This window comes from Ruegeria sp. BG8 (assembly GCF_056538325.1).
On sequence record NZ_JBQFSZ010000003.1, the window covers coordinates 1 to 115,343 of the forward strand.

The 115,343-nt window shown below is 56.3% G+C and carries 106 protein-coding genes, 1 tRNA gene and 2 pseudogenes (1 of these 109 running past the window's edge); 41 read left to right on the forward strand and 68 right to left on the reverse strand.

The features are described from left to right. The 3 genes and pseudogenes from ACR0DG_RS07520 to ACR0DG_RS07530 form a co-directional block, all read right to left on the reverse strand. Window positions 1-4,687: beta strand repeat-containing protein (locus tag ACR0DG_RS07520; protein ID WP_480707121.1), on the reverse strand; the 4,687-nt coding region annotated here is incomplete at its 3' end. Between the two features lie 327 nt (window positions 4,688-5,014). Continuing rightward, window positions 5,015-5,749, reverse strand: coding sequence for a helix-turn-helix transcriptional regulator (locus ACR0DG_RS07525; protein WP_480695879.1), 735 nt, complete (start codon window positions 5,747-5,749; stop codon window positions 5,015-5,017). A gap of 293 nt (window positions 5,750-6,042) precedes the next feature. Beyond that, window positions 6,043-6,737 (reverse strand): annotated as a pseudogene (locus ACR0DG_RS07530) (IS6 family transposase). A 242-nt stretch (window positions 6,738-6,979) separates the two neighbouring features. Here ACR0DG_RS07530 and ACR0DG_RS07535 point away from each other — a divergent pair. Continuing rightward, the gene (locus ACR0DG_RS07535; RefSeq protein WP_480695881.1) at window positions 6,980-8,629 is read left to right on the forward strand and encodes a caspase family protein; all 1,650 of its coding nucleotides are present in this window, start codon (window positions 6,980-6,982) and stop codon (window positions 8,627-8,629) included. Window positions 8,630-8,631: 2 nt separating this feature from the next. Here the strand turns inward: ACR0DG_RS07535 and ACR0DG_RS07540 are convergent, their stop codons facing one another. After that, a complete protein-coding gene (locus tag ACR0DG_RS07540; RefSeq protein WP_480695883.1) occupies window positions 8,632-10,503 on the reverse strand; it encodes a CHASE2 domain-containing protein in 1,872 nt (623 codons plus the stop codon). Between the two features lie 32 nt (window positions 10,504-10,535). Continuing rightward, entirely contained in the window at window positions 10,536-11,138 is a 603-nt protein-coding gene (locus ACR0DG_RS07545; RefSeq protein WP_480707097.1) for a DUF928 domain-containing protein, read from the reverse strand. A gap of 283 nt (window positions 11,139-11,421) precedes the next feature. Between ACR0DG_RS07545 and ACR0DG_RS07550 the strand changes: the two genes are divergently transcribed. The 4 genes from ACR0DG_RS07550 to ACR0DG_RS07565 all read left to right on the forward strand — a co-directional run bounded on the left by ACR0DG_RS07550 (window position 11,422) and on the right by ACR0DG_RS07565 (window position 16,270). Further along, the gene (locus tag ACR0DG_RS07550; RefSeq protein WP_480695887.1) at window positions 11,422-13,185 is read left to right on the forward strand and encodes a caspase family protein; all 1,764 of its coding nucleotides are present in this window, start codon (window positions 11,422-11,424) and stop codon (window positions 13,183-13,185) included. Window positions 13,186-13,333: 148 nt separating this feature from the next. Beyond that, window positions 13,334-14,329 carry a caspase family protein gene (locus ACR0DG_RS07555; RefSeq protein WP_480707099.1) on the forward strand — a complete coding sequence of 332 codons (996 nt, stop codon included), beginning with the start codon at window positions 13,334-13,336 and terminating at the stop codon, window positions 14,327-14,329. Between the two features lie 200 nt (window positions 14,330-14,529). After that, entirely contained in the window at window positions 14,530-14,904 is a 375-nt protein-coding gene (locus tag ACR0DG_RS07560; protein WP_480695891.1) for a hypothetical protein, read from the forward strand. A 484-nt stretch (window positions 14,905-15,388) separates the two neighbouring features. Further along, on the forward strand, window positions 15,389-16,270 hold the full coding sequence (locus tag ACR0DG_RS07565) for a 5'-methylthioadenosine/S-adenosylhomocysteine nucleosidase (RefSeq protein WP_480695892.1): 882 nt from the start codon (window positions 15,389-15,391) through the stop codon (window positions 16,268-16,270). Window positions 16,271-16,582: 312 nt separating this feature from the next. On the opposite strand, the gene ACR0DG_RS07570 is transcribed toward ACR0DG_RS07565, so the two are convergent. Continuing rightward, complete coding sequence (locus ACR0DG_RS07570; protein WP_480695894.1) at window positions 16,583-17,722, reverse strand: patatin-like phospholipase family protein; 1,140 nt, start codon at window positions 17,720-17,722, stop codon at window positions 16,583-16,585. A gap of 230 nt (window positions 17,723-17,952) precedes the next feature. Here ACR0DG_RS07570 and ACR0DG_RS07575 point away from each other — a divergent pair, with 230 nt between their 5' ends. The 3 genes from ACR0DG_RS07575 to ACR0DG_RS07585 all read left to right on the forward strand — a co-directional run bounded on the left by ACR0DG_RS07575 (window position 17,953) and on the right by ACR0DG_RS07585 (window position 21,094). Beyond that, entirely contained in the window at window positions 17,953-18,540 is a 588-nt protein-coding gene (locus ACR0DG_RS07575) for a fatty acid desaturase CarF family protein (RefSeq protein ID WP_480695896.1), read from the forward strand. Window positions 18,541-19,070: 530 nt separating this feature from the next. Next, a complete protein-coding gene (locus tag ACR0DG_RS07580; RefSeq protein ID WP_480695898.1) occupies window positions 19,071-20,123 on the forward strand; it encodes a TRAP transporter substrate-binding protein in 1,053 nt (350 codons plus the stop codon). Window positions 20,124-20,353: 230 nt separating this feature from the next. Then, a complete protein-coding gene (locus ACR0DG_RS07585) occupies window positions 20,354-21,094 on the forward strand; it encodes a class I SAM-dependent methyltransferase (protein ID WP_480695900.1) in 741 nt (246 codons plus the stop codon). 407 nt (window positions 21,095-21,501) lie between these two features. On the opposite strand, the gene ACR0DG_RS07590 is transcribed toward ACR0DG_RS07585, so the two are convergent. Together ACR0DG_RS07590 and ACR0DG_RS07595 are read right to left on the reverse strand one after the other, a co-directional pair. Continuing rightward, window positions 21,502-24,636 (reverse strand): efflux RND transporter permease subunit, encoded by a 3,135-nt coding sequence (locus ACR0DG_RS07590; RefSeq protein ID WP_480707101.1) that lies wholly within the window; start codon window positions 24,634-24,636, stop codon window positions 21,502-21,504. Window positions 24,637-24,654: 18 nt separating this feature from the next. Further along, complete coding sequence (locus ACR0DG_RS07595; protein ID WP_480707103.1) at window positions 24,655-25,815, reverse strand: efflux RND transporter periplasmic adaptor subunit; 1,161 nt, start codon at window positions 25,813-25,815, stop codon at window positions 24,655-24,657. A gap of 145 nt (window positions 25,816-25,960) precedes the next feature. Between ACR0DG_RS07595 and ACR0DG_RS07600 the strand changes: the two genes are divergently transcribed. From ACR0DG_RS07600 to ACR0DG_RS07610, 3 genes are all read left to right on the forward strand, one after another. Beyond that, window positions 25,961-27,094 carry a patatin-like phospholipase family protein gene (locus tag ACR0DG_RS07600; protein ID WP_480695906.1) on the forward strand — a complete coding sequence of 378 codons (1,134 nt, stop codon included), beginning with the start codon at window positions 25,961-25,963 and terminating at the stop codon, window positions 27,092-27,094. Window positions 27,095-27,479: 385 nt separating this feature from the next. Then, window positions 27,480-27,635, forward strand: coding sequence for a DUF5993 family protein (locus tag ACR0DG_RS07605; protein ID WP_480695908.1), 156 nt, complete (start codon window positions 27,480-27,482; stop codon window positions 27,633-27,635). Window positions 27,636-27,644: 9 nt separating this feature from the next. After that, on the forward strand, window positions 27,645-28,226 hold the full coding sequence (locus ACR0DG_RS07610; RefSeq protein WP_480695910.1) for a disulfide bond formation protein B: 582 nt from the start codon (window positions 27,645-27,647) through the stop codon (window positions 28,224-28,226). Between the two features lie 194 nt (window positions 28,227-28,420). On the opposite strand, the gene ACR0DG_RS07615 is transcribed toward ACR0DG_RS07610, so the two are convergent. Next, complete coding sequence (locus tag ACR0DG_RS07615) at window positions 28,421-29,056, reverse strand: YgjV family protein (protein WP_480695912.1); 636 nt, start codon at window positions 29,054-29,056, stop codon at window positions 28,421-28,423. Between the two features lie 377 nt (window positions 29,057-29,433). Between ACR0DG_RS07615 and budA the strand changes: the two genes are divergently transcribed. The 5 genes from budA to ACR0DG_RS07640 all read left to right on the forward strand — a co-directional run bounded on the left by budA (window position 29,434) and on the right by ACR0DG_RS07640 (window position 34,242). Then, entirely contained in the window at window positions 29,434-30,222 is a 789-nt protein-coding gene (gene budA, locus ACR0DG_RS07620; RefSeq protein ID WP_480695914.1) for an acetolactate decarboxylase, read from the forward strand. A 278-nt stretch (window positions 30,223-30,500) separates the two neighbouring features. Next, window positions 30,501-31,064 carry a DedA family protein gene (locus ACR0DG_RS07625; protein ID WP_480695916.1) on the forward strand — a complete coding sequence of 188 codons (564 nt, stop codon included), beginning with the start codon at window positions 30,501-30,503 and terminating at the stop codon, window positions 31,062-31,064. A gap of 75 nt (window positions 31,065-31,139) precedes the next feature. After that, on the forward strand, window positions 31,140-32,444 hold the full coding sequence (locus tag ACR0DG_RS07630; protein ID WP_480695918.1) for a CitMHS family transporter: 1,305 nt from the start codon (window positions 31,140-31,142) through the stop codon (window positions 32,442-32,444). Between the two features lie 598 nt (window positions 32,445-33,042). Beyond that, window positions 33,043-33,957 carry a substrate-binding domain-containing protein gene (locus ACR0DG_RS07635; protein ID WP_480695921.1) on the forward strand — a complete coding sequence of 305 codons (915 nt, stop codon included), beginning with the start codon at window positions 33,043-33,045 and terminating at the stop codon, window positions 33,955-33,957. Between the two features lie 87 nt (window positions 33,958-34,044). Next, window positions 34,045-34,242, forward strand: coding sequence for a hypothetical protein (locus tag ACR0DG_RS07640; RefSeq protein WP_480695922.1), 198 nt, complete (start codon window positions 34,045-34,047; stop codon window positions 34,240-34,242). Window positions 34,243-34,351: 109 nt separating this feature from the next. On the opposite strand, the gene ACR0DG_RS07645 is transcribed toward ACR0DG_RS07640, so the two are convergent. Further along, window positions 34,352-35,362 carry a carbohydrate kinase family protein gene (locus ACR0DG_RS07645; RefSeq protein ID WP_480695924.1) on the reverse strand — a complete coding sequence of 337 codons (1,011 nt, stop codon included), beginning with the start codon at window positions 35,360-35,362 and terminating at the stop codon, window positions 34,352-34,354. A 366-nt stretch (window positions 35,363-35,728) separates the two neighbouring features. Beyond that, window positions 35,729-36,372 (reverse strand): annotated as a pseudogene (locus ACR0DG_RS07650) (IS6 family transposase); the annotation flags it as partial. A gap of 119 nt (window positions 36,373-36,491) precedes the next feature. Here ACR0DG_RS07650 and ACR0DG_RS07655 point away from each other — a divergent pair. Further along, a complete protein-coding gene (locus ACR0DG_RS07655; protein WP_480695926.1) occupies window positions 36,492-37,220 on the forward strand; it encodes a hypothetical protein in 729 nt (242 codons plus the stop codon). 354 nt (window positions 37,221-37,574) lie between these two features. Here the strand turns inward: ACR0DG_RS07655 and ACR0DG_RS07660 are convergent. Beyond that, a tRNA-Ser gene (locus tag ACR0DG_RS07660) sits at window positions 37,575-37,664 on the reverse strand. Between the two features lie 84 nt (window positions 37,665-37,748). Between ACR0DG_RS07660 and ACR0DG_RS07665 the strand changes: the two genes are divergently transcribed. From ACR0DG_RS07665 to ACR0DG_RS07700, 8 genes are all read left to right on the forward strand, one after another. Next, window positions 37,749-39,029 (forward strand): SPOR domain-containing protein, encoded by a 1,281-nt coding sequence (locus ACR0DG_RS07665; protein ID WP_480707105.1) that lies wholly within the window; start codon window positions 37,749-37,751, stop codon window positions 39,027-39,029. 17 nt (window positions 39,030-39,046) lie between these two features. Further along, on the forward strand, window positions 39,047-40,213 hold the full coding sequence (locus ACR0DG_RS07670) for a D-alanyl-D-alanine carboxypeptidase family protein (RefSeq protein ID WP_480695929.1): 1,167 nt from the start codon (window positions 39,047-39,049) through the stop codon (window positions 40,211-40,213). Next, on the forward strand, window positions 40,210-40,833 hold the full coding sequence (tmk, locus tag ACR0DG_RS07675) for a dTMP kinase (protein WP_480695931.1): 624 nt from the start codon (window positions 40,210-40,212) through the stop codon (window positions 40,831-40,833). Before ACR0DG_RS07670 ends, tmk begins: the two co-directional genes overlap by 4 nt. Window positions 40,834-40,843: 10 nt before the next feature. Beyond that, window positions 40,844-41,965, forward strand: coding sequence for a DNA polymerase III subunit delta' (locus ACR0DG_RS07680; protein ID WP_480707107.1), 1,122 nt, complete (start codon window positions 40,844-40,846; stop codon window positions 41,963-41,965). Then, window positions 41,962-42,768: a TatD family hydrolase gene (locus ACR0DG_RS07685; RefSeq protein WP_480695935.1), complete on the forward strand. Its 807-nt coding sequence runs from the start codon at window positions 41,962-41,964 to the stop codon at window positions 42,766-42,768. Before ACR0DG_RS07680 ends, ACR0DG_RS07685 begins: the two co-directional genes overlap by 4 nt. After that, window positions 42,765-43,562, forward strand: coding sequence for an MBL fold metallo-hydrolase (locus ACR0DG_RS07690; protein WP_480695937.1), 798 nt, complete (start codon window positions 42,765-42,767; stop codon window positions 43,560-43,562). The genes ACR0DG_RS07685 and ACR0DG_RS07690 overlap by 4 nt, the downstream gene beginning before the upstream one ends. A gap of 62 nt (window positions 43,563-43,624) precedes the next feature. Beyond that, on the forward strand, window positions 43,625-44,557 hold the full coding sequence (locus ACR0DG_RS07695; RefSeq protein ID WP_480695939.1) for an AEC family transporter: 933 nt from the start codon (window positions 43,625-43,627) through the stop codon (window positions 44,555-44,557). A gap of 69 nt (window positions 44,558-44,626) precedes the next feature. After that, entirely contained in the window at window positions 44,627-45,328 is a 702-nt protein-coding gene (locus ACR0DG_RS07700; RefSeq protein WP_480695941.1) for a sirohydrochlorin chelatase, read from the forward strand. 25 nt (window positions 45,329-45,353) lie between these two features. On the opposite strand, the gene ACR0DG_RS07705 is transcribed toward ACR0DG_RS07700, so the two are convergent. The 5 genes from ACR0DG_RS07705 to ACR0DG_RS07725 all read right to left on the reverse strand — a co-directional run bounded on the left by ACR0DG_RS07705 (window position 45,354) and on the right by ACR0DG_RS07725 (window position 49,764). Further along, window positions 45,354-46,328, reverse strand: a complete 975-nt coding sequence (locus ACR0DG_RS07705; RefSeq protein WP_480707108.1) for a GGDEF domain-containing protein — start codon at window positions 46,326-46,328, stop codon at window positions 45,354-45,356. 44 nt (window positions 46,329-46,372) lie between these two features. Continuing rightward, window positions 46,373-46,960 carry a heme NO-binding domain-containing protein gene (locus tag ACR0DG_RS07710; RefSeq protein ID WP_480695946.1) on the reverse strand — a complete coding sequence of 196 codons (588 nt, stop codon included), beginning with the start codon at window positions 46,958-46,960 and terminating at the stop codon, window positions 46,373-46,375. 121 nt (window positions 46,961-47,081) lie between these two features. After that, window positions 47,082-48,641, reverse strand: a complete 1,560-nt coding sequence (locus ACR0DG_RS07715; RefSeq protein WP_480695948.1) for a trimethylamine methyltransferase family protein — start codon at window positions 48,639-48,641, stop codon at window positions 47,082-47,084. A 118-nt stretch (window positions 48,642-48,759) separates the two neighbouring features. Continuing rightward, entirely contained in the window at window positions 48,760-49,455 is a 696-nt protein-coding gene (locus ACR0DG_RS07720; protein ID WP_480695950.1) for an HAD family hydrolase, read from the reverse strand. 24 nt (window positions 49,456-49,479) lie between these two features. Next, the gene (locus ACR0DG_RS07725; protein WP_480695951.1) at window positions 49,480-49,764 is read right to left on the reverse strand and encodes a DUF3572 domain-containing protein; all 285 of its coding nucleotides are present in this window, start codon (window positions 49,762-49,764) and stop codon (window positions 49,480-49,482) included. A gap of 87 nt (window positions 49,765-49,851) precedes the next feature. Here ACR0DG_RS07725 and ACR0DG_RS07730 point away from each other — a divergent pair, with 87 nt between their 5' ends. Then, window positions 49,852-51,240 carry a diguanylate cyclase gene (locus ACR0DG_RS07730; RefSeq protein WP_480695953.1) on the forward strand — a complete coding sequence of 463 codons (1,389 nt, stop codon included), beginning with the start codon at window positions 49,852-49,854 and terminating at the stop codon, window positions 51,238-51,240. Window positions 51,241-51,245: 5 nt separating this feature from the next. Here ACR0DG_RS07730 and ACR0DG_RS07735 read toward each other — a convergent pair whose 3' ends face one another. Genes ACR0DG_RS07735 through ACR0DG_RS07750 form a run of 4 tightly spaced genes read right to left on the reverse strand, consistent with a single transcriptional unit; the run spans window position 51,246 to window position 53,171 of the window. Continuing rightward, a complete protein-coding gene (locus ACR0DG_RS07735; protein ID WP_480695954.1) occupies window positions 51,246-51,719 on the reverse strand; it encodes a periplasmic heavy metal sensor in 474 nt (157 codons plus the stop codon). After that, window positions 51,716-52,063, reverse strand: a complete 348-nt coding sequence (locus ACR0DG_RS07740; protein WP_480695956.1) for a hypothetical protein — start codon at window positions 52,061-52,063, stop codon at window positions 51,716-51,718. The genes ACR0DG_RS07735 and ACR0DG_RS07740 overlap by 4 nt, the downstream gene beginning before the upstream one ends. Beyond that, window positions 52,050-52,670 carry an RNA polymerase sigma factor gene (locus tag ACR0DG_RS07745; RefSeq protein ID WP_480695958.1) on the reverse strand — a complete coding sequence of 207 codons (621 nt, stop codon included), beginning with the start codon at window positions 52,668-52,670 and terminating at the stop codon, window positions 52,050-52,052. Before ACR0DG_RS07745 ends, ACR0DG_RS07740 begins: the two co-directional genes overlap by 14 nt. A gap of 6 nt (window positions 52,671-52,676) precedes the next feature. Continuing rightward, window positions 52,677-53,171, reverse strand: a complete 495-nt coding sequence (locus ACR0DG_RS07750) for an EF-hand domain-containing protein (RefSeq protein WP_480695960.1) — start codon at window positions 53,169-53,171, stop codon at window positions 52,677-52,679. Between the two features lie 162 nt (window positions 53,172-53,333). Here ACR0DG_RS07750 and ACR0DG_RS07755 point away from each other — a divergent pair, with 162 nt between their 5' ends. Both ACR0DG_RS07755 and ACR0DG_RS07760 read left to right on the forward strand, forming a co-directional pair. Beyond that, the gene (locus ACR0DG_RS07755; protein WP_480695961.1) at window positions 53,334-53,732 is read left to right on the forward strand and encodes a DUF983 domain-containing protein; all 399 of its coding nucleotides are present in this window, start codon (window positions 53,334-53,336) and stop codon (window positions 53,730-53,732) included. Between the two features lie 25 nt (window positions 53,733-53,757). Further along, window positions 53,758-54,459, forward strand: a complete 702-nt coding sequence (locus ACR0DG_RS07760) for an NUDIX hydrolase (RefSeq protein WP_480695963.1) — start codon at window positions 53,758-53,760, stop codon at window positions 54,457-54,459. 9 nt (window positions 54,460-54,468) lie between these two features. Here the strand turns inward: ACR0DG_RS07760 and ACR0DG_RS07765 are convergent, their stop codons facing one another. From ACR0DG_RS07765 to ACR0DG_RS07920, 32 genes are all read right to left on the reverse strand, one after another. Continuing rightward, complete coding sequence (locus ACR0DG_RS07765; RefSeq protein ID WP_480695965.1) at window positions 54,469-56,136, reverse strand: ribonuclease J; 1,668 nt, start codon at window positions 56,134-56,136, stop codon at window positions 54,469-54,471. Then, window positions 56,133-56,912 carry a type III pantothenate kinase gene (locus ACR0DG_RS07770; RefSeq protein WP_480695967.1) on the reverse strand — a complete coding sequence of 260 codons (780 nt, stop codon included), beginning with the start codon at window positions 56,910-56,912 and terminating at the stop codon, window positions 56,133-56,135. The genes ACR0DG_RS07765 and ACR0DG_RS07770 overlap by 4 nt, the downstream gene beginning before the upstream one ends. Window positions 56,913-56,923: 11 nt before the next feature. Then, window positions 56,924-57,673, reverse strand: a complete 750-nt coding sequence (locus ACR0DG_RS07775) for a biotin--[acetyl-CoA-carboxylase] ligase (protein WP_480695969.1) — start codon at window positions 57,671-57,673, stop codon at window positions 56,924-56,926. Between the two features lie 53 nt (window positions 57,674-57,726). Then, window positions 57,727-59,169: an NADH-quinone oxidoreductase subunit NuoN gene (gene nuoN / locus ACR0DG_RS07780; protein WP_480695971.1), complete on the reverse strand. Its 1,443-nt coding sequence runs from the start codon at window positions 59,167-59,169 to the stop codon at window positions 57,727-57,729. Window positions 59,170-59,184: 15 nt separating this feature from the next. Beyond that, the gene (locus ACR0DG_RS07785; RefSeq protein ID WP_480695972.1) at window positions 59,185-60,729 is read right to left on the reverse strand and encodes an NADH-quinone oxidoreductase subunit M; all 1,545 of its coding nucleotides are present in this window, start codon (window positions 60,727-60,729) and stop codon (window positions 59,185-59,187) included. After that, window positions 60,729-62,903 carry an NADH-quinone oxidoreductase subunit L gene (gene nuoL / locus ACR0DG_RS07790; protein ID WP_480695974.1) on the reverse strand — a complete coding sequence of 725 codons (2,175 nt, stop codon included), beginning with the start codon at window positions 62,901-62,903 and terminating at the stop codon, window positions 60,729-60,731. Before nuoL ends, ACR0DG_RS07785 begins: the two co-directional genes overlap by 1 nt. A 7-nt stretch (window positions 62,904-62,910) precedes the next feature. Beyond that, window positions 62,911-63,216 carry an NADH-quinone oxidoreductase subunit NuoK gene (nuoK, locus tag ACR0DG_RS07795; RefSeq protein ID WP_005984024.1) on the reverse strand — a complete coding sequence of 102 codons (306 nt, stop codon included), beginning with the start codon at window positions 63,214-63,216 and terminating at the stop codon, window positions 62,911-62,913. 489 nt (window positions 63,217-63,705) lie between these two features. Further along, window positions 63,706-64,308 (reverse strand): NADH-quinone oxidoreductase subunit J, encoded by a 603-nt coding sequence (locus ACR0DG_RS07800; RefSeq protein WP_170558473.1) that lies wholly within the window; start codon window positions 64,306-64,308, stop codon window positions 63,706-63,708. Continuing rightward, window positions 64,305-64,715, reverse strand: coding sequence for a carboxymuconolactone decarboxylase family protein (locus tag ACR0DG_RS07805; RefSeq protein ID WP_480695977.1), 411 nt, complete (start codon window positions 64,713-64,715; stop codon window positions 64,305-64,307). Before ACR0DG_RS07805 ends, ACR0DG_RS07800 begins: the two co-directional genes overlap by 4 nt. Beyond that, window positions 64,712-65,206, reverse strand: a complete 495-nt coding sequence (gene nuoI, locus ACR0DG_RS07810) for an NADH-quinone oxidoreductase subunit NuoI (RefSeq protein ID WP_039524264.1) — start codon at window positions 65,204-65,206, stop codon at window positions 64,712-64,714. Before nuoI ends, ACR0DG_RS07805 begins: the two co-directional genes overlap by 4 nt. Window position 65,207: 1 nt before the next feature. Further along, entirely contained in the window at window positions 65,208-66,245 is a 1,038-nt protein-coding gene (nuoH, locus tag ACR0DG_RS07815; RefSeq protein ID WP_480695978.1) for an NADH-quinone oxidoreductase subunit NuoH, read from the reverse strand. Further along, a complete protein-coding gene (locus ACR0DG_RS07820; RefSeq protein WP_480695980.1) occupies window positions 66,238-66,453 on the reverse strand; it encodes a hypothetical protein in 216 nt (71 codons plus the stop codon). The genes nuoH and ACR0DG_RS07820 overlap by 8 nt, the downstream gene beginning before the upstream one ends. Next, window positions 66,450-68,471, reverse strand: a complete 2,022-nt coding sequence (gene nuoG, locus ACR0DG_RS07825) for an NADH-quinone oxidoreductase subunit NuoG (protein WP_480695982.1) — start codon at window positions 68,469-68,471, stop codon at window positions 66,450-66,452. Before nuoG ends, ACR0DG_RS07820 begins: the two co-directional genes overlap by 4 nt. 3 nt (window positions 68,472-68,474) lie before the next feature. Further along, window positions 68,475-68,879: a DUF5333 domain-containing protein gene (locus tag ACR0DG_RS07830; RefSeq protein ID WP_480695984.1), complete on the reverse strand. Its 405-nt coding sequence runs from the start codon at window positions 68,877-68,879 to the stop codon at window positions 68,475-68,477. 98 nt (window positions 68,880-68,977) lie between these two features. Further along, on the reverse strand, window positions 68,978-69,313 hold the full coding sequence (locus ACR0DG_RS07835) for a hypothetical protein (RefSeq protein ID WP_480695986.1): 336 nt from the start codon (window positions 69,311-69,313) through the stop codon (window positions 68,978-68,980). Window positions 69,314-69,590: 277 nt separating this feature from the next. Beyond that, window positions 69,591-70,889, reverse strand: a complete 1,299-nt coding sequence (gene nuoF, locus ACR0DG_RS07840; RefSeq protein ID WP_170352617.1) for an NADH-quinone oxidoreductase subunit NuoF — start codon at window positions 70,887-70,889, stop codon at window positions 69,591-69,593. 12 nt (window positions 70,890-70,901) lie between these two features. Then, window positions 70,902-71,120: a DUF5337 domain-containing protein gene (locus ACR0DG_RS07845; RefSeq protein ID WP_170784212.1), complete on the reverse strand. Its 219-nt coding sequence runs from the start codon at window positions 71,118-71,120 to the stop codon at window positions 70,902-70,904. Between the two features lie 31 nt (window positions 71,121-71,151). Continuing rightward, a complete protein-coding gene (gene nuoE, locus ACR0DG_RS07850; RefSeq protein ID WP_480695988.1) occupies window positions 71,152-72,264 on the reverse strand; it encodes an NADH-quinone oxidoreductase subunit NuoE in 1,113 nt (370 codons plus the stop codon). Beyond that, the gene (locus ACR0DG_RS07855) at window positions 72,264-73,487 is read right to left on the reverse strand and encodes an NADH-quinone oxidoreductase subunit D (RefSeq protein ID WP_480695990.1); all 1,224 of its coding nucleotides are present in this window, start codon (window positions 73,485-73,487) and stop codon (window positions 72,264-72,266) included. The genes nuoE and ACR0DG_RS07855 overlap by 1 nt, the downstream gene beginning before the upstream one ends. After that, window positions 73,487-73,618 (reverse strand): hypothetical protein, encoded by a 132-nt coding sequence (locus tag ACR0DG_RS07860; RefSeq protein ID WP_475222835.1) that lies wholly within the window; start codon window positions 73,616-73,618, stop codon window positions 73,487-73,489. The genes ACR0DG_RS07855 and ACR0DG_RS07860 overlap by 1 nt, the downstream gene beginning before the upstream one ends. A gap of 1 nt (window position 73,619) precedes the next feature. Beyond that, window positions 73,620-73,793, reverse strand: coding sequence for a hypothetical protein (locus ACR0DG_RS07865; protein WP_010442775.1), 174 nt, complete (start codon window positions 73,791-73,793; stop codon window positions 73,620-73,622). A gap of 2 nt (window positions 73,794-73,795) precedes the next feature. Next, window positions 73,796-74,398, reverse strand: a complete 603-nt coding sequence (locus ACR0DG_RS07870) for an NADH-quinone oxidoreductase subunit C (protein ID WP_480695992.1) — start codon at window positions 74,396-74,398, stop codon at window positions 73,796-73,798. Window positions 74,399-74,410: 12 nt separating this feature from the next. Next, window positions 74,411-74,944: a NuoB/complex I 20 kDa subunit family protein gene (locus tag ACR0DG_RS07875; RefSeq protein ID WP_170768083.1), complete on the reverse strand. Its 534-nt coding sequence runs from the start codon at window positions 74,942-74,944 to the stop codon at window positions 74,411-74,413. Beyond that, window positions 74,935-75,300: an NADH-quinone oxidoreductase subunit A gene (locus ACR0DG_RS07880; protein WP_050602775.1), complete on the reverse strand. Its 366-nt coding sequence runs from the start codon at window positions 75,298-75,300 to the stop codon at window positions 74,935-74,937. Before ACR0DG_RS07880 ends, ACR0DG_RS07875 begins: the two co-directional genes overlap by 10 nt. 176 nt (window positions 75,301-75,476) lie before the next feature. After that, window positions 75,477-76,265: a crotonase/enoyl-CoA hydratase family protein gene (locus ACR0DG_RS07885; protein WP_480695994.1), complete on the reverse strand. Its 789-nt coding sequence runs from the start codon at window positions 76,263-76,265 to the stop codon at window positions 75,477-75,479. 8 nt (window positions 76,266-76,273) lie between these two features. Continuing rightward, window positions 76,274-77,128 (reverse strand): hydroxymethylglutaryl-CoA lyase, encoded by an 855-nt coding sequence (locus ACR0DG_RS07890; protein WP_480695996.1) that lies wholly within the window; start codon window positions 77,126-77,128, stop codon window positions 76,274-76,276. Window positions 77,129-77,207: 79 nt separating this feature from the next. Further along, window positions 77,208-79,139, reverse strand: a complete 1,932-nt coding sequence (locus tag ACR0DG_RS07895) for an ATP-binding protein (RefSeq protein ID WP_480695998.1) — start codon at window positions 79,137-79,139, stop codon at window positions 77,208-77,210. Between the two features lie 3 nt (window positions 79,140-79,142). Then, complete coding sequence (locus tag ACR0DG_RS07900) at window positions 79,143-79,568, reverse strand: ASCH domain-containing protein (protein ID WP_480696000.1); 426 nt, start codon at window positions 79,566-79,568, stop codon at window positions 79,143-79,145. Further along, entirely contained in the window at window positions 79,565-79,846 is a 282-nt protein-coding gene (locus ACR0DG_RS07905; RefSeq protein WP_480696002.1) for a hypothetical protein, read from the reverse strand. Before ACR0DG_RS07905 ends, ACR0DG_RS07900 begins: the two co-directional genes overlap by 4 nt. A 2-nt stretch (window positions 79,847-79,848) precedes the next feature. Next, a complete protein-coding gene (locus tag ACR0DG_RS07910; RefSeq protein WP_480696003.1) occupies window positions 79,849-81,453 on the reverse strand; it encodes a carboxyl transferase domain-containing protein in 1,605 nt (534 codons plus the stop codon). After that, window positions 81,450-81,926 carry a hypothetical protein gene (locus ACR0DG_RS07915; RefSeq protein WP_480696005.1) on the reverse strand — a complete coding sequence of 159 codons (477 nt, stop codon included), beginning with the start codon at window positions 81,924-81,926 and terminating at the stop codon, window positions 81,450-81,452. Before ACR0DG_RS07915 ends, ACR0DG_RS07910 begins: the two co-directional genes overlap by 4 nt. Beyond that, a complete protein-coding gene (locus tag ACR0DG_RS07920; protein WP_480696007.1) occupies window positions 81,923-83,449 on the reverse strand; it encodes an AMP-binding protein in 1,527 nt (508 codons plus the stop codon). The genes ACR0DG_RS07915 and ACR0DG_RS07920 overlap by 4 nt, the downstream gene beginning before the upstream one ends. A gap of 136 nt (window positions 83,450-83,585) precedes the next feature. Here ACR0DG_RS07920 and ACR0DG_RS07925 point away from each other — a divergent pair, with 136 nt between their 5' ends. Then, entirely contained in the window at window positions 83,586-84,191 is a 606-nt protein-coding gene (locus ACR0DG_RS07925; RefSeq protein ID WP_480696009.1) for an OmpW/AlkL family protein, read from the forward strand. Window positions 84,192-84,240: 49 nt separating this feature from the next. Here the strand turns inward: ACR0DG_RS07925 and ACR0DG_RS07930 are convergent, their stop codons facing one another. The 3 genes from ACR0DG_RS07930 to ACR0DG_RS07940 all read right to left on the reverse strand — a co-directional run bounded on the left by ACR0DG_RS07930 (window position 84,241) and on the right by ACR0DG_RS07940 (window position 87,460). After that, complete coding sequence (locus tag ACR0DG_RS07930; protein ID WP_480696011.1) at window positions 84,241-85,404, reverse strand: isovaleryl-CoA dehydrogenase; 1,164 nt, start codon at window positions 85,402-85,404, stop codon at window positions 84,241-84,243. A 154-nt stretch (window positions 85,405-85,558) separates the two neighbouring features. Then, complete coding sequence (locus ACR0DG_RS07935) at window positions 85,559-86,749, reverse strand: DegT/DnrJ/EryC1/StrS family aminotransferase (RefSeq protein ID WP_480696012.1); 1,191 nt, start codon at window positions 86,747-86,749, stop codon at window positions 85,559-85,561. 39 nt (window positions 86,750-86,788) lie between these two features. Further along, window positions 86,789-87,460 carry an HAD-IA family hydrolase gene (locus ACR0DG_RS07940; RefSeq protein WP_480696014.1) on the reverse strand — a complete coding sequence of 224 codons (672 nt, stop codon included), beginning with the start codon at window positions 87,458-87,460 and terminating at the stop codon, window positions 86,789-86,791. A gap of 134 nt (window positions 87,461-87,594) precedes the next feature. On the opposite strand from ACR0DG_RS07940, the gene glmU reads away from it, so the two are divergent. The 4 genes from glmU to ACR0DG_RS07960 are packed head-to-tail and all read left to right on the forward strand — an operon-like array spanning window position 87,595 to window position 92,009. Further along, window positions 87,595-88,950 (forward strand): bifunctional UDP-N-acetylglucosamine diphosphorylase/glucosamine-1-phosphate N-acetyltransferase GlmU, encoded by a 1,356-nt coding sequence (gene glmU, locus ACR0DG_RS07945; RefSeq protein ID WP_480696016.1) that lies wholly within the window; start codon window positions 87,595-87,597, stop codon window positions 88,948-88,950. A 3-nt stretch (window positions 88,951-88,953) separates the two neighbouring features. Then, the gene (gene glmS / locus ACR0DG_RS07950; RefSeq protein ID WP_480696017.1) at window positions 88,954-90,774 is read left to right on the forward strand and encodes a glutamine--fructose-6-phosphate transaminase (isomerizing); all 1,821 of its coding nucleotides are present in this window, start codon (window positions 88,954-88,956) and stop codon (window positions 90,772-90,774) included. A gap of 3 nt (window positions 90,775-90,777) precedes the next feature. Continuing rightward, complete coding sequence (locus tag ACR0DG_RS07955; RefSeq protein ID WP_480696018.1) at window positions 90,778-91,320, forward strand: pyridoxamine 5'-phosphate oxidase family protein; 543 nt, start codon at window positions 90,778-90,780, stop codon at window positions 91,318-91,320. After that, the gene (locus ACR0DG_RS07960) at window positions 91,320-92,009 is read left to right on the forward strand and encodes a DNA alkylation repair protein (protein ID WP_480696019.1); all 690 of its coding nucleotides are present in this window, start codon (window positions 91,320-91,322) and stop codon (window positions 92,007-92,009) included. The genes ACR0DG_RS07955 and ACR0DG_RS07960 overlap by 1 nt, the downstream gene beginning before the upstream one ends. On the opposite strand, the gene ACR0DG_RS07965 is transcribed toward ACR0DG_RS07960, so the two are convergent. Continuing rightward, the gene (locus ACR0DG_RS07965) at window positions 91,997-92,413 is read right to left on the reverse strand and encodes a hypothetical protein (RefSeq protein WP_480696020.1); all 417 of its coding nucleotides are present in this window, start codon (window positions 92,411-92,413) and stop codon (window positions 91,997-91,999) included. The genes ACR0DG_RS07960 and ACR0DG_RS07965 overlap by 13 nt on opposite strands. Before the next feature lie 89 nt (window positions 92,414-92,502). Here ACR0DG_RS07965 and moaA point away from each other — a divergent pair, with 89 nt between their 5' ends. Beyond that, a complete protein-coding gene (gene moaA, locus ACR0DG_RS07970; RefSeq protein ID WP_480696021.1) occupies window positions 92,503-93,510 on the forward strand; it encodes a GTP 3',8-cyclase MoaA in 1,008 nt (335 codons plus the stop codon). A gap of 1 nt (window position 93,511) precedes the next feature. Then, complete coding sequence (locus tag ACR0DG_RS07975) at window positions 93,512-94,834, forward strand: 3-deoxy-D-manno-octulosonic acid transferase (protein WP_480696022.1); 1,323 nt, start codon at window positions 93,512-93,514, stop codon at window positions 94,832-94,834. Between the two features lie 47 nt (window positions 94,835-94,881). Here ACR0DG_RS07975 and ACR0DG_RS07980 read toward each other — a convergent pair whose 3' ends face one another. From ACR0DG_RS07980 to ACR0DG_RS08010, 7 genes are all read right to left on the reverse strand, one after another. Next, window positions 94,882-96,045, reverse strand: coding sequence for a M20 aminoacylase family protein (locus tag ACR0DG_RS07980; RefSeq protein ID WP_480696023.1), 1,164 nt, complete (start codon window positions 96,043-96,045; stop codon window positions 94,882-94,884). An 18-nt stretch (window positions 96,046-96,063) separates the two neighbouring features. Continuing rightward, complete coding sequence (locus ACR0DG_RS07985) at window positions 96,064-97,206, reverse strand: MFS transporter (RefSeq protein ID WP_480696025.1); 1,143 nt, start codon at window positions 97,204-97,206, stop codon at window positions 96,064-96,066. 68 nt (window positions 97,207-97,274) lie between these two features. Beyond that, on the reverse strand, window positions 97,275-98,552 hold the full coding sequence (locus ACR0DG_RS07990; RefSeq protein WP_480696027.1) for a DUF3422 family protein: 1,278 nt from the start codon (window positions 98,550-98,552) through the stop codon (window positions 97,275-97,277). 106 nt (window positions 98,553-98,658) lie between these two features. Continuing rightward, a complete protein-coding gene (locus ACR0DG_RS07995) occupies window positions 98,659-99,015 on the reverse strand; it encodes a VOC family protein (RefSeq protein ID WP_480696029.1) in 357 nt (118 codons plus the stop codon). A 151-nt stretch (window positions 99,016-99,166) separates the two neighbouring features. Further along, window positions 99,167-100,618: an NAD(P)(+) transhydrogenase (Re/Si-specific) subunit beta gene (locus ACR0DG_RS08000; RefSeq protein WP_480696031.1), complete on the reverse strand. Its 1,452-nt coding sequence runs from the start codon at window positions 100,616-100,618 to the stop codon at window positions 99,167-99,169. 13 nt (window positions 100,619-100,631) lie between these two features. Then, window positions 100,632-102,203, reverse strand: coding sequence for a Re/Si-specific NAD(P)(+) transhydrogenase subunit alpha (locus ACR0DG_RS08005; RefSeq protein ID WP_480696033.1), 1,572 nt, complete (start codon window positions 102,201-102,203; stop codon window positions 100,632-100,634). Between the two features lie 130 nt (window positions 102,204-102,333). Then, the gene (locus ACR0DG_RS08010) at window positions 102,334-102,783 is read right to left on the reverse strand and encodes a methyltransferase family protein (protein WP_480696035.1); all 450 of its coding nucleotides are present in this window, start codon (window positions 102,781-102,783) and stop codon (window positions 102,334-102,336) included. A gap of 204 nt (window positions 102,784-102,987) precedes the next feature. Here ACR0DG_RS08010 and kynU point away from each other — a divergent pair, with 204 nt between their 5' ends. Then, a complete protein-coding gene (gene kynU / locus ACR0DG_RS08015) occupies window positions 102,988-104,181 on the forward strand; it encodes a kynureninase (protein WP_480696037.1) in 1,194 nt (397 codons plus the stop codon). Here kynU and ACR0DG_RS08020 read toward each other — a convergent pair. Further along, complete coding sequence (locus tag ACR0DG_RS08020; RefSeq protein ID WP_480696039.1) at window positions 104,174-104,752, reverse strand: TetR/AcrR family transcriptional regulator; 579 nt, start codon at window positions 104,750-104,752, stop codon at window positions 104,174-104,176. The genes kynU and ACR0DG_RS08020 overlap by 8 nt on opposite strands. Window positions 104,753-104,850: 98 nt before the next feature. Between ACR0DG_RS08020 and ACR0DG_RS08025 the strand changes: the two genes are divergently transcribed. Together ACR0DG_RS08025 and ACR0DG_RS08030 are read left to right on the forward strand one after the other, a co-directional pair. After that, window positions 104,851-105,315 (forward strand): (2Fe-2S)-binding protein, encoded by a 465-nt coding sequence (locus ACR0DG_RS08025; RefSeq protein ID WP_480696041.1) that lies wholly within the window; start codon window positions 104,851-104,853, stop codon window positions 105,313-105,315. A gap of 3 nt (window positions 105,316-105,318) precedes the next feature. Beyond that, window positions 105,319-107,559 carry a xanthine dehydrogenase family protein molybdopterin-binding subunit gene (locus ACR0DG_RS08030; protein WP_480696043.1) on the forward strand — a complete coding sequence of 747 codons (2,241 nt, stop codon included), beginning with the start codon at window positions 105,319-105,321 and terminating at the stop codon, window positions 107,557-107,559. Window positions 107,560-107,605: 46 nt separating this feature from the next. On the opposite strand, the gene ACR0DG_RS08035 is transcribed toward ACR0DG_RS08030, so the two are convergent. The 3 genes from ACR0DG_RS08035 to ACR0DG_RS08045 all read right to left on the reverse strand — a co-directional run bounded on the left by ACR0DG_RS08035 (window position 107,606) and on the right by ACR0DG_RS08045 (window position 111,163). Next, a complete protein-coding gene (locus tag ACR0DG_RS08035) occupies window positions 107,606-108,385 on the reverse strand; it encodes a gamma-glutamyl-gamma-aminobutyrate hydrolase family protein (RefSeq protein WP_480696045.1) in 780 nt (259 codons plus the stop codon). A gap of 194 nt (window positions 108,386-108,579) precedes the next feature. Continuing rightward, a complete protein-coding gene (locus ACR0DG_RS08040; RefSeq protein WP_480696047.1) occupies window positions 108,580-109,005 on the reverse strand; it encodes a GlcG/HbpS family heme-binding protein in 426 nt (141 codons plus the stop codon). A gap of 25 nt (window positions 109,006-109,030) precedes the next feature. Beyond that, entirely contained in the window at window positions 109,031-111,163 is a 2,133-nt protein-coding gene (locus ACR0DG_RS08045; protein WP_480696049.1) for a malate synthase G, read from the reverse strand. Window positions 111,164-111,372: 209 nt separating this feature from the next. Between ACR0DG_RS08045 and pepN the strand changes: the two genes are divergently transcribed. The 3 genes from pepN to ACR0DG_RS08060 form a co-directional block, all read left to right on the forward strand. Further along, window positions 111,373-113,925, forward strand: a complete 2,553-nt coding sequence (gene pepN / locus ACR0DG_RS08050; RefSeq protein WP_480696051.1) for an aminopeptidase N — start codon at window positions 111,373-111,375, stop codon at window positions 113,923-113,925. Further along, entirely contained in the window at window positions 113,922-114,350 is a 429-nt protein-coding gene (locus ACR0DG_RS08055) for a hypothetical protein (protein WP_480696053.1), read from the forward strand. Before pepN ends, ACR0DG_RS08055 begins: the two co-directional genes overlap by 4 nt. Window positions 114,351-114,484: 134 nt before the next feature. Continuing rightward, window positions 114,485-115,343 carry the 5' portion of a hypothetical protein gene (locus tag ACR0DG_RS08060; protein WP_480696055.1) on the forward strand. 398 nt of this gene lie beyond the right edge of the window, so 859 of the gene's 1,257 nt are visible here — the first part of the coding sequence; its start codon is at window positions 114,485-114,487; the stop codon falls past the right edge of the window.

Consider the following 115,343-nt stretch of genomic DNA (forward strand, 5'->3'; position numbering starts at 1 on the left):
CCGAGCCAGTGATGGTGTCATCACCATTTCCGGTCCGCAATGAGATATATGCGCCCTCGCCCATCACGTTCAGGGTAATAGAACCCGTGGAGTTGGTGATGATCCCAGTCGTAAGATCCGCCGTCACATCCGTGCCCGCGCCAATCCGAACGGTCCCGGTGTTCGCGTCAACGTTGATCATGTCGTCGCCACCCGCGTAAAAGATGCCAGCCCAGCTGAACTCGGCACCCTGCACGATGTTGAACGTATCGTCCCCAGCCGTGCCCACAAGACCAATGCCAAACGCGCCCGTCGTCGTCGGGTCCGTGAACGTATCCGTCCCGTCAACACCACCTGCACCTTTCACAACCGTGCCCGTGTTGTCGGCATAGTTCAGCGTCGCGTTGATCGGATCCAAAAGACCGGAATAGTCGACCTCGACAAAGCTCTCGCCACCCGAATTGGTAAAGACGATTTCATCATTACCCAGCGACCCGTTGACAAGATCAAACCCGTCCGCATTGCCCGCAGGGTCAATCACATCGTCCCCATCCGTCCCGTCAAGAACATCATCCCCAAACGTTCCAACTATGGTCTGTCCCGCAGGTTGGACGGTGATCTGACGCACAGCAGACGCACTTTGGTTGCCAACGCCATCTTCGGCTGTGGCGGAAATCGAAAAATCGCTGGTCGGTAGAACGTCGGATGCAAATGTTACGGAATACGATCCGTCGTCACCGGCAATTGCCTGTTGAAAGACACCGTTGATCTCGACAACCACCGTTGCCCCGATTTCAGCGGAACCCGTTACGGTCAGATCACTGGACTGTTCCTCGGTGGACAGGAAATCGTCGCCGGTGATTGCATCAATCGTGGGGGCGTTGGGGACATCCAGATCGAATTCGATGTTGCCACCGGAAACAGAGGAACTGGTAAAACTTGTGCCTTCCAGGGTGGCAACGGCAGACACAGAGAACGTACCGCTGCTGGCGGGCAAATCCGCCTCGGCAAATGTTGCGAGCCATAGACCGTTTGCCGCAACAACTGCGGTCTGGGACGTGCTGCCGATGGTCACAGTCACCGTGCTGCCCGGTCGACCGCTACCGGTGATGTCCAACCCATCGGCCCGATCCGATATACCCAAACTCGCGGATGCATCGTCAACAGTGGGCGTCAACGCAGAAACCGGCTCTACAGTCACATCCCGGGCCGCCGTGACACCCTGATTGTCCACCCCGTCCGTCGCCGAAGCACTGACCGAAAAATCGGAGTTCGGCACGTCTGCGGAAGCAAATGTAACACTAAAGTTTCCGTCTCCGTCGGCAATCGTGCTTTCTGTGGTACCTCCGATCGTGACCTCGACCGTCGCACCAGTTTCGGCGGTGCCGGTGATCGTCAGATCGGCTTCCTGCTCCTCCAATTCCAGTACATCATTTCCGGTAACTGCATTAAGAACAGGTGCGTCAGGCGGGGTGAGGTCGACCGAAAACCCTCCACCAGATACCTGATCACTGGTAAAGGACGTACCTTGCAGGCTTGCAATGGCTGTGACCGCGTAATTTCCGCTGGTGTTGGGCAGATCGCTTTCCAGGAAAGAGACGTTCCATGACTCGTCCGGTTGGACAGTCGCGCTCAACACCGCGCCGTCGATTGCGACATCCACCGTGCTGCCCGGGCGCCCAGTTCCAGTAACGGTCAGCCCAGCGGCCAGCTCGGATGCGCCGAATGTGCCGGTCACGGTCGAAACGACAGGCGTCAGCGCCGAAGCGGGCTCAACCGCGATTTCCAGCGTTGCAGTCGCACTGGTGTTACCCAACGTATCCGTGGCGGTCGCGCTGATCGTGAAATCAGCCTCTGGCACATCTGCTGCCGAGAACGTGACATTGAAATTGCCGTCTCCATCGGCAGTCGCGGTTTCGGTCACGCCGTCTATGGTGACCGCAACGGTTGCGCCGACTTCAACCGCGCCAGAGACGATCAAGTCCCCTTCCCGTTCCTCCAATTCTAGTACATCATTGCCGGCGACAGTGTTGATGACAGGCGCAGGAGCAGCATCGAGATCAACAGTAAACCCGCCACCGTCAACCGCTCCGCTTTCAAAGGATGTTCCATCCAGTGTTGCAACGGCCGATACATCAAAATCACCGCTGGTGTTCGGCAGATCACCTTCCGAGAAAAAGACGCTCCAAGTTCCGTCGGGCTGAACCTCCGCTGAAAGCGTCGTGTCACTGATCGTGGTATTGACAGTACTGCCAATCCGCCCGGTGCCGGACACGGTCAGTCCCGAAGCAAGCTGCGTCGGGCCGAATACCCCGGACACAGTGGACACAACAGGTGTCAAGGCAGACACAGGTTCTACGGATACGTTCTGAACCGTTGCAGATCCTTCGTTACCCAATGGGTCCGTTGCGGTGGTGCTAACCGCGAAATCTGTCGCCGGTACGTCCAGCGCTGAAAACGTAACCGCGAAGGTTCCGTCATCGGCTGCAACCGTCGATTCAGTGGTGCCGCCGATTGTGACTGCAACCGTTGCGCCTGCCTCGGCTGTGCCGCCGATGGACAGATCGGAACCCTGTTCTTCCAACTCCAGCACGTCATTGCCAGCAACAGGTGAAACCGCTGGCGCTGCTGGCGCGGTCAGATCGACCGAGAATCCGCCGCCGTCGACCACTCCGCTGGAAAACGACGTGCCCTGAAGCGTGGCTTGGGCCGTCACATCAAAGTCACCGGTCGCGTCGGGCAAGTCGGCTTGATCAAAGATAACGCTCCAGTCTCCGTTGCCATCGACAGTGGTATCCAGCGCGACGCCATCAATTGTGACCGTGACGGTGCTGTCAGGGCGACCGGTACCCGAAACTGTAAGGCCGTCCGCAAGCTCGGCAGAGCCAAGAATGCCCGAAACCGGCGCTATGGTGAGTGTAAGCGCCGATACGGGCTCAACAGTGATCGGCTGGACAGCGGCGGTCCCAATATTGCCAAGCGTGTCCGTCGCCGTAGCTGATATGTCAAAATCTGAACCTGGCAGGTCGGCTGCATCAAAGGTCACACTGAACGCACCACTGCCGTCTGCGGTTGTGGTCAAGGTAACGCCGCCAATTGCAACTTCGACTTCGGCTCCGGCCTCTGTTGTGCCAGAGACGGTCAGGTCAGCTTCTTGCTCATCCAGTTCCAGAATACCGTTTCCAGCAACTGCATCAAAACTCGGCGCGTCTGGTCCCGCGAAATCCAAAGTCAGAGTTCCGCCAGAGGCTGGCGTGGTGAAGATCGAGCTTCCGGACGTTGCACCGGCCGCGTCTACTTGGAACACTCCGGTCTCAGACGGCAATTCATTTGCGGCAAACGTGATCAGCCAATCGCCGCTCCCATCTACCGTCGTGGTTTTGGCAACACCGTCGATCGTGACCCGAACCAGTGCATCAGGGCGGCCAGTACCTTGAACTGTGACATCAGTAAGCGGGTTATTTGGCCCGAAAACCGTATCAGGTGCCTCGGTTGTCACGTCTGGACGCAAAGGAACGATGCTATCGATTTCTTCTGTGACGTTGATTGAACCAACATCGCCGTCAGGATCCTGAATCTCGCCGACGATTACATCCTGTACAACTTCCTGTGCTGCTTCAATCTGCCCTTGAACATCGCTTGGGTCACCGCCACCGTCAACGGTAGCATCAATGTCGGCATTGACCTCACCGACTTTACCGGCAATCACTTCAGCGTCTGCTGTATCTACACCCGCGCCTTCCAACGCTTGCTGAATGGTTGCTTCATCTTGCAACAAGTCTTGTGAATCCGCGCCTGCTTCCAGTAGACTTTCCGCAAGCTGCGCCGCTACTGCCTGAGAAGCGGCGGTGCTTTCCTCGGTGCTATCACCTGCGGCCGCCGCCGCTGCCGAGATAACAGCCGCAACCTGAGCCGCAGCAGCAAAGGCTTCGGGGTCTCCCCCCTCTTCGATTTCCGCCACAGGATCAAGCGCAAGCAGGTCCTGACCGCCCAACCCGAGGGCCGCGGCCAACTGCTGATTTGCATCCTCAACGCTGATCGGATTTCCTTCCGCGGCGCTTGCTTCAACAACGCTTTGGACCAAAGTGGTCAATGGCGTTATCACCTCGGATCCGGCGGGGGCGGTAAGCGTTCCGGTAAACGCCTGGCCGGTAGACGTATCGGTACCGCCAAAAGAAATCAGGCTGGCCGTCGGGTTAGACGGGTCCAGAGTGATGTTAAAGCCACCTTGTGCATCGGTGATTGTGTTAGGCTCACCCGCATCAAAAATCGAGTTACCATTCACATCCTGGAAAACCGTCGCGTTGACGATATAGCCATCAATAACCGACCCGCTGGCCGTCGGAGCATCCGGCGTCGGCGCTTCAGGCCCTGGCGCAACTGGGCTGTCGCTATCGCTGCTGCCGCCGCCTCCACCTGCCGCCGCAGCCACAAGTCCGACACCACCGAGAACGCCAGCAATCAATCCAGCCGACACACCGCCTGCCGCAGCGCCCGCATCTGCAATTTGGGCAGCGACAGCCTGCGACACGAGAACTTCCCCATCAACAGTGGCAAAGCTACCGGCCGGCAGTTGCATGACGGTGCCGTTCTCTAATGTAACTGTTGCAGATCCATCCGCCTCAATTTCCACAGACTTAACACCGTCTAGCGCCTTTACCGCCACGTCAGTGCTTTGAGCATGACCACTCTGCGCACTCAGGAGCACCAATACCAATGCTGTGCCACCTGCAGCGAGCTGCGAGGCAGACCTAAGCGCAAGTTGCTTTAAATACTTTAAACGGTCGTTTTTATTCGCCGGGACGCAAACGGGTTGCGCCAAAGAAGTCGGCAAAGACTTGATGGTGTCATCGAATTTCGTAGTTAGACTGGTTATCTCAAAGGTTGTAGTGGCAACGCTCGACGGGTTGGTTGAGCGAGCTTTCGAAGACTTCTTAGCGAACATGATTTACTGCGGCCCTATCACAAGGTTTTGATTTTTGGGCACACGTTAGAAAAAGGGCGGCGTTCTCCCAAGGTAGAGATATTTATACCTTCACAGATCAATAAGCCTTTGTTTCAAAGCGATAGCTAATGCCTGTTCCCGGGTCGCTGCCCCTAACGACTTCCGGGCTTGGAAGAAGTGTTTATTGACAGCTGCCTCACTGATTTTTAAGCGCTCTGCGATGCGGGCGGTTTGGAATCCAGAACCCAACAATTCCAATACTTCCTGTTGCCGCTGCGACAGTGGTTGAGCTATCGCTTGCAACTTTACGTTGGCTTTCGATTGAATTGGATCCGTGATTGTCGTCGCGAGTAGCGCAGACAACATCGTAAGTTCGACTTCACTGTTTTGCGTCATTGCTCGCATTGTGTCACTGGAGCAAAGAGTAACGAAAGTTGCACGCTTACCTTCTGCACCGAAACGGGATCCCAAAAGCGCAGACAGACCATACGATTTCATTGAATGGTCCATCACATAGTTTTTTTCGGTCGGTGCATCGTCTCGTTTCAGAAGGCCTGTGTTTATTTCCACAGACTTTTTTCGCCAAGCCAACTCATCCATCATTGGATCTACCGCCAGATAATTTTCTTCCAGATATTCCGCTATCCAGTCGTCTGGCATGGTGGTGTTCATCCAGAATATCTGTTTTTCGATCCCATTGGCTTCGCCAACCAAAATCGCATCTATGCCCATCTTTTTGGTTTGTTCCACGGCAACGCGCCAACGATCTTCAGCATTCGTGAGTCCCGCCAAAGCATCTACGAAATCAATAATCGCGTTTTTCATGGCTTAACCGTGCACCCCCGAACCGATTCAAATCGAATATCTGAAAACAAGTATATTAAGTTTATGTTAGTCAACGATTTAGAATTCTGGGTTACGCAGAATTTCTCTTCTGCTAGCGGACGAAACAGTCATACAAATAGCGATTTTCATACCTCCAAAGTGAGCATTGGTAACTTTTTCGTTACCAGTACTCACTTTGGAGTAATCATAACCCATAAGAGTGCTTTCAGACAGGTTAGAACCAGTCTCAGTATGCTGCGGAGACCGTGAACCTATCTGGAACAAAGTTGACGCTACTCAGCAAGAGCGGCGGTGCGTGTCAGCTTGAAAGTTTCTATGCTGGTCAGCGATCTTCCCTAGTTGAAGTGGTTGTATACCGAGGAATGGACGGAGGCGCATTTTTGCAAACTCGGCATGTACCTGGGACGCTGCATGGCGCGTTTTCGCCGTCGGAAAGGAAGGTGCGAATTCTCACCGCGGTTGTTGAGCCATCTGCCCGCCTTCTATTTTAGAGTGCACCTAAATCTCTAAGCGCAGCGTGGTAGGAGGCGAAGCGACCCTTAACGATCTCCTTAGAACAACCGTACCGCTTCTTCAATTTCCTGAGGAATTTCAGTGCTGCAGCCCTGTTTCGACGTTCGGTGACAACCGCCTGCAGCACCTCGCCTTCGTGATCAACGGCCCGCTAAAAAAATGCCGCTTGCGACTCACCTTCACGAAAACCTCGTCAACGTGCGATTTCCAAATGGAAAACGAGTGCAGCTGCTGCACACGTATACGTCTGATCTCAGCAGTAAGCATGAGCCAAACCTGTTCCGGCAATATCGGGCAGTTTCATGACTCAGTCGACGCCTCGCTCGTGCAGCTCTTCGACATTCCGAAGCGATAATTAGAAACGTATGTACAGCATCCCCGCAAGGCGGATGATCTCGAGACTGGCTTTAGAGTTTTGAAACAAGTCGGTCCGGTTACGGAAAAAACTACGCACCCGCCCTGCCCGGCTCAAGCAAAGTTCTTCTGACAAGACTCGTCCGACGCCTGATTCCTAACCTATAGCTGCCCGCCCTCGCAAAACGCCAAGGTCGCGCGACGAGGCAAGCTGTGCTAGTGATCGGACTTATGTTTTTGCGTATTGCTTTCTCTGGGTTTTCGCCGCTCGGTCTTTTGCTAGGCGTGTTTTTGCTCTGCGGACCGGTTGTTGCGCTAGCTGATATCTCTGGCACAAAACGCATGGCGCTTGTGATCGGAAACGCGCAATACGACTATGTTTCGAACCTTCCCAACACGTCCAATGACGCTCAGGACATCGCCGCAGCTCTGGGGCGTATCCACTTTGATGTGACCGAGCTCTACGATCTGGATTATCGCCAGATGCGGCTGGCCCTTCGGGATTTTTCCGACAAGGCGGCAGGGGCCGATGTGGTGCTGGTCTATTTCGCCGGCCACGGTATCGAGATCGACAATACCAACTACCTGATCCCCACCAATGCCGAGCTTAGGAATGACAGGGATGTGGAATACGAGGCGATCCGGCTGGATTCGGTCCTGAAGGCGGTTTCCTCGGCACCGGGTCTGAAACTGGTTCTGGTGGATGCGTGCCGGAACAACCCGTTTCTGTCGGATATGGAGCGTACAAATGCAACGCGCTCCATCGGTCAGGGTCTCGGCAGCATAGACCCCGGCGGTGTGCTGGTCGGCTATTCCGCGCGCGGTGGTACGCTGGCGTTGGATGGAGAGGGCCGCAACAGCCCCTATGCCGAAGCCCTGCTGGAACATATCGAGGTTCCGGGGTTGGAGCTTGGAAAAATGTTCCGAAAGGTGCGTGACACAGTGTTTGCGCTGACCGACGGGTATCAGGAGCCGTTTACCTATGGCTCATTACCGGGGCGGGACATTTTTCTTGTACCCGCAGCGGTCAGCGTACCCGAGGTCGCACCAACCCCACCCAAAGTCGCCGCGCCACCTGCGTTGGACCGACACGACGCCGCGCAGCGGATTTTACGCGAAGCCCTGAGTTTGGCAGATCAGAGCACGAAGCTGAACGCCTTGTCCCTGATTGCGCAGATTTATCCCGACACGCAAGCCGGAGAATACGCGCATGGCGTTGTAGCGGCAGCCAAAAGCACAAACCGACCCCCCGCCGCACTTGTCGGGCCAAGCACTACCAAAGCGACCCCGGAAGGGGCCACTCCTGAATCTAACCAGACGACACGGCAAGGCGCGACCCCGGCGACCGAGGCGGGATTGAACCTGGACCGCAATGATTTTCGCGCGGTGCAGCGCGGGTTGAACGCGCTTGGGTTCTCTGCCGGGCCTGCCGATGGCATTTTCGGCCCAAGATCACGCACCGCCCTGCGCAGTTTCCAACGTCAGGGCGGCGTGGCCACGACCGGTTATCTCAGCGCGGAAAGCTATGCCGTTCTCAGCAGAATAGCACCCGAACCGAGCAACAGGACAAGTCGTGGCCAGGCAGGGCCCAAACCAGAACCCAACGGCGTTACGACAAACGGGTTCAATGGTGAATACGTTATCAATATTCGCAGACGCCCCGACCCGCTGGGATCAGACGCCGGGTCCGGGATCGATACGGTGCTTTGGTTGAATTACATCAAGACTGAGGACGGCTTTACGCTTGTCGGTGCTGTCGACCGCTCGAAGGGAGGTGACAGCAGGCCCAAGCAGTATCACGCATCGCTGTCGGATAAAGGGCGCCTGAAAATCTCTGGGCGGACCAACTTTCTGTTTAACTCCGTCTATGAAGTGCCCTTTTCGATCACGTTAGACCTGCCGTCGACCCTGGCCCCGAACACGCCCATACGCAGTAATCAGGGACGATTTGACAAGAACTGGTATGTCGACGTCCTCTTGACCCGGCAATAGTCCTAGGCCACAGGCGCTTTCACCACCGGGATTTCCGTTTTGCCATCGTCGTGCAAGAGCCCTGGCAGGACCGGCCAGTCGTACTCTGGGTCGGTCAGCCGCGCAGTTTCCAGCGTCATGCATATGGGGCGGCACCCGTCCGGATCGGGCGGCAGCGTCTTGATCCAGCTTTCCAACCGTGCCGCGACGTTGATCGTGTCGCCGATGACGTTGTAGTGCATCGACCCGCTGACCCCCAGCGTGCCGCCGATGGCCCTCCCGCTATTCAGCGCGATGCGCAGCTTATAGGCCGGTTGATCCCCTTGCACGTCATTCAGGGTGACGGTGGCGCCGCGCATCGCGCGGGCACAGCGCAATGCGGCCTGTGCATCCAACTGCCGCTGCGCATCCGTTTCGCTTGGAATGGGCGCGCCGAACACCACAAGGATTCCGTCGCCGGTGTATTTCTCGACAAACCCGCCATGTGCGCGGGCGATCTCGCCCAGTCGGTCCAGAATACGGGCGATCCATGCCATGAAGGCATCGGCCTCCATCACTTTTCCGGCGCGGGTCGAGCCCTCGATATCCGCAAGCAGCGCCGTAACATAAAGTTGGCGCGAACCCGGCTTACCGCCCGACAAAAGGCTGCGGCGCTGCTTCCACAGCTCGACCGAAAGCTCTTCTGAAAGATGTGAGGAAAACACATGTGCAAGGGTACGCCGTTGCTTGCGTGACACCCCCGAAATGATGCCGAAGCCGAACAAAAACCCGCCAACCCAGCCGAGAGCCGAGGGCGCAACGGGCATCAGGATCGACGCCTTTTGAAAAAGCGACAAACCTGCAATCAGTGCAAGTCCCCCTACGATTGCCATCAGCACCGCGTTTCCGGTGGCGCGCACAAACACCGCAATTGTGGCTCCCAGAAAGACTGAGGCAAGGATCACCCCAATGGACACCCATCCGCTCACCGCCCGCAGCGGTACGCCCTGACGATCAGCATAGTTGATCAGCTGCTGGGTTATGGCAGCGTGGATTTCGGCTCCAAAGGTGAAATCGGCCCCGGTCGCACGGTTGAGCGGGGTCGAGAAATAGTCCTTTACCGAGTGGCTAGTGACGCCGATGATTGCCACCTTGCCGTCGAACCGTTCAAGGCCGGTTTGGGTCAGAACATCGGCGGCCGGAATGCTCTGCGCGATCGGAAGGGCGTTTTTGTAGTCTATGGTGAGCTGATACCCGGATGTATCAACTTTGCGGAACAGGTTCGCGCCCGGCGTCAGAGATTTAGCCGCCGTTTCGCCGAACATCAGAACGCGCGGGTCGTTAGGATCGCTTTTCAACGCGGGCTGTCCCGTATGCGCTGCGGCCAGTTGCATCGGCAGCGACAACGCCAGCCCGTCCAGCGTGTTGACCAGCAATAAGGCGCGGCGGGCGACCCCATCTGGATCAATCGGAATGTCGGCAAACCCCGTATGCGCACCTGGCGGCGCGGCAATGCCTGCGGACGCCCCGTCCTGCAGTTTCGAGATTGCAAAGACCCTGGGATCAGCCAGAACCGCAAGCAGCGCGTCCCGTCCCTGCCCTGCGGCAACGTCACGGTAAATATCCACGCCCACCGCAGTCGCTCCTGCGTCCAGCAGCGTTTCGACAATCTGCGTCAGTTGATGATCAGGCACTGGCCAGCCCCACTCGCCCAAATCCGTGTCAGTGATGGCGACAAGATAGACATCGTCCACCGGCTCTTCCTGAGCCAAGGCCGAGGTTGCCCAGTCGTATTGCAACAGTTCAAACCGTTCCAGTGCGCCCTTGTGACGAAGCGCAATCAGAGGCAGGCCGACGATCGCGGTGATGACGCAGACCAGAGCCCAGCGTTGCCAGACCGTCATCAGCGACGACATGCGTTGCCATGCGTGTCGTTGCGGCTTGGATATCACTGACCCACGCCAGCCGAGGTTAGCAATTGATCCAAAGCAGCCGAATTTTTGGCCTGTGCGCGACCGCTCAGCCCGATCTGCGCGACATCGGCAAGCGCGTCGAACCAAAGCCCGGCGGTCGCTGCTGCTCCGGATTTCAGCGCTTCCGGCACACGCTCAATCAACCCTGATGACCGGGCGACCGCTTTGTCACTGTTTGGATCGATCAACGCGACCTGCCAGAGGTAAATCAGGTCGGTATCCAATGCCAAACCCGACCGGTCAAGGTCCAGTCCGTAATCGCCAGGCGGGAATGGCCCCTCGATCCGCAGCTCGGGCGCGGCTTGGCCAACGGGGGCGAGTTGGACGGTCGCATAGCCTCTGTGACCATGGGGCAACCGCCAGATCAGCGGCGGCGCAGCCAGGGTCGTCAACCCTCCGCCCTCGGGCACCAGCAACAGCAGCAGATCAGAGGCCGTGTTCAGCGAGACATCGCGGGTCCCTGCACCCATCCGATCGTTGGGCACGCCGATTTCCGGCGGGATGAATACGATCTCGGGCGGGGTGTCAGTGCCGTCCTCTTGACCCGCTGCCCAAGTCGTGCCGCCAGAAAGCGGCACTATGATCAACACGCATATGAAAACTGTTTTTGCCAACCAAGCCCACGACACAACACGCCCCGAGAAAACTATCACCAAGAAAACCGAATACGCCAAGCCTAGGCCTGAACAGGGGCCTGAGTCTAGTTTCCGTTCCATTTCACCTGTGTTGAACTTGCCCTCTGTCGCTGCGGGGTTTCGTGGTAGGGTATGACTCTGTCCAGCATTGGGGAGTTTCAGTTTCATGGGGTCGGCAAGCAAATGGAGCCGCTGCGTTCGGTTTTTTTTGATGATTTGTCTAGTGATGGTCGAGCCACTTGCTGCCGAAGCCAAAACCGAACGCGTAGCGCTTGTGATAGGAAATTCCGCCTATAAGCACGTCCCAAACCTGCGCAACCCGGCCAATGACGCGGCAGATATCTCGGAGGCTTTGCAGCGTATCGGGTTCAAGGTCACGCAACTGGAAAACCTGGACTATTCTGATATGCGCATCGCTGTGCGCGACTTTGCCGAAATCGCCGCCACTGCCGATGTGGCCATGGTGTATTTCGCAGGTCATGGCATTGAAATCGAGAACACAAACTATCTGATACCGGTAAATGCGGCGCTGCGCAGCGACCGGGATGTCGAATTCGAAGCCCTAAGGCTGGACGCTGTCGTGAATGCTCTTGCGGGGTCGAGCGCCCTGAATATCGTGATCGTGGACGCCTGCCGCAACAATCCGTTTCTGGCGCAGATGCAACAGGCCTCATCCACGCGTTCGATCGGTCAAGGTTTAGCGGCTGTGGAACCCGGCGGGGTCATCGTCGGGTATTCGGCGCGCGGTGGAACGTTGGCGCAGGATGGTGACAGCCGCAACAGCCCCTACGCACAAGCCTTTCTGGAACATATCGAACAACCGGGGCTAGAGCTTGGCAAACTGTTCCGCAAGGTGCGCGACCGCGTGTTTACGCTGACCGACGGATATCAGGAACCTTTCGTCTACGGCTCGTTACCGGGTGAGGATATTTTTCTGGTTCCTCAGCCGCAACAGGTGGCGCTGCCTTTGTCAGAACCGCAGCAAATCAACACCCCGGCGCCGCAACCTGTCATCACGGCTGAAACCGCGCTGGCGGCGGCGATGAAAGTGAACACGGTCAGAGGCTGGGATTTGCTGGCCCAATCCTATCCCAATACCCCCCTCACTCAGCCCGAAACGCTGCGCCGCATAGCTGAAATCACGCCTGATTGGACCAAGAACAACAGCACGATCTCGGGTGCGGTGGAATCCGCGCTTTTGCCGGGGCCCGCGCCGAAGAAGACCGTGCAGCAACGCCTGAATGAGCGTGGTTTTGACGTAGGAGTTACTGACGGTGCCTTCGGTCCACGAACCCGATCCGGTATCAAGGCTCTGCAATCCAGTTTTGGACTGGAACAAACAGGATATGTCGATCTTGCAGTCCTGTCCGCGCTCGGGATCAATCCGCCGATTGAGACAGAGCAGCGGTTTATCAGCAATCCCTTTGCAACACGGCAACCAGTGCCCGAACTTGAAACGCTGGGCGAAGACAGGGACATTGTGCAGACGCTTGAATGTTTGGGACTGCGGAAAAGCATCTACGGTACATTCAGAGACCGTCTGTATGTGGTGTTGGTTTACTCCGGTACAGCGCTGAACGCACGCCGGGATGCGCAGAAATGCGGCTTGGATCTTGCTGCGATCACCACCGCTGCTGAAAACGCGTTCATCGTTCAAATGATGGCAAACGACCCTGCTTTCTTTGAAATCGGATATGACGGTAAAACCAAGATCAGCTACAAGGCCGGTCCCTATTTCGGGTTCAAAAAGGATCCAAAAGATGACGATGCCGTCATCGGTTGGAGCTGGTTTAGCGGTGAGCCCGTCAGTTACACCAATTGGTTGCCCTCAAAACCAAATAGAAAACATGGTGTCGGCCGCAAGAACTATGCGCAATTCCAATACGAAGCGCGGGGACGCCGCGACATCAGTCATGTGGTCCCCACCAAGTGGTTCGACGGATCAGGCGCAAATGTACGCGCTGTTGTACTGGAAGGTGCCCTGAACTAGCCCTTATTGACGCGCAAACACCGAGCGTCAGGTCGCGTTTTCGTTTCGAAGCGTTTTTTGGTAGTGTTTTCGTACTACAACCCCTAGCTGTGAGAAGGCGCTTTGCTGACCAGCTCCATTCAGGTTGCTGCCGGCACTGTTGCGCCTGATGTGTTGGCTGGCGGTTGCGAATGGAAAACGGGTGGCCTTGCTAGTCGGGAATTCCGACTACCGGTATGTGGCCAACCTGCCCAAGGCGAGGAACGACGCCTCGGACCTGGCCGGAGCATTGGAACGTATCGGAAACACCGGTTGGTATTACCAAAATCGTGACTATCGTGGGCTGCGCCTTGCCCTACGCGATTTTGGCCGCACGGCGCAGGGTGCCGTTATGGCCTTTGTCTATTTTGCAGGTCGCGGTATCGAGGTCGACAACACAGACTACCTGATCCCTGTGAACCCGGAACTGCGCAGCGATCAGTATATAGAGTTCGAAGCGATCCGACTGGACACAGTCATAAGTTCCTTGTCCAGTGCCGACGGGTTGAAGGTTGTTCTGGTAGATGCCTGCCGGAACAATCCCTTCCTCAGTACGATGACACGTGAATGCGGCACACGCTCTATCGGGCGAGGTCTGGGCCCGATCGGTCATAGTGGCGTTCTGGTCAGCTACGCAGCCAAATGCGGAACGTTGGCCCTTGACGAGAGAGGACGCAATAACCCCTACGCAACCACCCTGCTGCAACATATCGAAGAACCCGTTCTTGAACTGAGCAAGACGTTCCGCAGAGTCCGCGATACGGTCTACAACCTTACCGACGGGTTTCAGGAGCCGTTAACCTATGGATCGCTGCCCAGCGAAGATATCTTTCCGGTCCCCACCACCACATCCCCGCCGCCCAAGACGCCGACCCCCGAGCCGGACAAATCACAGATCTACGCGGATTTCGAATTGGCCCGTTCGCTTGGGACACTGAACGCGATCGAGTCCTTTCTGAACCGCTATCAAGACCGGAGCCACTACTTTGCAGTGACGCTTGCGCTATCATTGCGGGATGATCTGCAACACGGCACGCCCGACAAGAAGCCCGACGCCACCCCAGCGCAGGGTGCTGCAGCCAGGCCCCCGACGAACCCGAGGCGGGCAGCCAGCAACGCCGGCTGATCCGGAACATCCAGACCGAACTGAACCGCGTCGGATGCAGCGCGGGCCCAGCCAACGGCGTTGCAGACCCCTGAACGCGCGCGACCTTTGCACGATATCGAAGCCCCCGCCAGAACCTCGGGCTGCCTCCAAACGGTCTGAATCAACAGCAAACTCTGGCAGCGCCCATTGCAGGGTTTGACGGCGACTAAGTCATTCTGGTGCGCCGCAGATCGGGCGATGATTACCGGCAAACCACGACACGCGGCGACGATGCTTATTTCCCAGGTAAGATCGAACCGCTCGCTGAATTGCGGATCTGCCGCAAGAACGGCAAAGTGACACTGACCTCGGCACAGGCATTAGCCGGCGGCGGTCCGTGGTTCAAGGACTTCACCGGATCGTCGCTGGATAGCGTTGAGTTGAAGCTGCGCTTCACGCTTAGCTCGCACTTTGGCCCTCCTTTGACGCGGTACAAAGTGCGTATTGATGTCAAGCTGCCCAAGGAACTGCAGCCCGGCAAGCGATTGGTCCACGAACCGCGCCGAATAGACTGCCAGTTTTTCCTGAACTTCATGGTCCGGCGCACCGACTAAAGTTGGCCCCTGCCGACACGTTTCTTCGGGCATTTGGCACGAGCCATAAGGCCAAGAAACTGTCACGCTTGGAGACATCCTAATTTGCCTCGATGGATAACATACCGTCAAACCTAACGATATCGCGCCGGCGTCTTCTCTAAGCTCTAAACCCATTGTATTTATAGGGCTTGTACTGTCCGCAGGGGCCCCAACCGCAAACGAGTGGCGAGAGACTTATTAGTCATTGATCACGCCCTGAAATGTCGCAACACAGCTTTCGCTAACCAGCCATTCGCCGCGCAAACGAGATATGGCGGCGGTTTGAAGTCTGTATGGCGGACAAAGCGAGCAATCGGTGCATTCGGGCCAGTGGCCGCTTGTTAATCGTATTAAGAAAAATAGGTTTTCTGGAAGATTGTACGCGGAATGCCTAAATACTTGGAGAAAAGTCGCAAGAAACCACCCGATGCGACACCAATCATTGATAAGGAAACTGCTAGCTTTGACTTCAGCCGTACTAGCGGGAAACTCTTCCGCAATTGCAACCGAAAACGACGTTTCGCGCATTGCGCTTATTTCCGCATTTGAGCCTGAAATTGAAGTATTGCGAAGCCGTTTGGAAAACCCGCAGAGTCACCAAATCATTGGACGCGAATTTGTGTCAGGCGAGCTTTCCGGCATTCCTGTCTTGGTTTTCTCTTCTGGGGTTTCAATGGTCAATGCTGCCATGACAACACAGTTGGCGCTTGACCACTTTGAAATCGGCGGGATCGTCGTTTCTGGTGTAGCAGGAGGCGCCGATCCCATGTTGTCAATTGGGGATATCGCCGTTCCGACCCAGTGGGGTCAATATATGGAAATGGCCTATGCCAGACAGACTGACAATGGATATGAACTTCCTCCTTTTCTATCATCCGATTTCCCGAACTTTGGAATGATGTACACGCTGAATATCGGCGTGTTTGAAGAGCTTGCCGGACATGGTGAGAGCCGCTTTTGGTTTCCCGCCGATAAAGACTTCTTGGAAGCAGCCGAAAGAGCGGCAGAGACGGTAAGTCTTACGAGTACAGATGCCGACGGACGAGAATTAAAACACAAGCCAATAGTTCATATCGGCGGAGGCGGCGTGACAGGAACAGCTTTCGTTGACAATGCAGACTTCCGTGAATGGGCTCATAACACATTTGATGCACGGGTCTTGGATATGGAGACAGGTGCAATTGCTCAGGTCGCCGATGCCAACGGTGTTCCTTTCCTTGCTTTCCGAGCCTTGTCTGATCTTGCAGGCGGTGAATCCGGCGATAATCAGTTCGACATCTTTATGAACTTGGCGGGAGGAAATCTTGCCAATTTAGTAGAAGCCTTCTTAGACGAACTCAAATAGAGATCATACTTAACGGGTGAAGGAACCCAAACCCAGCATCCTTTCTATATCGCTGGGATAATCGACCGACTTTCAGTTCTTGTCGTTTAGCGGCTTCTATTTTTACGCAAATGCAATATTGATAAACGTCAATCGACCATCGAAACAGCCATTCATAGAAATCGCATCATCATTCGCCTTTGGCTCGAAACGGGTCTCGGAAGCAATGCAGCATCTGTGGCCGATTTTGATGGATATGTAGGAGCTTGCGGCCCATTGGTGCCGTTCATTTGCGAGCGCGTCGCTGAGCAGTTGCCAATCATGGCCTCTGGATCAATCGACATCGATTGATAGTGCCCTGGCGACTTCACGAATTAAGTTATTATTTTCCTTAACGAAATCTTGGCTTGCTGTACGAATTGACGTGATCGCTGTTTTCGTATGCTCGAAACCGGAAACGCCCTCAACATCATCTGGTGCTAGGAAAAAGGATTGCGTGGTAACAGACGGGTCAATTTTCGACAGCTGTTCCAGTGTGTCCTGACTTATTGTGTCCTCGCCGCTAAATACAATTTCCAGGATTGGCGCTAACCAGTCAATCACTCCGCCTGCTTCAGCCGTTCTGGAAGACACGATTTGCTGCGGTTTCGTACCAATCGACACAACAACAAAGTTCTTGTGATCCGGTAGATTTGTTCGCGCTTGCAAGTAGGCAATCTCACCCGGCGAGTTTAGAACTAAACCGGCATCAAAGAACGCACCAGATGCATGCTCTCCGGTCAAGGTGATGGCAGGAAAGAACATCGGAGCGCTTGTCGCAGCACCGATCAAAGCATGCAGGTGGATGTTGCTATCAACTTTGTCCCAATTTCGAAACGATCGAATTCTGTTTTCCTCCTGAGAAAAGACAGGGAAAAGTGCGGGGCGCAGCAATTCATTGAATCGCGCTTCTCCAAACCCGTTTCGAAAGACCTTTAGACGACCATGATTTGGTATTACGGGTCCAAACAAGCCTCGACCTGTCAGTACGGTATGATAAGCGGGAACACCCAAAATATCTTTTGCATACTCGTCGTAGATGTCTATGGCTTCTGCGGCGGTAGGTGGCGGGCTGCCATCCAACCCGGGTTTGAACAAAAGAGCCCCGATAATTGCACCTGTCGACGCACCCGTTACAAAATCAAAAAGCTCATGAGTGCGTTTTCCCGTTTCTTCTTCTATGGCTTTCAATATCTCAAGCTGTGACAACCCGTACAAAGCGCCGCCATCCATTGCCAGAATGCGAACGACATTTGGACTATCCGTTTTCCAATCGACCGGGTCGGTGAAATCAGAAGTCTCTGGCCAGCCTGTCATCTGCACTCGGTTTGCGACCGAATAGTTGGAATAAGTTACGACGCCGACGGCGTATAGACCCAGAGCCAGAACGAGCCAAATGAAGACTTTTCCACAGGTTTCATATAGACGTTTCATTGTATCCTTACGGTTCCACTCTGCGGGTAAAGTCAGTCGAGTTTGTCATATTCAAACGTAACCCGACTTACGATGATGTTTGTTAAGAGGTTCTAGGATTCGCTAGGAGCATCTACATTCGCTCAATTTACAAGCATCAACGGCAAGCGACGTTCAACTAAGTTAATTTTGATTAAAAGTACTCAAGGCACACTTGCAAGAGCGGGTGGATCAGCTAGGACTGGTGTCCGATGTATGAAATCGTTTTTGTCGCGCTGCAGGTTGTTGGTTTGTTGTTGCTTGCGGATTTCGCCAGCGGAGTCTGGCATTGGGCGATGGATACGCTGGGCACTGTTGACGCTCCGATCTGGGGTCCGAATTTCGCTTTTCCGAATACGCGACACCATGTTGATCCGACAGACATTCTCAAAATCCACTGGCTACACGACAGTGCCCTGCTGTTCACGATCGCGGTCCTAATCGCTTCTATTTCTTGGTTCTTCGGTGTTCTTTCTTGGCAATTGGTCGTTTTTCTTTTGATAGGCAGTCTCTCAGAACAAATTCACCGTTTCGCACACGCACCGACTGTTCGACTGCCGGCGGTGGTTTCTTACCTTCAGCGCTTTGGTATCCTTCAAGATGGACGCCATCACTGGCGGCATCACACAGCTCCGAACACGACCCACTATTGCGTAATCACACCATGGGTGAACCCCGTGCTAGAGAGCATTGGATTTTGGCGCGCGCTTGAACGCGTCCTAGTGCCGGTTTTTGGCGCCCCCCGCAGACCGGATCTGCAAAACCGCCCTTGGTACCGCGATCGTGCCGCTTGGAATTGAGTTCTGAGCTTCTGTTATTTGGGGTCACACGCGAAACGGGTTTGTCACAATGAGTGACTTATGAATCGCAGTGTTAGAACACGCACGGGTCTGCGGTCTTGAAGTCAAAAAGACAACTTAGCTTTGTGCAGTGTTCGCTCGTTCAATCCAAGCGAGACATTACCTACTTGCAACTTAGCACTTTTGGCAAAATCACGGGAGAAGCATCGGCTCCATCATTCTGGTCTTTAGTGGAATAACCGTTTTGGTTCATGCCGGGAAATGCAGATGTAAATAGCTGGCCCAAAGCAGGCATCCATCTGTTTGTCTCGATGCTGCAGTCGCACCCGTATAGCTGCCGTTCCTCGAGCATGCGAAATTTTGTAGGACGTCAACAAAAGGTCTGCAAACTAAAGCTGCAGTTTGATCTTGCACGAATTCATTTAATTTCATGGATAATATAGGCAGCTTTGATCCACATTTCGAAAGCACGCAGCACTTCGACAATCGCGCACCCCAAAAAAACTGCCGCAACCGTCCCGGAGGACAACATGACAAAGATGACCAGACTGGCCCTAGCTGCCTTACCCTTTGTGGCCATAAGCGGGCCGAGCCTTGCGCAGGATGTCACAATCACCCTGCAATCAGCTTTTCCGACCAACCTACCTGTCATCGACACGATCCGGCAGTTCGAAGCAGAGGTCGAAACAGCCTCCGGCGGGACGATCCAGATCGAGTTGGCTGAACCTGGCGCCATTGTCCCACCGTTCGACATTCAACAGGCGGTTTCTGACGGCCAGATCGACGCCGGATATACTGCTGCTGCCTACCTTCATGGGTCCTTGCCCGTTGCATCGTTTTTCACTTCGATGCCCTTCGGGCCGCAGGCGCTTGATTATATGGCATGGTTCTACGAAGGCGGCGGTCTCGAGCTCAATCAGCGCATGTATGATGATGCAAGCTTTGACATAGTGACTATGCCACTAACCTTCACCGGCATGGAATCGGGCGGCTGGTTCAACTCACCCATCGAAGGGAGCAGCGATTTTGCCGGGCTCAAGCTGCGCTGGTCGGGGTTGGCCTCGGAAGTGCTGGCAAGCCTGGGCGCGGATACCGTTCTGATCGCGGGCGGAGAGATCTTTCCATCACTTGAAAGTGGCGCCATCGACGGAACCGAGTTCAGCTTTCCCCAGGTGGATCTTGAGCTGGGTTTTCCTGACGTGGCTTCTTTCTACTATTTCCCGGGCTGGCACCAACCCTCGACGATGGTTGAGTTAGTCATCAACCGCGACGTTTGGGACGGGCTGACAGACAGCCAGCGCACGATCATCGACATGGCGGCCAGAACCAACGCGATGCGTTCGGTCCTGCGGATGGAAAACTCACAAGCTGCCGCCGTCGCGCAAATGGTAGAACGGGGCGTGGAAGTCCGTCTTTACAGCCCCGAAACCCTGGACAGCCTCCGGGAAGCGTGGGACGCGCTTGTCTCCGAAATGGCTGCGGCTGACCCTTTTGTGGCCGAGGTCTGGGACAGTTTGCAGGCCGCACGAACGCAACAAGACGCCTGGGACACGTTAACCGAAACACCGATGCAGCGCCCATGATAGGCCGTCCCAGCGCGGTCCTTAGACCTCTGCGTCAGGGGGCTGAGATGAGCCGTGAGCCGGGCGACGAAGGGCTCTAAGCCGTTCTCTGCGGCTTGCATGATTGGCTGGTCGCAGACCAGAGGACGCGGAAAAAACGACAGTTTGCAGCAACCACGCCAGCGGCTGCTTTCAGTTTTTCTTGAGAACCCGTAAGTAGAAGCCCAGCATAACCCAGCTTTGATCGAGCAATGAGTGATCCCACAGAAGACATTTACGATCCCGCGTTTGTAGCCAGCCTCTTTGACCGTTGTTCATCCAGCTATCGAAGATGGAGTGCAATTAGTTCGTTTGGTTTTATTGCGATATGGCGACGTCAATGTGTCGCTCGTTTAGCTGCTCCTCAAAATTCCAACCCTATCGTTGTTGATTTGATGGCAGGAACAGGTGAATTCTGGCCCTATCTGCTGCGCCGTTTCCCCGGCTTAGACAAGATTACAGCTTTGGATATCTCCCACCGCATGCATCTTGAGGCAGTTGCTCGGCTACATGGTGCATACGCTGAAAAGATCACTCACATTGAGGCGGATGCTTTGAAAACAGACCTCAATGCCAATTGCGCTGATCTATTAGTATCTACATTTGGGCTAAAAACGTTCAACGCTGACCAACAGGCAATTCTCGCAAAGCAGATTTTTCGGGTATTGAAGCCCGGAGGCAGCTTTGCTTTGATAGAGGCGTCTGACCCGAAAGGCTGGGTACTCCGTCCAATTTACCGGGTCTACCTAGATAAAGTACTTCCGATGGTTGAGCGATATTTCGTGAGAGGTGCTAATGACTTCAGCATGATTGGAACTTACACGCGAAACTTCGGCGATAGCACCCAAATGGCAAACGCTTTGATGGAGGCTGGCCTGTCAGTTGAAATCAAGAAGCACTTTTTTGGTTGCGCAACCAGCGTTGCGGGCATGAAGCCAGTCGATAAGGATTAGAATTACAGACACTCGCGCCCAGCACAGCATCAAGCACTCTGAGCTCGCTCCTGCCATCAGAGGCGTTGCTGCATGATGTTATGAGTTGCGGATCGCAACGACGAGTACGGGGCGGCATGACCTGTCGTTAGGTCAATCGGTTCAAAGGTCTGGAACTACCCATTTGTGTTCATCAAAGAGGCACATTTACTGGGAAAATACGTAAAACAGCATTGGATCACTACCGTCGGAGCAGAGACGTAGCTAGTTGATTGGGAAAGTGGTTTACAGCATAGCACACTTTCTAGCCGGTTGACGTAAAGCAAGAGCCGATAGATCCGATGCCACCCGAAACCAAGTATTTGAGCCGCTTGTATGAACCCAGTGTTTCCAAGCCATGGTTCCTTACATTCCACCACTTCGGACTACTACGTCTTCGAATGTGCTGATCGCAGACTGCCTGACAAACGCTCTGACATACGCTGGAATACTGCATACAATACAGGGATCATCAGAAGGCCGAGGGTGCTATCGATGATCATGCCCGCAAAGACCGGATAGCCGATAGACACTCGGCCCGCCGCGCCCGCGCCGCTGGCCAGCATCAGCGGTAGAACGCCCATTATGAAGCACAGCCCCGTCATAGTAACAGGACGGAAACGCATATGGGCAGCCTTGATAGCGGCATCATCAATGGACATACCGTCGTAACGCCGCAAGTTATGCGCGAATTCAACGACCATGATGGCCTTTTTAGCCGCGAGGCCAATTAGAAGAACGATACCAATCTGTGCGTAAATATTGTTGTTTAGCAGGGGTATGAATTGCAGGGGAATGAGCGCGCCCAGAACCGCAAAGATGGTGGATGCCATGATGGCAAGCGGCAATATCCAGCTTTCATATTGGGCGACCATGAACAAATAGGCAAAGATCACGGCAAGCGCGAGAATGAAGAGGACAAGATCACCGGCTTCAACTTCTTGCAGGGTTACGTCGGTCCACTCAAGGATGTAGCCCTCTGGCAAAGTATCCGCGGCGACCTGTTCGACCATGGCAATGCCATCACCGGAGCTGACCCCTGTTTGTAGCTGGGCATTGATCGAAGCCGAGTTGAACAGGTTGTAGCGATACAGAATCTCGGCTCCAAGCTGCGGTTTGACCGTAACGAAGGTACGGAGGGGAAGCGCTTTACCCGACGCGTTCTTGACGTATACGCCGTCAATCTCATCAAGCGATTGCCTGTGTTGAGCATCAGCCGAAACAACCACCCAATAGACCCGGCCCTCGCGCACAAAATTATTCACGTACAACGACCCAAAGCTTGCCTGCAGGGCTGTGAAAATACTGCTGACATCCACTTGCAGCGCTTCGGCCCGATCTCGGTCAATATCCAGGAAATACTGAGGCGCGTTCGCCGACATGGAACTGTAGGCCTGTTGTACCTGCGGTTCTTTCATGAGGGCGGTAAGCAAGCCGTTCTTGACGGCATCAAATTCGTGAATGTCGCGGGATTGCAAGTCCAGTAATTGCGCCGACAGCCCACCTGCCTGCCCAACGCCGGCAATTGCAGGAAGCGGGAAAACAAACGAGGTCGCCTCTGGTCGTTTCGCGAGAATATCGTTCAGCGCGAACATGATGTTGTACCATTGGGTTTCTTTAGTCTTCCGCTCATCCCATGGATCAAGCAGCATCACCAACATGCCCACATTGGACTTGTCCCCGGCAATCAGACTGAAACCGGCAACTGACGTAACCGAAGATATTCCGGGGTGTTGTTTGACCTGTTCGCCAATGTCCAACAACACCTCTTCGGTGCGCTGCAGCGAAGCCCCGTCCGGAAGGGCGACACTGGCAAACAGAACGCCGTTGTCCTCTGGCGGGATAAACCCGGTAGGCGTGTTTAGGAAAAGATAAATGGTTCCGGCTACAACGCCAGCGTACAGGATCAGACACAAGGCCTTGAACCGTAGCATCAAACTGACCAGTGCCACATATCCATCCCTGCAGCGGTTGATCGCATCAGGAACAATGCGGGCAATCCCCTTGGGGTGACCGGTTTTGCGACTTAGAAACTGAGCGCAAAGCACCGGGCCCAGCGTTAAGGCGTTGATCGCCGACAGGGTAAAGGCAAAGGTGATTGTCAGCGCAAATTGCAGGTATATTCGGCCCGTAATCCCTGGAAAGAAACAGACCGGAATGAACACGGCAGCCAGGACAAAGGTCGTCGCAATTATGGGCCGGGTGACCTGAGACATGGCTTTGAGGGTTGCTTCGCGCGGCTCAAGGCCCTCTTCTTCCATGATCCGTTCTGTATTCTCGATGATGATAATCGCATCGTCGATCACCAGCGTGATTGCCAAAACGATGGCAAACAAAGTGATCATATTGGCGCTGAACCCAATCAAATAAATCAGCGCGATCGTTCCAAGCAGGGACACAGGTATGGCTACCGCAGGGATAATCGTGGCACGAATGCTCAGCAGGAACATGAAAGTCACGGCCACAACGATGGCGGCCGTTATGGCCAGCGTTGTAATAATCTCTTCAATCGACTGGCGCACCGCATCAGTGACGTCGTAGGCAAGAATGTATTCGACATCATCAGGGAATTGCTGAGAGAGTTTTTCGATTTCTGCCTGCACAGCAGTCGAGACATCAATTGCGTTGGCCCCGCTTTCCTGAAAAATCGCCAGTATCGCTGAAGGTTGACCGTTGTAATAGGCAATGGCTGAGTAGTTTTCAGCGCCCAATTCGATGCGCGCAATATCCTTGAGGCGTACGAATGAGCCATCACCCTGCGCTTTAACTATGATGTTTTCGAACTGTTTTGGATCGTCTAGCAAGCCTTGAGCGTCCAGGGTGAACTGAAACGCAGTCGCTTCATCGCCGAAAGGCGCCGCACCGATCTGCCCTGCAGCGGCTTCGATGTTCTGCGCTTGTATTGCGGATTCCACGTCAGAGGCATCGATATTGAGGGCCGCCATCTGATCCGTGTTCAGCCAAACCCGCATCGAATAGTTCAACTGGCCAAACTGCGTAGCTGCACCCACTCCGTCTATCCGGCTGAGAGGGTCTTGCAGGAAATCCGCCGAATAGTTGCTGAGAAACAGTTGGTCGTAGGTTTTGTTGGGCGAGACAAGGTTTATCACCTGCAGCATGTTGCTGTTCTGCTTCGAGGTGGAAATGCCTTGCTGCGTCACAGTCGCGGGCAAAAGCGGAGTAGCCAGTGCAACACGGTTTTGCACATTGACCGCTGCAATGTCTGGGTCTGTATTGATGTCGAAAGTGATAGTCAGGCTGTACGTACCCTCACTCGACGAAGAAGAAGACATGTAAATCATGCCTTCTACTCCGTTCACCTTTTCCTCGATCGGGGTCGCGACAGCGTCCCGGATGAGCGCGGCATTGGCGCCGGGGTAACTTGCCGTCACCTGTATTTGGGGCGGAGCGATTGACGGGAATTCGGCTATGGGAACCAACCGCGTTGCAATTGCTCCTAACAACATCATGATCACCGCCAGGACGATGGCAAAGTTCGGACGGTCAATGAAAAATTTGGACAACATATACGAGACTACGGTCTAGGATTGGTTTTCGGTCGGCGTGACTTTTTGATCCTCCCGGACTCTTTGCAGGCCCTGAACAATGATCAGATCCCCCGCCTTCAGGCCCGAAGATACAACCCAATCACGACCAGTTTGCGAACCCAAGGTAACATCCTGCCGTTTCGCGATATTTTCACTGTTCACAACAAACACGAAGTGACCCTTTTGGTCCAACTGGATGGCGGTCTGAGGAATCACAACCACGGCTTTCGCATTAGGGTCTTCGAAGGTGACCGTAACTACCTGTCCGGGGATCAGCAGGCCGTCAGAGTTTTCGAATGTGGCACGGATTTCAATCGTGTCGGTTGCTGCGTCGATTTCGTTGCTGATGTAGGTGATCTGGCCCGGCTGCCCATAGGTCGCGCCGCTTGTCAGTTCCAGCCGAACACCCAGCGACGATGTATTTTGCCCGATTAGTCCTTGCTGCCGCTTTTGGATCAGATCACGTTCGCTGGCATAGAGGCTGACATAGATCGGATCGACGCTGGTGATAGTCGCAAGCACACCGGAATTCGCGCTAATAAGGTTGCCAACATCGACGTTTGACTTCGATATGCGACCGTCGATTGGGCTGGTGATCGTTGTATAGCCCAGATTGATATTAGCCTGTTCCAGTTCCGCTTCGGCCTTGCTGACCGCAGCCTGATCCGCGCCCAGCGTTGCTTGGGCCGCGTCAACCGTGGATTGTGGAACATCGTCGCGTTGTAGCAGAGCCAGCTGACGCTCATAGTTCACCTCTGAACCTTTTGCCGTGGACTTTGCGCCGCTGACCGTCGCAGCGGACTGATCGACAAGCGCCTGATAGTAGTCGCGCTCAATCTCAAAGAGCACATCGCCTGCTTTGACCAGCCCGCCTTCGACAAATTTTCGCGCGTCCAAGGTGCCTTCGACACGCGCCGTGATGTCCACCGTACTAACCGCCTCGACACGGCCAACGTAGGAATCTGACAAGCCGGGTTTTTGCGTCTGCGCTTTCTGAACCAGAACGCTTGGTGGGGTTGTACCTGTCTGCGCATGAGCCGCCGCCGCCGAAACAGACAAAAGAGCGGTCGCCAGAACGAACCAAACACTTCGCATTAACCCAAATCCACCTTTGTCTGAAAACAACTGGTGCGAGCGTCGCATTGGTTTGCTCACCAGTCAATCGTTCAAGCCGCAAGGATGCCAATAGCGCTTTGTGAGGTTTACAAAGTAGGCGGCAATAAAGGTTCACCCATCGCGCTTGATGATCTTGCCGGGGCCGCTATGACTTACCCATCCCCAATCTGGAAATAGGGACCGCATGAAGCGCCTCATTCAAATAATCGGAACGGTTCTGGTCTGTCTGATCCCCATTGTGCTAATTTACGCTGCAAGTGTGTTCGCCTACGGCAGGTATTTTTACGAAAGCCAATCTGAACTACCGGGCTGGCCGGAGAAAGAAGACTTTGGCGATCCGCTGGAATGGAGCACCGAAGATCCCAAGCGGGTGCGCATACTGGCGATGAACGGTGGTGCCTTATATGGCCTGGCAGAGCTCGAAGTTCTGAAGGCGCTTGAGGAGAAATCGGGCAAGCCCATCCACGAACTTTTTGACTTTGTGGCCGGGTCGTCGACCGGCGCAATTATCGCCGCGTTGTTATTCAGCCCCACCGGGGAGAACGGACAACCGATCACGGCCGAACAAGCGCTGGAAGACTATGAGCAGTATGCAAGAGAAATTCTTGGTATCCCCGTTTATCATAAAATACTAACGGGCCATGGCCTGTTCGGACCAGCCATCCCAAATGAAGGCCGGCTTAAGGTGTATGAACAGGCGTTTGGTGACACCAGGTTCAATGACCTTCTTCGCCCGGCCATGTTCCCATCTTATTCGCAGAAAGAGAACGGGCTTAGGGTGTTCCGAAACTGGGATACTGTCGAGGGCAACATCTACCTGCGTTCACTTGTGACCGCTGTGACCAGTGCTCCGGTCTATTTTCCTGCCGTGACGTTCTCGGGCAAACACACATCCGGAGAATTCCTTGGGGATGCGGCCATGATTTTGAACGCCCCGGGTGATATCGCCTACCTGCACGCGCGCTCGCACCTGCCGGAACATCAGGAATTTGTAGTCGTCGCGCTTGGAAGCAAGCTGCGACAGCCGGTATCATCCGCAACCGCCGAAGGTGGCGGGCTGATTAAGTGGTTCTTTCCAATGGTGCACATGGTTTTCAACGGAGAGGCAACAGTCAGTTCGCACGCATTGCAAAGGCATGCGGATTTTGAGTCGTCCATTGATATCGACAGCTATTTCCTGTCACCAGACGCGGTCGCAGGCGTAAACGGGTTCAATCCTAAACAAGAAAACATCGACCTGATCCGCGCCTCTGGCCAGCGCTATGTAGACGAAAACTCTGGGTTGATTGATGAGGTTGTGAAGAAGCTCACCAACTAGATTCAGCAACAGTCGCCTCTGCACCGAAAACTTAAGGTGCCATAGAAGGAACTTTGATCCGCTGTTAGCTTCGGATGCGATTTGCCACTTCACTATTCGGTCTGACAAAACCCCTGCAAATATGAGCGAGCATTCCATTTTGTACATCGTGCATCGAATGTGGTCATTAGCGGGAGCTTGACCAACTAAAATGATTAATCTTCATGTTTTGTCTGACGTCAGTATTAACGAGACGCATTCATCGTGAGCAGTGTCCGCTGTCCCAACAGAAAAGGACGACAAAGGGCGCGTCTGATGGTCGCCAAAGACTTGATTAAATAGCCAGAAACGGCTCAGCTTACGCACATTGGTCACGATTGAATAATTGATCCGCAAGGAGCATCCTATGATCGCTTTACTTTTTGCACTTTTTGCAGGCGCGATGACGCTCGCATATTTCGAACTTGTCAGGTCTTCGTACGCTGTCTTCGTACTTGCTCTTGTGATGAGCACTTACTGGCTGAAGTTTCACGCGACGACTCCACTTTCTATTCAGTTGTGAGGCCTGCGCATGTCACCTGAATTCGCTCGAAATATGAATGCGCTTGGCACCATGGCGGTTTGCCTTGTGCTAATTCTTGCCTTTTATTTCCAGCTCGTTTTGTACGAGCTGCCCTGCCCGCTGTGCCTGCTGCAACGCGTTGGATTTGTAGCAGTTGGGTTTGGTCTGGGATTGAACCTTTTGTGGGGCACGCGCGCAAGGAACTATGGAATAGCACTTGTCGCGGCAATCTTCGGAATAAGCGTTTCAATCCGACAGATCCTTTTGCACATCGTACCGGGAACGGGACACTACGGCTCACCTGTACTCGGTTTGCATTTTTACACTTGGGCTGGAATAGCCTTTGGTTTGGTGATCCTTGGAACCGCGGTCATGCTCGTGTTTGAAAAGCAATATGACCTTGCCTCAGACGTTAGGGCAACTGAAAGGTTCGGCGGCAGCCAACTCGCCAAGGCAGCATTTTTCCTAATCTTGCTATTGGCGGCACTCAACGCCGGTTCTGCTCTGCTGGAATGTGGACCGGGTATTTGTGACGATCCGCCAACGGACTACAAGTTGTTGGATGAGCTTGGGGGTACGGCCGATTCATAAGCGCATGAATTAATCAATTCCCAACAGAGATCCGTTTGTAAAAGCTATGCGTGTCACCTAGCAGTCTAGTCACGCCTCAGTGCTCTCAACCTTTTGGTTTTTAATTATAGTGGGCGAACTGAACGCTCTTAGGGACACGTATCCCTTTTTCCTAACTTTTGATGTTACATCTATTATTCTAAAACTAAGGCACTCTAATTGTTTTCGTCTGGTGGTGGTTTAGCCCGCTGAGTGAACCGACCCAACGATGGAAGCTTCACGCCGAGATCGTATACGAGCAAGCCATAAAATGCGGTCGCGAGTGGAATGCCATTTGCTGCAATCTCAACGATAGAGCCGGTCACAAAACCATGCGCCATCCACATGGAAAAAGACGTCATCGCACCGATCCTAACAGCCATAGCAGAGTCACGACTTAAAAGTGTTAAGGAAAGCACCGACGTGCCAACCGCCGGAAGTATTTGCGTAAGGGATCGGCTCAGCAAAAACGAAATCGAAACAGCGGACGCCCCAACCGCAGGCAAAAGATGAAGGGGGTTTTCAAACGTGAAATATGCGGCGATCCAATAGAGGAGGATGAAAAAAACGATAATCGGGTTTCGGTACTTTTGACTCACGACGCTCGAAACAATCAGCTGTACGGCGATGAGCGCGGCGATAATCGCCGCAAGCGGTACGCCCAGTGCCACGTAGTGCGCTACCCAGAAGATGTTCGAAAACCCCAGAAACAGAGTTAACTTGTTGCGCTCTTTTGATCTGGCAGAGAAAACTTGAAAACCGAAAGCAATAGTTCCGAGGAGTTGCGCAAGGATGTATGAGATTGAAATCAAAAGATGCTCTCCTCTCTATCAATTTGCACTATCGGCCGGGTAGCCTCTCTTTTTTGCAATTTCAGGGGAGGACGATCCTGCTATACCCCTAGCCTCGCAGTCTAAAGAGAACCCATGCAGATCAAATCTGTTATGAAAGAGCCTCCCGATATACTCGCTGTACGGAAATACAGTTGCTCGAAAAATAGGCGAATACCTTCTCGCAGCTCACTCTGGCGCCCCAAACTGATAGTCACAAAAGGGAAATGCCAAAGCTTGGAACGTGTAGCAGAGCCTTAGTAGTTGCCCGATCGTATGAAGGAAGGGATACTGAGCAGGAACGCGACCCATTCAAACTCCGAAAATAGGTCCCTAAACCCGCAGTCGTGGATTTTCCTATGGACACAGAGCTCACCTTTGCAACAGCGACGGCCAGCCATAGCAACAAACAGCGGTTTCAATCCACCGAACACGCGCACGAGTACTATCAAGCTTCGCTGCTGAGCGCTGTGATGCAGGGCGTATACGACGGAACGGTTTCAATCGGTGAACTGCTTAAACACGGAGACTTTGGTCTCGGCACGTTCAATGCGCTTGATGGTGAGATGATTGTATTGGATGGCGTGGCGTACCGGCTTGATGGAGAAGGAAAGGCGACAGTTGCACCTGATACAGCCTTGACGCCTTATGCCGCTGTCATCAATTTCGAACCCACCTTGTTGCTTTCGGTGGATACGCCAACGGACAAACAATCCTTTGAAGTTCAGCTGGATAAGATGGCAGAAGCCAAGAACCTGTTTTATGCCGTTCGATTTGTTGGGCGCATCAAACACATCAAATACAGAAACGTTCTGCGTCAAAGCAAACCCTACAAACCTCTGCTGGAAGTTGTGAAAACTCAGGCAGAATTTGAGTTAAGTGATGTAGACGGTACAATTCTGGGTTTTCGATGCCCCGACTATGCTGTGGGTATTGGCGTGCCGGGTTACCACCTTCATTTTATTTCCAGAGACTTAAGCAAAGGTGGTCACGTGCTGGACTACACCCTTTGCGACGGTCAATTAGAGATAGACCATACGTCTACTTTGCACCTTGAACTCCCTGAAACCAGGTCGTTCTCAGACGCCAATCTGGCCGCAGGCACTTCGGCAGATGGAATCCTAAAGGCGGAAAGCAACGGGAGTTAGCCACCTTAGTCGCCCTCAGGCAACGAGCTATTCGAGGAGCGAAGAAAATCGCGAACGGATTTTCCGAATGAAGATAGCCGGATGGGTCAACTAACGGCCAAACGGGCGACCCCAGCTTTCTGAAGGTCAAACCCCTGCGTGGAATATGCCATGGCCCACGAGGTCAGTTTAACGCCATCGCTAGCGACGTTACAGATCCATCATGGCGCAGATGTTCGCATCCTTTTCAACACTTTCCGGAAACTTCACCTTGTTGGCGCTGTTTCTCGCTCTCTTTTTTGGAGACATTTGGTCTACCGCTTCCCGGTGAAACGATACTCATTACAACGTCTGCTATATCCAGCCAAGGCGATGTAAGCATTTACTTGGTTGTTATTGTGGCGATCCTCGCTTCAATCACCGGAGACAGTGTCGCCTTTATGATTGGCCGACGGTATGGGCGCATTGTTGTTTTAGCCTACGGGAACAGAATTGGCATAACTGAAGAAAAGTACCGGGCTGCGGAAAGATTCACCGAGTCTTATGGCGCACCAGTGGTCGTCTTTGCGCGTTTCTTCTTATTATTGCGCCAGCTGAACGGGTTGGTGGCCGGAACCGCAGGCGTGCAGTGGCACAAGTTCCTGGTCGCCAGCATTATTGGATCATCGCTGTGGGTCGGTTTCTGGACAACTACAACGTACAAGTTGGGAAAAACTGTCTCGCTTCTTCCTTGGATAACGCATCATGTGTCGCTGTTCGTCGCCGCAGTCGTAATCGCAGTATTTTCGCTGGGCACGGTGCTCTACCTGCTTACGAAACGGCTGTGTCCACAAAACAGGTGCGAGGCTTGGTGCCAAGCCTAAACCACGGGTCGACTTGACCCAACTCCCAACTCGGCATTGAGTATACCCAACTGAGATAGACTGGGCTCGATTCTTATGGCGTTAGTCGGATTGGCGACGGTACTTCTTGTCGTCCTATCGCTGCTGACAGGACGGGTTGCACCGGTGATTGCGCTGGTACTATTCCCTCTGGGCGGTGCGATCATAACCGGTTTCGGTCCCACAGAGCTGACAGAGTTCTTCAATTCTGGACTGGCTCGAGTTGCCTCCGTCGCTACGATGTTTGTGTTTGCCATTCTGTTTTTTGGGGTTTTGCAAGATACAGGAGTGTTCCGTCCGATTATCAACTGGATGATTGGGATCACAAAAGGCAACCCGGTCGCGATCACAGTAGCAACTGCAATGGTAGGTGCCTTGGCTCATCTCGATGGGGCCGGAGCAACAACATTTCTTCTTACCGTACCGGCGCTTCTACCCCTTTACCTCGGGGTCGGCATGAATCGCTATTTGATGTTACTGATGCTGTGCCTAGGTGCGGGTATCGCCAATATGTTGCCTTGGGCCGGGCCGTTGGGGCGCGCATCGGTCGTGTCAGGAATCCCTGTATCCGAGCTTTGGCAACCCCTGATCCCCATCCAGGTTATTGGGTTGGTTCTACTGGCTGGCTTGGCGGTGGCCATGGGGCTACGTCAAAAAAAACGACTGGAGGCCTCATCGGCAGAGGCCCAGCAGAGCGGCGATGTATCGGCCTACAAAATTCAGGCGACAGCCGAAGAGGCAACCCTTGAACGCCCCAATTTGATATATTTGAATGCAGGGCTTTTTGCAGCAACGGTTGTTGCTTTGGTTCTTGGCGTTTTACCGCCCGCGTTTCTTTTTATGATCGCCTTATCGGTGCTGTTGCTGATCAACTATCCCAGCATCGATAGCCAGATGGAACGGATGAAGGCACATGCGGCTTCGGCCCTCACGATGGCGGCCATCATCTTTGCAGCTGGCGCGTTCCTGGGCCTTATGGATGGGACCGGTATGCTCCGCGCGATGGCTGTGCAACTGGTCGCAGTGTTGCCAGATACAATGATACCACAACTGCATATTTTCGTGGGTCTTATCGGCGCACCGTTAGAACTGGTTCTTAGCACGGACGCATTTTATTTTGGCCTCATGCCAATCGTTCTCGAAGTTATGGGACCAACACAGGTACCGACCGAAAGCGTAGTTCACGCCATGCTCATCGGGAACATCATCGGTACATTTATAAGCCCATTTTCGCCAGCACTTTGGCTGGCGCTGGGACTGGCAGGCGCAAACATGGGGCGTCACATCCGATTTTCCCTGCTTCCGCTTTGGGCCTTCTCCATTGTGGTGTTCGGCGTCGGTTTTTTGCTAGGATTGTTTTAGTCACTGGCCGGAAGCTAAGTCTCTGAATTGGGTACTCCGTGGCTGATGGTCATCGTTTTTCATGGCGGCGTTTTGTTGGGGCTGTCGACCATACCGGATCAAGGGATCTGAAGTGAAAGATTGGCGTGCTCAACCTGCGGAAACAGCAACACCCACAATTCAACTGTGGCTTTGATTGTCCCGGCAACCATCAATTGTGCCGTAATACCATTATAAACACTCAATTAATTCCCTTTCATGTTTCTCTCCGATGATTGAATAAAATCCCCCTCTACCAATATCAAAACGAGGGTTAAGATAGGGAGATAGCTATGGCATGCTCAAATCGGACAGTTGTTGTGTCCTGTGCAGCCATTACCCTTCAAACTTTAGATTTTGTGATTGGGCCAGATGATTGGTGACTTGCAAAGCAGCTGTTCAGCATACGAGACTTCTCGATGTTTCGAGTGCAGGAACTCCGCAAGCGGGTACAGCCTCAATTGGCACATTAGGGTGATTGCTTAATGCTTATCTAATAACGATCAAAGATCCTAAGGCGCGCCTTTTTCTAACACATTCACTTGGACTTTCTTTCTGTTCCTTATTTGGGAGGTGGACTATGGTTTTTCGCAACAGCCTGATCTGTGCATCCGCGACGCTCTGCATCTTGGCTCCAGCTTATGCACAAGACGTAACTTTGATCACGCCTTACTTGGCCCAGCCTGGGACTCAGGCTTATGTGGAGAGTTTTTCCGAGCGCGCAGACGAATATGGTTGGACCGTAAACATCGTCCATACTGACGGCGATCTGGAAGCCGTTGTTGAAGAGATGGAAAACGCGGTTGAGCAGGGTATCGAAGCAATCGTTGTAAACGTCGATCCAACCCAGATTGAAAAAGGGTTACAGACAGCAGCTAACCAAAAAATCCCAGTTGTCGGTTTAGATGCAGGGAACCATCCTCTCTTGTCCGCTAACATCACATCCAATGGCTACGAAATGGGAGCGAGCACTGCTGGATACATCGCCAACAGAATTGGCGGTTCAGGCAACGTGGTCATGTTTACCTACGAGTCGTTTCCGCCCGTTCGGGTTCGCAGCCAAATCGCAGACACAGTCTTTGGGAATTACCCCGACATCTCCGTAGTCGAACGGATCACCCCGGAAATTAGTGACGGAGCCATTTCTGATAGCCGTACAAAAATGGATGAAATACTCACGACTTATCCCGAGCCAGGTAGCATTTCCGCCGTGTGGGCGGCGTGGGATCAGCCTGCCCTAGGGGCGCTGGAAGCGATTGAGGCGGCAGGTCGCAGCAATGAAGGCATTGTAATCACCGGTATAGATGCCAACCCCCAAGCAATCCAGGCGATCTCTGATGGAAGTAACCTTGAGGCGACAGTAGCCCAAGATTTTCATGCAATTGGCCAAAGAACGGCAGACACAGTCGCGAAACTATTGTCGGCTGAAGTTCTGGACCAACGTGTGATTTACGTTCCTTCCAAGCTCGTCACTGCTGAAGACCTTCAACACTGAACGCTGAACACCAGAAAATCGCTGCACAGGAAGCCATCATGGTGGTTATATGATGCTGCGATTGCGACCCGCATATGCATCATTGAAATGACGAACGAGGAAGAGCGTTCCTATCTTGTCGCTCTTGGTGACGTAAGCGCCGGCTTCGTCGGAATGGGGTTCGCCGCGGCTTTGGGCGCTGTGGCGCACTGGCACGACCCGGTGACACCAATATTCGCGCTTGCTTTGCTGAACCTGCTCGCAATGCTCTACACGTTCCGTCTGCAGCCGAGCACGCCCAAATAGGAATGTTTGAAATAGAAAGTTTGCGTATCTTAAGCATCTCCCAGACTTTTTGAATTACCGAGCTACCGATGCACTGTGACTGCGGCCAGTGGGGGTTTTCTTTGGGCGTTCAGAACGTCTGAAATCCGAAACCCGCTGCCATGCTCATGCATTCTTTCAAAGGGCGGACGCCAGCTGAGGCTGAAGGCGCTGTCAGGCAAGCCGCAGCGACGCTAACCCCGAATTTCAGACAATCTGAGGGATCATTTTCTTGATGAACTCCGTGCAGAAACCCCGCGGCAAAGGCGTCCCCCGCGCCGAGTTTCGAACGGATTGAACCTGCTGGTATGTGCAAAGCCGGTTGTATGATCTGCATTCCACTGCGGGCCACATAGACGACACCGTGTTCGCAATGCACCACAACGGCCTTTCGGATGCCGAGTTCCAGCACCTTCTGCGCAGCAAGAGAAAGGTTTTGCGCTGTCAGATCAGAACCTTGGAAACTGCTGCCGCACAGCCAGCCCGCCTCCAGCTCATTCAAAAGAAGGAAGTCCAGATAGGGCGCTGCGCTCGCCACGATATCTGCAAGATCCGGATGATCGCGACTGACAAGATCAGCGACCGTAAGCATTCCAGCATCGCTTGCGCGTTCCAAAACCCGGCTGGCTGCAGTACGACCTGTCGCGTCTTTGTGGTCTAGTGCGTCCAGCATGGTTAGGTAGCCAAGATAGAATATGTGGGTGCTGAAATCCCCGAACTGAAGCGTTTCCAGTGAAAGCTGTGCGTTGGCACCCGGATAGTGAAAAAACGTGCGCCGGCCTGTTGAAATGACCGACATTACGTCTGTCCACGATGTACCGGCCTTAGAAGTTGTGAATATATGCCCGGTTTCTATTCCCCGCTGTTTGCAGGTTTCTTTGATCCATTCCCCGTCGGGGTCGTCGCCTATCGAAGCCACGGCGTTCAGAGGGTATGGAACCTGCATGGCGGAGAGGTTGCTGAGCAGATTGAACGGCCCGCCGCCACTGTGGCGGCTATGGGATCGAACCACCGCAAGATGATCTTGCCGCGGATACTCCTCGACATGTTTGACATGGTCGACAATAAAGTTTCCCGCCGCCGTGATCCCTTGTCGTTTCATCAACCGCAACCCAACCCAAGATGTCTGATTATTGAATGATTACGCACCGACCCGATCAGATCAAGAAATCCCAAAGGGCTGATGCGATCCACTGCTGGGATCTGCGAAGCGGACCGGCAGACTGTGAACCTCTCTTTCGCCGCCAAAATCGTAAAAGAATCGACCCGTCACGACTACATCCAATTTGCTCGGGCTAGGGTGGTCGCCCGTGAAAGAACGCTCCACGATTTCAGGGACGCCACAGAATGGTGCTGTAAGTCGATTTCGAACCAGTCTCAGTTTTCTGTGGAAACCGTGACCCTATCCGGAACAAAGTTGACGCCACTCGGCAAAAGCGGCGGACCGCCTCAGCTTTAAAGCATGTCAGCTTGCGAGCGGTCTATCCCAATTGGAGTTATTATAGAGGGAAGAGTGGACGGGGCGAATTTGTGAAACTCCGGTTACGCCCGAAACGCTGCATCGCGCGTTTTCTTCGCCTGAACGGCAGGTGTGAATTCTCGACGCGTTTGTTCAACAACCTGCAAGGCTGTTGTTTTTCAAGTGCACCCAAGTTTCTGAGCGCCGCTTTGTAGGATGCAGAGTGTCGATGACAATTTCTGCAGAACAGCCATGCCGCTTCATCAATTTCTTAAGGAATTACAGTGCCGCAGCTTTGTTACGGCGTTTGGTGACAATGGCTTCCAACACCTCGCCCTCGTGATTCACTGCCTGCCAAAGATAAAGCCGCTCGCCATTCAGTTTCGCAAAGGCCGCGTCCACATGCCACTTCAATTTGGAAAACTCGCCCAGTTCTGAACACGCTTTCGTCTGATCTCAGCAGCGAACATCGGGCCAAACCTGTTCCACCAATATCGGACAGTTTCGTGGCTCACATCGATGCCTCGCTCGTGCAACAGATCTTCGACATTCCGGAGCGAGAGCGGGAAACGGATGTACAGCATCACGGCCAAACGGATAATCTCGGGGCTGGTTTTGAAGTACTTGAAGGAGGCAGGTTTAGTCGTAGGCAATAGCTACGCAACACCCCTGCCCGCCTCAACCCAAGTTCTTCTGACAAGACACGCGCCAACGTACCAACAACCCCGGCGCATGGCTCACCGGTCTGCTGCAGGACGAAACCGGGGATCGGTTGACGCCGACCCACACCACCCGCAAAGGCCGACGGTTGCGCTACTACATCTCCAATCGGCTGATCTCGGGTGGCACGGATATCTCCGGCTGGCGGTTGCCCGGCCCTGCGCTGGAAAACGCGGTCATTGATGTCATCGTCAGACATCTGCAAGACGCCGCCGCCGCGCATAAGGTACTGGCGCAGCCGGAGGCCGGGTCAGCCGAGGCAGTCCAGACCTCAATTGCCGATCTGGTGACCCGGCTCCGAGGTCAAGGCGGTCAAGTCGGAGCTGATATTCTAGCCAAAGGCAGAATTGCACGCGGACAGATCGACCTCGAATTGAACCTCAACTCTCTGGCAAGCGAACTTGGCACTGCCGCAGATCTTCTGCACCCGGATCTCACCCACATCACCGCATCCTTCGATCTACGCCGGCGCGGCGTCGAGGCCAAGGTCATCGCCGGAGACATGGCACCCCAACCCGATCCTCACCTCCGGTCCATGCTGTTCCGCGCCCATGGCTGGGCCCGTGATCTGAAAACCGGAGTTCAACTGATGGACATTGTGCGCCGCGAAAGCGTCCCCGGCGCCTTCATCCGTACCCGTGCTCAGCTCGCCTTTCTGTCACCAAAAATTCAGGCTGCGATTCTCGACGGCACGCAGCCGCCGGAACTCACGCTCAAGCGTCTGGTCAGCGCGACCCACCCACTTGATTGGTCCGAACAGGAACGCCTGTTCGGCTTTTAACACCGCGAATTCCGTACTCCCTGATACTGCATTCGCATTCCCTGAACCGTCAGGAAAATTCCCTGTTCCAACTTCTAGGGAAAACCCGGCAGAAACCATTGTAAAACAAACAGTTCCGACAGGATACATGACGGAACTCAGACCTATTTTGCAGAAATTCCCTGTTAATTGCCCTGTATCAGGGAAATCCAGCCCAAAGCGACCCCACCAAAATGCGACACTGAGACTTGCGCCTGAATTGTCCTCTGAATGTACGGTTTGCTTCGTCTCTGATTGAAAGCGCATGCGCCAACGCGCGGGAATTGCGGCAAAATTTCGGGTCAGAAAACACAACTGAAGTGAGACAGGTATGAGTGGCGGGGAGACAGGGATTCGAACCCTGGGGACGCTCTCACGCCCAACGGTTTTCAAGACCGCCGCATTCGACCACTCTGCCACCTCCCCGTTGATGCCGGGTCTAAGGCCAACCGAAACCGGTGGCAAGTGCAAATAGGGAAATCTTGCCGAACGCTGCGCTGTAGTCTTTCCATGACACATCGCTCAGGCTATGATTGCTGTGAAAACCGTATCAGGCTGGCAATTCAGAACCGGCAATTGGCGGTGGGGTTCGGAGAACGAAGCCCCTTACAGGCAAGGGATGAGAAAATGAAGCGAGCGACTGAGACAGGCGCAAAACCGCGAGCTTTGGTGGTTATGGCTGTGGTTTCGGCGGTATTGGTGAGCTGCGACGAAACGCTCTCGCCGGAAAATACTTCTGCAGAAGCTGCAACCGAAGGCACCGTGGACGACGGCAAAGTCGAAATCTTCCCCGAGGCAACCGGTAATCCACGCGACGACGTCGAGGCCCCTGAGGTTTTTGCACTGGACGAAGCCGGACTGTGGGATGGTCGCCCTTCTCTGGGCGGTATTTGGGTGGCACATCCTGATGTGACACAACCCGAACGCGTCCGCATCAAGAATGCGGCGAACAATAAAACGGTTACTGGGGCCCTGTTCCGGCGTGAGAGAAACTTGCCCGGACCCGCATTGCAGTTGTCATCCGAAGCAGCGGCGCGCCTGGGTATACTGGCCGGGTCCCCAACCAAGGTGGAAGTGGTCGCATTGCGCCGCAAACCGGTAGAGCCTGAACCGGAACCAGCCGCGCCCGCAGCAACACCAGATCCTGAACCCGAGCCGAACCAGACTGCCGAAGCCAGCGATCAGCCCGAAACAGAAGCGGCTGAAGCAGAGGCAGAGGAAACACCAAAACGCAAATGGTGGCAAAAGAAAGAACCTGCGGTAGCAGCGGCAGGCGCTGCTGCGGTTACTGCCGGTGCTGCAGCCGAAGCGACAACGGACGCCGCCGAGGAAGTGGTGGAAACCACCACCGAAGTTGCCGCTACGGCGGCTCTGACAGACCCAGAAGTGACCCCACCTGCCGAAAACACGTCAAAACGGAAGTGGTGGCAGAAAAAATCGAGCGATGAAATCACAGCCACACAGCTTGACCCAATTGCAGGTGCTGCAGCTGCGATAGACGCCGCTGAGCCTACTCCGGCCAGCACCCCGGCGTCGGCCGAACCTGCATCAGCATCGATTTCCAAGCCATTTGTTCAGATTGGAACATACAGCGTGGAAGCCAATGCAAATAGCGCCGCTGACAAAATCCGCCGAAATGGATTGCCGGCTGAAGTGCGTGAGTTGAAAACAGATGACAAGTCGGTCTGGAGGGTCCTTGTCGGCCCCGCCGACACCCGAGGTGAACGAAGCGCACTGCAACGTGATGTCAAAGACCTGGGCTTTTCTGACGCCTTTGTCGTAAAAAACTGATAAAACAGGAGGTCTAAGTGCTATCCACTTTGCGATCATCCGCTTTAACTCTGGCTTTTGCTCTGACGACTTTGCCAACTTATGCGTTCGATACGACAGCTCGTGCGGCATATGTAATGGACCAGACGACTGGAACGGTGTTGCTGTCAAAAGAAGCCGATCAACCCCTGCCCCCGGCCTCGATGTCCAAGCTCATGACGCTCTACGTTGCCTTCGAGGCGCTGCGCGATGGCCGTTTGACGCTGGATGAAACCCTTCCGGTGTCGGAACACGCCATGAGCTATGGTGGCTCGACGATGTTCCTGAATACGCAAGACCGCGTTCGGGTCGAAGATTTGTTGCGCGGAATTATCGTGCTGTCGGGCAATGATGCCTGTGTCGTGATCGCCGAGGCCCTCAGCCCGGACGGAACCGAGGCCGGCTTTGCACGGTTCATGACCCAGCGCGCAAAGCAGTTGGGTATGAACCAGTCCAACTTTGCAAACTCGAACGGCTGGCCAGCTGCCGGGCACATGATGTCCGTTCATGATCTGGCCGTTCTTGCGGACCGCCTGATTACGGATTTCCCCGAATATTACCCTCTGTTCGCAGAAGAGGAATTTGAATTCGACGGTCGCGCGCCGGCAAACAAACGCAACCGAAACCCGCTGCTAAGACTTGGGATTGGTGCAGACGGCCTGAAGACCGGCCATACCCAAGAGGCGGGCTATGGCCTTGTCGGCTCTGCAAAGCAGGGTGATCGGCGTGTGATCTTTGTACTCACAGGTCTGGACAGCACTGGCACCCGAGCAGAGGAGGCTGAGTCCGTCGTTAACTGGTCGTTTCGAAATTTTGTCGAGAGGACAATTGCCAACGCGGACGCGCCAATAGCCCAAGCCAAAGTCTGGATGGGTGCCCAGAAAACCGTCGGGCTGGTGCCCGAGGGTGACCTGAACATCCTGTTGCCTGTTCTGGGGGATCAAAATGTCGAGGCCGAAGTGGTCTATGACGGACCAGTCAACGCACCGATCGCCAAAGGTCAGCAACTGGCTGAACTGGTAATCAGGCCAGAAGGTTTGCCCGAAATTCGCCGCCCCTTGGTGGCCGCTGAGAGTGTTGAGACCGGTGGTTTTGTCGTACGGATGATGACCGTGGGCGGCATCGTTCTGACCGATGTGATCGGCAATCCTCTGGACGCATTGTGACGAGACCCGGAGTGTTTCTGACTTTTGAAGGCATTGACGGTTCAGGAAAATCCTCCCAAGCCCGTCTTCTTGCCGATCACCTGAAAAGCTCGGGGCGCGAGGTCGTCCTGACACGTGAACCGGGCGGGTCCCCCGGGGCCGAAGAAATACGTAGGCTGGTTTTGGAAGGCGACCCGGATCGTTGGTCAGCCGAGACCGAGATTTTGCTGTTCACTGCCGCCCGTCGCGATCATCTGGAACGCACCATTGAACCTGCGCTGAAAGCAGGGAAAGTCGTGATTTGCGATAGGTTCGCCGATAGCACCCGGATGTATCAGGGACTTTCGCGGGGTGACTTACGGGGGTTAGTCGACCAGTTGCAGTCTTTGATGATCGGTCGCGAACCGGATTTGACGATACTGATCGACATGGACCCTGAAATCGGTCTGTCCCGTGCCAAAGGGCGTCAGGGGACCGAAGAGCGGTTCGAGGATTTTGGCTTGGACCTGCAACAGAAAATGCGGGCCGGTTTTCTGGCTTTGGCAGATGAGTTTTCGGACAGGTTTCGGGTTATAGATGGCAACCGCGACATGGACAGCGTAGCCCGTGATGTGACAGATATCGTCGTGCAAGCCTTGTGATTGACGATTTATGAACGACGACACTCCAACCCCGGATCAGGCGCCAGGCGCCCCCCATCCGCGCGAAACGCGGCATCTGTATGGACAATCCGCTGCGGAATCTGCGTTTCTGGACGCGTATAACTCTGATCGGCTGCATCATGGTTGGTTGTTGAGCGGCCCGAAGGGTGTCGGCAAGGCGACACTGGCATGGCGTATTGCACGTTTTTTACTGGCGACGCCTCCTGCTGACGATGCCGGACTGTTTGGCGCACCTCCACCAATAGAAACACTCGAGATCGACCCCGCGCACCCGGTTTCGCACCGCATTCAGGCCGGAGCGGAACCCGGCTTGGCCGCGATAACACGCTCTTTGAATGATCAGGGTCGGTTGCGAAATGAAATCGTGGTGGATGACATTCGCAAACTCGGCAAATTCTTCGGATTATCTTCGGCCGACGGTGGTCGACGTGTCGTCATCGTAGACTCCGCAGATGAGATGAATGTCAGCGCGGCGAATGCTCTGCTGAAGATGTTAGAAGAACCCCCTGCCCGCACCACCCTGCTGTTGGTATCACACCAGCCTTCGCGCCTGTTGCCGACAATTCGATCGCGTTGCCGCACGTTGCGTTTGGCTCCTCTTGGCCCCGACGATATGCAAAAGGCCCTGTCACAGACGGGCGCGGAACTATCCGGAGTCTCAGACCATCTTGCAGCCCTTGCCGCCGGATCCGTCGGCGATGCGGTGCGCCTGATCAATTTGGGCGGGCTTGAGATTTATGCTGAGCTTATCGCCATCCTTGGCACGCTGCCGCGCATGGATCGGCAGCGTGCTTTGGCTCTTGCCGAAGCGGCAGCCCAGCGCGGTGCCGCGGACCGTTTCGAGCTTTTGCTGACATTGATTGACGTTGCCCTTTCACGCCTTGCTTTGACAGGTGCAACGGGTGCGCCTGTGCTGCCCGAGGCAGCGCCCAACGAAGCGGAAATCTTGTCGCGCCTGTCCCAATCGCCGCAACAAGCGCGAAAATGGGCCGAAGTCGCCAGCTTGATCACAGCACGCGCGCGACATGGTCAGGCAGTGAACCTTGACCCTGCCGCTCTGGTCCTAGATACGGTGTTCAAGATACAGGAAACCGCCGGTCAAACCAGATGAGCGATACGCCCCAGATTACCGATAGCCATTGCCATCTGGACTTTCCGGATTTCGAGGGCCAACTGGACCAGATCCTTGCTAACGCAGCCCAAGCTGGTGTGACCCGAATGGTCACAATATGCACGCGTTTGCGCAATGAACCCACGGTGCGCGCCATCGCCGAAGCCCACGCGCCTGTGTTTTACGCCGCAGGCACCCACCCCATGAGCGCCGCAGATGAACCCATGGCCACGGTCGACGATCTGGTGGCTTTGTCCCGCCACCCCAAGTTCGTTGGCATTGGCGAAACCGGGCTGGATTACCACTACACCGCGGACAGCGCCGAAGTTCAAAAGCAGTCCTTGCGCATCCATATCGAGGCCGCCCAGCGCACGGGCTTGCCCCTGATCATCCATGCCCGCGCGGCAGACGATGACATGGCACGCATACTGACCGCAGAGCACCGCAACGCGCCCTACTCCTGCGTGATGCATTGCTTTTCTTCTTCGGCAGAACTGGCCAAGGCTGCGCTGGATTTAGGTTTCTACTTGTCCATGTCGGGTATCGCGGCCTTCCCCAAAAGTCAGGAACTGCGCGATATATTTGCGGCTGCCCCGGTTGATCGTATTCTGGTGGAAACTGATGCGCCTTATCTGGCCCCTCCGCCCTACCGTGGAAAGCGCAACGAACCCGCGTATACGGCCCACACGGCACGCAAAGGTGCCGAGGTGTTCGGGATGGAATACGCCGATTTCGCTGCCCAAACTCAACTGAACTTTGACCAGTTGTTCACCAAAGTCGCTGCTCATAAGGCCGCTGCATGAACACGCTGCGCTGCACCATTTTGGGCTGCGGGTCTTCCGGCGGTGTTCCAAGGCTGGGCGGACACTGGGGAGAGTGCGATCCAACAAACCCAAAGAACGTTCGCAGGCGTTGTTCAATGCTGGTCGAACGGGATGGGCCAGAAGGCACAACTTCGGTCTTGATCGACACCACCCCGGATATGCGCAGCCAACTGTTGGATTCGGGCACCGGTCGACTGGATGGTGTGGTCTACACACATTCGCACGCAGACCATGTTCATGGCATCGACGACCTGCGCATGATCGTGTTCAACATGCGCGAACGGGTTCCTGTTTGGGCGGACGGCGATACGCAAAACGATCTTCTGGGTCGCTTTGGTTACGCGTTTATCCAACCGGAAACCTCGCCATACCCTCCGATCCTGGATCTCAAAAGCATCAGCGGCCCGTTCGAAGTCACCGGCCCGGGCGGACCAATTCCCTTTGAACCATTCAAGGTGAATCATGGCGCTATAGATGCCCTGGGGTTTCGCATGGGTGGCCTCGCCTACCTGCCAGATGTGGCAGAAATTTATGATGAGGCATGGGCTGCGCTAGAAGGACTGGATTGTCTTGTCATAGACGCCCTGCGCCGGACCCCACATCCAACCCACGCGCATCTTGAAAAGACCTTGGGATGGATCGAAAAGCTGCAACCCAAAAACGCTGTCCTGACGAATATGCATATCGACCTCGATTATGCGACGGTCGACAGCGAAACTGCAGATTACATCACCCCTGCCTATGACGGCATGGTGATTCATCAGGTTCTGTAAGGCCCTGCCTTCTTGCACCGGCATACCACGTTCCGCCAGGAACGAACCGGTGAGGCGCTGATATGCTGCAAAGTCTCATAGACGTCATTCTGCCCGTCTTCCTTGTGATCGGGGCCGGCTATGCCTCGACCCGGTTTGGGTATTTCAAGGAAATCCATATCGACGGCTTGATGAAATTCACGCAGGGCTTCGCCATTCCCTGTCTGCTATTTCTGGCGATCTCGAATCTGGACCTCAGCGCAAGCTTTGATCCTCGGCTTTTGGCCAGCTTTTACACCGCAGCCGGGCTTTGCTTTTGCGCGGGTTTGTTTGGCGCACGCCTGATCTTTCAACGCGAATGGGAAGATTGCGTTGCCATTGGCTTTTGCTGCCTGTTCTCAAATTCGGTGCTTCTCGGCCTACCGATCACCGAGCGTGCTTACGGCCCGGAAAGCCTGACGGGGAACTACGCGATCATCGCCTTCCACTCTCCGTTTTGTTACGGTATCGGCATCACCGTTATGGAAGTGATCCGCAACCGTGGCCATGGCGGCACACGCATGGTTCGGTCTGTTCTGTCCGCCATGTTCCGCAACGCCCTGATCCTTGGGATCGCGTTGGGCTTTTTGGTAAACCTGTCCGGCTTCGGATTACCCGAAGTCGTGGACGAAGCGCTGGGGCTTATTACACGCGCCGCGCTTCCCGGGGCGTTGTTTGCGCTGGGTGGTGTTTTGGTCAAATACAAACCCGAAGGTGATTTGCGCACGATTGCCTATGTGTGTGCCGTATCTCTGATGCTGCATCCCAGCTTGGTCTGGCTTTTCGGCTCAACAGTGGGACTGCCACAGGATCTATTCCGATCCGGAGTATTGAACGCCGCCATGGCACCGGGTTTCAATGCCTACATCTTTGCGAACATGTACGGGCGGGCCAAACGAGTTGCCGCGTCGTCGGTTCTGGTTGGCACCGCGACGTCGATCCTAACCGTCTGGCTGTGGTTGGCTCTTTTGGGTTGATCTTGCGACAACCGGATTGACTTCGCAGGTTCTAAACACACCTATCGGGAAACCATACAGGAACCACAGATGCCTAACGCTCTTATTGTTGCCCATGGTCAACCTTCTGACCCGGAACCTGCCGAGGCCGCGCTGGCAGGCTACGCGGCTGAGGTTAACGATCTTTGCGAAGGTGTTTCAGTCGGCTCCGCCACGCTGGCCGCGCCGGGCAGGCTTGAGGCCTGCTTGAAAGATATGCCTGACGGTTCCTTGATCTATCCTTTGTTTATGGCCAAGGGCTGGTTTGTTACCAGCGCCCTGCCCAAGCGTCTGGGAGGAGCGGCTTTGCGGATCCTCGACCCATTGGGCGTGGAAGAAAACCTGCCCACTTTGGTGAGTGGGGCACTAGAGGCAGAGCTGTCTGAAAGCAAATGGCGCCCTGATGAAACAACCCTTGTCCTAGCCGCGCATGGCTCGGGCCGTAGCCGCAATCCTTCGGCTGTAGCAACGGAATTTGCAGAAAACCTGCAGAAACAGATTGCGTTCAACTCAATTCGCGTGGGTTTTGTAGAGGAGCCTCCATCGATAGCCGAAGCTGCGACCGGCGTGGGTAAAAAAGCCCTCTGCCTTCCGTTCTTTGCCTGTACCGGTGGACATGTTTTGAATGACGTCCCCAGCGAGTTGGCAGAGGCCAATTTCGAAGGACGCGTTCTTCCAGTTGTTGGTGAGCTGCCCGGCATAAAGCGTTATATCGCAAATGTGCTTCAGCAAGCGTTTGACAAAGTTGGCTAAGGGGGTGCGCTCCATTTCAGATAGGTTACTGTGACGACAGTTGCCGCGGCGTTTGAAGCCCACCTTGCTTGATTAAACTTGAATACAGGCAGTGACGGGAACGGCCCTTCCTTTTCGCCTCGTACAAGGCCTGATCTGCGGCGCTCAAAAGTTCTGCGGCCTTGGGCGGTTTAAACTGCGTGGACAAGGCCGTCCCGACACTGGCAGATATCTGGCAAGATTTGTTTTCGAAGGCCATTGGTGTTTTCAACCTTTCAATCAGACGGGACGCGATGTTCGATAATATAGCTTCATCCACCAACCCCCTAAAAATAATGACGAATTCGTCTCCGCCTATGCGGGCAACAGTGTCATCGTTGCGAGTTTCTTCCACCATGATGCGGGCTGCTTGCTGCAAGACAAAGTCGCCCGCAGCGTGACCGTGTAGATCATTGACAGACTTGAAGAAATCCAAATCCAGGTGCATCAGGGCAAACGGGGTGCCTCCCGAAATCAGATGCCCAAGCAGCGCGTCCATAGCTCTCCTGTTCTTGAGCCCGGTCAACATGTCGGTGAGCGCTTGCTCTTCCGCCGCCAGCATTGCCCCTTGCAGACGCAAGTTCAGCGAGCGGGATGCTTCCATCGCCGCAGACTTGGCCTCAACCAAATACAGCAACTCGATCGCCAAATCAGTTCCGGAAAAATCGGCACTGGTCAGGGAATAGTCGCGAACAGCATCCAGGATCGAAATCCCAAAGGACAGATTTACCACCGCCCCTTGTCTCTCGGGTAAAGGGGCGACCAATCCTTTAAGCGCCGTCCTCGGCTCTCCCCTCAGTGCCAGATGCAGCTTTGCGCCCGTCACAGACATCAGCGCGGATACCGTCGTGACCTTGCGTGGGCGAAGCAGCTCGAACACGTCCAGAAAACTCTGCCCTTGCATCGGACTATCGGGGCGAAGCTTTTGCAGTGTCGGCCCAACTTCCGTGATCCGCCCGGTGTGATCCACCAGCACGAACATAGGGCAAAGCGTCTTTAGCAGACACGCTAACTCAACCGAATCCTTCATGGCTTTCGGACCCCCAGCTCGAAATGCCTGCCTTCGGCAAAGGCACTTTCGACCAACAAGATGGTAATCACCTCGACTGTGCCTTGCCGGCCTTCATGGGTCAGAATTGCCAAAGCGCCATAATCATCTGCCAACGCCCGCAATACGCCTACCATCACGCTCGCGTAGCCCGGCAAACCAGGGTAGCAATGCAGCTGGTATTCCGAAGCCGTCACTTCCCGAAGTTCCAGAACCGGCAGGCGCAGGTCAGAGACCGCCAACCTGACCCGATCCGACAAATCATCCAGAGAATGCAGAAACTCCACATAGCTTCCGCCTCCAAAGCGCAATAAGCGGCGCAGGTCCTCCATGTTAGGATGTGAAACCAGGTACGTTCCGAGATCCTCAAGAACCTCTGGCCGTGGTCGCTTCAACTCAGAACATAATCCGTCCAGAACGCGTGTTGTCACATCTTGGTCGTAAATCAGCATGGCTTCGAATTCGGTGAAACCAAGCCCCGCAATCTCTGTCACCCTAAGCCAGCACGATTGCCCGTAAGTCGCGCACACAAAAGACTGTACCGCTCGATTTATCAGACCATGCATGAGGAGCCTCGACTAGCGTTCCTGCGCAGTCTGACTCGAAAAACCTTAACAAATTACCAAAACGACCCGTCCAGCGCCTGGAAAAGCACCAAATACCCTATCGGAAGACTTTGAATTTAAGTCAGAAATCTGTCGGAGCCCCGCCTTCTGCCTTACGGCGCGCGACAAAGTCGGCCAATTCGTCGCGGATCCCGTCATCAATTGCCGGAGGCTCAAAACTGGTGATGATCTCCTTGAACATGTGATGCGCTCGTTCCGCCGTCCAAGTCCCACCTGCGACGTTCCACCCCTCGAAGTTTTTCCAATCGCTTAGAAAGGGTTGATAGAACGCCGTAGTGTACCGGTCTTGCGTGTGCTGAATACCAAAGAAGTGCCCGTCATTTCCAACAGCACGTATCGCATCCAGTGCAATTTCATCAGGGCCCGTGTTTGTGATTTCCGGCTGCATATACCGCTGGATTTGCTGTAGAACTTCGCAATCCATAATGAATTTCTCAGGGCTCGCGATAAGCCCCCCTTCCAGCCATCCGGCTGCGTGGTACACCATGTTCGTCCCCGATTGAACCGCCGCCCAAAGCGAGTTTGACGTTTCCCAAACAGACTGGCCGTCAGGCACATTGGCTGCGCACACTCCCGAGGATCGCATGGGCAACCCGTAATACCGCGCCATTTGGCCTGTCATCTGGGTCGAGCGCATATACTCTGGTGTCCCAAAAGCTGGCGCTCCGGATTTCATATCCACGTTCGACGTAAAGGTGCCGATGACGCAGGGAATGCCCGGTCGAACATATTGAAACAAGGCGATCGCGCATAATGCCTCGGCCAAAGACTGCGCCACTGCGCCCGCCATCGTCACGGGGGCCATCGCACCTGCCAAGGTAAAGGGTGTCACCACAATCGCCTGTCCGCGACGCGCCAGACGCAGACATCCGTCAATCATCGGGTGATCATGTTTCAGTGGCGATGTCGAGTTGATGTTGGTGTACATGCGTGGCGTGGACTCAAATTCCTCATGACTAAGCCCGCCTGCAATGCGCACCATCTCCATCACGTCTTCGACGCGTTCTTTCCCCAAAGAATAAGCGTGCATTGCCTTATCGGTGAGGGTCAGCTTGTCATACAGAACGTCCAGGTGTCGAACGCTGGCATGGATATCGACCGGCTCAACCGGGTATCCGCCAGCAAAGTGGATACAGTTGAAATATTGGGTCAACTTAAGCAGATTCCGGCACATTTCGCGGTTGCCCGGCACCTTGGTGCCGATTTCCATATCCCAGTAATTCGGCGGGGATGAGACATTCCCGAACAGCAGGTTTTTACCGCCAATCTCGATCTTCCGGTTCTCATTGCGCGGCGTGATCGTGAAACTGGACGGTGCCTTTGCAACCATCTCCATAACAAAATCGCGGCCCATCCGCACATTGTCGCCGTCAATCGTGCAACCCGCCTCTCGAAGAATACCGATAGCTTCTTCGTTGTAGAACTCGACCCCGATCTCTTCGAGGATACGCATCGCCCCCTCGTGAATTGCCTCAATCCCATCTGCACCCAGCGGCTCGGTGGGTTTGTCTATGTTGATTGGTGGGTTCCAGGGCATCTGATCAATGACGGCACTGCCCCGACGCTCGGCGGCACCGGCACGTCCTCCGCTACGACGTCTGCGCGATTTTGTATCTGCCATGGGACCCTCCTGGAGCTTGCTTAAACCTGAGCAAGCCCCGAACATGGGCAACTGGCCGCTCTATCTGCGACACATTATGTCGGTTTTTTATTCCGAACAGTCGAATCCTGGTCAGAGTCTACCGGTTTTCACGAAGCCAGTCGGGGATATGCCCTATGTTGGGCAAGACAACATCAGCCATTGGGGCCAAATCCTCGGCCTGCGCCAAGCCTGTCAGAACACCAACCGTTTTCATTCCGGCCGCGCGTCCGGCTTGCAGATCGTGGAGGCTGTCACCGACCATCGCGACCTGCTCGGGGGCTAACTCCACATGCGCAGCAAAAGCCAGCAACTGCCCCGGACCCGGTTTGAAGCCATGGCCACTGTCATACCCGGCAACAAAATCAAAATGGTCACGAATACCTGCGGATGCGAGATGCTCGAGCGCCGGTTTTTCACCGTCATTCGTAGCAACCCCCAGCTTAAGCCCGATTTGCCTTAATCCATTGAGTAATGGGGTCAAAGGCACAGCAGGTGCCTGCGGTGCAACAGCGGATTCTTCGTTCAGCAGGTCAATCAGATCACCAAGCTGAACGTCCGGCAAATGCGGAGCTAAGACTTCGGCCACCTCCTCAACAGTTCCAGCAATAACGATGCTATCGTCAGCATAGGTCAACTGCTCGAGGTCGAAGCCAATCTCGCGACCTAACTTTGCCGCCTTGTTCGCATCCCCATCCGTCAGTCGCAGCAGCGTGTTGCGCCCAAATGCGCCCCATGTGTCGGCAAAATCAAACAAGGTACCGTCCTTGTCGAAAAGGATCGCTTTGATGGGCATTGCAAGCTCCTGCTGGGTAAAAGTTCAGGTCCAGTGGACGTCTGCGCCACCCGTCAACATCGCTCGGGCCTGGTTGGGCATGTCATAAGGCACGGAATTGGCATCACAGAATTCGACAACCCAAGAATCGTCCATCAGCAGAAACTCAAGAACCGAAGTTAGAAATTCCGGCTCGGACGCTCTGTCCCTCAGGTCCTGAGCCGAAGCACCGGTAGACCCCAGGAAAACGGGTAAAAGTTCCTCGTTGCTGACCAGCCAACCCAAGACATTCAAAGCAAGCGTTTCGGCGGATTGGGCAGAGATCGGCATAAAGGGGTCTCGGATTCGATCTTGGAAAGGGTTTGTTAACCAGACTCATAAACACTTTAGCAACGCATGCAATCAACGGTGACAGATATGTCCGTGCAGGGAACCATCCTTGTCCTAGACGGGACCTCGACCAATCGCATCATGCTGAAGGTTCAACTGACCGCAGCGTGGTATCACGTCGTGCAAGGTGAAAAATTGCAAGGGCTTGCCGGATTGCTCAGGCGCACACGACCTGATCTGATCTTAACCGCTCAAAACCTGCCGGATGGAACCGCGTTAGACGTCAAACGGTTGGTTGCCGCTGATCCTGATATGGTGGATGTACCAGTGGTTGCCATCGCCGCTCAGAACGACAAAGGCGCGCGACTGAAAGCACTATCCGAAGGGTTGGATGACGTGCTTGTCCATCCGTTCAAAGATACGCTGCTATTGGCCCAGGTTCGAAGCTTGCTACGCGCGCGCGCCGAAGCACAGGACCTCAAACTGGATACAGCCTCTCAGCCTTTGGGTTTCGCGGAACCCGCATTGGGGCTGATAACACCGCCTAAAGCTGCGCGCGTTGCTCTGCTGACCCAATCGCCGCGTACAGGGTGCCTGTGGCAAAACGCACTGGAATCGAGAATACGGCACAAGATGGCAGTGCATAGCATGTCCAACCTGCATGGAGTGCTATCCGACCCTGCCCCAGATGCCATCGTGATTGAGGTAGGATCAAAACCTTCCAGTCTGAGCATACTCGCCGATCTGAAATCACGCGGTGCCACGCGCCGCACCGTGCTGCTGGCCGTGTTGAAAGATCACGACGCGAACCGCGCGTCAGAGGCATTGGACCGAGGAGCAGATGCCGTGTGCATGGGGGGGTTTTGTGCACAAGAGGTTGCTCTGCGCCTCAAATCCCAGATCGAACGAAAAACCCAGCTGGATCGGATGCGAGATTCGTTACAGCTCAGAATTACCGAGTCGTGGATTGATCCGCTGACCGGCCTGCACAACCGCCGTTACGCCATGCGCGCGATGGACCAGATAGCACGAAAATCATCGCGATGTGGGCAAGGCTTTGCTGTCATGCTGGCCGATCTGGACCACTTCAAATCCATCAATGACCGTTACGGACACGCGGGTGGTGACATCGTACTCACCGAAGCTGGCACCAGAATGGAACGCGCCATAGGTGAAGACGGATTCGTGGCCCGGATCGGAGGAGAGGAATTCATGATCGGCCTGCCCGAGACCACACAGGCCAAAGCGCTGACCGTTGCCCGGGCCCTTTGCAATTGCATCCGGCAAAAACCGTTTGCGCTGCCCAACAACGCAGGATTTGTTCCGGTTACAATCAGCGTTGGACTTATCGCGGCCGAGCCGTCGCAGTCTGGCCTCGCACCATTGGATCATCTTATCAAGTCAGCTGATACAGCACTGTACGCGGCAAAGAAGGCCGGGCGAAACCAAGTCAGATGCAGGCAGAACGCGGCCTGAGCACCTCAGTCCTTCTTATTGCGGCCATGCGGACCACGTCGCACCACTTCTTGCAAACGGTCCGCATAGGTTTGGCGTTCTGCGTCGCTCATGGCGATAACCCGGGCCAGCCATTTTTCTTGCAAATTCAACTGCAGATCCGCCAAGTGCTGAGCCTGCTGCGCCAGCAGCACTGCAACGTCTTCTGGGTCGAATGGAACTGCGCGCAAGGCTGCGTCAAGTTCGGCGAAATCCTCCGCCCGCTGCTTTGACCCGGAGCGATGCCGATCCGGCAGCTCTTTGCGGAAAGCTTTGCGATCCTCTTTTGGCAAGGCGCGGAACAGGGCCAGTCCAAATCCCGGGGGCGCTTTGGCATGATCGCCCCCCTTGACGCGAAGAACCGTTCCCACGGCGACCCCGACAATCAAAAGGTTCAAACCTAGCGAAATCGCCAGCAGGATCGGCAACCACCTACGTTTTGGTTTGGGGGCGTCGCTCATTCCGCGTCCTCCAGATAAGATGCATCAAGATCTGCCAGGGCAATGCTTGTGACGGGATCAAAAAAGTAGTTCGCCGGGTCCGGTAGAAAGCCCGGCGCAGCAAACCCAATCCAAACGCCAACAACGCTGGCAGTGACCAGACCGCCCAAACCCTGCCAGCCCCCTAAACCCCGCACCAAACGGGTCCAAACTGACGGGCTGGGCTGCGGTTTGTGCGCAAGGGTCGCCAGACGCACCGTTTCGGCATCCGTCTGAATACGCACGACCAGATCGTCCGACAGATCAGGGCGCTCTTGGCGCGCCGCCGCGAAAAGTTCATCCAGATGCTTTTCATCTTCCGTCATTTTCGTACCCCAGTTCTTCCCGACGTCCGGCCAGCAAGGCGGCCAGTGTCCTCTTCCCTCTTGCGGTCAAACTTTCAACCGCTTCTACGGAAACACCCATAACCCCGGCAATCTCGGGGTTGGGTAATTCTTCGATATGCCGCAAGATTACGGCTTGCCGCTGACGTTCAGGCAATTGGTCCAATGCCGACTGCAGCGCATCCCTACGGGCCTCATCCTGCATTTGCTCGGCTACGGTGCGTTTCCCGTCTTCAGGCTCTGGCACATCAGCCAACCGGTCCGGTTTTTGACGCCTCAGATGATCAACGCAAAGGTTCATCGTGACACGGTACAGCCACGTGGACACTTTCGCCTGCCCCGAGACCCAATCCGGTGCCGCTTTCCACAGGCGCATCATCGCATCCTGCGTGATATCCTCGGCCTCTGCCCGGTTGCCGAGCATTCGCATCGCAACCGAAAAAGCCCGCGGCCCCAGCCGATCCGTAAGCACACGGGCCGCCGTCGCATCCCCGCGCGCGAAAAGGCCCAGCAATGCATCATCGCTGGACGTGCTCGCGGCGCAGGAAACGCCGCGAACATCCTCAGTTGAGGAGGTCAGATCCTCCATCCTGCATCAGCTATCGTCAGAGTCCGTTCCCGGCCGTTTCTTGTGGTGGCGGTCTCTTTTCGCCTTGGCATCGGCAAACTCCTGTTCCGAAATCGACCCATCATTGTCGGCATCGATACGGTCAAACATCTTGTCAGCACGGCGCGGTTTGGGCAACTCATCCTGGCTTAGAAAGCCATCTGCGTTGGCATCGTGCTTTTCAAACATCTTGGCCACGCGGTCATTTACCTTTTTCTGGCCTGCCGCCTGCATTTCTTCGACGGTCAATTGCCCGTCTCCATCAGCATCAGCCTCGGTGAAGCGCTTGCTGCGATGGGCCTGCATTTCTTCTTTGGTCACCAGACCATCACTATTGGCGTCCAGTTCCTGGAAAGTCACAGGTTCGCGATCGCGCGGCCCTGCAGCCAATACAGAAGTTCCCGTAACGGCCACAGCCGCAATTACGATGGCCGGGATGAATTTGGCGCTTTTCATATCGTTTTCCTTTGTTTTGCGGCTCATTCGCCGCTGCTCACATAGGTTCAAACGGCGCTATTTCGGATTTCCGTCGCGAGAAATCAAAAAAGTTTTGCACGAACTTTGCCGGTGCAAAGCGACGCACCCCCCTTTAAAGTTACACGAAACATGCGCAATATCCGCCGACCAGAACCCATGAGTATCACAATGACAGATCAGACAATTGACACGCACGCGGACACCGAACGCCAGACCTGGCCCGCATTGGTGAAAGGATTTCGCTGCCGCTGTCCTAAGTGTGGTGAAGGGAAGCTGCTGCACAGCTACCTGAAGGTGAATGACGAGTGCTCGAATTGCGGTCAGGAGCTGTTTCATCACCGTGCAGATGACGGCCCGGCCTATCTGACGATCCTTCTGGTGGGTCACTTGCTCGCGCCTGCGCTGCATGTGTCCTATGTCCATTGGCGGCCAGAGCCCCTGACCATGTTCCTGATTTTCGCGATTGGCTGTACTGCGCTGTCGCTGTTTCTGCTGCCGCGCCTTAAGGGTGCTGTCGTTGCGTATCAGTGGGCGCGGCGTATGCACGGTTTCGAAAAATCCGAGTAACCCGGCAGATCACGCGGGGACGCTCATGACGGTAGATAAGTCTGCAATTCGAAACGCATCGACCGTTATCGTCCTGCGTGATCGTATGACATCACCTTCCATTCTGATGGGTCAACGGGGCGCCAAAGCAGCCTTTATGCCCAATAAGTTTGTTTTTCCCGGAGGCGCTGTCGATCCAGCGGACGCTCAGGTACCTTTGGCCAGCGGCCTGTCATCACTGTGCCATGACCGTCTGGCCGAGCGTTCCGATCCGGGTTTGCAACACGCGCTGGCCGCTGCCGCAATCCGAGAGTTGTGGGAAGAGACGGGGTTAATTCTGGGTCAGCCCGGCAAGTGGCCAACCCAAGCCCCAGAAGACTGGCAAGCCTTCGAACAATTGGGTTTTTGTCCCTCGGCCGAGGAATTGCAGTTCGTGTTTCGCGCCGTGACGCCTCCGGGCCGACCAAGGCGTTTCGATGCACGATTCTTTTTGGTGGACGCGTCGGCGATACAGATGGATCTGGACGATTTCTCGCGCGCCTCTGATGAGTTGTCGCATTTGCAATGGGTCCCGCTCGACCGCGCGCGCGAATTCGACCTGCCCTTTATCACCGAAGTCGTCTTGGCCGAGGTGGCCGCACGTGTCGACGACCCTGCCCCGCCCAAATCTGTCCCCTTCCTTTTGAACAAGGATGAGGAAAGCCTGTTTTTCAAACTAAAAGGCTACCAGATGCCGCTTACAGACTGATCGGTCTGGCTACTTCATCCGACTGATAACCGTCGTGACCTCAGGCTTTTTGCCGATCTCGGATTTTGCGGTCTGGCGCACGATACGGCGCAATGCTTCTTCCAACTTGTCGTCATCCCGAAGGGTTTTCGCGTCGGCCCGCATCAGAAACTGATTGAGGTCTTCTTCAAGAATCTCGACCAGCGCCGCCCGCGATGATCCAAGTTCAGGCAATCCCATCGTATCGCACCAGGGCTCCCCCAAAGGCTCATCTTCCTCGTCCAGAATGACGGTGACAGTAACATGGCCATTCAACGCCATCCTGATACGATCGCGCACCACACCATCAAGGGCACCGACTTTGACTGTGCCATCCAGATAAGTTCGCCCAGTCTCGACATAATCGACAACACTCGGTGCATTTCCGGTGAGATCGAGCATCGTGCCGTTCACGGCGAGTATACCCGTCCGCCCGCCAGCTTCGGCTAATTTGGCATGTTCGCGCAGGTGCCTGTGTTCCCCGTGCATCGGGATGACCATCTGCGGGTCAATCAGTGCATGCACTTTTTCAAGGTCAGGTCGGTTCGCGTGCCCCGATACATGGTAAAGGCCCGAGCTGTCATCCACGACGTCCACGCCCTTTTCACTCAGCTGGTTCATGATGAAGATCACGCCCCGTTCATTGCCCGGGATGGTCTTTGACGAGAACAGGAACAAGTCGCCCTCTTTCAATTCCAGACCGCGGTACTTGCCACGTGCAAGCTGCGCGCTGGCTGCACGACGCTCGCCCTGACTGCCGGTCACAATCAGCATCAGGTTTTGTCGCGGAACGTCCAATGCTTCTTCCGCGCTGATCACCTTGGGGAAATCCGACAGAATGCCGGTTTCAGTCGCCGCTTCGATCATTCGGCGCATGGCGCGCCCGAGCAACACAACGGATCGCCCTGCCCTTTGACCTGCCTCGGCCAATGTCTTTACTCGCGCAACGTTCGACGCAAAGGTCGTGGCAACAACCATGCCGCTAGCTTCGGCGACCAGCTTGGTGATCTCTGGCCCGACCTCGGATTCCGAACGCCCGGCATGTTGCGAGAACACGTTTGTGCTGTCGCACACAAGCGCCTTGACCCCCGGTTTCGCGACTTCCGACCACAAATCGGGGTCGAAAGGTTCACCCACAACGGGATCGGTATCCAACTTGAAATCACCGGAATGTACGATCCGCCCCTCGGGCGTATCGATCACCAAAGCAGCGCTTTCGGGAATCGAATGCGAAACTGGCAGGAAGCCCACCGTGAACGGCCCGGCCGACACTTGCTCGGGCCACGCCGATGCGGTGCGAACAGCATCTTCGGGATGGCCGTACTCTTCCATCTTGCGGCGCGCGATATTGGCAGTGAATGCGCGCGCGTAGACAGGGGCACCCAAGGCCTCATAACAATGGGCGACGGCGCCGACATGATCTTCATGCGCGTGGGTGATGAACACGGCCTCAAGCTGGTCGGCCCGTTCGCGCAACCATGAAATATCCGCGTGGATCAGATCGACACCCGGTGTCGTATCCATGTCAGGAAATGTCACGCCCAGATCGACCAGAATCAGCCGTTCCTTGCCCGGCGTTCCATAGCCGTAGACATAGGCATTCATTCCGATTTCGCCGGCTCCACCCAGCGGCATATAGATTAGTCGTTCATTGCTCATGCGGAGCCATTTTCCTTATTGTATTGATTTATCACGGTCAGACCGTGCATCGTCAGATCATCTTCGATCACGTCAAAACCTACGTCCGCCTGATCAAACAGCGGCGCCAGCCCACCGGTTCCAACGACTTTCATCGGCATTCCATATTCCGCCCTGATCCGAGCGATCAGCCCCTCGATCAGACCGGAATACCCCCAATACACGCCTGATTGAATGCAGCCAACCGTATTCGTGCCGATGACTTTATCCGGGCGCGTGATGTCGATATGCGGCAACGCGGCCGCGCCTTGGTGCAGGGCTTCAAGGCTCAGGTTGACGCCGGGAGCGATGATGCCACCGACATAGGCCCCATCCGATGCAACGACATCAAAATTGGTTGCCGTTCCGAAATCGACCACAACCACATCTCCGCCGTGCCGATCATATGCGCCAACTGCATTGGCAAGCCTGTCCGGCCCGGGCACGGTGCCCTGATCCACCCGAGGGGCGACAGGCAGCAGACATTCCGGTTTGCCAACCACAAGCGGGCGGCACCCAAAGAAACGGTCGGCGAAAATACGCAGGTTGAACACCACACGCGGCACGGTCGAGGCTATGATGACATCTGAAATATCAGCCTCGATCCCGTAATGCTTCACCAGCGTCGAGTACCAGGTAAAATAGGCATCAGCCGTCCGGGAATGGTGTGTCGACGTGCGCAACGTGCACAGAAAGTTCTCTCCATCCCAGATCGAGAAGACAGTGTTCGTATTACCGCAATCTATCGCCAGAAGCATCTGCGCCCCCTTTAGAAATACACTTCCGCCGCTGGTATGCTCACGCGACCTTTGGCGGTGTTTAAGACAAGGTTGCCAGATACGTCTACCGTTTCAAAGGTTCCGATAGTTTCAGAGGATGCCGTTCGGGCGGTTATAACCTCACCCAACCGAGCAGCGCGCGCCAGCCAGGCCGCGCGGATAGGCTCGAACCCATAGGTCGAGAACTGAGTTTCATACTTCGCGTAGGCTGCAGCCAGTTCAGTCAGAAAATCTTCGGGCGTTACATGAGCACCCGTCTCGGACAGCAGCGAGACCGGGCGAACCGCGCCCTTTTCGACGGCATGGGCGGGAGGCGCTTCGGATAGGTTCACCCCTATCCCGATCGCAAGATGGGTGACGTCCCGGCCCTGCCCGGTGCTTTCCAAGAGGATTCCGGCCAGTTTCCCCCCGTTCAGCAAAACGTCGTTAGGCCACTTAAGAGACAGACCAGTCGCACGACCTGTGACGGAGACACAGGCGTCAAACAAAGCCAAAGCCGCAACAAAGCTCCGCAGTGCGGCATCTTCGGGTGCTCCGTCTGGTCGCATCAGCAATGTAGCCGCCAGATTACCCTTTGGGTTGGCCCAGGCCCTGCCCCGACGCCCACGCGCGGCAGTTTGATGATGCGCCATGATCCAAGTCGGGCCCTGTGCTGCTGGGGCGATCCGCGCGGCCTCGTTCAGGGTGCTGTCGACTTGCTGCAAGATGTGCAGCCCATATCCGGCAGGCCACTCAGTCATGATAAAAAGGCCCGGTCGAATGACCGAGCCCCCATTCCTGGTTTCCATCAGTATCAGTTGACAAGCGTCGCCGCTGCTGCCGCTGCAGCACCTTCCACGCCAAACTGGTAGAACACGCCAATCAGCATCAAAGCCGCCGATCCCATCAACGCCACCCAGAGAACCGGAGTGGAACGTGTTTCGATCGGGTCTTCGTTCTCGGCTCCGAAATACATGTAGAACACGATCCGCAGGTAATAGAACGCACCGATGACGGACGCGATTGCCGAAACGATAACTAACCCGGTCAGACCCGCGCTGACACCAGCCTGCCAGACGCCGAACTTGGCGAAAAAGCCCAGCATCGGCGGCACGCCCGCAAGGCTGAACATCAGGATCAGCACAGCCAGCGCTTTGCCCGGATCACGTCGGGAGTACTGGCGCAACGCGTCGATATCGGTGATGGGTTTGCCATCGCGCTCCATCATCAGGATGAAGGCGAAAGTACCGATATTCATGGTCACATAGATCGCAAGATACATCAGCATCGCTTTGATGCCCATTTCCGTACCGGCTGCCAGACCAATCAACGCATAGCCCATATGGGCAATCGACGAAAACGCCATCAGTCGCTTGATATCGCGCTGGCCAATCGCGGCCACTGCACCCAACAGCATCGACAGAACCGAGAGCAGAACGATCACCTGCTGCCAGTCCTTCACGACACCCCCGAAGGCGTCATGCAACAGACGCGCGAACAGTGCCATCGCAGCGACCTTCGGCGCGGTGGCAAAGAACGCGGTGATCGGTGTAGGCGAACCCTCGTAAACGTCGGGCGTCCACATGTGGAATGGCACGGCGGAGACTTTGAACGCCAGACCAGAGATCAGGAAGACCAGGCCGAAAAGCAGACCAATCGAGACGTCTCCATGATGGACAGTCTGGATGATGCCCGAGAACAGCGTGGTGCCGGTAAAGCCGTAAACCAGCGAGGCACCATACAGCAGCAAGCCCGAGCTGAGAGCGCCCAGAACAAAGTATTTCAGACCGGCCTCAGTGGATTTCGCGCTGTCGCGGCGCAAGGCGGCCACGACATAGAGCGCCAGCGATTGCAGCTCCAGCCCCATATAAAGGGACATCAGATCGCCTGCGCTGACCATCATCATCATACCCACGGCGGCCAGAGCCACCAGCAGAGGGTATTCAAACCGCAACAGCCCACGACGCGCCATGTAATCCTGGCTCATCAACAAAACGGCCGCTGCGGATAGCAGAATTGCAACCTTGGCAAAGCGCGAAAATCCGTCATCCACGAACATACCGTAAAAGGCCACGTTAACACCGTCGCCATTGGTGGCAATCCAGATCGCCAGCAGCGCCATCAGACCCGAGGTCGCCCAAACCAGCGCGGGGGCCAACCCGTCTTTCGAGGTGTAGACAGCCCCGATCAGCGCCGCCATCGCATATACGGCCAGAACGATCTCTGGCAGGATGATTGTCAGATCAGCTTGGATCATGTCTCCAAAGCCCCCTTAATGCGAAGCGGCTGTCTGTGTCACGGCCTCGGCCGCGGCCAGAGCCGTGTCGTAGTTCGAAATCAATGCCGCGGTCGAGTCCCCGATGACGTCAGTCACCAGCGACGGGTAAACGCCTAACAGGATCGTCATGATGATCAACGGCGCGAACACCAGCCGCTCGCGCGAGCTCATGTCCGTCATCGCCTTTAGGCTTTCCTTGATCAGGTCGCCAAATACGACCCGGCGGTACAGCCATAGCGCGTAGCCTGCCGAGAAGATCACCCCAGTTGCTGCGACTGCGGTCACCCAGGTATTGACTTGGAAAGCGCCCATCAAAGTCAGGAATTCACCGATAAACCCGGATGTGCCCGGCAGGCCAACGTTCGCCATGGTGAACAGCATGAAGACCAGCGCATAGGCGGGCATCCGGATCACCAGACCGCCGTAAGCGTCGATATCACGCGTATGCATGCGGTCGTAGATCACACCGACACACAGGAACAGCGCAGCAGAGATAAAACCGTGGCTAATCATCTGGAAGATCGCGCCATCGATCCCTTGCTGGTTTGCCGCAAAAATGCCCATGGTCACAAAGCCCATATGCGCGACCGAGGAATAGGCGATCAGCTTTTTCATATCCTCCTGCACCAGCGCCACCAGCGAGGTGTAGACCACCGCGATGGCCGACATCCAGAGCACCAGGTCTGTCATCACCGCTGAACCCACAGGGAACATCGGCAGGCTGAACCGCAGGAAACCATAGCCGCCCATTTTCAGCAGGATCGCCGCCAGCACGACCGAGCCCGCCGTGGGGGCTTGAACGTGCGCATCCGGCAACCAGGTGTGAACCGGCCACATCGGCATCTTCACCGCAAACGAGGCAAAGAACGCAAGGAACATCAGCGTCTGCATCCCGCCTACAACGTACACGCCCAGCACGCTAAAGCTCTCAGACGAGAACTGATGGCTCATAAGCGCCTCAATGTCGGTAGTGCCCGCATCCGCGTACATGGCAACCATCGCAACTAGCATCAGCACCGAACCGAGGAAGGTATAGAGGAAGAACTTGAAGCTCGCGTAAATCCGGTTCGCGCCGCCCCAAATGCCGATGATCAGGAACATCGGGATCAGACCTGCCTCAAAGAACAGGTAGAACAGCACCAGATCCAGCGCCATGAACACGCCCAGCATCAGCGTTTCCAGCAACAGGAAGGCGATCATGTATTCCTTGACCCGGTCCGTCACGTTCCAGCTGGCAAGAATGGTCAGCGGCATGATGAAAGTGGTCAGCAGCACGAACAGAACGCTGATCCCATCCACGCCCATCTTGTATTTCAGGCCCAGCAGCCACTCACCCTCTTCCACCATCTGGAAGCCGGTGTTCGAGGGATCGAAGCCCGTGTAGATGCCAATCGAGACAAGGAACGTCACCGAGGTCGCAACAAGCGCGACCCATTTCGCGTTGCGCTGCGCTGCGTCGTCATCCCCATGCAGGAACAGGGCCAGAATGCCTGCCGCCACAGCGGGGATGAAGGTAACGATCGAGAGGATATTATCCATTAGTGCGTGCCTCCGCCGATCGACATCCAGGTGACAAGGGCTGCTATCCCCAAGACCATCCAGAAGGCATAAGTAAAGATATAGCCCGTCTGCGCCTTGCCTGCGAGGCGGGTGAAGAAGGGAACAACGCCCATAGCCACGCCATTCAGGAAGCCGTCGATGGTGTTTCCATCACCGCGCTTCCACAGGAACCGGCCAAGCGCGACTGTGGGCTTAACGAAGATCACGTTGTAGATCTCATCAAAGTACCACTTATTCTTGAGGAACAAGTACAGCGGGCGTTGGTTCTCGGCCAGACGCTCGGGAAGGTTTCCACGGTGAAGGCGAAATTCGAAACCTGCGACATATACCTTTCCATCGCTGACGTAGAAAAGCCAAGCCACGACAAAGCCCAGCAGCATCGCAACGGTCGGAGACCACTTCACCCATTTTGGAGCAGCATGCGCATCGTCCAGCACATGATTGTCTGGCGCGATATAAAGCGCGCCCTCGCCCGGCTCACCCGCGAAAACGTAATGATGATCGCCGTGGGCGTCTTTCTCACCATGACCGTCATCCGCGTGGTCGTCGCCATGGCCTTCATCTGCGTGGTTTTCATCGCCATGCGTGTCGGCTGCACCATGATCGGCATGTTCCGACGCCTCAGCCACCGGAATGCCGTAGAACTTACCGACCTTATCCGCGTGGCCGAAGAAATTGCCGTACCAGATCATACCCGCAAAGACCGCACCCAGCGACAGCACGCCAAGCGGCACCAGCATGACCATCGGGCTTTCATGCGCGTGGTCATGCGTATGCTTGTCCCCGCGCGGCTCACCATAGAAGGTCAGGAAAATCAGACGCCAGCTATAAAAGGACGTGAACGCAGCCGCCACGACCAGCAACCAGAAGCCATAGGACGACCCTCCGGCATAGGCGCTCTCGATGATGGCGTCTTTCGACAGGAAGCCCGCAAAACCAAAGTGAGTCAGCGGAATACCCACACCGGTGATCGCCAGTGTCCCGATCATCATCGCCCAGAACGTATAGGGGATCTTTTTGCGCAGGCCGCCATACTCAGTCATCTCTTGTTCATGATGCATGGCGTGGATCACCGAGCCTGCGCCAAGGAACAACAGCGCCTTGAAGAACGCGTGCGTGAACAGGTGGAACATCGCTGCCGAGTACATGCCGACACCTGCAGCGACAAACATGTAGCCCAGCTGAGAACAGGTCGAATAGGCGATGACCCGTTTGATATCGGTCTGCACCAGACCCACGGTTGCGGCAAAGAACGCGGTCGAGGCGCCCAGCACGGTGATGAACCCGGTCGCACCCGGTGCGAACTCCATCAGCGGTGACATGCGGCAAACAAGGAACACACCTGCAGTGACCATGGTCGCGGCGTGGATCAGCGCTGACACGGGCGTCGGGCCTTCCATCGCATCGGGCAACCATGTGTGCAGGATCAACTGAGCCGATTTCCCCATCGCACCGATGAAGAGCAGCACGCAGATCACTTCAATCGCGGTCCATTCACCCCAAAGGAAGTGTAGCTTTTCCTCGGCCAAAGCCGGGGCCGAGGCGAAGATGTCCGAGAAGTTGATACTGTCCGTCAGGAAGAACAGTGCGAAAATACCCAGCGCAAAGCCAAAGTCGCCCACGCGGTTCACGATGAACGCTTTCATCGCCGCCGCATTGGCACTCGGCTTGCGATAGTAGAACCCGATCAGCAGGTACGAGGCGACGCCCACGCCCTCCCAGCCAAAGAACATCTGCACCAGATTGTCCGCCGTCACCAGCATCAGCATGGCAAAGGTAAAGAAGGACAGATAGGCGAAGAAACGCGGCTTATAGCTCTCGCCCTCGCGCCATTGCGGGTCGTGATCCATGTAGCCGAAGGAATAGAGGTGCACCAGCGCCGAGACGGTTGTCACCACGATCAGCATGATCGCAGTCAGCCGGTCCAGACGAATGGCCCAGCTTGTCGACAGCGAGCCACTCTCGATCCAGCGCATGATCTCGATCTGTTGGGTCACACCGTCGAAGGTGAAGAACACGATCCACGACAGCAGACAGGCCAGAAACAAAAGGCCAGTTGCGGTCCACATGGCCGCTTTTTCACCAATGAACCGCCAGCCGAAACCGCAGATCAACGCGCCCACCAGCGGGGCAAAGAGGATGGTGGTTTCCATAGTTCTCTTAGCCCTTCATCATATTGACGTCTTCAACCGCGATGGTGCCACGGTTGCGGAAGAAGCAGACCAGAATGGCCAGACCAATCGCCGCCTCGGCCGCCGCCACGGTCAGTACGAACAGCGTAAACACCTGCCCGACCAGATCGCCCAGGAAGCTGGAGAACGCCACGAGGTTGATATTCACCGCCAACAGCATCAACTCGATGCTCATCAGCAGGATGATGACGTTCTTGCGGTTCAGAAAGAGACCGAAAATGCCGATGACGAACAGCGTCGCCGCCACCGTAAGATAGTGTTCAAGTCCGATCATCGTCTCATAGTCCCTCGAATTTGTCTTTCCCGTTGCGAAGTTCCGGGAATGCCGCAGCACAGGCGCAGTTTTCTGCAGTTTCAGTCGTCTCGTCGACTCTGAAGGCTTTGCTCACAAAGACTCTTTTCACGGAATCCCATGTCCGACTCGCAGTGTCATCGGTCATTTGACGCATGGTTCGCTCGGCCTCATCCCTTCGATCCAACAGAGTGTCGTCGAGCTCCCTATTGAGTTTCGTCACAATTTTTAGTGTCTGCCCCGTCTGACAGGCCGAGAAAATAAGGCTTTCAGATTCCGTACAGCCTGTCCCGTCCCAACAGAAAACTCCACCAAATTTATATGCAACTACCCCGTCTCCGACGATCTGATGGCCGGATTCAGAAAAATGGTAATCCGGCGACGCGAAACCGTCGCAATGCGACAAAGGAAACGCGCTTGCAACAACGGCCAGATTTACGAGTGCAAACCCAGATATCAAAGACCTTCTGATCACAACCCCTGCCCCGGTTTCACGTCCTTCAACTCCATCGCCTTGGCCGGGTCGCGCATCATCTGGCCGACGATGTCCTGACGCTTGATGTCCTGACGGTGGCGCAGGGTCAGCACGATAGCACCGATCATCGCTACCAGCAGGATCAGGCCCGCCAGTTGGAACAAAAGGAAGTATTGGTCGTAAAGGATGACGCCGAGTGCCTCGGTGTTGTGGCGGTCGGTCGGAACCGGTTGAGCAAGATTGGCCTCTACGCCTTGCGCGCTGTCCCATGCTCCGAATGCCATGACGAACTGCATCAGAATGACCAGACCGATCAGCAAGGCCAGCGGCATATAGCGGGCCATCTCGGCCTTAAGCTCGGCAAAGTCCACGTCCAGCATCATCACCACGAACAGGAACAGAACCGCGACCGCGCCCACGTAAACGATAATCAGCAGCATCGCCACGAACTCAGCCCCCAGCAGCACGAACAGCCCGGCCGAGGACAGGAAGGACAGGATCAGCCACAGCACCGAATGCACCGGCTGGCGGCTGATCACCGTGAACAGCCCGCCGGTGATGGCGCTGATGGCAAACAGGTAGAAGGCAAAAACGGTCATTGATCCTCATCCTCGTTATCGCCCAGAACCTCCTGCGCCAGATCCAGCGCGCGGGTCATGGCCGGGATGCCGGCAAAGACCGACATCTGACCGATCGTTTCCACGATCTCTTGTTTCTTTGCCCCTGCCTCAAGCGCGTGGCGGACGGTCTGGCGCACGGCGGTGTCGGCCTGTGCGCCCTGCATGGTCAGCCCGGCGAGGGTCAGCAGCAATCGGGTCTTGGCATCCAGCCCGTCGGTGTTGACGGTGTTGCCAAACATCATCTCCATGACCTCTTTCGGCATGGTTGGCCACAGCGCCTCGAACCCTTTGGGCGAGAAATTCTCCATCGCCGGGTTCATCGCTTTGGCCATGTCCTGGGCCTGCTTCATCATTAGCTCAAACGGATTTGTCGGCGTGTCACTCATCTGTACGGCGCGTCCATTTCCAGATTGCGGGCGATCTCGGCTTCCCAGCGTTCGCCGTTATCCAGCAGTTTTTCTTTGTCGTAGAAAAGCTCTTCGCGGGTCTCTGTGGCGAATTCAAAGTTCGGGCCTTCGACGATAGCATCGACTGGGCAGGCTTCTTGGCAGAAGCCACAGTATATGCACTTGGTCATGTCGATGTCGTACCGCGTGGTGCGACGGGAGCCGTCTTCGCGCGGTTCGGCGTCGATGGTAATGGCTTGCGCCGGGCAGATCGCTTCGCACAGTTTACAAGCGATGCAGCGTTCTTCGCCATTCGGGTACCGGCGCAGGGCATGTTCTCCGCGAAAGCGCGGCGACAGAGGGCCTTTTTCGTGCGGATAGTTCACGGTGGCTTTGGGGGCGAAGAAATACTTCAACCCCAGCTTCATGCCGACCCAGAAGTCCTGCAGCAGAAAATACTTGGCAGCGCGGGTATAGTCGATTTGTGTCATATCAGCCTCCTACACTCCAACGGGCGAACGCGCCCCAGAACCAGTCGAACTTCGCTGCGAAGGCCACGAAAACCACCCAAGCCAGCGAGAACGGCAGGAATACTTTCCAGCCCAACCGCATCAATTGGTCATAGCGGTAGCGGGGCGTGATGGCCTTGACCATCGCGAAGAGGAAGAAGAAGAACGCCATCTTGGCAACCATCCACAGCACGCCATCCGGCAGTCCCGGGATCGGGGACAGCCAGCCGCCGAAGAACAGCAGCGTGGTCAGCGCGCACATCAGGAAGATGGCGATGTATTCGCCTGCCATGAACAGCAGGAACGGCGTGGCCGAGTATTCGACCTGATACCCCGCGACCAGCTCTGATTCCGCCTCGGGCAGGTCAAAGGGTGGCCGGTTCGTTTCAGCCAGTGCCGAAATGAAGAACAGGAAGACCATCGGGAAATGCGGTAGCCAGTACCAGCTGAAGAAACCAAACCGTCCGTCCTGCGCCTCGACAATATTGCCGAAGTTCATCGAGCCGGTCGAGATAATGACGCCGATGATGATCAGGCCAATGGACACCTCATACGAGATCATCTGCGCGGCCGAGCGCAACGACCCAAGGAACGGATACTTTGAGTTCGACGCCCAACCACCCATAATCACGCCATAAACCTCAAGCGAGGATACAGCAAAAACATACAGGATCGCGACGTTGATATCTGACAGAACCCAGCCGTCATTGAACGGTATCACGGCCCAAGCGATCATCGCCAGAACGAATGAGGTCAGCGGCGCCAACATAAAGACCGTGCGGTCCGCACCTGCCGGGATCACCACCTCTTTGACCACATATTTCAACGCGTCGGCCACTGATTGCAGCAGGCCATAGACGCCCACCACGTTGGGGCCGCGGCGCATCTGAACGGCCGCCCAGATTTTGCGGTCGCCATACACGAGGAACAACAGCGAGATCATCACAAAGGCAACAACTGCAAGCACTTGTGCCAGAATGATGACGGCTATTCCGCCTGGGGTGTTAAAGAATTCAGCCATTGGTCCTCACACCGTGGGTATTCCGTTTTCCGCGTGCGATGCATAGGCCAGTTGCCTGCGCATGATGCGGCTGGGTCGGCGCGTTGGTGTAAACAGCATCTACCGCCATTGCGCCACCCTTATTATTGAATTTCACACGCAATTCAGGCGCGGCTATCTGCCACCCGGCCGCCGCGCGCGTCTTCGATATGAAATGCGTCAGTTTCATTCAGCCGCAATCTTTTCAGATTTACGAGCTTGTGCCTGAGCCGATAGCTCGGCCATCAGTTGCGAGGCGCGCGCAATCGGATTGGTCAAATAGAAATCTTTGATCGCATAACGGAAGCTGGCATCCCCCAGCTTTCCTGTATCCAACGCAACCACGTCGTTTTCAATCACTTGGTCGATCTGCGCCAGATGCGGCACGGCTTCTATCAAGGCAGTGCGCAGCTGCGCCAACGAGTCAAATGGCAAAGTAGCATCCAGCTCAGCCGACAACGCGCGAAGGATGGCCCAATTCTCCTTGGCTTCACCTGGTGCGAATCCGGCACGCATAGCCAGCTGTGGGCGACCCTCGGTATTCACGAACAGGCCGTTTTCTTCGGTATATGCAGCACCTGGCAGAATAACGTCTGCGCGGTGGGCGCCACGGTCACCATGGCTGCCCTGATAGATCACAAAGGCACCTTCGCCGATCTCGACCTCATCCGCACCGAGGTTATAGATCACGTCCGCTGCGCTGACCGCATCCATGCCGCTTTCGTTAGTGGCATCGACATCCATTGCACCGACGCGCGACGCAGCAGTATGCAAAACGATCAAACCGCTTTCTGTATTCGCGGCAATCGCCTGCGCAGCCGCCAGAACGGCAGCTCCATCAGCCTCTTGCAGCGCACCTTGACCAACAATGACCAGAGAGGGCTTGCCCTTGATCTCATCATCGCCGCCCATATCGACCGCCTGCTGCAAAGCCGCGCGGTCATCACCGATGTGATGGTATTCATAGGTCAGATCAACCGCAGGTCCGACGACAGCAACCTCGGCCCCATGAGCCCAGGCCTTACGAATCCGCGCATTCAGAACCGGAGCTTCATCGCGCGGGTTCGTACCAATCAGCAGAATGCGTTCGGCTGTGTCGATATCTTCGATTGCAGCGGTTCCAGCATAAGCACCGCGATTTCCAGAGGGCAGCTTAGCCCCATCGGTGCGGCATTCGACTACACCGCCCTGCCCTTCGACCATCTGCTTCAGCGCAAAAGCCGCCTCAACCGGGGCCAGATCGCCCACGATACCCGCCGGTTTCTCGGCCCCTTTCAACGCTTCAGCGGCCTTGGTCAGCGCCTCGGGCCACGAGGCCGGGCGCAGCTTGCCGTTTTCGCGCACGTAGGGTTTGTCCAGACGCTGACGGCGCAGACCATCCCATACGAAACGGGTCTTGTCGCTGATCCACTCTTCGTTCACGCCGTCATGGTTGCGCGGTAGGAAACGCATAACTTCACGCCCCTTGGTATCCACGCGGATGTTCGAGCCCAAAGCATCCATTACGTCGATGCTCTCGGTCTTGGTCAGTTCCCAAGGACGAGCCGTGAAGGCATAAGGTTTCGAGGTCAACGCCCCAACCGGACACAGGTCGATGATGTTACCCTGCAGGTTCGAATCCAGCGTTTGGTTCAAGTACGAGGTGATCTCGGCATCCTCGCCGCGCCCGGTCTGGCCCATTTGGGTGATCCCCGCGACCTCGGTCGTGAAACGCACACAACGGGTGCAGCTGATGCAGCGGGTCATCGCAGTCCCGACCAAAGGCCCAAGATCCAGATCATCAACCGCGCGCTTGGCTTCCTTGAAGCGCGTGCCCGACAACCCATAAGCCATCGCCTGATCCTGCAGATCGCACTCGCCGCCCTGATCGCAGATCGGGCAATCCAGCGGGTGGTTGATCAACAGGAACTCCATCACCCCTTCGCGGGCCTTCTTGACCATGGGCGAGTTCGTCTTGACCACCGGCGGTTCCCCCTCCGGTCCCGGGCGCAGGTCCCGCACCTGCATCGCGCAGGAAGCCGCAGGTTTTGGCGGTCCGCCGACAACCTCAACCAGACACATCCGGCAGTTCCCGGCAATCGACAGGCGTTCGTGATAGCAGAAACGCGGCACTTCGACCCCGGCCTCTTCACAGGCCTGGATCAGAGTCATCGCACCATCGACTTCGATTTCCTGTCCATCGATATTGATCTTGCGGAGGTCAGACATGGTCTAGTTCGCCCTCAAATACACGCCAATGGCGCTGTTTCTGTCGATTTCCTTCTGCCCCAAGGTGCAAAAAGAATTCGGATTGTCATAAGAAACGCCGTGTTGGGCCAGATACGCCTCGCCCTTGGCGCGCATCCGGTCTTTTTCGGCATCCGATTCCACATAGGCCCGGATCTCGGAATCCGAGTAGCCCAGTTTGTTCGCTTTGGAACGCAACCCCCACATCACGCCGATCGCTTTTACGCGGCGTCCGTTGATCGAAGGGCAGTATTCCGAAATCTCATTTGCGATCGCGATGTAGTAGAGCTCGTTGTCGATCTCTTTGACGTCGCGCAAAGGCGGTTTTTCCTCGGCCGCAACCGGCAAGGCCATAGCAGTGAGCGCGACAAGCACTTTGATACCAAACATGACACGTCCTTTCGTCTTGGAAAGTCCAAGACGACCGGAGCAGGCAGGGTTATGCGATAACACCGCCCCCGTGTCAGCGTGATATGCAGGCCGCAATGTCATGGTCGTCTGCAACGTCCAGCGAAGGTAAGTTTGTCGTCCGATATGCGTAAGTTCTGCGGTTCGGTATCCGGTCCGACGTTCCAGTCAATCCGAGATGACCCAAAGTTGGAGATACAAAACTTGATGCCTTCGTACCGCCCGGCCTCGCGTGCGCCGTCCAGTGAGGCGGAAACGCCATTGACGACAACCGTAAACTCGGTCGGAGATTTCTTCTTGTCTACTTGCTTTGCCTTGGCCCGGAAGAAATGACCGTCAAAATTGACCCGGTCGGATGACGAAACGATACCGCCACAGGCTGAGAGCAGCATCACGCCAGCCATCAAACCACACATCGACACTCGGGTCCTGACGCGACTTTGCGCAGTTGATTTATCCCCGGTACGCAGAACCATCAGAACGCAGCCACTTTCATCGAAATCGAGCCGATCATACGTTCATGGCTAGGACAAAGAGATTTACCTCTGCGACGGGGTTCGGGCGGTAGCTGGCACAATATCCGCATTCCGAATCCGGCGCACGTCGAGAGCGACGCCGTAAACCACGCAACAAGCGTAAATATGACGAACGCCGCAACCGAGTGGCCATATTCTGCGAGCAGATGCATCCGCGTTACTCCGCCGCCATCGCGCCGGTGCGGCCGGACTTCTGCGCCTTGATGCGGTCTTCGATCTCTTCGCGGAAGTTGCGGATCAAGCCCTGTATTGGCCAAGCTGCAGCATCACCCAAGGCGCAGATTGTGTGACCTTCGACCTGCTTGGTCACATCGAACAGCATGTCGATCTCTTCCAGTTCGGCCTCGCCACGAACCAAACGATCCATAACGCGCATCATCCAGCCGGTGCCTTCGCGGCACGGCGTGCACTGGCCGCAGCTTTCGTGTTTGTAGAACTTCGACAGCCGCCAGATCGCCTTGATGATATCGGTGGACTTGTCCATCACGATAACCGCCGCTGTACCAAGCCCCGAGCCCAGATCGTTGCGCAGGTAGTCAAAATCCATGATCGCGTCACGCATATTCTCGCCGCGCACGCAGGGAACAGACGAACCGCCGGGGATCACCGCCAACAGATTGTCCCAGCCGCCGCGAATACCGCCGCAATGGGTCTCGATCAGCTCTTCGAACGAGATCGACATCGCCTCTTCGACAACACAAGGGTTGTTAACATGGCCCGAGATCGCAAACAGCTTGGTGCCCGCGTTGTTCTGACGGCCAAAGCCTGCGAACCAATCCGCGCCTCGGCGCAGGATCGTCGGCACAACGGCGATGGATTCCACATTGTTCACCGTGGTCGGACAGCCATACAGCCCCGCCCCCGCCGGGAACGGAGGCTTCATGCGTGGCATACCCTTCTTGCCCTCAAGGCTTTCGATCAAGGCGGTTTCTTCACCGCAGATATAGGCCCCAGCCCCGTGATGCAGGAACAGGTCGAAATCCCAGCCCGAGCCAGCGGCGTTCTTGCCCAGCAGGCCTGCGTCATACGCTTCATCAATCGCGGCCTGCAGCGCCTCACGCTCGCGGATGTATTCGCCGCGCAGGTAGATGTAGCAGGTATGTGCATTCATCGCGAAAGATGCGATCAGGCAACCCTCGATCAGGGTATGCGGATCGTGGCGCATGATCTCGCGGTCTTTGCAGGTTCCGGGCTCGGATTCGTCCGCGTTCACCACCAGATAGGCCGGACGACCATCGCTTTCCTTGGGCATGAACGACCATTTCAGCCCGGTCGGGAAGCCCGCACCGCCTCGACCCCGCAGACCCGAATCTTTCATCGTCTGAATGATCCAGTCGCGGCCCTTTTCGATCAGGCCGGCAGTGCCGTCCCAATGCCCGCGCGCCTGCGCGCCACGCAATGTGCGCTCATGCATCCCGTAGATGTTGGTAAAGATCCGGTCCTGATCCTTCAGCATCGCGTGTTACCTTCAGCTGTCCTGACGCATGCGCCAGAGTTGAAAAATGTTGACGCCCGCATAGATGAACCCTGCCAATGCGGCAAAATCAAAAAGCAGCGCATAGCGGCCCGGCAGTCCCAACTGCGGACCGACAAAAGACATAACAAGCCAAAGCACCATCGTCGCGGCGATGACGATGCCTATGTGACGGCCCTTTCGGGCTATGGCCTGTTCCTTGTCCTTATCCATCTCATCCTGATGCCCTGTACGGGCACCTGTTTTAGTCTTCGTAAGTGCCGTCTTCCTTGGCACGTTTTGCGAAATCGGTCTCTTCCCCCGCAGCCAGGCTGGTCGCCTGTTCGATCCAATCGTCGCGCTCAATCCGTCCTTTGAACTTCAGCCGCGCATCCACCCAAGCGATATTCCCGGCAGTCCATTTCGCGATCTGGTCGTAGTGATAGATGCCCAGATCGTTCAGCTTTTCTTCCAGTTTTGGCCCAACACCCTTGAGCATCTTGAGGTCGTCGGCCTTGCCGCCTCTCGCCGCGGTAAGTGTCTCTGGCTGGTCCTCGTCTGCCGCTTCGGCCTTCACCTTTGCATCCTCGGCCTGCTTTACAGCGGGTTTCGGCGTTTCGGGTTCTTTCGGAGGTTTCGGAGCAGTCTTGGTCGCCTCTGCCTTACCGTCCTTACCCAGCCACGGGGTTAAGATCGGCACTTCGGTTCCGTCGATCCGCTTGACCGTGTCGCCCAGATCCGTCGCCAGCTCGACACTGGCATTGTACTGCGGTTTGCCCGCCTCATACTCGGTCAAGCTGCTTAGACCGCTTAGCGGTTCTGCCGCATAGCGTCCATTCTGTGGGCCCGGTGCAGGTACCTTGCCAGCGGCCAGATCGTCGATGATCTTGCCAAAACTTTCGGCGGTCAAATCCTCATAGTAATCCTTACCAATTTGCGCCATTGGCGCGTTGGTGCAGGAGCCCAGGCACTCCACCTCTTCCCAGCTCAGCTTGCCATCTGCCGACAATGCATGTGGCTTAGCGGCGATCTTGTCCTTACAGACGGCGATCAGATCTTCGGCCCCGCAGATCATGCAGGATGTCGTTCCGCAAACCTGAATATGCGCAACAGAGCCAACTGGTTGCAGCTGAAACATGAAGTAGAAAGACGCCACTTCAAGAACGCGAATATAGGCCATGCCCAGCATATCGGCGATAGATTCAATCGCCGGGCGGGTCAGCCAGCCCTCCTGCTCTTGCGCACGCCAAAGCAGCGGAATAACCGCGCTGGCCTGACGACCCTCAGGGTACTTGGTAATCTGTGCTTCGGCCCATTGCTGGTTGGCAGCAGTAAAGGCAAAGCTTTCGGGTTGTTCGGGGTGAAGACGGCGGAGCATTAGCGGTCAATCTCTCCAAATACGACGTCCATGGTGCCAATGATGGCGGCGACGTCGGCCAGTTGGTGCCCTCCGGCGACGTGATCCATGGCTTGCAGGTGCAGGAAGCCCGGCGCGCGCAGTTTGGCGCGGTAGGGCTTGTTGGTACCGTCGGCGACCAGATAAACGCCGAACTCGCCCTTTGGGGCCTCGACGGCGGCATAAACTTCGCCCGCGGGGACGTGGAAGCCTTCGGTATAGAGCTTGAAGTGATGGATCAGACTTTCCATCGACGTCTTCATGTCCGAGCGTTTCGGCGGGGTGATCTTGCCGCGGGCCAGAACGTCGCCGGGGCAGTCGCGGATTTTGGCAATGGCCTGACGGATGATGTGCAGCGACTGGCGCATTTCTTCCATGCGGACCAGATAGCGGTCGTAGCAGTCGCCGTTTTTGCCGACGGGAATTTGGAATTCGAACTCGTCATAGCATTCATAGGGCTGCGCGCGACGCAGGTCCCAAGCCAGACCCGATCCGCGCACCATCACGCCCGAGAAGCCGTATTTCTGGATGTCGTCTTCGGTCACGATGCCGATATCAGCATTACGCTGTTTGAAGATTCGGTTTTCGGTCAGCAGTCCGTCGATGTCGTCTAGAACAGCGGGGAATTCGTGGCTCCATGCCTCGATGTCATCCAGCAGTTCCGGCGGCAGGTCTTGGTGGACACCACCGGGGCGGAAATAAGCGGCGTGAAGGCGGGCACCGCAGGCACGCTCATAGAACACCATCAGCTTTTCACGCTCTTCGAACCCCCAGAGCGGCGGGGTCAGAGCGCCCACATCCATCGCCTGCGTGGTCACGTTCAGCAGGTGGTTCAGGATGCGCCCGATCTCGGAGTACAGAACGCGGATCAGCGAGCCACGACGTGGAACTTCGACGCCGGTCAGCTTTTCGATGGCCAGACACCAGGCGTGTTCCTGATTCATCGGCGCCACGTAGTCCAGACGGTCGAAGTAAGGCAGGTTCTGCAGATACGTCCGGCTTTCCATCAGCTTTTCGGTGCCACGGTGCAGCAAGCCGATATGCGGGTCGCAGCGCTCGACAATTTCACCGTCCAGCTCAAGCACCAGACGCAAAACTCCATGCGCCGCAGGGTGTTGCGGGCCGAAGTTGATGTTGAAGTTGCGGATCTTCTGTTCTCCGCTCAGCGCGTCCGTGCTGCCGTCATCATATCTTGAGCCGTCCATCAACGCCCTCGTTTCTTTTTCGCTTCGGCCCGAACCCGGACCTTTTCCGCCTCAAGCGCCTTGGCCGCAGCCCCGGCCAGCAGGACCCCAAGTGCACCCAATGCAATCAGTTCCCCCAGCAACATCAGCATCTCAGCGGCGCTCCAATTCTTGCAGTTTCAACCCGACCCACCACAACAAGGCGATCGTGCCGAATGGAACCAGACACAATAGGCACCAGTATTTGTTGATCCCGAAAAACGGCAGTATCTTTACCATCGGAATGATGGTCAGCGCAGAAAGGATCAACCACCAGATGCCACCCATTGTCAGGTCTCCTGCTTTTCATCCCCCGGCAGTATGTAATTCGCGCCCTCCCAAGGGGACATGAAGTCAAACTGACGGTATTCCTGAACCAAGCTGACCGGTTCATACACAACGCGCTTTTCGGCCTCGTCATAGCGAACTTCGGTATACCCGGTCGTTGGGAAATCTTTGCGCAGTGGATGCCCTCGAAAGCCATAATCAGTCAGGATACGGCGCAAGTCCGGATGCCCTGAAAACAGGATGCCGAACATGTCGAACACCTCGCGCTCGAACCAGTTGGCCGAGGGGTGAACATCCACGATCGAAGGCACCATATCCTCTTCGCGGATCGAAACCCGCAGACGAATACGCTGGTTTTGGTACATCGACAGGAAATGATAAACCACGTCGAACCGTTTTGCCCGCTCGGGGTAATCAACACCTGTGATATCCACCAGGGTCGAAAACCTGCAGTTCTGGTCCGACTTCAGGAACTCAACAAATTCCACCAGATGAGAAGGCGCAACATCCACATTCAATTCGTCATGGGTCACATCCCACGAAAGAACGCTGTCAGTCCGTTTGAGTTCCAGCTGCGCGCCGAGTTCTTTGAGTGCTTCATTCATTCGCCCTCTCCCTCAGCGCACGATGGTGCCGGTACGGCGGATTTTACGTTGAAGCTGCATGAGCCCGTACAGCAAAGCTTCGGCGGTCGGAGGGCAGCCAGGCACGTAAATGTCCACCGGCACAATCCGGTCACAACCACGAACGACCGAATAAGAATAGTGGTAGTACCCGCCCCCATTCGCGCAGGACCCCATCGAGATCACATAGCGCGGCTCGGGCATTTGGTCGTAGACCTTGCGCAGCGCCGGGGCCATCTTGTTGGTCAGAGTGCCTGCTACGATCATCACATCTGATTGGCGCGGGGACGCGCGCGGTGCGATTCCAAACCGTTCAGCGTCATAGCGTGGCATCGAGGTGTGCATCATCTCAACGGCGCAGCAGGCCAGACCAAAGGTCATCCAGTGCAGCGAACCGGTGCGGGCCCAGTTGATAATGTCCTCGGTCGAGGTCAGCAGGAAGCCTTTGTCCTGCAACTCGACGTTCAGGGCCTGGGTGGCGACCTCTTTGTCGACGCCGGCGGTGTTTGCACCCGTCATCACTCCCATTCCAAGGCCCCTTTCTTCCACTCATAGGCAAAGCCGATGGTCAGAACGCCCAGGAACACCATCATGGACCAGAAACCGACATCGCTAATGTCCTTAAAGCCAACGGCCCATGGGAACAGGAAAGCAATCTCAAGATCGAAGATGATGAAGAGAATCGACACCAGATAGAATCGGACGTCAAACTTCATCCGCGCATCATCAAAGGCATTGAAGCCACATTCATACGCGCTGACCTTTTCGGGGTCGGGATTGCGGACAGCCAGTACGACAGCGGCCAGAATCAGCACGATTCCAAGGCCCACAGCGACGGCCAGAAACACCAGGATCGGGAGGTACTCCCGCAGCAGGTCTTCCACGAATAGCTCCTTTCCTGCGCACGTATTTAATCCGCGCGCCGTCAATTGGCGTGTTGACTGGACATTCTCTATCCGCGCGGGGTCAGAGGGTCAACCGAACACAAACGCGCAGGAGCCTAATATTCCGTTTCCTTACACGCTTATTTGTGCCGCGGTTAATTCGCGATCTTTTGAAGCTAAACCTTACGATTCCATACAGGTTTTCGTTTTTCAAAGAAGGCACTGATTCCCTCTTGCGCCTCTGCCGTCTCCCAACGGGAGACAAGCGCCCGTATCGTCTGATCGATCACGGTATCGTCAATGACAGGACCCAATGCTTGCGCAAGTGCCTTGGCAGACGCGACGGCCCCCGGCGCACTGGACAAATAGGGTAAAACTTCGGCTTCTACTGCCCCGGCAAGGTCGTCCTGAGAAACCGTTTTGGCAAGCAGTCCCAGGTCCACCGCCTCGGCCGCGTTGAACAGCCGCGCGGACATGAAAACGCGCCGGGCGCGCGCCTCGCCCATCCGAGCGATCACATACGGACCGATCGTGGCCGGGATCAGGCCAAGTTTGGTTTCTGTTAACCCCATCTTCAGCGTGTCGACACCAATGGCCACGTCACATACCGCTGCCAGCCCTACACCGCCGCCGAAGGCATTGCCTTGCACCGCTCCGATCAGGGGTTTGGGCATCGTGTTCAGCGCCTGCAGCATTTCCGCAAGTTTCCGCGCTTCGACAAAGCGCGTTTCGGGATCTGCAGCCATCTGCTCCTGCATCCAACCAAGATCGCCACCTGCGCAAAAGCTTTTGCCTACCCCGGACAAGGTGACAACGCGCACCTCGGCGTCCTCCCCGAGTTGAGCGGCGGCTTGCGTCAGCTCGGCGATCATTTGCGCCGACATGGCGTTGTGCTTTTCGGGGCGGTTCAGCGTCAGGTTGGCAACGCCGCGCGTATCTGTGGCAATGGAAATCGTTTCAAACATGACGTCGCCTAACCCGCTCGCATGGCGCGCGCCATCTGCGCAGCTTCTTCTATCACCGATTGATCAATTCCGGTCTCGTAACCAAGCCGCTCAAGATGTGCGACCACCGCTTCGGTTGCGGCATTTCCTGCGCCACCGGGCGCGTAGGGGCATCCGCCCAACCCGCCCACCGCAGTGTCGAATGTGCGGACACCCAACGCCAAAGCAGCGTCAATGTTGTCGATCGCCCGTCCGTTGGTGTCGTGGAAATGTCCCGCCAACCGCGTGACCGGGACGCGATCACGCACAGCCAACAGCATGTGCGCAATTTTATCTGGCGTCCCCTGCCCGATCGTATCGCCCAGCGAGACTTCGTAGCATCCCAACGCGAAAAGCTTGTCTGCCACCTCGGCCACTTTTTCGGGTGGCGTCGGACCATCATAAGGGCAGTCCGTCACACAAGAGACATACCCACGGACCGGTAAATCAATGTGGCGCGCGGCCTCGAGGATAGGGGTAAAACGCTCGATGGATTCCGCAATCGTTGCGTTGATGTTTGCTTTGGAAAACCCTTCGGACGCCGAGGCAAATACCGCAATCTCGTCGGCCTTGGCCGACAGCGCATCCTCATATCCGCGCATGTTGGGCGTCAGTGCAGCATATCGAACCTGATCAGCCCGATTGATACCCGCCAACACTTCGGCACTGCCAGCCATTTGCGGCACCCATTTGGGTGAGACAAAGCTGGCAACCTCAATTCGGTTGAAGCCCGCTCGGCTGAGGCAATCGACCAAAGCCACCTTTTCTGCCACCGGGATTTCGCGCTGTTCGTTTTGCAAACCGTCCCGCGGCCCGACCTCAAATATCTCGACCCGTTCTTTCATCAGCGCATCCCTCCCCGATTTCTTCCCATTTCAAATGCAGACAGATTGACTGTGCCACGCAAAGCACCGCCGTTACAGGTTAATCCTCGGCCAGCCGAACCAACGCCGCGCCTGCTTCGACCTGAGCACCGGCTTCTGCCAAAACCTCGGCCACAACCCCATCCCGCGCAGCCAGCAGCGAATGCTCCATCTTCATGGCTTCGAGGATGGCGAGGCGATCCCCCTCTTTCACCGCCTGACCCGCCGATGCGAACACGGCCTTGACCAGCCCCGGCATGGGCGCTTCGATCACATTGGTGTCCCCCGCTGCGCTGGTGTCTCGGTCCAGAGGGTCAATAAACTCGAATTCCTGTCCATAGTCGTCGAAAACAGTAATTACAGCCCCCGAGATTGCGACCTTGGGCATGGGGCTACCGTCGATATCCCACTCCTGACCGCGCCGCCGTGCGATGATCTGCTGGCCACCGACCTCCCAAACTTGCCGATCCGGGCCTTGGACCTGCACGTCCAGTTGAAGCTCCTCTCCGTTCCGCGCCAGTTTCACCTCGCGATGCAATGCGCCCCACAAAGTGAACCCGGCCTCTGGAGCGGTCTCCACCAAGTCCAACGCGGTCATTGCTGCGGCCACAGCAAGAGCGTTGTTCGCGCGCGCCTCTGGCAACAAATCGGCCAGGTCGCGCCCTATCAGACCGGTATCAACGTCACCCGAAGCAAAGCCACTATGGCGGGTCAAGGCACCCAAAAACGCAAGGTTGGTGACAGTCCCTGCCACTTCGGTCCGACGCAAGGCGCGGTGCAGGCTTTCCAAGGCAACCGAACGCGTCGGGCCATGCACCACGACCTTGGCAATCATGGGGTCATACCAAGGGCTGATCGTATCACCAGCGCGCACACCGCTATCGGCCCGGCATTCATCAGGGAACCAAAGATGCGTCAGCGTTCCCGTAGCAGGCAAGAAGCCTTTGGGCACGTCTTCGGCATAAAGACGTGCTTCAAAGGCATGACCGTTGATCGAGAGTTCCTGTTGTTGCCGAGGCAGACTTTCGCCTGCCGCAACCCGCAATTGCCATTCGACCAAGTCCACGCCGGTGATTGCTTCGGTCACAGGATGTTCGACCTGCAATCGGGTATTCATCTCCATGAACCAGAACCGATCTGGGCGAAGCCCGTCCGATGCGTCAACGATAAACTCAACCGTCCCGGCACCTTTGTAACCAATCACCTCGGCGGCACGCACACCGGCCTGTCCCATCGCCTGACGCATTTCGGCTGTCATTCCAGGGGCCGGAGCTTCTTCGATCACCTTCTGATGTCGCCGCTGCAAAGAGCAGTCCCGCTCGAACAGATGCACCGCATGGGTGCCGTCGCCAAAAACCTGCACCTCGATATGGCGCGGCTTGGCAACAAATTTCTCGACCAGCACAGCATCGTTGCCAAAGGCTGTTTTCGCCTCACCACGGGCGCTGTCCAGCGCGGTCGCAAAGTCCTCGGACCTTTCGACCAGACGCATTCCTTTGCCACCACCACCTGCAACAGCCTTGATCAGGACCGGGTAACCTATCGCATCGGCAGCGCCGGACAGATGCTCGGGGTCCTGATTGTCGCCGTGATAACCGGGCACAACCGGAACACCCGCCTGCTCCATCAGTGCTTTGGCCGCGTCTTTAAGGCCCATCTTTCGGATGGCATCTGCAGAAGGTCCGATGAAAGTCAGACCTGCTGCTTCGACGGCATCAACAAATTCGGGGTTTTCCGACAAAAAGCCATAGCCTGGATGTATGGCTTGCGCGCCTTTGGTCAGCGCGGCCTGAATGATCACGTCGCCCCTAAGGTAACTCTCGGCCGGGGCAGCGCCGCCGATGTAAACAGCCTCATCCGCCATCTGCACATGTTTGGCTGACGCATCGGCATCAGAAAAAACGGCCACACAAGAAACGCCCATCTTCTGAGCGGTTTCCATAACCCGGCAGGCGATCTCACCCCGGTTGGCAATCAGGATTTTGTTGAACATGGATTACTCCTCGGCCGCCAAGTCTTCGACAAGACGGAACCTCTCGCAGAGCAACTCCATCTCCGGGTCGAATCCTCCGTTCCTCTCGAAATACCGACGATGATCTTCGCGCCATCCCTCAAGCGTCTCATTCTCACCCTCGGCCAACGCGAAATCCTCGGTTACATCGCAATACCGACAGGTCGAAACCTCAATCGTTTCGATCACCAGCGTCGGTCGATCCTCCCAATCCAAGGCGATATCCCGTCGTCCAACGACCGGCATGTCAGGACTGCCCTCAGGATAGTCACGCAACGCGCCGCAGGTTGCCGTCTTTTTACCCGCCCTCACGAGGGCAAGTAATTCAGCGCTTAATGAGGCATTGTCGCCAAACTTGAAGGTCTGTGCATCCGGGTAGCGAATGATCAATTGACTAAGCGCTTCGGTCATGACGAGCCCCTTAGGGTTTCAACTGTTGTTGCAACAAGAGTTTCCGCACTAGGCATCGGCAAGTCAGTTAAGATACCCCCGTACGGGGAGACCTTTTTTCCCGAGAGGCAAGAGCGGTCGCGAATACCCGGCGTACCCACAGCTAAAATCAAAGCTCCACCCAACGCTGTTTCGATCTGCTCACCCTCTATTGGCTCTCCGGCAATTTCATTGAGCCACAGCACAGTGCCTTTGCCGGGAATACCGAAGACATCCTGAACGATTCCGGAAAACGGCATGATCACATCCTGAACACGCCGAAACGTGTCTCCTCGATCGGGGCATTCAGCGCGGCGCTCAGCGACAATGCCAGCACATCTCGTGATTTGCGCGGGTCGATGATGCCGTCGTCCCACAAGCGGGCCGAGGCATAAAGCGGGTGCGATTGCTCTTCGAACATATCAAGCGTCGGGCGTTTAAAATCGGCCTCTTCTTCCGCCGACCATGTGCCGCCTTGCCGCTCGATTCCTTCGCGCTTGACAGTGGCCAGAACGCCCGCCGCCTGTTCCCCGCCCATCACGGAAATCCGTGAGCTCGGCCAGGTCCAAAGGAACCGCGGCTGATAGGCACGACCGGCCATGCCGTAATTCCCCGCACCAAACGAACCACCGACCAGCATCGTGACCTTGGGCACGCTCGTCGTCGCAACAGCCGTCACCATCTTGGCTCCGTGCCGCGCAATGCCGTCGTTTTCGTATTTGCGGCCCACCATGAAACCAGTGATGTTCTGCAGGAACACCAACGGGATACGACGTTGCGAACACAATTCCACGAAATGAGCGCCCTTTTGCGCGGCCTCGGAAAACAGCACGCCGTTGTTGGCGATGATCCCGACCGGGCAACCTTTGACATGGGCAAAGCCGGTCACCAGCGTTTCCCCAAAGCGCGGCTTGAATTCATCGAACCGAGAGCCATCGACCAGCCGCGCAATTACCTCGCGGATGTCGTAGGGCGTGCGCAGATCGGCAGGCACAACCCCGAGGATTTCTTCGGGGTCATACGCTGGGTCTTCGGGGCTGGCCCAATCCACCGTCTGCGGTTTGCGCAGGTTCAGCGACCCCACCGCCCGCCGCGCCAAAGCGAGCGCGTGGGCGTCATCTTCGGCCAGATAATCCGCCACGCCAGACAGACGCGTATGCACATCGCCACCGCCCAAATCCTCGGCGCTGACCACCTCGCCCGTCGCGGCCTTGACCAGAGGTGGCCCAGCCAGAAAGATCGTCCCCTGCTCTTTGACGATGATCGTCACGTCCGACATCGCGGGCACATAAGCCCCACCTGCCGTACAGGACCCCATCACCACGGCAATCTGGGGGATGCCCTTCGCGCTCATCCGCGCCTGATTATAGAAGATGCGGCCAAAGTGATCGCGGTCGGGGAACACTTCATCCTGATTGGGCAGATTCGCACCGCCGCTATCAACCAGATAGATGCAGGGCAGATGGTTTTCCTCGGCAATCTCCTGCGCGCGAAGGTGTTTCTTGACGGTCATCGGATAATACGTGCCGCCCTTCACGGTGGCGTCGTTGCACACCACCATGACCTCGCGCCCCTGCACCCGGCCAATCCCCGCGATCACCCCGGCACAAGGTGCGGCGTCGCCGTACATCCCATGCGCCGCAGTTGCGCCGATTTCCAGAAACGGAGACCCCGGGTCCAGCAGGTTCGCCACCCTACGACGGGGGAGCATCTTGCCTCGAGAGACGTGCCGCGCACGAGATTTCTCGCCCCCACCCAAGCGGGCGTCTTCGGCAGCGGCAGAGATTTGCGCCAGAGCGTCGAGATGGGCGGTTCGGTTTGCTTTGAAGCCCTCGGAGGTTGTTATTGCATTACTAGCGAGCTTCACTGGCTCTCCTCCTTCTTTTCAACCCAAGCGGCTAAAGACAATGCGCCAAGGTAACGCCCGAAGGACACCAATGCAGCGCATTCCGTATCAAGATCTGGTTTGCCACAACGACTGGCAACACTTGTTTCCTTCACAAGTTCCAATCGCTTTTCATAAAAATGTTCCTGAGGAGGCAAAGCATCTATGCTTTCCGGAAGCGCATCCATGATATCGCTGGACAGCTGAGCGAAACCTGTCGACAAGTTTTTGTAGCAAGAATGGACATCCGTGGAGAACCGGCAATAGGTGGTAATCACCGCTATGCACTCTTGCGTTTGCCCGGCCTCGTCCAGTTTACCTTCTGCGCTCACAAGGCATCGTTTGGTCCATGCATAGGGGCTACTTTCGTCGGCTAAGCTCGTGGCAGGCACTGCGGTGCAGGCAAAGGCAACCAAAGCCGCGAAATTTAGGTTCTTAATCATAGCCCGCATCATAGCCCGGCCTCTTGCGCCGCCAGCGCCTTCAACTCTTTCCGGATCACCTTCCCCGTCACCGTCATCGGCAGTTCTTCCAGAAACGCCACCTCGCGCGGGTAGGAATACTGCGCCAGACGGTCCTTGACCCACTCCTGCAACTCCGCGCCCGTCGCCTCGACCCCCGGTTTCAGCACCACATAGGCCTTCACGATCTCGGTGCGCAGTGGGTCGGGTTTTCCGACTACGCCCACGGTCGCCACCACCGGGTGGGTCAGCAGGCAGTCCTCGATCTCGGCGGGGCCGATGCGGTATCCGGCTGAGGTGATCACGTCGTCATCGCGACCGACAAAACGCAGATAGTCGCCCTCCCACACACCGCGATCTCCGGTGATCAGCCAGTCTCCTCGGAATTTCTCAGCCGTCGCCTCGGGGCGATTCCAATATTCCAGCAGCATCGAGGCGGAGCCGCGCCGGATGGCCACGTCGCCCTCTTCGCGCGTGGGCTTACCGTCTTCGTCAATCACCGCGACCTCATGGCCGGGAACAGGCTGGCCAATACAACCGGGCTGCACCGGAAAGTTTTCGGCACAGGAGGACACGACCATGTTGCACTCGGTCTGGCCGTAGAATTCGTTGATCGTGAGCCCAAACGCCTGTTGTCCCCATGCCAACATCTCGGCCCCAAGCGGCTCGCCGCCCGACGCGACCGACCGCAGGCCGGGGATGCTCTGATCCGCGGCCTTCAACATCCGAAGCGCGGTAGGCGGAAAGAATACGTTGCGCACCCCGCCCCGTGCGACCACATCGGCGCAGGCGCCTGGGGTGAATTTCTCAAGCCGTGCCGCGACCACGGGTATGCCCAGCGCCAAACCGGGCATCAGAACGTCGAACAAACCGCCGATCCAGGCCCAATCCGCTGGCGTCCACAAGCAGTCTCCGTCCTGCAAGTGGTTGTGGCTGATGGAAACACCCGGCAAGTGCCCGGTCAGTACCCTGTGCCCATGCAACGCACCCTTGGGCGTGCCTGTGGTGCCCGACGTATAGATCAACACAGCAGGGTCTTCAGGGCCAGTATCTGCGTAGGGAACCGTCTGGTCAGTAGGCGCAATGCTCTCAACCAGTGTCGCTTCGGCGAGGTCCCCTAATAACGTGGCGCCTTCGTGATCCGTCAGTACGAGTTTCGCACCAGCATCGCCGACCCGGGACGCCAGCGCATCCCGTTTGAACAGTTTGAACAACGGAACCGAGATCGCCCCAATCTTCCAAATCGCCAGATGAGCCGCCGCGCACCACGGCGATTGGCTAAGAAGAACGCCGACCCGATCCCCACGCTGCACTTTGGCCTGCAAGTAACGGGCAATCCCATCCGTCATACGCTCTAACTGCGCGATTGTGATGGTCTCAGGCTCCGGGCCTGTAAAGTCGATGACAGCTATCCGGTCACGCGGGCCAGACAGGCATTGCTGCGCCATATTCAGCCGTTCAGGGATGTCCCAGCATCCACTTTCAAGCAAACCAGGTATGCAATCAGCGGGACGCATTCGAAAAATCCTTGGATTCCCTGACACTTTGCCCGGAGGCAAGGTTTTGCCATGTCACAAAAACTTGATGCAGATCAGAGTTTTCCGCCCTGTCCTCGTGCAAAACGCCTTCATCAACATATTCAAAGGTTGCAAAATGACCAAAAAACTCGTCGCATTGACCCTTTCCACCGCGCTTATGGCGCTTGCCGCTCCTGCTTTCGCTCAGTCCCAAGGCGACTGGACCGTTGGTATCGGTGCCGGTTATCTGGACCCCAAATCTGACAATGGCACCCTGGCCGGGTTCGACGCCGAGGTCGATTCCGATGTCAGCGCGATCTTCACCGTCGAATACTTTGTTCGCGACAACCTGGGCATCGAATTGCTGGCCGCGACCCCGTTCAGCCATGAGGTTACTTTGGGCGGCAGCGTTGACGCAGGCAGCCTCAAGCACCTGCCTCCCACCCTGTCGCTGAACTACCACTTCGACACCGGCAGCGCGTGGACGCCGTATGTCGGCGCGGGCGTCAACTACACCATCTTCTTCGACGAAAACTCTCCGCTCGGCGACCTCGAGCTCGACAATTCGGTCGGCATCGCGCTGCAAGCTGGTCTTGACTATGCGATCACCGAGCAAGGCGCAGTTCGTCTGAACGTTCGCTGGTTCGACATCGACTCGGATGTTTCGCTTGACGGCGTAGATATCGGTGAGGCCGAGATTGATCCGTGGCTGATCGGCGTAACTTACGTCCATCGCTTCTGATCCTTTTCAGACAACGCCCCGCAGCTGACAAAGTTGCGGGGCTTTTTTGTCAGAGCATTTCGTTCATCAATTCGCGCCCGATCAACATCCGGCGGATTTCACTGGTGCCCGCGCCGATTTCCATCAGCTTGGCATCCCGGAAAATACGACTGACCGCCGAGTCGGACAGGAAACCTGCGCCACCCATCGCCTGCACAGCCTGATGCGCCTGCGTCATCGCAGCCTCGGATGCGTATAGGCAGCATGCCGCAGCGTCCTGGCGGGTGACGTCGCCCCGGTCGCAGGCCTTGGCAACTTCATACACATAGGCGCGTGCCGAATTCATCGCAGTATACATATCGGCTATCTTTCCCTGCATAAGTTGGAAGCTGCCAATAGGTTTCCCGAATTGCTTGCGTTCGGCCAGATAAGGCATGACCTCATCCAAACAGGCCGCCATGATGCCAGTCCCGATCCCGGCAAGCACGACGCGTTCGTAGTCCAGACCGGACATCAGAACGGCCACACCCTTGCCTTCTTCGCCTAGAACATTTTCAAACGGGACCTCAACATCCTCAAAGATCAGTTCCGCCGTGTTTGACCCGCGCATCCCCAGCTTGTCGAAATGGGGTGAGGTCGAGAATCCCGTCATCTCTTTTTCGATCAGAAACGCCGTAATACCCTTTGAACCGGCTTCCGGATCCGTCTTGGCATAAACCACCAGAGTATCCGCGTCCGGCCCGTTGGTGATCCAGTACTTGTTGCCGTTCAAACGGTAATGATCATTGCGCTTTTCCGCTCGTAACTTCATCGACACGACATCTGATCCAGCCGAGGCTTCGGACATCGCCAAAGCCCCAATATGCTCGCCCGATATCAACCGCGGCAGATATTTGGCTTTCTGCTCATCCGTCCCATTCAGCTTGATCTGGTTCACACAGAGATTCGAATGTGCCCCGTACGACAACGATACCGACGCAGACGCCCGCGCGATTTCCTCGATAGCGACCGTATGGGCCAGATAGGACATCCCCGCACCGCCATATTCTTCTGAAACGGTGATGCCCAGTAACCCCAGATCCCCCATCTCACGCCATAGTTCGTTCGGAAATGCGTTCGACGCGTCGACCTCTGCCGCTATTGGTTTGACCCGCTCCTGCGCCCAACGGTGCACCATTTCACGAAGGGCGTTCACATCTTCACCCAGATCAAATTGCATGGTCGCCGTGAACATTTGCGATCTCCTCTTTCGCTTTAATGAACGGTTGTTCAATAAATATCAGCGTTTCCAATCGCGGTCAACGACCGCCGCACAGAAACACACCGCTGTCCCGTCAGGGGCAGCGGCGCCAGCTATCGAGCGTGCGCGGAAAGCGCACTCCGCTTCGTTACGATTGAAAGACCGCCCCAACCTCGGCGCGAATGATCCGCGCAATCAGGCGGCAATCTTCAAGGGAAAAAGTCAGCGGCACGCGCATATCCATAACGCCTGCCAATATCCGGTCGCTTGCAGGTAAAGGATCGCTATCCGCGTAACGCCAACTGTCATAGCGCGACGTGAAACCTGTGGGTTCCGCCCCCCCGAACCACTTCAACTCCACTCCACGTCCAGCGCAACGTCGGATCACATCCGCAATCCGGTCGGAGGACCAATCCAACAACAAAAACTGGATGGAGGATCCAACAAACGTTTCCGCCTCTGGCCGCTCAACGATGGTTAAACCCGGCGTGCCGCGTAAGCCGGTTTCAAGTTCAGAATAACGCTCATTCCAGCGCCGCACCTGCCGGTCCAGATCGCGCAATTGAGGGCGCAGAATGGCAGCCCGCAGATTGTCCATACGGCCTGACACGTTGGGCGTGGTGTATTTGATCCGTTCAAATACCTCAGGTCCCGGCGCCGCAAGATGGCGCTCATACAGCATATAGGACCCCGATAGCATCGTGGCCTTTGCTGCCAGTTCCTCGTCATCGGTGATCAGCAAACCGCCTTCACCGGAATTGACGTGTTTATATGTCTGGCAGGAATAGCATCCAATTGCACCCTGCCGCCCTGACAGCTGCCCTCGCCAGGCAGCGCCCATGGTATGCGCGCAATCTTCAATGACCGTTACCCCGGCTGCGTCGCACATCTGCATCAGACGATCCATATCACAAAGATGGCCGCGCATATGGCTCAGCATCAAAACCCGCGCCTGATCCAGCTTGGCTTCGAGATCGTCCAGATCAATCGTCAAACTTTCGGTCACGCCCACGAAAACCGGCTTTGCACTGACCGAGGCGATAGATCCCGGGACTGGTGCCAGCGTAAAGGCGTTGGTTAAAACCGGATCGCCGGGCTGCACGCCAACGGCCCGCAAAGCCGTTGCCAGCGCGTATCCCCCGGAAGAAACCGCCAGACAGTATTTCGCCCCCATCTGGCCGGCGAATTCCTGTTCCAAAAGCGCGGTCTCGCCCAATTCACCCGGCACAACATTATAACGGTGCAATCGTCCGTGACGCAGAACGGCCATTGCCGCCTCGACCGCCTCTTCGGGGATGGGTTCCTGTTGGGTGAAACTGCCAGTAAAGCTTTCCGTCATATGCCTGTTCTGAGGCCGAGTGCAGTTCCGGTCAAGTGATTAAGCCGCCGCACCGATCAATGCTTCAACAACGTCGGGCAGATCATCAAAGCGATGCAGCAGAGCTTCGGGTTCCAATGCAGCCATATCATCCCCAGACGGACCGAAGGTTACCAGAACCGACGGCACTCCGGCGGCGCGAGCCGTGTTCCGGTCTGTATCCGAATCCCCGATTAGTACACACATATCCGGGTGACCCCCTGCCCTGCGTGCAGCTTCGCGCAAAGGTTCAGGGTCTGGCTTGCGGACCGCTAGTGTGTCTGCACCGATCAATGAGGCAAAATGATCCCGAACCCCCATCTGCGACAACAGTTGATGCGCCAAACCTTCGGGTTTGTTTGTGCATATCCCTACACCGTAACCCGCCTTCTTCAGCGCTTCGACCGCGTCCAAAGCGCCCGGATAAAACTTTGTATGAGTGTCGATGGCCCGCGCATAGGCGTCCAGCAGCATCGGATAGTAATCCAAAATTGTCTGCTCATGAAACGCATCGACCCGTTTCAGCCCATGGGTCAACATCATGCGCCCCCCACGTAACGCAACCGCCGCATCCTGCCCATGAACAAGGACATCTCCGTGACCCATGTGGCGGAAACAATGGTTTGCGGCCTCAAGCAGATCACCGGAGGTGTCGGCCAAAGTGCCATCCAGATCGAAAATAACTGTGCGCATTTTGCCTCCTGCCTCGGCGGGTTTTCGCCACGTCTTGTTGCAAACGGCAATCTTGTTTGATGGTTGAACCGCTTGCGCCTTTGCCCTCAGCGGATAAAACGGACGGCAACAAAACACAAAGAGAAAACGATTTCATGAGCACCGCCCTTGTCATCCTTGCCGCGGGAAAAGGCACCAGGATGAATTCGGACATCCCAAAAGTTCTGCATCCGATCGCACAGACACCGATGCTGATCCACGCTATGCGCGCAGCCGCACATCTCGAGCCCGAGCGCACAGTGATCGTTACGGGGCATGGCGCCGAAGCCGTCGAAAAGGCCGCCAAAACCGAAGATGAAACAGCCGTCGTCGTCCGGCAGGAAGAACAACTGGGCACGGCGCACGCGGTGGCACAGGCCCGTGATGCATTGGCCGGGTTCCAGGGAAATGTGATTGTCCTTTACGGCGACACGCCGTTTATCGAGCCAGACACTTTAAAGCGCATGATTGATGCCCGCGCCGCGCATGATCTTGTCATGCTCGGTTTTGACATCGCCGAAGTTCAACCCCGGTACGGTCGCCTGATCATGGAGGGCGACCGGCTGGTCGAAATCGTGGAATACAAGGACGCCACTGAAGAACAACGAGCGATCCGCTTCACCAACAGCGGCCTACTGGCCTGCGATGCGACCTTGCTGTTCGACCTGATAGATCAAGTCGGAAACGACAACGCATCTGGCGAGTACTACCTGACCGAACTTGCCGCTTTGACAAATGCGCGCGGGCTGAGCGCAACCGCCATCAAATGCGACGAGGCCGAAACGCTGGGCGTGGATTCCCGCGCCGACCTTGCTGCGGCAGATGCTGAATTCCAAATCCGCGCCCGCCGCGCACTGCTGGATTTGGGCGTCACCATGATGGCACCTGAAAGCGTTTATCTGTCTGCGGATACTGTCATTGGGCGGGACACGGTCATTGAACCGAATGTGGTCTTTGGGCCCGGCGTCACTGTTGAGAGCGGCGCGACGATCCGTGCGTTCTCGCACCTTGAGGGCTGTCATGTCAGCCGTGGCGCAGTCGTGGGACCATATGCGCGCCTACGCCCCGGCACAGAACTGGCCGAGGACACGCGCATAGGAAATTTCGTTGAAATTAAGAATGCCGAGATCGCCGAAGGTGCCAAGGTAAATCACCTCAGCTATATCGGGGATGCTGCAGTAGGTGCTGCAACGAATATCGGGGCCGGCACAATCACCTGCAACTATGATGGCGTGATGAAACACAAGACCACGATTGGTGAAAACGTGTTCATCGGATCCAACACGATGCTGGTCGCTCCGGTACAAGTGGGCGACGGGGCGATGACTGCAACCGGAACGGTCGTAACCCGCGATGTCGAACCCGACGCCTTGGCCGTAGCGCGCGCCAAACAAGAGAACAAATCCGGATATGCGCGCAAGTTGTTTGACATGTTGAAGGCGAAAAAGGCTCGCCGCGACAAAGGAGCTTGACCCATGTGCGGGATCGTAGGTGTTCTGGGCGAGCATGAAGTCGCCCCCATTCTGGTCGAAGCGCTGAAACGTCTTGAGTATCGCGGCTATGACAGCGCAGGGATCGCAACGGTCAACGGCGGTGCACTTGGTCGTCGTCGGGCCGTCGGAAAGCTTGTCAACCTGAGCGATCTGCTGGTGCATGACCCTCTGCCGGGCAAGTCAGGCATCGGTCATACGCGGTGGGCTACGCATGGGGCGCCGTCGGTCACAAACGCGCACCCCCACCAAGCTGGACCCGTCGCTGTGGTTCACAACGGCATCGTCGAAAACTATCGTGAGTTGCGGGCCGAGTTGGCTGAGCACGGTGTGAATTTCGTAACCGAAACCGACACTGAAACCGTTGCGCTTATGGCCGAGCATTTTCTGAAAACCGGCCTTTCACCTGTTGAGGCTGCAAACAGTACCATCGACCGGTTGGAGGGCGCATTTGCGTTGGCTTTTTTGTTCGACGGGCAGGATGACCTGATTGTCGCCGCACGCAAAGGCTCTCCGCTGGCGATCGGTCACGGTGACGGTGAAATGTTTGTCGGCTCGGACGCCATCGCGCTTGCGCCGCTGACGGATCGGATCACCTATCTTGAAGAAGGGGATCGCGCCGTTCTGACCCGCACCTCGCTTGAGATCCGCAGCGAGGCCGGCGAATTGGTCAATCGCGAGGTTCGGCAGATCAAACTGGACCAGTCGCGCGCGGACAAAGCCGGCCACAAGCATTTCATGGCAAAGGAGATCGCGGAACAGCCCGTGGTCGTAGCCGAAGCCATTCGATCATACTTGCGCACAGGTGGGGATCAGGTCGTTCTGCCCGGTGAACTTGATTTCACCAAACTGGACCGCTTGACCATGGTGGCCTGCGGTACTGCATTCTATGCCTGTCTGACTGCGAAGTACTGGTTCGAGCAACTTGCGAAGATGCCGGTTGAAGTCGACATTGCCAGCGAATTTCGCTACCGCGAACCCCCAATTGCAGAACGAACGGCCGCGTTGTTTGTCAGCCAATCCGGCGAGACTGCCGACACTCTGGCCGCGTTGCGGTATTGCGAGGGCAGAGCAGACAAAGTTGTCTCGGTGGTCAACGTGCCCGAAAGCTCGATCGCGCGTGAAAGCGATATTGCGCTGCCTATCCATGCAGGGGTCGAAATCGGTGTGGCCTCGACGAAGGCGTTTACCTGTCAGTTGAGTGTCCTGTTGATGCTGGCGCTCAAGGCCGCGACTGACCGCGGCACCTTGACGAACGAGGAGCTCGCCGATCACGCGGCGGCGTTGCGGGGATTGCCGTCAGTACTGAACACAGCTTTGGAACAGAACGCTGCCATCCGCAAATCGGCCCAGCGCCTATCAGAGGCGCGCGACGTACTGTTTTTGGGGCGTGGATTGATGTACCCCCTGGCAATGGAAGGTGCGCTAAAACTTAAAGAAATCAGCTACATACACGCCGAAGGTTATGCGTCAGGTGAGCTAAAGCACGGCCCCATCGCCTTGATCGACAAACATATGCCAGTGGTCGTGATGGCCCCGCGAGATGCGGTATTCGACAAGACCGTTTCCAATATGCAAGAGGTCATGGCGCGCAAAGGCAAGGTCATTCTGGTCTCGGACGACAATGGTATAGCCGAGGCGGAAGACGGGGTATGGAGCACCATCCGTATGCCACATGTTCATCCCAGCCTCGCGCCGATCCTGTACTCGGTTCCTGCGCAATTGCTGGCCTATCATACAGCGGTGGCCAAGGGCACGGATGTCGACCAGCCACGCAATCTCGCGAAATCAGTCACGGTGGAGTGATCCATGGCCAAGCAATTCCCCTCGCTCGATGAAGCTCAGCAGAAATTCATCAATGACCAGCACATGTTCTTTGTCGGCACCGCCGCAACAGAGGGGCGTGTCAACATCTCACCCAAGGGAATGGATTCTCTGCGCATCCTGGGCCCGAACCGGATCGTTTGGATGAATCTTACGGGCAGCGGTAATGAAGCAGCAGGACATCTGTTGGACATCAACAGAATGACGCTGATGTGGTGCTCTTTCACGACCCGCCCCCTGATCCTGCGTACATATGGCACGGCGCGCACCTTGCACGTGGGCGATGAAGGCTGGGACGATTTGGCCGCGTTGTTCCCCGAGCATCGCAGCGCCCGCCAGATCTATGTTCTGGACGTTGATCTTGTTCAGACCTCTTGCGGATATGCAGTTCCTTTCATGGACTACAATTCAGAGCGCGACACGATGCAGAAATGGGTAGACGGTAAGTCTGATGACGATATCCGCGCCTATTGGGTTGAGAAAAACCAGCAGACCATCGACGGTAAACCGACCCGAGTGCCAAGCTGATGTCGGCAGGCCCTTATCTGGACCAAATCAAAGCATATGCGGATCCCGAACGGGCAGAACAGATGGCCGCGTATCACAAGGTTGATCGTGATTATCTGGGTGTTGCCAATCCGGTCCTGAACGATCTGACCAAGGCATGGCGGCAAGAGTTGGACCTGGCCGCGCGCGTTGATCTGGCGGACGCGCTTTGGCAAATGGACATCCATGAAACCCGCCTTGCCGCTGCCAAGTTGCTGACGCAGGCCCGAATTCGACCAGACGACGCCGTTTGGGAACTGCTGCAAAGCTGGCTGCCGGACTTTGACGCATGGGCGGTTGCTGATCACGCTTGCATAGCGATGCAGAAACGCGTGTCTGCGGATCCCGCCCGGCTGGACCAGATCGAGGTTTGGACAGCCTCGGATCATATGTGGACCCGGCGCGCCGCGCTTGTCGCAACACTGCCATGGACGAAGCAGAACCACCCAAAACCTGCGGATTTAGAACGCCGGGATCGGATTTTGGACTGGGCGGCAAACTATGTATCAGACCGTGATTGGTTTATTCAAAAGGCCATCGCCTGGTGGTTGCGCGAATTGTCGAAACACGACCAAGACAGAGTCATAGACTTTCTAAAACTCCACGGTGACGCGATGAAACCCTTCGCGCGCCGCGAAGCCGGCAAATACCTCAAGGATCAATTGGCATAGACCTCCAGTTCAACCAATTCATCCAATGGTAGCAACAGCGCCCGCATCGCATCCAAAGAAAGTCTGCTGCCGCCGCTTTCGGGCCCCGGCGCGGGAACCAAAGTGATATAGGCCTGCGCGCCGGTCCTCGGGACAAGCACCCGGCCCGTGAATTCCGTATCGACCAGAGGCGTCTGAAGCCACCGACCCGGTGTCGTTGGGTCCCCAAGGCTGGCGACCGTCGTCTTGGCACCGATCCAGCCAGCAGCAGTCGCTGGCAGCGGTTCAGGCTCTGCAACTTCCTCTACGGCGGCAACCTCGGGTTCGCCTGCGGGTGCTTCGCGTTTGAATACGCGATCCGTTGTGGATCGAACAGCATCGCAACCCGCTATTAGAAAACACAAAGTGATCAGAACGTATCTCATATAGGAATCCTACCCTTCTGCGCGGACCTGTACCAGACCAAAGCACTATACCCCTTGTCGCAGGGCAGTCGCCGCTTTACCTATGTCGCATGACAGCTCCGCTTATCGACCCGTTCGCTCGTGCCATCACCTATCTCCGCGTCTCCGTCACGGACCGCTGCGATTTCCGTTGCGTCTATTGCATGTCCGAAGACATGAAGTTCCTACCCAAAAAGGACCTGCTGACGCTGGAAGAGCTGGACAGGATGTGCTCGGCCTTCGTGCGCATGGGTGTCGAGAAACTGCGCATCACGGGCGGTGAGCCCCTTGTGCGCCGAAATATCATGTCTTTTTTCAATGCGATGACCCGGCATTTGGACAGCGGCGCCCTAAAGGAACTGACGCTGACCACAAATGGATCGCAGCTTCATCGCTTTGCTGATGACTTGTATGCAGCCGGTGTGCGCCGCGTGAACGTGTCGCTTGACACTTTGGACGATGACAAGTTTGCCGCGATCACTCGCTGGGGTCGACTGAAACAGGTTCTGAACGGCATTGATGCGGCGCAGAAGGCGGGGTTGCGTGTCAAGATCAACGCCGTGGCCCTGAAAGGGTTTAACGAGCAAGAGCTTTCCACCATCACAAATTGGTGTGCCGAGCGCGACATGGACCTGACCTGGATTGAGGTCATGCCAATGGGCGATATCGGCAACGAAGACCGTCTGGATCAATACTGGTCCCTCAAGGACGTTCGCAAGGAATACGAAAACCACTACGCGGTGACCGATCTGGCCGAACGCACAGGTGGCCCCGCCCGTTATGTGCGGCTCGAGGAAACTGGGCAGAAAATCGGCTTTATCACGCCCCTGTCTCATAACTTCTGCGAAAGCTGTAATCGCGTTCGCCTGACCTGCACGGGTGAGTTGTATATGTGCCTGGGCCAAGAGGATATGGCCGATCTACGTGCGCCATTGCGCGATCACCCCGATACCGAAGAGCCCCTGGAAGACGCAATTCGCGCCGCGATCAACCTTAAACCAAAAGGTCATGATTTCGACTATTCCCGTCAGGCGGTGGATGGCAAGATGAGCCGCCACATGAGCCATACAGGCGGCTGACATGCCTGACATATCTGGCCGACCGACGCTGCTTTACCAACTGTATTGCGGCGCCACTGCTGTCGCTGCTCCTGTCATATGGCACACCGTTCGGAAAAAGATGTTGGCTGCCAATGTGCCGACAGCCCGCCAACATGAGCGTCTGGGCCACGCCAGCCAGCCGCGACCCGATGGTCTATTGATCTGGTTTCACGCTGCAAGCGTTGGAGAAACACTCTCCGTCATCAGCCTGATCAAACGTTTGGGTGAACGCCTGCCAACTGCCGAGTTTTTGATCACCTCCGGCACCCCAACATCTGCCGCGTTGATAGAAAGGCGCATGCCCCCGCGGACAAGGCATCAGTACCCACCGCTGGATGCAGGTGGTCCCGTGACTCGGTTCCTCAGCCACTGGCGGCCCGATGCGGGCATTTTCGTCGAAAGCGAAATCTGGCCGCGGCTCATCGTGGAAACAGCCTCTCGCGGCGCGCCGCTTGCCCTTTTAAACGCACGCCTGTCGGAAAAATCAGTCGCTGGCTGGAAAAAACGACCTCAAACGGCACGGTTCATATTGGACCAGTTTGTACTGTTTCTAACGCAGAACGACCGGACGGCAGCCAATCTGATTGACATGGGTGCCACCCGGGATCGCGTTAAACCCGGCACAAATCTCAAAGCGATGTCAGACCCATTGCCCGTAGACCCACAAACCCTGACAGCCGTGCAGCAGCAGATCGGTGACCGACCGGTCTGGATCGCCAGCTCGACCCACGCAGGCGAAGAAGAAACCGTGCTGGAAGCGCATAGTGAATTGCTGAAACAGTGGCCTGACCTTCTGCTCCTGCTTGTCCCGCGCCACCCCGAACGTCGCGAAGACGTAAAAACGCTCGTAACTCAAGCGCAGCTCAGTTCGGCCCTGCGATCCAAAAACGAAGCCATCAACGATAATACTCAGGTCTATGTCGCAGATACCTTGGGTGAAACGGGCACATGGTACGCGCTCTGCCCGATCGTGTTTCTAGGCGGCTCGCTAAAAGAAATCGGCGGCCACAACCCATTTGAGCCTGCACAGGCGAACGCGGCAGTTCTTACGGGTCCCGGGTATTTCAACTTTGCCGAAACATTCGCCCCACTTGTCGAAACCGGAGGCGCGCTCGAGGTCCAAACGGCCTCAGACTTGGCAAAGGCTGTGGCAAAGTGGCTTTCTGATCCATCTGCGTTGAACACAGCGCGTCAGGCGGCGCAGTCCTGCGTGAATACACAAAACACAGCGTTGGACGACATCGTCGACACTCTGTGCACCCAGCTTGAACTGGACGCAGGGGATCCTTCTTCATCTGGCTGAAAATATCCCGGGGGTGTGGGGGCAGAGCCCCCACGTTGACCGGCTATTCAAAGGGCAGGCATCCGCTGCTCGACGATCTCGGCCCACCAACTGCAGCCTGCCGGAATAGCCTCATCATTAAAGTTGTATTCGGGATGGTGTACGGCAGCCGTATCCCCATTGCCGACGAGGATATAAGCACCCGGTCGTTCCTCAAGCATAAAGGCGAAATCCTCGCCCCCCATGATCAGCGGCGCGTCATCGCAAGCCCCCGCGACCGAGCGCGCGACCTCTGCCGCAAAGTCGGTTTGCACGTCACTGTTCACCATGACCGGGTACCCACGGTAATAGGTTACATCTGCAACGCCGCCAAAGGTTGCAGCCACTCCGTTACAGATCTCATTGATGCGTTTCTCGGCCAGATCGCGCATCCCTTCGCTCATGGTCCGTACGGTGCCCTTTAGCTTGACAGATTGTGGGATGACATTGAACGCCATCGAGGACGTTTCGAATGCCGTGACCGAAACGACGATTTGATCAACTGGATCCGCATTGCGCGATGCGATTGTCTGCAAGGCCAGAACAGCCTGAGCCGCCATCACTGTCGTATCCACGGTCTCATGCGGTTTCGCGGCATGTCCGCCCTTGCCTTCAAACGTAATGTCAAACTGGTCAGTGGCGGCAAAAAACGCGCCGGGACGAATTGCAAAACTGCCGACGGGACGCCCGGGCCAGTTATGCATCCCGTAGACCTCCTGAATGTTCCAGCGGTCCATCATACCGTCGTCGCACATCTCGCGACCACCTCCGCCACCTTCTTCGGCGGGCTGAAAAATTACGACGACGGTCCCGTCAAAGTTTCTTGTCTCTGACAAATACTTGGCCGCGCCCAACAGCATCGCGGTGTGCCCGTCATGCCCGCACGCATGCATGGCGCCGTCCGTCTTAGAGGCATAATCAAGCCCGGTGGCCTCTTGGATCGGCAAGGCATCCATGTCAGCCCGCAACCCAATGACCTTGCCGCTCGTGTTGGCCTTACCCTTGATGACGCCAACGACACCAGTTCGGCCGATTCCGGTGACGACTTCATCACATCCGAACGACTTCAGCTTTTCCGCAACCAGAGCACTCGTCCGGTGTGTCTCGAACAGGATTTCAGGGTTTTCGTGAATGTCGCGCCGCCACTCGGTGATTTCACCCTGCAATTCCGCAAAGCGGTTTTTGATCGGCATTTGGTTCTCCCCTCAAAGTCAGTCGTCGACGGCCGGCCTCAGCGCACCTGCCAGCACAACAATCAGCAGCGCAAGCGGCAGCAATGCGGTAAACGCCAGACGCAATGTAAGCATCTCTGCCAAAAACCCAATAAGTGGCGGCCCGATGAGCAGACCGCCATACCCCAACGTCGCCACACTGGCGATGGCCTGCCCCGGAGGAATATTAGGGTCGTTTGCTGCCCGGCTGAACGCAAGCGGCATCATGACGGCTAAGCCGACACCCATCAATGCAAAACCCGCCAAAGCCACGGTTGCCTCTCCGGTCGCAACAACCGCGAAAACGCCCAATGCAGCACAGAGACCGCCAAAACGTGCCGTTATGATCGGACCAAACCGCGCGATAGCGACGCCACCTGCCAGACGGACTGCCACCATTGTTACCGAGAAAACAGCGTAGCCAAGCGCGGCGACACTCTCCGACGCTCCGGTGACATCCCGCAAAAAAATCGCGCTCCAATCTGCAACTGCGCCCTCGCTCAGCGCACTGCACATCGCAGTCAAACCGACCAGAACCAGCACCCCTGAGGGCATCGCAAACACCACGCCTCCGCTTGAGGTCGTCCGGCGCGACGTCCACCTGACCCACGAAGACACCAACGCGAACACCACTACAACGCCCCCGGCCAGCAGAAAGTGTTCAAGGACAGTCAGACCAAGTTGCACCGCGCCATAGCCGCTGAGGGCACCCAACCCTGCCCCCAAGCTCCACATCGCGTGAAACGACGACATAACCGGCTTGTCGTATGCCTGCTCAACCTCGGCAGCCCACGCGTTCATGGCGACATCCATCGACCCATGAAAAGCCCCGAACACAAACAAAAAAGCGGCCAACGACCAAAATCCGCCCGCCAAAGCCAAAAGGATCAGGGAAAACGTATACAAAACAGCGATCACACGCGTGATGGCGACCGCTCCGAACTGATCCGTCAAACGCCCGGTGATTGGGAAAGAACACACAGCCCCCGCCGCCATGAACAGCAAACCCAGCCCAAGTGCCTCGTGCGTCAGGCCAAGGTGATCTCGAACGGCGGGAATGCGCGAGGCCCAAATACCGAACAATGCGCCGTTCAGAATGAACATCGCCGCCACGGCCCGCCAAGCAGCTACGATACCTATCACCCGTCTTCCTTTGCTTTGCACCAGATCACGCCACTACTACAGCTGGCGGACCGATTGGCAAACGAAGATTACTCAAGCCGCTTTCGTATCCTTCTGATCGCGAACCAAACGCCCAAAACGACAGGTACGGTTACAATGGCTGTCAACATACCCTTGCTGATCCCCGCCTTGGTCAGAGGATAGAGCAGATAGCTCGCCAATGAGACTGCATAGTAACTGATCGCAACCACCGACAAACCTTCGACCGTATGTTGAAGGCGCAAGGCAAGGTCAGCGCGACGATCCATGCTTTCCAGCAAAGCCTGGTTCTGCGCACTCCGCTCTACGTCCACCCGGGTTCGCAGCAACTCACCTGCCCTGATTGCCCGATCTGACAGCGCTTGCAGACGTCGTTCTGTAGACTTCACGGTGCGAATAGCGGGATCATACCTGCGCATCATAAAGTCCGCGAAAGACTGCCGTCCTTCGAACCTTTGTTCTCGCAGGACTTCGATCCTCTGGTTAACGATCGCCTCATAGGCCCCGGTGGCCCCAAACCGAAAGGAACACTGCGCGGATATCGTCTCCAACTCTGTCGACGTGGACAATAAATCCGGCAACAACTTGTCTGGATGGGCTGAGTTATCAGTCATCTGCCCCATCAATTCGGTCAGCTTTCCGTCCAGTTCGCCAATGCGCGGCATCAGTTCTTTGACGCGGGCGAACCCCAGCATGGACATTGCCTTGTAGGTCTCAATCTCGCAAAGCCGCTGGATAATCCGCCCGGTTCTACGCTGTTTCGTTCCTTCGCTAACGAACAGGGCAAACCTCATATGACCAGCGGTATCGATCCGGAAGTCACTGGCACAGACTGCGGCGTCATCCAGAACACGCGCCACTGCAAGGCTTTCCGGCTCGAACCAATCCGCTAAGGCGGATTTGACCGCTTGATCCGGTCCCCTCTCCACCACGCGGATCATGGCCGAAGTCACCCGTTGCCCGGGGCTTTCCTGTAGCCAATCCATCGGAAACACCTCGAAATCAGCCGGGTTAAACGCACGTTCACTAACGTTCTGCGTGATCGCAGTATACGTGACGAATTCGGTATGCTGTTCCCACTTCAGCCAATGGCGCCCAATCTGCCCAGCATAATGCGTCGCCTCAGGTTGAGGGTGCTGTGCCCCATGGCGATCCAGCAACTTGAGCAGATGAGCCATGTCTTCGCCCCGGTCGCGCGCCACAGCAGCCGCCGGCTTCTTGATCGCCAAGAAAACCACGGTGCACGGGGACGACGCCACAGGAAAGGGGCGCGCGTGCAGTTCGTTTGCAAGGGCATAGCGCAGGGGGTGGTCTTCAATGGGCGTCATTCGTGGCTCCGTATGCTCAGACGCACTATACGACACGCCGCCCAGACATCAATTCTGTTTTATTTCATACGCTTACATGGATACAACGGTATGCAAAGCCGCTATGTCATTGATTAGGCTGCCACAGCTCGATCGGATTACCCTCCGGGTCGTGAATGCGGGCAAATTGTCCTACCTCGCTATTCCATTCATCGTGCGTTTCAACCGAGATTCCCGCCGCTTCCAATTGCCTCGTCAACGCGGCCAGATCATCAACACGGAAGTTGATCATCCATTGCTGATCGGCCCGCCCAAAATACTCAGTGTCCTGCGCGAAGGGGGCGAAAACCGTGTACCCCTCTCTCTGCTTCCACGGAAGCGGATCGAAATGATGCACGCCCAGATGTTTTTCATACCACTCCGTCAAAGCCTGCGGGTCACGCGCCCGAAAGAACACACCGCCGATGCCGTTCACTGTCTCCATCGCCAACCTCGCTTTCGTCACTGATCCTAGCACATCCCGCATGCTTCATCTGGCTAAAAATATCCTGGGGGTTTGGGGGCAAAGCCCCCATCCGAACCAAAAAGAAAAGGGCGCCCGAAGGCGCCCTTTGCAGTTTAACTATACCACCCGATCACTCGATCATCGGCAGCAACTTGTCCAGGCTGGCTTTCGCGTCGCCATAGAACATGCGCGTGTTCTCTTTGAAGAAGAGCGGGTTTTCGATGCCCGAGTACCCTGTACCCTGCCCACGCTTGGACACAAAGACCTGCTTGGCCTTCCAGCATTCCAGAACCGGCATACCGGCGATCGGGCTGTTGGGATCTTCCTGAGCCGCCGGGTTCACGATGTCATTGGACCCGATGACAATTGCCACATCTGTTTCAGGGAAGTCCTCGTTGATCTCGTCCATTTCCAGCACGATATCGTAAGGCACCTTGGCCTCGGCCAGCAGCACGTTCATGTGACCCGGCAAACGACCGGCAACGGGGTGGATTGCGAAGCGCACGTTCTTGCCCTTGGCACGCAGCTTGCGGACCAGTTCGGACACCGACTGCTGCGCCTGCGCAACTGCCATACCGTAGCCAGGGATGATGACGATGCTGTCGGCATCGTTCAGAGCGGCAGCAACGCCATCCGCTTCGATTGCAATCTGCTCGCCCTCAACCGCCATCTGCTCGCCCTGCGGGCCACCAAAGCCGCCCAGAATCACACTGACGAAATGTCGGTTCATGGCTTTACACATGATATACGACAAGATCGCACCGCTCGATCCAACCAGCGCACCAACGACGATCAACAGGTCATTGCCAAGGCTGAAACCAATCGCTGCCGCGGCCCAGCCGGAATAGCTGTTGAGCATCGAAACAACCACCGGCATGTCCGCCCCACCGATGCCCATGATCAGATGATAGCCGATAAACAGCGCCGCCAGCGTCATCAGGAACAGTGGGAAGAACCCTCCCGAGCTGGTGTACCAGATCAGACAGATGAACGAGAGGCCCGCAGCAGCCGCGTTCAGCGCATGGCCACCCGGCAACTTGGTCGCCGCCGAGGTCACCTTACCCGCAAGCTTTCCATAGGCGACGACAGAACCGGTAAAGGTAATCGCACCGATGAAGATGCCGAGGAACAATTCAACATGCAGGATGGCCAGCTCGGCCGGTGTTTTCTTGGCGATGAGTTTGGCAAATGCGCCCAGATCGGACAAGTCAGCCTGCGAAGCCGAGTCCACAATGGCCATGACCTGCGCGACGTTCCCGATCTCGAAATGCGCGTTGAAACCCACGAAAACAGCTGCCAGACCGACCAGCGAGTGCATCGCAGCCACCAGCTGCGGCATCTCGGTCATCTGGACCCGTTTCGCAACATACTGACCGATCAGGCCCCCGCCGATGATCAACAGGATCGACAGTAACCACAGGCCGGAACCGGGACCAACCAGAGTGGCGAAAACCGCCAGCGCCATACCGACGATGCCGTACCAGACGGCGCGCTTTGCGCTTTCCTGGTTCGACAAGCCACCAAGGGACAGGATGAAAAGGACAGCCGCGACAACGTAGGCGGCAGAAGTAAAGCCAATCATATGCCCGACCTCCTTAGGATTTCTGGAACATGGCGAGCATGCGCCGTGTGACGAGGAAGCCGCCGAAGATATTGATCCCGGCCATGAAGACAGACAACGCCGCCAGCAGAATGACCAGGAAGGAACCCGACCCAATCTGCATGAGCGCCCCGACGATGATGATCGACGAAATCGCGTTGGTAATCGCCATCAACGGAGTGTGCAGGCTGTGCGAGACATTCCAGATCACCTGAAAGCCCACGAATACTGCCAGCACAAACACGATGAAGTGCTGCATGAAGCTGGCCGGGGCAACCAGACCCACCAGCAACATCAGCGCGCCACCGACACCCAGCAAGGTGAACTGCTGCTTGGTTTGCGCCTTGAATGCGGCAATCTCTTGCGCCTTCTTCTCTTCCGGCGTCAGTTCTTTGACTTCGGGTTTTTTCTGCGCCGCGATCGCCTGAACTTTGGGTGGCGGCGGCGGGAAGGTGATCTCACCCTCATGGGTCACAGTTGCGCCCCGGATCACGTCATCTTCCATGTCGTGATTGATCTGACCATCCTTTTCAGGGGTCAGGTCGGTCATCATATGGCGGATGTTCGTTGCATAAAGCGACGATGCCTGCGACGCCATCCGGCTTGGGAAATCAGTGTAGCCGATGATGGTCACGCCATTGTCGGTCACGATTTTCTCGTCCGCGACGGTCAGCTTACAGTTGCCGCCCTTTTCAGCCGCGAGGTCCACGATAACCGAACCCGGCTTCATGCTTTCGACCATATCCTTGGTCCAAAGCTCGGGCGCTTCGCGGTTGGGAATAAGCGCCGTCGTGATGACGATGTCCATTTCCGGTGCCAGCTCACGGAACTTGGCCAGCTGAGCGTTGCGGAATTCCTCCGACTGGACCGAGGCATAACCGCCTGTTGCCGCGCCGTCCTGCTGTTCTTCTTCGAAGTCCAGATAGACGAACTCAGCCCCCATGGACTCAACCTGTTCGGCCACCTCGGGGCGCACATCGAACGCATAGGTGATCGCGCCCAGCGATGTGGACGTGCCAATAGCCGCCAGACCTGCGACACCCGCACCAACTATCAGAACCTTAGCAGGCGGCACCTTACCGGCAGCAGTCACCTGACCAGTGAAGAACCGGCCAAAGTTGTTACCCGCTTCGATAACGGCCCGATAGCCCGCGATATTGGCCATCGAGGACAGCGCGTCCATCTTTTGTGCGCGCGAAATACGCGGCACCATTTCCATGGCAATCACGTTCGCGCCCTTGGATTTGGCGACTTCCATCCCCTCTTCATTCCCAGCCGGGTTGAAGAATGAAATCAAAGTCTTGCCCTTGGTCAGGCGCTTCAGCTCCGTCTCATTGGGTTGCCGCACTTTGGCGACGATATCCGCCGTTTTCCAAAGCGAAGCGGCGGTTTTGATAACCTCAACGCCGGCCTCTTCGTAGGCTGCATCGGAAAAGCCTGCGGCAACACCTGCACCCTTTTCGATCAGGCAGTCATACCCCAGCTTCTGCAGTTGACGCGCCGAGTCCGGCGTCATCGCCACCCGGTTCTCACCGTCAAAAGTTTCTTTTGGCGTTCCTATCTTCAACGGTGGGTCCCCCTAATTTTCGATATGTTCGCGCATACATCTTGCATTTTTCATCAAGCCCTCATCTACATTGCGAAAGATTGTTTCGCAACCGCAGCATCTGTCACTTTACGTCATTCCTTGTTCATCCTCAGATCCAACGCCGGGTTTGCTTTTCATAGCGGGCAAAGTCCGCTCGAAACTTTCGGCGCAGGCGGTCTTCTTCGGGCAGGATGAATCTGCGTTCCAAAAGCCAGACGAATATCGGCACCAGAACCAAAGACAGAACCGCATCAAAACGCAGGATCAATCCGGTCAGTATCAGCACATCGCCAAGGTAAATCGGGTTCCGGCTACGCTTGAATATTCCGGTCTGCACCATGGACGATGGAACCTGATGCGGAAAAACCGTCGTCTTGAACTTGCGAAATTCCATGACCGCCAAAATCGCAAGAATGACACCCCCGCCAATCAGGATCCCGCTGAGTAGATCCGTAAGCCAACCGTCCAACGAAAGGCCCAGCGAGAAATAGCGCGATTGTAGCCACGCAAGACACGCAGCACCCAACAGCCAGATCGGAGGGATGTCGATTTTTTGCATTCTTGCGTGTTACCTGTCTGTCACTTTCGAAAAAAGTGTCGTTTTCGACAGATGGTCTACCGCTTTCCGACAGGAAGATCAAAACTCCAGATAGTCGCAGCAATTTATTGCAGTTCTTGTCGCTGGATTTGCACAGATGGACAGCACGATCCGCTTCGGGTAGCCAATTCCAAACCATCATTTCATCACGACAGCGGACCCTGCATGACCGATTTTTCAGCGACCAAAGCCATGTTCCACCTGCCAGAAGGCATGATCTATCTAGACGGTAATTCGCTTGGACCCTTGCCCAAGGCCGCGTCTGACCGTGTGGGTCAAATGATGACCGATGAATGGGGTCAGATGTTGATCACCGGTTGGAACAAAGCCGGTTGGATGGCCTTGCCGACCGGGCTTGGGGATCGGATTGGGCGTTTGATCGGCGCGGAACCGGGAAGCGTCGTGACCGGCGACACACTGTCAATCAAGGTCTATCAGGCGGTCGCGTCAGCGTTAGAGCTGTGCCCTGACCGCAAGGTCGTACTGTCAGACAGCGGCAATTTCCCGTCGGACCTGTATATGGTTGACGGATTGCTGCGATCGCTTGGTCCTGACTATGAGCTGCGCGTTGTTGAACCAGAGGATGTCGCAGCAAACATCACCGAAGACATCGCCGTGTTGATGTTGACCGAGGTCGACTATCGCACAGGCCGGATGCATGACATGAAAACGTTGACGGACAAGGCCCACGCAAACGGCACTGTTACGGTCTGGGATCTTGCCCATTCTGCCGGAGCGATCCCGGTCGATCTTTCCGGCTGCAACGCGGATTTCGCGGTGGGGTGCACCTACAAGTACCTCAACGGCGGGCCCGGCGCGCCTGCGTTTATCTACGTCGCGCCACGTTTATCGGATCGCGTGCGCCCTGCCCTTTCCGGATGGCTGGGACACGAAGCCCCCTTTGCCTTTGATCTGGACTACCGCCCCGGAAACGGGATCGAACGGATGCGCGTCGGCACGCCACCGATCCTGCAGATGACCGCATTGTCCGCCGCAATGGACATCTGGGACATGGCAGAAATGCAAGACGTGCGCGCCAAATCCATAGAACTGACCGAGTTGTTCATAAAGCGGGTCGAGGCCACCTGCCCCGACCTGCATCTTGCCAGCCCCCGTGACCCAGCACAGCGCGGCAGTCAGGTCTCTTTCCGCTTTACCGATGGCTATGCGGCCATGCAGGCGCTGATCGCGCGGGGCGTCATCGGAGATTTCCGTGCGCCTGATGTCATGCGGTTCGGATTCACACCGTTGTACATTGATGAAAACGATGTCGAGCAGGCTGTCGACATTCTTGCCGATATCATCGCAAACAAGCTCTGGGACAAGCCCGAATTCAAAGTGCGGCAGCGCGTTACCTGACCTCTAACCCGGCGCCCAGTAGTTGCCCCAACTGGGAAATGCGTTGCTCGAACTCATCAGCGCTGGCTGCTGTCAGTTTGACGCCCATCAGGGTTGCCGTGATGGTTTTGGCCGTTTCGTCTGGTCCGTTCGGCAGATGCACCCGCCCGCCTTCGTCCTCGCGCCTTAACCAGTCGGCATAAAGGGACGTCAATGTTCCCTCGCCCTCTGACAGAATATCGGCAGCCATGGACTTACTGGTATCCAGCATCTCCATACCGTGGGGCGAAGCGAGGATGGCTGCCATCCCCTCAATCTGTGCCGCAATTGCCTGCATCAGACGGGTCGAAACGCTGCCCTCACCCGACAGGGCCAGCGCCACGTTTTCAATCTTTTCTGCATAGTGCGCCTGGGTCAGGCTACGCACGATAGCTTCTTTGTTCTTGTAATGCAGATAGACAGCAGGGCGCGACATTCCCGCGCCCTTCGCGATGTCATCCATCGAGGTTTTGCGAAACCCGTAAATCGCAAACGCCTCAAGCGCCGAAGCAAGGATCGCCTGTTGTTTCGGATCGTCCAATTTGTCTTTCATGAATCCGCTCTGACATTTTTTGTATATTTTGTCAATTGACATCCTGACACTTTGCGACAATTATGTCAGAAACCAGCCACAGCCAAGAGAGGTGCGCCATGGCGACCGCCCTTAAAATCAACGGAAAGACCCATCAGGTTGATCTGCCTGACGATGTACCGCTTTTGTGGGTCCTGCGGGACGAAATCGGTTTGACAGGCACCAAGTTCGGCTGCGGGGTTGCAGCATGCGGATCCTGCACAGTCCACATTGATGGTGAGGCCGTGCGATCCTGTCAGGTCGCCCTTTCCGATGTATGGGGTGATGTGACCACGATCGAAGGTCTCGGCACGCCAGATGCAATGACCACGATCCAACAAAGCTGGGTCGATCATCAGGTCGCACAGTGCGGATATTGCCAGTCTGGCCAGATCATGCAGGCCGCAGCGTTGCTGGCGGAAAACCCCACACCCACGGATCAGGACATAGACGATGCGATGCAGGGCAACCTGTGCCGCTGTGGAACCTATCCGCGCATTCGGGCTGCAATCCATGACGCCGCCGCCAAGTTGAAGGAGGCCTAAGAGATGGCATCTGTAGGAAAAATCCTCCGCCGCACATTCCTGATCGGCTCAGCCGCCATAGTCGGCGGCGTGGCTTTTGGCGCATATCACGTCAGCCGCCCTGCCGCGAACCCATTGAAACCGGGTCAGGGCGAAACGGCGCTCAACCCCTTTATTCTGGTCGACCAACAAGGCGTCACCCTCTTTGCCCCGCGCGCCGAGATGGGACAGGGTGTAATGACGACCTGGGCCGCGCTGATCGCCGAAGAGCTGGACGTCGAGCTGGAAGACATCCGTGTTCTCCACGGACCTGCTGCGGCTGCTTATTACAACGCCGCGCTCGTCGGTGAAGGCCTGCCCAACAAGGGCTACGATATCTCAGATTTCCAACACAACCTGGCTGAGGCCTTGGGCGTTTTAGGTAAGACCCTGAACCTGCAGGTAACCGGCGGGTCGACTTCGATGAAGGACGGCTTCGAAAGGATGCGCGAGGCCGGCGCCACCGCGCGTGAGACGCTGAAACAGGCAGCAGCCGATCGTTTAGGCGTGGACCGTGCCCAGTTAAAGACGGAAACCGGCGCAGTGGTGGCCCCGGACGGCACACGCATTCCCTACACCGAGCTGGCCGAGGCTGCGGGGCAAATCGAAACACCGCATATCGAACTTAGGGACCCCGCCGACTGGCGTCTGCTGGGCAAAAACCTGCCTCGCGTAGATGTTGTTGGAAAATCCACCGGCACGGCCGAATTTGGTATCGATGTACGCCCCGAAGGACTCAAGTTCGCGTCGGTTCGAATGAACCCCAAACTGGGGGGCGCTATGAACGGGTTCGATGCCAGCGCAGCAACCTCAATGCCCGGCGTTGAAAAGGTCGTTGATCTGGGCAGTGGCGTCGCCGTAATCGCCAACAATACCTGGCTGGCCATTCAGGCGGTCGAGGCGATTGATATCGACTGGGGCGACGCACCCTACCCGCCGGAAACCGACGGGCTGTTCGCCAAGATCGCCGAAGCCTTTGACGATGCGCCGAACACGACCATGCGTGATGACGGCGATGTAGAGACACTGCCCGAGGGCGCAACTGAAATTTCCGCCGAATACCGCGTACCGTATCTTGCCCATTCCACGATGGAACCGATGAACGCAACCGCGCTGTTTACCGGAACCAAGCTGGACCTGTGGTGTGGCAACCAAGCGCCGACATTGCTTCAGATCCGCGCGGCAAACACCGCCAATCTGGATAAAGATGCGGTCGAACTGCATACAACCTACCTGGGCGGCGGGTTTGGCCGGCGTGGCGAGTTGGACTTTGCCGAAATTGCCACAAAAGTTGCGATGGCAATGCCCGGCGTTCCCGTTCAAACGACGTGGAGCCGCGAAGAAGATATGCGCCACGACTATTATCGCCCCGCAGCGATCGGTCGGATGCGCGGCGCGGTCAAAGATGGAAAGGCTGTTCTGATCGACGGCAAGGTTGCTTCACAGTCCTGCACGCAGCAAGCCATGGAGCGCTACACGGGCCTGCCGGGTGGCGGACCCGACAAGGTCTTGGTCGAGGGACTGTTCAACCAGCCCTATGCCGTACCGAATTACCGCATCAGTGGACACATAGCCGACTTGGACGTGCCCGTTGGGTTCTGGCGCTCAGTCGGTAACAGTCACAATGGTTTTTTCCATGAGACATTCATGGACGAGATGGCCCACGCAGCCGGTCGCGACCCGCTGGAATTCCGTCTTGAACTTGCCAAGGCCGAGTTTGCGCCAGCGGCGGGCGTCTTGCAGGCCGTCAAAGAGATGTCAGGCTGGACGGGCGAAACGCCAGACGGTGTTGGTCGCGGGGTCGCGATGACCTACAGCTTTGGCACACCGGTTGCTCAGGTCATTGAGGTCGTCGATGAAGACGGCACCATTCGCATTTCCAAAGCTTGGATCGCCTGTGATGTTGGCATCGCGTTGGACCCAGGCACGGTCGAGGCACAGATGTTCGGGGGCATGATTTACGGACTTTCCGCGGCCGTTATGGGTGAGATCACCTTTGCGGATGGCGAGGTTGAGCAATTCAACTTCCCCGATTACGACGCCCTGCGCATGCACAACGCACCGGTGACCGAGGTTCGGGTTCTGGAAACCAACCCTCGCCTCGGTGGTGTTGGTGAACCCGGAACTCCACCGGCAATGCCCGCACTGGGCAATGCGCTGTTTGATCTGACCGGTCAGCGCGCACGCTCTCTGCCTTTGATCAACCAATTTGATCTGCTGATTTAATCGCGTTGCACCGGTCCGGCGTTCTTCAGCTGGAACGGTGCAATTCTTATGCGGATCGCTGAACCAGACCAGCGCCCGACTTGGCCGACCATGCGTGGACGGCCTTGCCAAACTCTGTGAAAAGCGGACGTGAGACGGGATCGTTTTCGGCGTCCCACTCAGGATGCCACTGTACGGACAGCGTGAATCCCGGCGCATCTTTGATATATGTCGCCTCGGGGGTGCCGTCTGGTGCGTGGCCATCAATGACGATGCGGTGCCCCACGGTTTTGATCCCTTGCCCGTGCAAAGTGTTTGTCATCACCTCGCTCGCCCCCAGTAGACGGTGAAAAATACCGCCTTCGGACAATGTCACGATATGGCGAAGGGCAAATTTCTCCTCCAACGTCCCGTCAGGGGGCATACGATGGTTCATCCGGCCCGGCAGGTCGCGGATCTCGGGGTAAAGCGTTCCGCCCATCGCCACGTTCACTTCTTGAAAACCCCGGCAAATGCCGAAGAACGGCTGCCCGCGTTCGACGCAGGCCCGAACCAGCGGCAAGGTAATAGCATCCCGCGCACGGTCAAATTCACCATGCGCATCGGTTGCGGACTCGCCGTATTCTTCTGGATGCACGTTCGGGCGTCCGCCGGTCAAAAGAAAGCCATCGCAGACCTCAAGCAGTTCCTCGACCGAGACATATCGGGGGTCCGCCGGGATCAGCATGGGCAGGCACCCCGATACGTTCGCAACCGCCTCAGAATTCATCGTCCCACCCGCGTGGGTCGGGTATTCATCATTAATCAGATGCGAGTTGCCGATAATACCGACGACGGGTCGAGCCATTCCGCTTTCCCAATTTTTTCGTGACCTTTTCACAAAAAACTACCGACCGGGTCACCAGCGCGCAATAGCACACGCCCTGAATGTTAGCGCAGGTACATGTTCAACGCTGCACACAGGGCAAAAAAGCAGCAGCTTTGTTGCCCTGCTGTCCAATTGGAAAGCGACGCTTCAATCAGCGCCGTCAACCAAGTGGATTAGATCTCGCCAGTGAGGCCTGCAGCGTCGATGCCGGCCATACCTGCAACGGCGTCATTGTCGGACGTATCGCCCGTCACACCAACCGCTCCGATCACAGCGCCTTTCCGGTCGCGCAGCAAAATGCCACCGGGCACGGGAACAACTTGGCCGCCATAAACACCGTTCACAGCGGCCATGAAATAAGCCTGCGCCTCAGCTCGCTGCATCTGAGCGGTACCGGCCATGCCCAGCATGACCGCGCCATAGGCTTTTCCCTGCGCAATCGCAAAACGTCCCGGCGCGGCGCTGTCTTCGCGCTCGAACGCGATGACGTGCCCGCCTGCGTCCAACACCACCACAGAAAGGGGCTTCAGTTCCATCTCGCGCCCTTTTTCAAGGGTCTTGCGAATGATTGTACGGGCTTTGCGCAAAGAAACTGCCATGTCGTGTCCTGTTTTTCGAATGTGGTTAAAGGCTGGCTTTCAATTCCAGACGGCGGGCATGCAGCACTGGTTCGGTGTAACCAGAGGGCTGTACGCGCCCCTTGAAGACCAGATCACAAGCCGCCTGGAACGCAATGCCATCAAATCCCGGCGCCATCGGGCGATAGGCTGCATCATCCGCATTCTGTCGATCCACGACAGCCGCCATCTTTTTCATCGCCGCCATGACTTGTTCTTCCGAGACCACATCATGGTGCAACCAGTTAGCCAATGCCTGAGATGAAATCCGGCAAGTTGCGCGGTCTTCCATCAGGCCGACATCGTGAATATCAGGCACTTTGGAGCACCCGACCCCCTGATCGACCCAACGCACCACATAGCCAAGGATGCCTTGCGCATTGTTTTCGATTTCGGTTGTGATCTCTTCATCACCAAGATTACGGCCTGCGAGCAGCGGAACCGTCAGCAGGTCATCCAACGTTCCCCGCGCACCGCCTTCAGCAAGCGCGTCCTGACGGGCCAGCACGTCAACCTTGTGATAATGCGTGGCGTGCAGCGTTGCGGCGGTCGGCGATGGAACCCAGGCACAGGTGGCACCTGATTGCGGGTGCCCGATTTTGGCCTCCAGCATTTCCCCCATCCGATCCGGCATGGCCCACATGCCTTTACCGATCTGCGCTTTGCCTTTCAGTCCGCAGGCCAAACCGATGTCGACGTTGCGATCTTCGTAAGACGCAATCCACGGCGTTGCCTTCATGTCGCCCTTGGGCAGCATCGGACCAGCCTCGATTGAGGTGTGGATCTCATCCCCTGTGCGATCAAGGAAGCCGGTGTTGATGAAGGCAACACGGTATTTCGCAGCCCGGATGCATTCCTTGAGGTTGGCAGAGGTGCGGCGCTCTTCGTCCATGATGCCAAGTTTGACGGTATTGCGCGGCAGGCCGAGGATGTCTTCGACCATGTCGAAAATCTCGACCGCAAAGGCAACTTCGGCGGGTCCGTGCATTTTCGGTTTGACCACGTAAACCGAACCTGTGACCGAATTCCCGCCAGTGCGCTGCAGATCGTGCATGGCGATCAAGGTAGTGCACAGCGCGTCCATCAGACCTTCGCCGATCTCGTTTCCTTCGCCATCCAGAACCGCCGGGTTGGTCATCAGGTGGCCAACGTTACGCACCAGCATAAGGGATCGCCCCTTCAGCGTCGCCTCCGCTCCGCCAGAAGTGGTGTAGTTCAGGTCATCGGCTAGCTTACGCGTAAAGGTTTTGCCACCCTTGGTCACGTCTTCGGTCAGATCCCCTTTCATGAGGCCCAACCAGTTGCCATAGGCCACAACCTTGTCTTCTGCATCGACACAGGCCACCGAATCCTCGCAATCCATGATCGTGGACAGGGCAGATTCCAAATGCACATCTGCAATACCAGCCGGATCGGACGCCCCGATATTGCTGGACGCGTCGATGACGACCTTGATGTGCAAACCATTGTTTTTCAGCAGAATGAACTCTGGGCTGTCTGCCGAACCACCTAAGCCCGCAAAACGCGACGGATCAGCCAACGCAGGCTGTAACGCGCCATCCTCGACACGCAACTCGGTCACGTCCCCCCACGACCCGCTGGCCAGTGGGGCTGCGTCGTCGAGAAAGCCTTTCGCCCAAGCGATCACGCGCGCGCCGCGTGCAGCGTCATACCCGCCGCCGGATGGTAAATCACCCATTGCATCAGTCCCGTACAGCGCGTCATAAAGGCTGCCCCAGCGTGCATTGGCGGCGTTCAGTGCAAACCGGGCATTCGTGATCGGCACAACCAGTTGCGGCCCGGGGATAGCTGCAATTTCAGGATCGACATTGGCGGTTTCGACTTCGAAATCATCACCCTCTTGGACAAGGTACCCGATCTCGCGCAGAAAGGCCTGATACGCATCGGCGTCGTGAACCTGGCCTTTACGTTCGATATGCCAGGCGTCCAGTTGCCCCTGGATCGTTTCCCGCGCGCTCAGAAAATCGCGGTTCTTTGGTCCAAGCTCAGCCACCATGCGCGCCATACCATCCCAGAACGCATCCGCGGTCACACCGGTTCCCGGCAGGGCTTTTGCCTCGATGAACTCGGCCAGTACCGGATCAACCTGAAGCCCGCTGCGTGTCTGTCTGCTGGTCATGATCGCTCTCTCCCACGAATGTACGCCACTGTATGCAGCCAGCATTTAGAGTGAAAGTTTCCGATAGGCAACGTGCGAGGCCAAATTTCGGTAAAAAAATCTTACCAAAATCTTCAAACGGCGGCCGAACGAGCCTCAATGCTCTGCTTGCAGCCCGCAACGACACCTCATAACGTCGCGCCAGACCCAAACCGATGCGAGGCCCCCAAATGCGCGACGCTGCCCCAACGACAATCTACCTGAAAGACTATACGCCCTTTGGTTTTCTTGTGGACAGTGTGCATTTGACCTTTGATCTTGCCGCGCATGCGACACGCGTGACGTCTCGGATTGCATTCCGCCCCAACCCAGAGACCACGGACCGCACCTTCTTTCTGCATGGTGAAAACCTGAAACTGATCAGCGCGAGAATTGACGGTGACGAGATCAAGCCCGAGGTCACCCCCGAAGGCCTGACCGCGACCGTTCCCGACACTGAGTTCGTTTGGGAAGCCGAGGTCGAGATCGACCCGGGCAACAACACCGCGCTCGAGGGGCTTTATATGTCAAACGGCATGTACTGCACGCAGTGCGAGGCCGAAGGTTTTCGAAAGATCACATTCTACCCGGACCGTCCTGACGTGATGTCGACTTTTACGGTTCGCATCAACGGTGACCTGCCGGTGTTGCTGTCCAACGGTAACCCGTCAGGCAAAGGAGATGGATGGGCCGAGTGGACCGATCCATGGCCGAAACCCGCCTATCTGTTCGCGTTGGTCGCCGGTGACCTTGTTGCGCACCCGGACCAATTCACAACCAAGTCCGGGCGTGACGTCGAGTTGAACCTATGGGTTCGACCAGGCGACGAAGGTAAATGCGCTTTCGGTATGGAGGCCTTGAAGAAATCCATGACATGGGACGAGGACGTCTATGGCCGCGAATACGATCTGGACGTCTTCAACATCGTCGCTGTCGATGATTTCAACATGGGTGCGATGGAGAATAAGGGCCTGAACATCTTTAACTCTTCAGCGGTTCTAGCCAGCCCGGAAACCTCGACCGACACGAATTTCGAACGGATCGAGGCAATCATTGCGCATGAGTACTTCCACAACTGGACCGGAAACCGGATCACGTGCCGTGACTGGTTCCAACTGTGCCTGAAAGAGGGTCTGACCGTGTTCCGCGATGCGCAGTTCACATCCGATATGCGCTCTGCGCCGGTCAAGCGCATCCACGACGCAATAGACCTGCGCGCGCGGCAATTCCCCGAAGATAACGGCCCACTGTCCCATCCGGTACGGCCCGAAAGTTTTCAGGAAATCAACAATTTTTACACGGCCACGGTCTATGAAAAAGGCTCCGAGGTTATTGGAATGCTGAAACGCCTCGTCGGGGATGAGGCCTACACCAAGGCGCTGGATCTCTACTTTGATCGCCATGACGGTCAAGCCTGTACCATCGAGGATTGGATCAAGGTCTTCGAAGACACCACAGGTCGCGATCTCGGCCAGTTCAAACGCTGGTATAGTCAATCCGGCACACCCCGTGTGTCCGTAAAGGACCATTGGGAGGATGGAACCTACACGCTGACCCTGTCACAACACACCGCCCCCACCCCCGGTCAGGACGAGAAGCTGCCGCAGGTTATTCCTGTTGCCGTTGGCCTGCTTGGCCCAAATGGTGATGAAGTTCGCGCGACCGAAGTGTTGGAACTGACCGAAGCCACCCAGAGCTTTGCGTTTTCAGGACTGGCCGCGAAACCGACGGCCTCGATCCTGCGGGATTTCTCGGCTCCGGTCATTCTTGAACGGGACCAAAGCTCGGCAGAACAAGCGTTCCTTCTGGCCCATGACACCGACCCGTTCAATCGCTGGCAGGCCGGTCGATCGCTGGCCGAGGATACGTTGCTGGGTATGATCCAAAACGACACCGCGCCTGACGCGGATTACCTGGACGGTATTCTTGCTGTATTGCGAGACGGCAATCTGGATCCTGCCTACCGTGGATTGATGCTGGGCTTGCCAACGCAATCTGAACTGGCCGCCGCCCTGCACGAACGCAGCCACACGCCCGATCCGATGGCGATCTGGACCGCGGTTGAGACCCTAAGGCAAGTGACCGCGCAACACGTACAGGACCTGCTGCCACGGTTGCACAGCGAGACAGTGATCGACGAACCCTACAGCCCCGACGCGGTTCAATCTGGCAAGCGTGCCTTGGGTGGGGCGGCTTTGTCACTGACCTCGCGCCTTGATGGCGGCGCAAAAGCAGCCGAAGCGTATCAAGCCGCCGATAACATGACGCTGCAATTGACTGCGCTGTCTTGCTTGCTCAGGGCGGGAAAGGGCGAGACCGAATTGGCTGCTTTCTACGATCAATGGCAACATGATCGGCTGGTTATGGATAAGTGGTTTGGCCTGCAAGTCTCGATGGCGGCACCCGCAGATGCGGCTGAAATCGCGCGATCGCTGACAGAGCATCCAGATTTCAACTGGAAGAATCCAAACCGTTTTCGCGCAGTCATGGGCGCGCTGGCGATGAACCACGCAGGGTTCCATCGCGAAGATGGTGCAGGCTACGCGCTCTTGGCGGATTGGCTTATCAAACTGGATCCATTGAACCCGCAGACAACGGCCCGGATGTGTTCGGCCTTCCAGACCTGGAAACGCTATGATGAGGGGCGGCAAGGCCTTATCCGGGAACAGCTTGAACGCATTGCGAAAACGCCGAACCTGTCGCGGGACACGACAGAGATGGTCTCGCGCATTCTGGCCGCATGACACCGTACAGTTTTACCCGCCACAACAGATCACCGCGCGCCTTTGCGATTCTTATTTGCGTCTACGGCGCGCTGCTTGCGCTGGTGGTGTTGTTTGATGCCGTCTGGTGGCTTGTCGGGCTTTTGGCGTTGCCGACACTGCCTGCCCTTTGGGATATTCTGCAGGACACACGTGCCGGTATGACCCTGGATGAGAAATCGCTGCATTGGTTCACTGGAAACCGAACGGCCGAAGTCAATTTGAAGGATGTCGACTACGTCCGCTTTGACACCCGATGGGATTTTTCGGTGCGCGTTTCTGTGGTTCTAAACTCCGGAAAGAAGATTCGTTTACCGGACGAGTCGACCCCGCCACACAAAGTTCTGGAACCGATTTTTGAGCAGGCCGGGTTCCGCGTAGATCGTCACCATTTCACCGCTTTCTGAACCAAATTACAGCGGCCGGACCACACTATACACATTTCGTGGACAATAACCCCCCTGAATCTTGAATTTTAGCTAAATCCAAGTGAGGGTTTCAGAGGTAAGTTGCCAGTGAAGTTTAGTTATCGAGTGTTGCCATGTTTCGGTTTTTTCAAAGCCAAGAGCCCAAGACCCCCTGCCCGTCCATCGCGCTGACTGCCAACTTGGATATCGCATCCGACGTAAGCGCAGCGCTTCCGGATCGCGGCCAGGTCAACATTCCAGTAGCTGACCTGCAGGCAGGTGATCTGGTGGGACACGATGCTATCGAAAAGGGCCGCTATCTGGCACGTCAGGACCGCTGGGAAGAACTTTCCCGTGAAATGGCCGAGGCAGACGCCGCCCGGGCGTCAGCACCTGACGGAATGCCAATTGCAGAATTGCTGGCCTTCGGGGCGCGTTCGGATGTGGTGCTGGCCGTAGAACATGCTTTGTCCGATGGTAAAGCCCTTTCCGAATACGACCTGCTGTGCGGGATCTCGGAACTCGAAGACGAAATGCGGGAAAATCCGGACGATCCGATGATCGCCCTGGTTGTTGCTTTGGCCCATATTGATCTGGCTTGGGCGTGGCGCGGCACCTCTACGGATGCCAAGCTGCCACCGCTGCACCAATCGCGTTGCGCCGCCCATTTTGATCGGGCCGCGGCGATCCTGCCGAAATGCCGTGAGGCCGCACTGGATAGCCCGATTGTGGCGGCCGCTGACTGCGCATTGCTGGCCGGTCAACGCAAGCTGACGGCGCGTGTTGCAGACAAATACGAACGGCTGATTGAACTGGATCCCCATAACCAACGCCACATGCGCGCTATGGGAACCCACCTGCTGCCCCGTTGGTTCGGAAGCTACGAAGAGCTTGAGGTTCAGGCTCTGCGCAACGCGGCGCGGACCCATGATATCTGGGGCGCCGGTGGATACACCTGGGCACAGTTCGACGCAATTGTACTGGATGACGAAG

Bases quoted from the DNA above. Each gene is read 5' to 3' on its own strand.
- ACR0DG_RS07525 (WP_480695879.1), bottom strand. From the start codon at position 5,749: ATGAAAAACGCGATTATTGATTTCGTAGATGCTTTGGCGGGACTCACG.
- ACR0DG_RS07535 (WP_480695881.1), top strand. From the start codon at position 6,980: ATGGCGCTTGTGATCGGAAACGCGCAATACGACTATGTTTCGAACCTT.
- ACR0DG_RS07540 (WP_480695883.1), bottom strand. From the start codon at position 10,503: ATGTCGTCGCTGATGACGGTCTGGCAACGCTGGGCTCTGGTCTGCGTC.
- ACR0DG_RS07550 (WP_480695887.1), top strand. From the start codon at position 11,422: ATGGTCGAGCCACTTGCTGCCGAAGCCAAAACCGAACGCGTAGCGCTT.
- ACR0DG_RS07555 (WP_480707099.1), top strand. From the start codon at position 13,334: ATGTGTTGGCTGGCGGTTGCGAATGGAAAACGGGTGGCCTTGCTAGTC.
- ACR0DG_RS07570 (WP_480695894.1), bottom strand. From the start codon at position 17,722: ATGAAACGTCTATATGAAACCTGTGGAAAAGTCTTCATTTGGCTCGTT.
- ACR0DG_RS07575 (WP_480695896.1), top strand. From the start codon at position 17,953: ATGTATGAAATCGTTTTTGTCGCGCTGCAGGTTGTTGGTTTGTTGTTG.
- ACR0DG_RS07580 (WP_480695898.1), top strand. From the start codon at position 19,071: ATGACAAAGATGACCAGACTGGCCCTAGCTGCCTTACCCTTTGTGGCC.
- ACR0DG_RS07585 (WP_480695900.1), top strand. From the start codon at position 20,354: ATGAGTGATCCCACAGAAGACATTTACGATCCCGCGTTTGTAGCCAGC.
- ACR0DG_RS07600 (WP_480695906.1), top strand. From the start codon at position 25,961: ATGAAGCGCCTCATTCAAATAATCGGAACGGTTCTGGTCTGTCTGATC.
- ACR0DG_RS07605 (WP_480695908.1), top strand. From the start codon at position 27,480: ATGATCGCTTTACTTTTTGCACTTTTTGCAGGCGCGATGACGCTCGCA.
- ACR0DG_RS07610 (WP_480695910.1), top strand. From the start codon at position 27,645: ATGTCACCTGAATTCGCTCGAAATATGAATGCGCTTGGCACCATGGCG.
- budA (WP_480695914.1), top strand. From the start codon at position 29,434: ATGGACACAGAGCTCACCTTTGCAACAGCGACGGCCAGCCATAGCAAC.
- ACR0DG_RS07630 (WP_480695918.1), top strand. From the start codon at position 31,140: ATGGCGTTAGTCGGATTGGCGACGGTACTTCTTGTCGTCCTATCGCTG.
- ACR0DG_RS07635 (WP_480695921.1), top strand. From the start codon at position 33,043: ATGGTTTTTCGCAACAGCCTGATCTGTGCATCCGCGACGCTCTGCATC.
- ACR0DG_RS07640 (WP_480695922.1), top strand. From the start codon at position 34,045: ATGACGAACGAGGAAGAGCGTTCCTATCTTGTCGCTCTTGGTGACGTA.
- ACR0DG_RS07645 (WP_480695924.1), bottom strand. From the start codon at position 35,362: ATGAAACGACAAGGGATCACGGCGGCGGGAAACTTTATTGTCGACCAT.
- ACR0DG_RS07665 (WP_480707105.1), top strand. From the start codon at position 37,749: ATGACACATCGCTCAGGCTATGATTGCTGTGAAAACCGTATCAGGCTG.
- ACR0DG_RS07680 (WP_480707107.1), top strand. From the start codon at position 40,844: ATGAACGACGACACTCCAACCCCGGATCAGGCGCCAGGCGCCCCCCAT.
- ACR0DG_RS07685 (WP_480695935.1), top strand. From the start codon at position 41,962: ATGAGCGATACGCCCCAGATTACCGATAGCCATTGCCATCTGGACTTT.
- ACR0DG_RS07690 (WP_480695937.1), top strand. From the start codon at position 42,765: ATGAACACGCTGCGCTGCACCATTTTGGGCTGCGGGTCTTCCGGCGGT.
- ACR0DG_RS07695 (WP_480695939.1), top strand. From the start codon at position 43,625: ATGCTGCAAAGTCTCATAGACGTCATTCTGCCCGTCTTCCTTGTGATC.
- ACR0DG_RS07700 (WP_480695941.1), top strand. From the start codon at position 44,627: ATGCCTAACGCTCTTATTGTTGCCCATGGTCAACCTTCTGACCCGGAA.
- ACR0DG_RS07705 (WP_480707108.1), bottom strand. From the start codon at position 46,328: ATGTTCGTGCTGGTGGATCACACCGGGCGGATCACGGAAGTTGGGCCG.
- ACR0DG_RS07710 (WP_480695946.1), bottom strand. From the start codon at position 46,960: ATGCATGGTCTGATAAATCGAGCGGTACAGTCTTTTGTGTGCGCGACT.
- ACR0DG_RS07715 (WP_480695948.1), bottom strand. From the start codon at position 48,641: ATGGCAGATACAAAATCGCGCAGACGTCGTAGCGGAGGACGTGCCGGT.
- ACR0DG_RS07720 (WP_480695950.1), bottom strand. From the start codon at position 49,455: ATGCCCATCAAAGCGATCCTTTTCGACAAGGACGGTACCTTGTTTGAT.
- ACR0DG_RS07725 (WP_480695951.1), bottom strand. From the start codon at position 49,764: ATGCCGATCTCTGCCCAATCCGCCGAAACGCTTGCTTTGAATGTCTTG.
- ACR0DG_RS07730 (WP_480695953.1), top strand. From the start codon at position 49,852: ATGTCCGTGCAGGGAACCATCCTTGTCCTAGACGGGACCTCGACCAAT.
- ACR0DG_RS07735 (WP_480695954.1), bottom strand. From the start codon at position 51,719: ATGAGCGACGCCCCCAAACCAAAACGTAGGTGGTTGCCGATCCTGCTG.
- ACR0DG_RS07740 (WP_480695956.1), bottom strand. From the start codon at position 52,063: ATGACGGAAGATGAAAAGCATCTGGATGAACTTTTCGCGGCGGCGCGC.
- ACR0DG_RS07745 (WP_480695958.1), bottom strand. From the start codon at position 52,670: ATGGAGGATCTGACCTCCTCAACTGAGGATGTTCGCGGCGTTTCCTGC.
- ACR0DG_RS07750 (WP_480695960.1), bottom strand. From the start codon at position 53,171: ATGAGCCGCAAAACAAAGGAAAACGATATGAAAAGCGCCAAATTCATC.
- ACR0DG_RS07755 (WP_480695961.1), top strand. From the start codon at position 53,334: ATGACAGATCAGACAATTGACACGCACGCGGACACCGAACGCCAGACC.
- ACR0DG_RS07760 (WP_480695963.1), top strand. From the start codon at position 53,758: ATGACGGTAGATAAGTCTGCAATTCGAAACGCATCGACCGTTATCGTC.
- ACR0DG_RS07765 (WP_480695965.1), bottom strand. From the start codon at position 56,136: ATGAGCAATGAACGACTAATCTATATGCCGCTGGGTGGAGCCGGCGAA.
- ACR0DG_RS07770 (WP_480695967.1), bottom strand. From the start codon at position 56,912: ATGCTTCTGGCGATAGATTGCGGTAATACGAACACTGTCTTCTCGATC.
- ACR0DG_RS07775 (WP_480695969.1), bottom strand. From the start codon at position 57,673: ATGACTGAGTGGCCTGCCGGATATGGGCTGCACATCTTGCAGCAAGTC.
- nuoN (WP_480695971.1), bottom strand. From the start codon at position 59,169: ATGATCCAAGCTGATCTGACAATCATCCTGCCAGAGATCGTTCTGGCC.
- ACR0DG_RS07785 (WP_480695972.1), bottom strand. From the start codon at position 60,729: ATGGATAATATCCTCTCGATCGTTACCTTCATCCCCGCTGTGGCGGCA.
- nuoL (WP_480695974.1), bottom strand. From the start codon at position 62,903: ATGGAAACCACCATCCTCTTTGCCCCGCTGGTGGGCGCGTTGATCTGC.
- nuoK (WP_005984024.1), bottom strand. From the start codon at position 63,216: ATGATCGGACTTGAACACTATCTTACGGTGGCGGCGACGCTGTTCGTC.
- ACR0DG_RS07800 (WP_170558473.1), bottom strand. From the start codon at position 64,308: ATGACCGTTTTTGCCTTCTACCTGTTTGCCATCAGCGCCATCACCGGC.
- ACR0DG_RS07805 (WP_480695977.1), bottom strand. From the start codon at position 64,715: ATGAGTGACACGCCGACAAATCCGTTTGAGCTAATGATGAAGCAGGCC.
- nuoI (WP_039524264.1), bottom strand. From the start codon at position 65,206: ATGACACAAATCGACTATACCCGCGCTGCCAAGTATTTTCTGCTGCAG.
- nuoH (WP_480695978.1), bottom strand. From the start codon at position 66,245: ATGGCTGAATTCTTTAACACCCCAGGCGGAATAGCCGTCATCATTCTG.
- ACR0DG_RS07820 (WP_480695980.1), bottom strand. From the start codon at position 66,453: ATGAAACTGACGCATTTCATATCGAAGACGCGCGCGGCGGCCGGGTGG.
- nuoG (WP_480695982.1), bottom strand. From the start codon at position 68,471: ATGTCTGACCTCCGCAAGATCAATATCGATGGACAGGAAATCGAAGTC.
- ACR0DG_RS07830 (WP_480695984.1), bottom strand. From the start codon at position 68,879: ATGTTTGGTATCAAAGTGCTTGTCGCGCTCACTGCTATGGCCTTGCCG.
- ACR0DG_RS07835 (WP_480695986.1), bottom strand. From the start codon at position 69,313: ATGTGTGGTTTGATGGCTGGCGTGATGCTGCTCTCAGCCTGTGGCGGT.
- nuoF (WP_170352617.1), bottom strand. From the start codon at position 70,889: ATGCTGAAGGATCAGGACCGGATCTTTACCAACATCTACGGGATGCAT.
- ACR0DG_RS07845 (WP_170784212.1), bottom strand. From the start codon at position 71,120: ATGGATAAGGACAAGGAACAGGCCATAGCCCGAAAGGGCCGTCACATA.
- nuoE (WP_480695988.1), bottom strand. From the start codon at position 72,264: ATGCTCCGCCGTCTTCACCCCGAACAACCCGAAAGCTTTGCCTTTACT.
- ACR0DG_RS07855 (WP_480695990.1), bottom strand. From the start codon at position 73,487: ATGGACGGCTCAAGATATGATGACGGCAGCACGGACGCGCTGAGCGGA.
- ACR0DG_RS07860 (WP_475222835.1), bottom strand. From the start codon at position 73,618: ATGCTGATGTTGCTGGGGGAACTGATTGCATTGGGTGCACTTGGGGTC.
- ACR0DG_RS07865 (WP_010442775.1), bottom strand. From the start codon at position 73,793: ATGGGTGGCATCTGGTGGTTGATCCTTTCTGCGCTGACCATCATTCCG.
- ACR0DG_RS07870 (WP_480695992.1), bottom strand. From the start codon at position 74,398: ATGAATGAAGCACTCAAAGAACTCGGCGCGCAGCTGGAACTCAAACGG.
- ACR0DG_RS07875 (WP_170768083.1), bottom strand. From the start codon at position 74,944: ATGGGAGTGATGACGGGTGCAAACACCGCCGGCGTCGACAAAGAGGTC.
- ACR0DG_RS07885 (WP_480695994.1), bottom strand. From the start codon at position 76,265: ATGTTTGAAACGATTTCCATTGCCACAGATACGCGCGGCGTTGCCAAC.
- ACR0DG_RS07890 (WP_480695996.1), bottom strand. From the start codon at position 77,128: ATGAAAGAACGGGTCGAGATATTTGAGGTCGGGCCGCGGGACGGTTTG.
- ACR0DG_RS07895 (WP_480695998.1), bottom strand. From the start codon at position 79,139: ATGTTCAACAAAATCCTGATTGCCAACCGGGGTGAGATCGCCTGCCGG.
- ACR0DG_RS07900 (WP_480696000.1), bottom strand. From the start codon at position 79,568: ATGACCGAAGCGCTTAGTCAATTGATCATTCGCTACCCGGATGCACAG.
- ACR0DG_RS07905 (WP_480696002.1), bottom strand. From the start codon at position 79,846: ATGCCGTTTTCCGGAATCGTTCAGGATGTCTTCGGTATTCCCGGCAAA.
- ACR0DG_RS07915 (WP_480696005.1), bottom strand. From the start codon at position 81,926: ATGATGCGGGCTATGATTAAGAACCTAAATTTCGCGGCTTTGGTTGCC.
- ACR0DG_RS07920 (WP_480696007.1), bottom strand. From the start codon at position 83,449: ATGCGTCCCGCTGATTGCATACCTGGTTTGCTTGAAAGTGGATGCTGG.
- ACR0DG_RS07925 (WP_480696009.1), top strand. From the start codon at position 83,586: ATGACCAAAAAACTCGTCGCATTGACCCTTTCCACCGCGCTTATGGCG.
- ACR0DG_RS07930 (WP_480696011.1), bottom strand. From the start codon at position 85,404: ATGTTCACGGCGACCATGCAATTTGATCTGGGTGAAGATGTGAACGCC.
- ACR0DG_RS07935 (WP_480696012.1), bottom strand. From the start codon at position 86,749: ATGACGGAAAGCTTTACTGGCAGTTTCACCCAACAGGAACCCATCCCC.
- ACR0DG_RS07940 (WP_480696014.1), bottom strand. From the start codon at position 87,460: ATGCGCACAGTTATTTTCGATCTGGATGGCACTTTGGCCGACACCTCC.
- glmU (WP_480696016.1), top strand. From the start codon at position 87,595: ATGAGCACCGCCCTTGTCATCCTTGCCGCGGGAAAAGGCACCAGGATG.
- glmS (WP_480696017.1), top strand. From the start codon at position 88,954: ATGTGCGGGATCGTAGGTGTTCTGGGCGAGCATGAAGTCGCCCCCATT.
- ACR0DG_RS07955 (WP_480696018.1), top strand. From the start codon at position 90,778: ATGGCCAAGCAATTCCCCTCGCTCGATGAAGCTCAGCAGAAATTCATC.
- ACR0DG_RS07960 (WP_480696019.1), top strand. From the start codon at position 91,320: ATGTCGGCAGGCCCTTATCTGGACCAAATCAAAGCATATGCGGATCCC.
- ACR0DG_RS07965 (WP_480696020.1), bottom strand. From the start codon at position 92,413: ATGAGATACGTTCTGATCACTTTGTGTTTTCTAATAGCGGGTTGCGAT.
- moaA (WP_480696021.1), top strand. From the start codon at position 92,503: ATGACAGCTCCGCTTATCGACCCGTTCGCTCGTGCCATCACCTATCTC.
- ACR0DG_RS07975 (WP_480696022.1), top strand. From the start codon at position 93,512: ATGCCTGACATATCTGGCCGACCGACGCTGCTTTACCAACTGTATTGC.
- ACR0DG_RS07980 (WP_480696023.1), bottom strand. From the start codon at position 96,045: ATGCCGATCAAAAACCGCTTTGCGGAATTGCAGGGTGAAATCACCGAG.
- ACR0DG_RS07990 (WP_480696027.1), bottom strand. From the start codon at position 98,552: ATGACGCCCATTGAAGACCACCCCCTGCGCTATGCCCTTGCAAACGAA.
- ACR0DG_RS07995 (WP_480696029.1), bottom strand. From the start codon at position 99,015: ATGGAGACAGTGAACGGCATCGGCGGTGTGTTCTTTCGGGCGCGTGAC.
- ACR0DG_RS08000 (WP_480696031.1), bottom strand. From the start codon at position 100,618: ATGATTGGCTTTACTTCTGCCGCCTACGTTGTCGCGGCTGTCCTTTTC.
- ACR0DG_RS08010 (WP_480696035.1), bottom strand. From the start codon at position 102,783: ATGCAAAAAATCGACATCCCTCCGATCTGGCTGTTGGGTGCTGCGTGT.
- kynU (WP_480696037.1), top strand. From the start codon at position 102,988: ATGACCGATTTTTCAGCGACCAAAGCCATGTTCCACCTGCCAGAAGGC.
- ACR0DG_RS08020 (WP_480696039.1), bottom strand. From the start codon at position 104,752: ATGAAAGACAAATTGGACGATCCGAAACAACAGGCGATCCTTGCTTCG.
- ACR0DG_RS08025 (WP_480696041.1), top strand. From the start codon at position 104,851: ATGGCGACCGCCCTTAAAATCAACGGAAAGACCCATCAGGTTGATCTG.
- ACR0DG_RS08030 (WP_480696043.1), top strand. From the start codon at position 105,319: ATGGCATCTGTAGGAAAAATCCTCCGCCGCACATTCCTGATCGGCTCA.
- ACR0DG_RS08035 (WP_480696045.1), bottom strand. From the start codon at position 108,385: ATGGCTCGACCCGTCGTCGGTATTATCGGCAACTCGCATCTGATTAAT.
- ACR0DG_RS08040 (WP_480696047.1), bottom strand. From the start codon at position 109,005: ATGGCAGTTTCTTTGCGCAAAGCCCGTACAATCATTCGCAAGACCCTT.
- ACR0DG_RS08045 (WP_480696049.1), bottom strand. From the start codon at position 111,163: ATGACCAGCAGACAGACACGCAGCGGGCTTCAGGTTGATCCGGTACTG.
- pepN (WP_480696051.1), top strand. From the start codon at position 111,373: ATGCGCGACGCTGCCCCAACGACAATCTACCTGAAAGACTATACGCCC.
- ACR0DG_RS08055 (WP_480696053.1), top strand. From the start codon at position 113,922: ATGACACCGTACAGTTTTACCCGCCACAACAGATCACCGCGCGCCTTT.